Annotated in this window: 89 protein-coding genes, 1 tRNA gene and 1 pseudogene; 46 read left to right on the top strand and 45 right to left on the bottom strand. The window is 65.5% G+C overall.

Going from position 1 to position 96300, the window contains the following annotated elements; all coding sequences use genetic code 11:
* Positions 1-353 precede the first annotated feature (353 nt).
* Both ACWETB_RS18120 and ACWETB_RS18115 read right to left on the bottom strand, forming a co-directional pair.
* Positions 354-530 (bottom strand): hypothetical protein, encoded by a 177-nt coding sequence (locus ACWETB_RS18120; RefSeq protein WP_452212720.1) that lies wholly within the window; start codon positions 528-530, stop codon positions 354-356.
* Between the two features lie 212 nt (positions 531-742).
* Entirely contained in the window at positions 743-2035 is a 1293-nt protein-coding gene (locus tag ACWETB_RS18115; RefSeq protein WP_452212718.1) for a glycosyltransferase, read from the bottom strand.
* 160 nt (positions 2036-2195) lie between these two features.
* On the opposite strand from ACWETB_RS18115, the gene ACWETB_RS18110 reads away from it, so the two are divergent.
* Positions 2196-2639, top strand: a complete 444-nt coding sequence (locus ACWETB_RS18110) for an Ltp family lipoprotein (RefSeq protein ID WP_449741904.1) — start codon at positions 2196-2198, stop codon at positions 2637-2639.
* Positions 2640-2826: 187 nt separating this feature from the next.
* Here the strand turns inward: ACWETB_RS18110 and ACWETB_RS18105 are convergent, their stop codons facing one another.
* Positions 2827-3462 carry a hypothetical protein gene (locus ACWETB_RS18105; protein ID WP_449741800.1) on the bottom strand — a complete coding sequence of 212 codons (636 nt, stop codon included), beginning with the start codon at positions 3460-3462 and terminating at the stop codon, positions 2827-2829.
* A gap of 141 nt (positions 3463-3603) precedes the next feature.
* Positions 3604-3774: a hypothetical protein gene (locus ACWETB_RS18100; protein WP_452212716.1), complete on the bottom strand. Its 171-nt coding sequence runs from the start codon at positions 3772-3774 to the stop codon at positions 3604-3606.
* Between the two features lie 127 nt (positions 3775-3901).
* Between ACWETB_RS18100 and macS the strand changes: the two genes are divergently transcribed.
* From macS to ACWETB_RS18085, 3 genes are all read left to right on the top strand, one after another.
* On the top strand, positions 3902-5143 hold the full coding sequence (macS, locus tag ACWETB_RS18095) for a MacS family sensor histidine kinase (protein ID WP_452212714.1): 1242 nt from the start codon (positions 3902-3904) through the stop codon (positions 5141-5143).
* On the top strand, positions 5140-5799 hold the full coding sequence (locus ACWETB_RS18090; RefSeq protein WP_452212712.1) for a response regulator: 660 nt from the start codon (positions 5140-5142) through the stop codon (positions 5797-5799). The genes macS and ACWETB_RS18090 overlap by 4 nt, the downstream gene beginning before the upstream one ends.
* 76 nt (positions 5800-5875) lie before the next feature.
* Positions 5876-8029 carry a DUF2339 domain-containing protein gene (locus ACWETB_RS18085; RefSeq protein ID WP_452212710.1) on the top strand — a complete coding sequence of 718 codons (2154 nt, stop codon included), beginning with the start codon at positions 5876-5878 and terminating at the stop codon, positions 8027-8029.
* A 93-nt stretch (positions 8030-8122) separates the two neighbouring features.
* On the opposite strand, the gene ACWETB_RS18080 is transcribed toward ACWETB_RS18085, so the two are convergent.
* Positions 8123-8632: an alpha/beta fold hydrolase gene (locus ACWETB_RS18080; protein WP_348806445.1), complete on the bottom strand. Its 510-nt coding sequence runs from the start codon at positions 8630-8632 to the stop codon at positions 8123-8125.
* Positions 8633-8799: 167 nt separating this feature from the next.
* On the opposite strand from ACWETB_RS18080, the gene ACWETB_RS18075 reads away from it, so the two are divergent.
* From ACWETB_RS18075 to ACWETB_RS18060, 4 genes are all read left to right on the top strand, one after another.
* Positions 8800-9207 carry a YciI family protein gene (locus ACWETB_RS18075; protein ID WP_348806444.1) on the top strand — a complete coding sequence of 136 codons (408 nt, stop codon included), beginning with the start codon at positions 8800-8802 and terminating at the stop codon, positions 9205-9207.
* Entirely contained in the window at positions 9204-10394 is a 1191-nt protein-coding gene (locus ACWETB_RS18070) for an RNA polymerase sigma factor (RefSeq protein WP_452212707.1), read from the top strand. The genes ACWETB_RS18075 and ACWETB_RS18070 overlap by 4 nt, the downstream gene beginning before the upstream one ends.
* A 103-nt stretch (positions 10395-10497) precedes the next feature.
* On the top strand, positions 10498-11394 hold the full coding sequence (locus ACWETB_RS18065) for a sulfite exporter TauE/SafE family protein (RefSeq protein ID WP_452212705.1): 897 nt from the start codon (positions 10498-10500) through the stop codon (positions 11392-11394).
* Positions 11395-11414: 20 nt separating this feature from the next.
* Positions 11415-12089, top strand: coding sequence for a FadR/GntR family transcriptional regulator (locus tag ACWETB_RS18060; RefSeq protein WP_452212703.1), 675 nt, complete (start codon positions 11415-11417; stop codon positions 12087-12089).
* Positions 12090-12134: 45 nt separating this feature from the next.
* On the opposite strand, the gene ACWETB_RS18055 is transcribed toward ACWETB_RS18060, so the two are convergent.
* From ACWETB_RS18055 to ACWETB_RS18025, 7 genes are all read right to left on the bottom strand, one after another.
* Positions 12135-13577: a DHA2 family efflux MFS transporter permease subunit gene (locus ACWETB_RS18055; protein ID WP_452212701.1), complete on the bottom strand. Its 1443-nt coding sequence runs from the start codon at positions 13575-13577 to the stop codon at positions 12135-12137.
* A gap of 25 nt (positions 13578-13602) precedes the next feature.
* Positions 13603-14031: a DoxX family protein gene (locus ACWETB_RS18050; RefSeq protein ID WP_452212699.1), complete on the bottom strand. Its 429-nt coding sequence runs from the start codon at positions 14029-14031 to the stop codon at positions 13603-13605.
* Positions 14032-14040: 9 nt separating this feature from the next.
* Complete coding sequence (locus ACWETB_RS18045) at positions 14041-14463, bottom strand: organic hydroperoxide resistance protein (RefSeq protein WP_452212697.1); 423 nt, start codon at positions 14461-14463, stop codon at positions 14041-14043.
* Complete coding sequence (locus ACWETB_RS18040) at positions 14460-14972, bottom strand: MarR family winged helix-turn-helix transcriptional regulator (RefSeq protein WP_452212695.1); 513 nt, start codon at positions 14970-14972, stop codon at positions 14460-14462. The genes ACWETB_RS18045 and ACWETB_RS18040 overlap by 4 nt, the downstream gene beginning before the upstream one ends.
* Positions 14973-15103: 131 nt before the next feature.
* The gene (locus ACWETB_RS18035; protein ID WP_452212693.1) at positions 15104-15484 is read right to left on the bottom strand and encodes a DUF427 domain-containing protein; all 381 of its coding nucleotides are present in this window, start codon (positions 15482-15484) and stop codon (positions 15104-15106) included.
* On the bottom strand, positions 15484-15960 hold the full coding sequence (locus ACWETB_RS18030) for an SRPBCC family protein (protein WP_452212691.1): 477 nt from the start codon (positions 15958-15960) through the stop codon (positions 15484-15486). Before ACWETB_RS18030 ends, ACWETB_RS18035 begins: the two co-directional genes overlap by 1 nt.
* Positions 15957-17315, bottom strand: a complete 1359-nt coding sequence (locus ACWETB_RS18025; RefSeq protein WP_452212689.1) for a glucose-6-phosphate dehydrogenase — start codon at positions 17313-17315, stop codon at positions 15957-15959. The genes ACWETB_RS18030 and ACWETB_RS18025 overlap by 4 nt, the downstream gene beginning before the upstream one ends.
* 32 nt (positions 17316-17347) lie before the next feature.
* Here ACWETB_RS18025 and ACWETB_RS18020 point away from each other — a divergent pair, with 32 nt between their 5' ends.
* Positions 17348-19129 carry a glycoside hydrolase family 15 protein gene (locus tag ACWETB_RS18020; protein ID WP_452212687.1) on the top strand — a complete coding sequence of 594 codons (1782 nt, stop codon included), beginning with the start codon at positions 17348-17350 and terminating at the stop codon, positions 19127-19129.
* Here ACWETB_RS18020 and ACWETB_RS18015 read toward each other — a convergent pair.
* The 4 genes from ACWETB_RS18015 to ACWETB_RS18000 form a co-directional block, all read right to left on the bottom strand.
* Positions 19115-19540 (bottom strand): nuclear transport factor 2 family protein, encoded by a 426-nt coding sequence (locus ACWETB_RS18015; RefSeq protein ID WP_452212685.1) that lies wholly within the window; start codon positions 19538-19540, stop codon positions 19115-19117. The two genes, ACWETB_RS18020 and ACWETB_RS18015, sit on opposite strands and share 15 nt — an antisense overlap.
* A 135-nt stretch (positions 19541-19675) precedes the next feature.
* A complete protein-coding gene (locus tag ACWETB_RS18010) occupies positions 19676-20344 on the bottom strand; it encodes a nitroreductase family protein (protein ID WP_452212683.1) in 669 nt (222 codons plus the stop codon).
* Positions 20345-20470: 126 nt separating this feature from the next.
* On the bottom strand, positions 20471-21214 hold the full coding sequence (locus tag ACWETB_RS18005) for an IclR family transcriptional regulator (protein ID WP_449741814.1): 744 nt from the start codon (positions 21212-21214) through the stop codon (positions 20471-20473).
* Between the two features lie 43 nt (positions 21215-21257).
* On the bottom strand, positions 21258-22757 hold the full coding sequence (locus ACWETB_RS18000; RefSeq protein WP_452212680.1) for an APC family permease: 1500 nt from the start codon (positions 22755-22757) through the stop codon (positions 21258-21260).
* A gap of 215 nt (positions 22758-22972) precedes the next feature.
* On the opposite strand from ACWETB_RS18000, the gene eat reads away from it, so the two are divergent.
* From eat to eutC, 3 genes are read left to right on the top strand one after another with little or no spacing between them, the layout of a single operon-like run.
* On the top strand, positions 22973-24397 hold the full coding sequence (eat, locus tag ACWETB_RS17995; RefSeq protein WP_452212678.1) for an ethanolamine permease: 1425 nt from the start codon (positions 22973-22975) through the stop codon (positions 24395-24397).
* On the top strand, positions 24394-25800 hold the full coding sequence (locus tag ACWETB_RS17990) for an ethanolamine ammonia-lyase subunit EutB (protein ID WP_452212676.1): 1407 nt from the start codon (positions 24394-24396) through the stop codon (positions 25798-25800). The genes eat and ACWETB_RS17990 overlap by 4 nt, the downstream gene beginning before the upstream one ends.
* Positions 25797-26570 (top strand): ethanolamine ammonia-lyase subunit EutC, encoded by a 774-nt coding sequence (eutC, locus tag ACWETB_RS17985; protein WP_452212674.1) that lies wholly within the window; start codon positions 25797-25799, stop codon positions 26568-26570. Before ACWETB_RS17990 ends, eutC begins: the two co-directional genes overlap by 4 nt.
* A gap of 84 nt (positions 26571-26654) precedes the next feature.
* Here the strand turns inward: eutC and ACWETB_RS17980 are convergent, their stop codons facing one another.
* From ACWETB_RS17980 to ACWETB_RS17970, 3 genes and pseudogenes are all read right to left on the bottom strand, one after another.
* The gene (locus ACWETB_RS17980; protein WP_452212672.1) at positions 26655-27944 is read right to left on the bottom strand and encodes an aminotransferase class III-fold pyridoxal phosphate-dependent enzyme; all 1290 of its coding nucleotides are present in this window, start codon (positions 27942-27944) and stop codon (positions 26655-26657) included.
* Positions 27941-28717 (bottom strand): hypothetical protein, encoded by a 777-nt coding sequence (locus ACWETB_RS17975; protein ID WP_452212670.1) that lies wholly within the window; start codon positions 28715-28717, stop codon positions 27941-27943. The genes ACWETB_RS17980 and ACWETB_RS17975 overlap by 4 nt, the downstream gene beginning before the upstream one ends.
* Positions 28718-28759: 42 nt before the next feature.
* A pseudogene (locus tag ACWETB_RS17970) lies at positions 28760-29545 on the bottom strand (SDR family NAD(P)-dependent oxidoreductase).
* Positions 29546-29852: 307 nt separating this feature from the next.
* Between ACWETB_RS17970 and ACWETB_RS17965 the strand changes: the two are divergent.
* Together ACWETB_RS17965 and ACWETB_RS17960 are read left to right on the top strand one after the other, a co-directional pair.
* Positions 29853-31124: an MFS transporter gene (locus tag ACWETB_RS17965; protein WP_452212668.1), complete on the top strand. Its 1272-nt coding sequence runs from the start codon at positions 29853-29855 to the stop codon at positions 31122-31124.
* A gap of 75 nt (positions 31125-31199) precedes the next feature.
* Positions 31200-31826: a TetR/AcrR family transcriptional regulator gene (locus ACWETB_RS17960; protein WP_452212666.1), complete on the top strand. Its 627-nt coding sequence runs from the start codon at positions 31200-31202 to the stop codon at positions 31824-31826.
* A gap of 13 nt (positions 31827-31839) precedes the next feature.
* Here ACWETB_RS17960 and ACWETB_RS17955 read toward each other — a convergent pair whose 3' ends face one another.
* The gene (locus ACWETB_RS17955; protein WP_452212664.1) at positions 31840-32463 is read right to left on the bottom strand and encodes a TetR/AcrR family transcriptional regulator; all 624 of its coding nucleotides are present in this window, start codon (positions 32461-32463) and stop codon (positions 31840-31842) included.
* 80 nt (positions 32464-32543) lie between these two features.
* Here ACWETB_RS17955 and ACWETB_RS17950 point away from each other — a divergent pair, with 80 nt between their 5' ends.
* From ACWETB_RS17950 to trxA, 4 genes are all read left to right on the top strand, one after another.
* Entirely contained in the window at positions 32544-33209 is a 666-nt protein-coding gene (locus ACWETB_RS17950) for a class II aldolase/adducin family protein (RefSeq protein WP_452212662.1), read from the top strand.
* Positions 33206-34036 (top strand): phosphotransferase, encoded by an 831-nt coding sequence (locus ACWETB_RS17945; RefSeq protein WP_452212660.1) that lies wholly within the window; start codon positions 33206-33208, stop codon positions 34034-34036. Before ACWETB_RS17950 ends, ACWETB_RS17945 begins: the two co-directional genes overlap by 4 nt.
* Before the next feature lie 4 nt (positions 34037-34040).
* Positions 34041-35645: an FAD-dependent oxidoreductase gene (locus ACWETB_RS17940; RefSeq protein WP_452212658.1), complete on the top strand. Its 1605-nt coding sequence runs from the start codon at positions 34041-34043 to the stop codon at positions 35643-35645.
* Positions 35646-35710: 65 nt separating this feature from the next.
* Positions 35711-36070: a thioredoxin gene (gene trxA, locus ACWETB_RS17935; protein WP_452212656.1), complete on the top strand. Its 360-nt coding sequence runs from the start codon at positions 35711-35713 to the stop codon at positions 36068-36070.
* A gap of 21 nt (positions 36071-36091) precedes the next feature.
* Here the strand turns inward: trxA and ACWETB_RS17930 are convergent, their stop codons facing one another.
* Positions 36092-36745, bottom strand: a complete 654-nt coding sequence (locus tag ACWETB_RS17930; RefSeq protein ID WP_452212654.1) for a TetR/AcrR family transcriptional regulator — start codon at positions 36743-36745, stop codon at positions 36092-36094.
* 129 nt (positions 36746-36874) lie between these two features.
* Between ACWETB_RS17930 and ACWETB_RS17925 the strand changes: the two genes are divergently transcribed.
* Together ACWETB_RS17925 and ACWETB_RS17920 are read left to right on the top strand one after the other, a co-directional pair.
* Entirely contained in the window at positions 36875-37948 is a 1074-nt protein-coding gene (locus tag ACWETB_RS17925; protein WP_452212652.1) for a Rieske 2Fe-2S domain-containing protein, read from the top strand.
* Positions 37949-37980: 32 nt separating this feature from the next.
* A complete protein-coding gene (locus ACWETB_RS17920; RefSeq protein WP_348806407.1) occupies positions 37981-39066 on the top strand; it encodes an NAD(P)H-dependent amine dehydrogenase family protein in 1086 nt (361 codons plus the stop codon).
* A 219-nt stretch (positions 39067-39285) separates the two neighbouring features.
* Here ACWETB_RS17920 and ACWETB_RS17915 read toward each other — a convergent pair whose 3' ends face one another.
* From ACWETB_RS17915 to ACWETB_RS17905, 3 genes are all read right to left on the bottom strand, one after another.
* Positions 39286-40431, bottom strand: coding sequence for an FAD-dependent oxidoreductase (locus ACWETB_RS17915; RefSeq protein ID WP_452212649.1), 1146 nt, complete (start codon positions 40429-40431; stop codon positions 39286-39288).
* Complete coding sequence (locus tag ACWETB_RS17910) at positions 40428-41318, bottom strand: DUF1295 domain-containing protein (protein ID WP_452212647.1); 891 nt, start codon at positions 41316-41318, stop codon at positions 40428-40430. Before ACWETB_RS17910 ends, ACWETB_RS17915 begins: the two co-directional genes overlap by 4 nt.
* Positions 41319-41392: 74 nt before the next feature.
* Positions 41393-42325, bottom strand: coding sequence for an oxidoreductase (locus ACWETB_RS17905; protein ID WP_452212645.1), 933 nt, complete (start codon positions 42323-42325; stop codon positions 41393-41395).
* Positions 42326-42418: 93 nt separating this feature from the next.
* Between ACWETB_RS17905 and ACWETB_RS17900 the strand changes: the two genes are divergently transcribed.
* Complete coding sequence (locus tag ACWETB_RS17900) at positions 42419-43435, top strand: alpha/beta hydrolase (RefSeq protein WP_452212643.1); 1017 nt, start codon at positions 42419-42421, stop codon at positions 43433-43435.
* A gap of 62 nt (positions 43436-43497) precedes the next feature.
* On the opposite strand, the gene ACWETB_RS17895 is transcribed toward ACWETB_RS17900, so the two are convergent.
* Positions 43498-44880: a styrene monooxygenase/indole monooxygenase family protein gene (locus ACWETB_RS17895; RefSeq protein WP_449741834.1), complete on the bottom strand. Its 1383-nt coding sequence runs from the start codon at positions 44878-44880 to the stop codon at positions 43498-43500.
* A 430-nt stretch (positions 44881-45310) separates the two neighbouring features.
* Between ACWETB_RS17895 and ACWETB_RS17890 the strand changes: the two genes are divergently transcribed.
* Entirely contained in the window at positions 45311-46525 is a 1215-nt protein-coding gene (locus ACWETB_RS17890; RefSeq protein WP_452212641.1) for an acyltransferase, read from the top strand.
* 6 nt (positions 46526-46531) lie between these two features.
* On the opposite strand, the gene ACWETB_RS17885 is transcribed toward ACWETB_RS17890, so the two are convergent.
* Entirely contained in the window at positions 46532-47125 is a 594-nt protein-coding gene (locus ACWETB_RS17885; protein WP_449741836.1) for a SanA/YdcF family protein, read from the bottom strand.
* Positions 47126-47255: 130 nt separating this feature from the next.
* Here ACWETB_RS17885 and ACWETB_RS17880 point away from each other — a divergent pair, with 130 nt between their 5' ends.
* The 6 genes from ACWETB_RS17880 (at position 47256) to ACWETB_RS17855 (ending at position 57967) form a co-directional block, all read left to right on the top strand.
* Positions 47256-48662 (top strand): WS/DGAT/MGAT family O-acyltransferase, encoded by a 1407-nt coding sequence (locus ACWETB_RS17880; protein WP_452212638.1) that lies wholly within the window; start codon positions 47256-47258, stop codon positions 48660-48662.
* Between the two features lie 189 nt (positions 48663-48851).
* A complete protein-coding gene (locus ACWETB_RS17875) occupies positions 48852-52406 on the top strand; it encodes a (Fe-S)-binding protein (protein WP_452212636.1) in 3555 nt (1184 codons plus the stop codon).
* Between the two features lie 329 nt (positions 52407-52735).
* Positions 52736-53989, top strand: a complete 1254-nt coding sequence (locus ACWETB_RS17870) for a pyridoxal phosphate-dependent aminotransferase (RefSeq protein WP_449741839.1) — start codon at positions 52736-52738, stop codon at positions 53987-53989.
* Positions 53990-54109: 120 nt separating this feature from the next.
* On the top strand, positions 54110-55900 hold the full coding sequence (locus tag ACWETB_RS17865; RefSeq protein WP_452212634.1) for an SDR family oxidoreductase: 1791 nt from the start codon (positions 54110-54112) through the stop codon (positions 55898-55900).
* Positions 55897-56817, top strand: a complete 921-nt coding sequence (locus ACWETB_RS17860; protein ID WP_449741841.1) for a metal-dependent hydrolase — start codon at positions 55897-55899, stop codon at positions 56815-56817. The genes ACWETB_RS17865 and ACWETB_RS17860 overlap by 4 nt, the downstream gene beginning before the upstream one ends.
* 10 nt (positions 56818-56827) lie before the next feature.
* The gene (locus tag ACWETB_RS17855; RefSeq protein ID WP_452212631.1) at positions 56828-57967 is read left to right on the top strand and encodes a PDR/VanB family oxidoreductase; all 1140 of its coding nucleotides are present in this window, start codon (positions 56828-56830) and stop codon (positions 57965-57967) included.
* Here ACWETB_RS17855 and ACWETB_RS17850 read toward each other — a convergent pair.
* Complete coding sequence (locus ACWETB_RS17850) at positions 57929-59494, bottom strand: MFS transporter (protein ID WP_449741843.1); 1566 nt, start codon at positions 59492-59494, stop codon at positions 57929-57931. The two genes, ACWETB_RS17855 and ACWETB_RS17850, sit on opposite strands and share 39 nt — an antisense overlap.
* 101 nt (positions 59495-59595) lie before the next feature.
* Between ACWETB_RS17850 and ACWETB_RS17845 the strand changes: the two genes are divergently transcribed.
* Entirely contained in the window at positions 59596-60177 is a 582-nt protein-coding gene (locus ACWETB_RS17845) for a TetR/AcrR family transcriptional regulator (RefSeq protein ID WP_449741844.1), read from the top strand.
* A 60-nt stretch (positions 60178-60237) separates the two neighbouring features.
* Positions 60238-61056 carry a MerR family transcriptional regulator gene (locus ACWETB_RS17840; protein ID WP_452212628.1) on the top strand — a complete coding sequence of 273 codons (819 nt, stop codon included), beginning with the start codon at positions 60238-60240 and terminating at the stop codon, positions 61054-61056.
* A 9-nt stretch (positions 61057-61065) separates the two neighbouring features.
* On the opposite strand, the gene ACWETB_RS17835 is transcribed toward ACWETB_RS17840, so the two are convergent.
* The 3 genes from ACWETB_RS17835 to dcd all read right to left on the bottom strand — a co-directional run bounded on the left by ACWETB_RS17835 (position 61066) and on the right by dcd (position 64710).
* The gene (locus ACWETB_RS17835) at positions 61066-62397 is read right to left on the bottom strand and encodes a hypothetical protein (RefSeq protein WP_452212626.1); all 1332 of its coding nucleotides are present in this window, start codon (positions 62395-62397) and stop codon (positions 61066-61068) included.
* A 52-nt stretch (positions 62398-62449) separates the two neighbouring features.
* Complete coding sequence (locus ACWETB_RS17830; protein WP_452212624.1) at positions 62450-63877, bottom strand: UDP-glucose dehydrogenase family protein; 1428 nt, start codon at positions 63875-63877, stop codon at positions 62450-62452.
* A 254-nt stretch (positions 63878-64131) separates the two neighbouring features.
* Entirely contained in the window at positions 64132-64710 is a 579-nt protein-coding gene (gene dcd, locus ACWETB_RS17825) for a dCTP deaminase (protein ID WP_449741848.1), read from the bottom strand.
* A gap of 163 nt (positions 64711-64873) precedes the next feature.
* Here dcd and ACWETB_RS17820 point away from each other — a divergent pair.
* Positions 64874-64947: transfer RNA gene (locus ACWETB_RS17820), tRNA-Gly, on the top strand.
* A gap of 76 nt (positions 64948-65023) precedes the next feature.
* Here ACWETB_RS17820 and ACWETB_RS17815 read toward each other — a convergent pair.
* Positions 65024-66052, bottom strand: coding sequence for a tyrosine-type recombinase/integrase (locus ACWETB_RS17815; RefSeq protein ID WP_452212621.1), 1029 nt, complete (start codon positions 66050-66052; stop codon positions 65024-65026).
* 536 nt (positions 66053-66588) lie between these two features.
* On the opposite strand from ACWETB_RS17815, the gene ACWETB_RS17810 reads away from it, so the two are divergent.
* The 7 genes from ACWETB_RS17810 (at position 66589) to ACWETB_RS17780 (ending at position 71834) form a co-directional block, all read left to right on the top strand.
* Entirely contained in the window at positions 66589-66801 is a 213-nt protein-coding gene (locus ACWETB_RS17810; protein WP_452212619.1) for a helix-turn-helix domain-containing protein, read from the top strand.
* 9 nt (positions 66802-66810) lie between these two features.
* On the top strand, positions 66811-67344 hold the full coding sequence (locus ACWETB_RS17805) for a hypothetical protein (RefSeq protein WP_452212617.1): 534 nt from the start codon (positions 66811-66813) through the stop codon (positions 67342-67344).
* A 1428-nt stretch (positions 67345-68772) separates the two neighbouring features.
* The gene (locus ACWETB_RS17800) at positions 68773-70107 is read left to right on the top strand and encodes a DNA primase family protein (RefSeq protein WP_452212615.1); all 1335 of its coding nucleotides are present in this window, start codon (positions 68773-68775) and stop codon (positions 70105-70107) included.
* Positions 70108-70298: 191 nt separating this feature from the next.
* Positions 70299-70703 carry a hypothetical protein gene (locus ACWETB_RS17795; protein WP_452212613.1) on the top strand — a complete coding sequence of 135 codons (405 nt, stop codon included), beginning with the start codon at positions 70299-70301 and terminating at the stop codon, positions 70701-70703.
* Between the two features lie 14 nt (positions 70704-70717).
* Entirely contained in the window at positions 70718-70966 is a 249-nt protein-coding gene (locus ACWETB_RS17790) for a hypothetical protein (protein WP_452212611.1), read from the top strand.
* A complete protein-coding gene (locus ACWETB_RS17785; protein ID WP_452212609.1) occupies positions 70966-71493 on the top strand; it encodes a hypothetical protein in 528 nt (175 codons plus the stop codon). The genes ACWETB_RS17790 and ACWETB_RS17785 overlap by 1 nt, the downstream gene beginning before the upstream one ends.
* Positions 71493-71834 (top strand): HNH endonuclease, encoded by a 342-nt coding sequence (locus ACWETB_RS17780; RefSeq protein WP_452212607.1) that lies wholly within the window; start codon positions 71493-71495, stop codon positions 71832-71834. The genes ACWETB_RS17785 and ACWETB_RS17780 overlap by 1 nt, the downstream gene beginning before the upstream one ends.
* Before the next feature lie 239 nt (positions 71835-72073).
* Here the strand turns inward: ACWETB_RS17780 and ACWETB_RS17775 are convergent, their stop codons facing one another.
* Positions 72074-72415 (bottom strand): hypothetical protein, encoded by a 342-nt coding sequence (locus ACWETB_RS17775; protein WP_452212605.1) that lies wholly within the window; start codon positions 72413-72415, stop codon positions 72074-72076.
* Between the two features lie 272 nt (positions 72416-72687).
* Here ACWETB_RS17775 and ACWETB_RS17770 point away from each other — a divergent pair, with 272 nt between their 5' ends.
* The 5 genes from ACWETB_RS17770 to ACWETB_RS17750 all read left to right on the top strand — a co-directional run bounded on the left by ACWETB_RS17770 (position 72688) and on the right by ACWETB_RS17750 (position 78789).
* A complete protein-coding gene (locus ACWETB_RS17770; RefSeq protein ID WP_452212603.1) occupies positions 72688-73527 on the top strand; it encodes a phage major capsid family protein in 840 nt (279 codons plus the stop codon).
* A gap of 123 nt (positions 73528-73650) precedes the next feature.
* Positions 73651-74085 (top strand): hypothetical protein, encoded by a 435-nt coding sequence (locus ACWETB_RS17765; protein WP_452212601.1) that lies wholly within the window; start codon positions 73651-73653, stop codon positions 74083-74085.
* Between the two features lie 601 nt (positions 74086-74686).
* A complete protein-coding gene (locus ACWETB_RS17760) occupies positions 74687-74890 on the top strand; it encodes a YgaP family membrane protein (RefSeq protein WP_449741849.1) in 204 nt (67 codons plus the stop codon).
* A gap of 1342 nt (positions 74891-76232) precedes the next feature.
* Positions 76233-77975, top strand: coding sequence for a beta-propeller fold lactonase family protein (locus tag ACWETB_RS17755; protein WP_452212599.1), 1743 nt, complete (start codon positions 76233-76235; stop codon positions 77973-77975).
* Between the two features lie 100 nt (positions 77976-78075).
* Positions 78076-78789 carry a hypothetical protein gene (locus ACWETB_RS17750; protein ID WP_452212597.1) on the top strand — a complete coding sequence of 238 codons (714 nt, stop codon included), beginning with the start codon at positions 78076-78078 and terminating at the stop codon, positions 78787-78789.
* A gap of 177 nt (positions 78790-78966) precedes the next feature.
* On the opposite strand, the gene ACWETB_RS17745 is transcribed toward ACWETB_RS17750, so the two are convergent.
* The 5 genes from ACWETB_RS17745 to ACWETB_RS17725 all read right to left on the bottom strand — a co-directional run bounded on the left by ACWETB_RS17745 (position 78967) and on the right by ACWETB_RS17725 (position 84210).
* Entirely contained in the window at positions 78967-79269 is a 303-nt protein-coding gene (locus ACWETB_RS17745; RefSeq protein ID WP_452212595.1) for a hypothetical protein, read from the bottom strand.
* A 60-nt stretch (positions 79270-79329) separates the two neighbouring features.
* Positions 79330-79740, bottom strand: a complete 411-nt coding sequence (locus tag ACWETB_RS17740) for a hypothetical protein (RefSeq protein WP_452212593.1) — start codon at positions 79738-79740, stop codon at positions 79330-79332.
* A 27-nt stretch (positions 79741-79767) separates the two neighbouring features.
* Positions 79768-82392 (bottom strand): magnesium-translocating P-type ATPase, encoded by a 2625-nt coding sequence (gene mgtA, locus ACWETB_RS17735; RefSeq protein WP_452212591.1) that lies wholly within the window; start codon positions 82390-82392, stop codon positions 79768-79770.
* Positions 82393-82454: 62 nt separating this feature from the next.
* The gene (locus tag ACWETB_RS17730; protein ID WP_449741855.1) at positions 82455-83810 is read right to left on the bottom strand and encodes an anaerobic C4-dicarboxylate transporter family protein; all 1356 of its coding nucleotides are present in this window, start codon (positions 83808-83810) and stop codon (positions 82455-82457) included.
* 160 nt (positions 83811-83970) lie between these two features.
* Positions 83971-84210, bottom strand: coding sequence for a hypothetical protein (locus ACWETB_RS17725; RefSeq protein ID WP_452212589.1), 240 nt, complete (start codon positions 84208-84210; stop codon positions 83971-83973).
* A 302-nt stretch (positions 84211-84512) separates the two neighbouring features.
* On the opposite strand from ACWETB_RS17725, the gene ACWETB_RS17720 reads away from it, so the two are divergent.
* Positions 84513-85418, top strand: coding sequence for an SGNH/GDSL hydrolase family protein (locus tag ACWETB_RS17720; RefSeq protein ID WP_452212586.1), 906 nt, complete (start codon positions 84513-84515; stop codon positions 85416-85418).
* 10 nt (positions 85419-85428) lie between these two features.
* On the opposite strand, the gene ACWETB_RS17715 is transcribed toward ACWETB_RS17720, so the two are convergent.
* Both ACWETB_RS17715 and ACWETB_RS17710 read right to left on the bottom strand, forming a co-directional pair.
* On the bottom strand, positions 85429-86178 hold the full coding sequence (locus tag ACWETB_RS17715) for a 3-hydroxybutyrate dehydrogenase (RefSeq protein WP_452212584.1): 750 nt from the start codon (positions 86176-86178) through the stop codon (positions 85429-85431).
* Entirely contained in the window at positions 86175-87566 is a 1392-nt protein-coding gene (locus tag ACWETB_RS17710) for an MFS transporter (protein ID WP_452212582.1), read from the bottom strand. The genes ACWETB_RS17715 and ACWETB_RS17710 overlap by 4 nt, the downstream gene beginning before the upstream one ends.
* 117 nt (positions 87567-87683) lie before the next feature.
* Between ACWETB_RS17710 and ACWETB_RS17705 the strand changes: the two genes are divergently transcribed.
* Both ACWETB_RS17705 and ACWETB_RS17700 read left to right on the top strand, forming a co-directional pair.
* Positions 87684-88598: a LysR family transcriptional regulator gene (locus ACWETB_RS17705; protein WP_452212580.1), complete on the top strand. Its 915-nt coding sequence runs from the start codon at positions 87684-87686 to the stop codon at positions 88596-88598.
* An 88-nt stretch (positions 88599-88686) separates the two neighbouring features.
* Complete coding sequence (locus ACWETB_RS17700; RefSeq protein WP_452212578.1) at positions 88687-89238, top strand: dihydrofolate reductase family protein; 552 nt, start codon at positions 88687-88689, stop codon at positions 89236-89238.
* Between the two features lie 9 nt (positions 89239-89247).
* On the opposite strand, the gene ACWETB_RS17695 is transcribed toward ACWETB_RS17700, so the two are convergent.
* The 6 genes from ACWETB_RS17695 to ACWETB_RS17670 form a co-directional block, all read right to left on the bottom strand.
* Entirely contained in the window at positions 89248-89442 is a 195-nt protein-coding gene (locus ACWETB_RS17695) for a zinc transporter Slc39a7 (RefSeq protein ID WP_452212576.1), read from the bottom strand.
* A gap of 1 nt (position 89443) precedes the next feature.
* Entirely contained in the window at positions 89444-89836 is a 393-nt protein-coding gene (locus ACWETB_RS17690; RefSeq protein ID WP_452212574.1) for an ArsR/SmtB family transcription factor, read from the bottom strand.
* 394 nt (positions 89837-90230) lie between these two features.
* Positions 90231-91547: an oxygenase MpaB family protein gene (locus ACWETB_RS17685; RefSeq protein ID WP_452212572.1), complete on the bottom strand. Its 1317-nt coding sequence runs from the start codon at positions 91545-91547 to the stop codon at positions 90231-90233.
* 57 nt (positions 91548-91604) lie between these two features.
* Positions 91605-93017, bottom strand: a complete 1413-nt coding sequence (locus ACWETB_RS17680) for a M28 family peptidase (protein WP_452212570.1) — start codon at positions 93015-93017, stop codon at positions 91605-91607.
* A 358-nt stretch (positions 93018-93375) separates the two neighbouring features.
* The gene (locus tag ACWETB_RS17675; RefSeq protein WP_452212568.1) at positions 93376-94308 is read right to left on the bottom strand and encodes an LLM class F420-dependent oxidoreductase; all 933 of its coding nucleotides are present in this window, start codon (positions 94306-94308) and stop codon (positions 93376-93378) included.
* A gap of 10 nt (positions 94309-94318) precedes the next feature.
* Positions 94319-95959 carry an MFS transporter gene (locus tag ACWETB_RS17670; RefSeq protein WP_449741865.1) on the bottom strand — a complete coding sequence of 547 codons (1641 nt, stop codon included), beginning with the start codon at positions 95957-95959 and terminating at the stop codon, positions 94319-94321.
* Between the last annotated feature and the right edge of the window lie 341 nt (positions 95960-96300).

Genomic DNA, 96300 nt, shown 5'->3' with positions numbered 1-96300 from the left:
CCCCACACTCTGACTGCGACCACCGACAAGCGTGAGACGTCAACGATGTCCCGACGACACGACGTCAAGCATGTCCCGAGCCCTTACACGTCACATCCGGGAACATCGCCACGACACCGGCCGGCGTTCGATCGCCCTTGTTCAGCCGGTCGGACGGTTCGACCATTCACAAGCCGCAGTTCACGTCGCGTAGCGGTCTCCTAGCAACCCGCCGCTTCAGCACTGCAACCTCGAACTATGACGCGCCGGCCGGGGAGCAGTGCTGGCCTGAGGATTCTGACAAGTTAGTGAGAACCCACAGGTGACAAGATCATGAGAAACCCCAGTTCGCGACTGACAAAGAGGATGAGATCCTACAACAGGGCAGGCCCACAGGGCAGGCCCTTGAGATCCGCGCCGTTGCGCGTCACAAGCGTCACCCGTTCGCGACGGCCACCCGCGGCAATCATCCTGTCGAGGACGTGGGCTCTGGCCTTACCGCCGGCGGCGACGGCCTGCCGGACGACGCGACCGTAGACGACGGCAGCCACATCGCCATACGGCACACCTTCCCGAAAATGGGTGATCAGGTCCTCAGGAGGTCATGCCGCGCAATTCTCGACTCGCCGTCGACCGTGTAGGTATGACGTAGGTATGGCGACTCCTCGTTGTTCGACACCACGACGATGTCGCACAAGGACACCCGGAGCGAGACGCGCTAAGACACATCGTCACCCACCCGGCACCCACCCGGGCGGCGCAATCACGCCCTGTTCATACCGATGAGCCGGTCGACGACCTCGGCACATTTCTGAAGTCCGGCGCTGTCGGCCATTGCGGTCGCCATGCGCTCGGCAGCCTGCGCATAGGACGAGTCATCGAGCACCCGGCGCACCGCCTCGCGCACTGCAGCGGCAGAGGGCATCTCGGACTTCAGCCGTCGGCCGACTCCCGACCAGGCGATCCGCGCACCCACCTCGGGCTTGTCCTCCAGGCCACCACTGGTCACGACCGGGACGCCGTACCGCAGCGCGTACTGAACGCCGCCGTAGCCGCCGTTGGTGACGAAGACGTCAATCTTCGGGAGCAGATCGTCGTACGGAAGATATTCGGCGGCAAAGGTATTGGCGGGAAGCTCAGGAAGTGTGTCGACGCTTCGACCGCCGGTGGAGACGACGATGTGGACGTCGTCGTCGGCGAATGCCTCCAGGGTCGGGGTGATGATCTGACGGTAATCCCGGTTGGCGAAGGTACCCTGCGTGACGTGGATGACCGGCCGCGAACCGTCGAGCCGCGACCACCAGTCGGGTAACGGGGCCCGCGAACCGGTCGCCGAGACCGGTCCGACGAAATGCAAGTGGCGGGGCGCATCGCTCATGGGGTACTCGAACCCGGGCACGGTGAACTGGAGGATGGCATCGGCGTGCCGTGGCCAGTCAAGAACGGGGAATCCCAAAGGCGCGCCATGGATGTCGCGATGGATCCCGTCGGCGACCCGTTGGGCCTCACCCAACACGAGGCGCCGCGCCACCCGGTGAAGCGCCGCATTGCGGAGCCGCCCGACGGGCCCCGACATCGGCATCAACGCCATCCCGCTGGGCGCCGTGTCGCGGCTGCTGATGAACAGCGGGGTCACACCGCACGCGATGACCGGTGGGCGTTCGGCGGCATCCGCGCCCAACAGGTATGCACCTCCGGCGAAGGCTCCGTCGGTCAGGACCGCGTCGGCCGGTGCCTGGTCGAAGATAATCTGAAGGGCTTGGAACTGTGATTTCGCCGGTCGGATGAACGTGTGCTCGATATCGAAGGCGATCGCCCGGATCCCGCTGAGTTCGCGACGTTCGGGGAACACGATGTCCCAGTCCTGCCGGTCGTCGAAGTCCGCCTCCGGTGGTAACGGCACATGCTGCGCACCAACGGCGCTCACCTTCTCGGCGAAGCGAGAGCCGGTCAGAAAGCGGACGCGATCCCCCCGCTCCACCAGGTGACGCGCAACGTTGAGCAGCGGCGTCACGTGGCCGTGCAGCGGAACGGTGCCGATGACGATGTCGGACATTTGGGGGGGATCCTTCCGAGCGGTGTTGCACCCAGCGTCGTCGCTGACGTGGCCGGTGTCGCGAGTAGCGGGCTACTCGGTTGCGCATGCCCGACGCGGTGTCCTCCTCACGACCGATACTCCTTGTCGTAGAGACCACGTAACGTCCCCGTCCGTGAAGATGAAAACATCGCGTGCCGCCGCATTGCTCGTCGCCCTTGCCGCTCCGTTCGCCATCGGCGTCGCCACCACTGCCCACGCATCCGCACAGCCCGTTGCCAATTCGGCCATTACCGAATCGGTGTCCAGCCCGCAGGATCAGTACGTGCCCGCGTCCACCGTGAGCCGGCAGAATGCCGTGGAGTCGGCGGAGGCCTACTTGAGCATCAGCGCGTTCTCGCGCCAGGGGCTCATCGAGCAACTCGAGTACGAGGGCTTCTCCAACGCCGACGCGGGATACGCCGTCGATCACATCACTGTCGATTGGAACGAACAGGCCGCAAAGTCCGCGAAGAGTTACCTGGAGATCAGTTCGTTCTCACGCCAGGGCCTTATCGAGCAGCTCGAGTACGAGGGCTTCACCCCCGCACAGGCGCGGTACGGCGTGACCGCCGTGGGACTCTGACGAAAGTCGAGTCGGGACCACCGGTCGCATGTGGGAAGCAGTGAACACGCCAATCTTTGCGAAGGACCTCCCACTGCTCAACGGCGACAGCATTTTTGCCGTAGCTCCGCAACTGCGAAGCCTACGTATGACATGACGACCGGGTCGTCATGTCATACGTAGACCGTTGGCGAAGGATGTGCGCGCCTCACTCAAAACATGCGGCCGGACCCTGCCGCCAGCCGGCCGCGAAGGCCAAAGCCTGCTGCTCCGCCGTGCCATGGGCGTCGCCGGGCGCATCGGAATACCGGAACAGCTCGACGACCTCCTCGAGATCACCATCCTCGACGACGATCACCCCGTCGCGCGCGAGATCGCCGAGCGCCCCGCCGGCCAGGCACTCGGCCTGCAACTCCTGCGGCTCCTCGACCAAGGACGACGGCACCTGCGCAAGAATCGCATGTCCCCACTCGTGGGCGACCACGTCGTAGACAATGACGTCTCCGATCGAGTCCGCCAAATCCAAGTAATCCGAACCGAATTGAACCGAGTGATCACGCGGGCAATAGATCGCATTCATCTCCGGCATCGGACCACACGCGGTCGCATCGCCCGGGTCGATGACGCCGCGAACTGTCGGCGGCTCGTAGTTGATCCCGAACAGCTCGGGCGCCCGCTCGGCCCAGTAGTCACCGACGACCTCGACGGCGACGCGGTAGTCCTCGGCGACCGATTCCGACGCACCGGATTCGGCAGCTGCGGTCGCGGTGCCGAAGTCGACGGAGAATGCGGCGGCAGTGATCACCGTCGCCGCGGTGATCACCGAGGTGAGAAATGGTCGCATGTCGGTTGTCCCTTTCGCGTGGCGTCCGCCGCTCCTGGCGTGGCGCTCTGGTGGTGTTGCCCTATAAGAGGGGCGGGACACCCATTAGGTTCCATCGAAGTGCGCGGGTCATTCACACGGTCGAATGCCACGGCAGCTGACTCAACCGGGAATGGGCGCTGTCAGCGCGAAGGCGAGCGCCGTCAACGCGAAGGCAAGCGCTGTCGGTGAGAGGGCGAGCGCCGTCAACGCGAAGGCAAGCGCTGTCGGTGAGAGGGCGAGCGCCGTCAACGCGAAGGCAAGCGCCGTCAATGTGAGGGCGGGCGCCGTCATTCCAGAAAGTGACGCAACGGCCGCACGCGCGGCACCATGCGCGATGATGGAACCCCTCGTCGTCGACTGCCGGAGCACGCATGCGCCTCACCCGTCTCGGCCGCCCGTCCCGCGGAGCGATCTGACGATGCCGTCGTCCCGATCGGTTCCCGTCACCCCGACCGACGTCGACCGTCTCTTCCCGTCGCGGTTGCGCAGCCTCGACGACAACGATCCGGTCGGACCGCTGTGGCGGGCCGCGCAGATCTTCCGGCTCGCGTCGTTCTGTTACGCCCTCGGGTTCCAGATCGCCATCAACAATGACCTCGTGCGACCCGGCCTGACCTGGGTGCTCTTCGCGTTGATGGCCGTCGCCAACGTGTGGTGGTCGATCGGATACGTCGCCGGTTTCGGACGCAACTGGTGGTTCGTCGGCAGCGAGATCGCGGTGTCGGTGGTGATGATCCTGTCGACCTCCTACGTCGCCGACGCGGCCTGGGTGGCCGGCAACCAACCCTGGCCCACCACCCTGTGGATGACCAACTGCGTGCTGTCGGCGGCGTTGCTCGGCGGGTCGCTGTACGGGATGGCCACCGGAGCGGCCATCGGCGCGAGCACCTTCGTCGTCAAGAACTACATCGTGTGGAATTTCGGTCGCAACGCGACGTTCCTGTTGCTCATCATGACGGGCATGGCCCTCGGGCTGGCCGCGACGCGTGCGCGCGTCACCCACGCCCGGCTCAGCGCTGCAATCCGTTCGGCGGCCGAGGCATCCGAACGTGAACGACTCGCCCGCGAGGTCCACGACGGGGTGTTGCAGGTACTGGCTCTGGTGGCTCGTCGAGGTTCGGAAATCGGTGGTGAGACAGCCGAGCTCGCGACGCTGGCCGCCGAACAGGAACAGCGTCTGCGACGGCTGATCGCCGCGCAACCGGCGGGACCGGCCGACGATCCGCCCGCCGGTGCGCAGGATCTCGCCGCAGCACTGCGGGCCCTCGGCAGCGACGCGGTGTCGGTCAGCACCCCACCCGACGCCGTCGCGCTACCCGCCGAGGCGGCTGCCGAGATACTCGCCGCGGTCGGCAACATCCTGCACAATGCGACTCTGCACGCCGGCCCCGACGCCCACAGCTATGTACTGCTCGAAGATCTCGACGACGAGGTGATCGTCAGCGTCCGCGACACGGGCGTCGGAATTGCGCCGGGACGTCTCGAACAGGCGCGTGCGGAGGGCAGGATGGGAATCGACCGCTCGATCATCGGCCGGATCGACGCTCTCGGGGGCCACGCGCGGTTGCACACGGCCCCCGGCGCGGGGACCGAATGGGAGTTGACGATCCCGCGGGATCCGGCCGGGCACCGAGGAACGACGGAGGAGACAACCCGATGACCGCGACCGGTGATGCCACGATCCGGGTGATGGTGGTCGACGACCACCCGATGTGGCGCGAGGGCGTCGCCCGCGACCTCACCGATGAGGGCTTCGAGGTCGTCGCCACCGCCGACGGCGTCCGCGCGGCCACCGCACGCGCCGCAGCCGTCCAACCCGACGTGGTGCTGATGGACATGCAGATGCCCGACGGGACCGGTGCGGCGGCCACCGCCGAGGTGCTCGCGGCCTGCCCCAATGCCCACGTCCTCATCCTGTCGGCGTCGGATGAGCGCGACGACGTCCTCGAGGCCGTGAAGGCCGGCGCCACCGGCTATCTGGTGAAGAGTGCGCAACGCTCCGAACTGGTCGCCGCGGTCCGCGCCACGGCCGCCGGGCAGACCGTGTTCACGCCCGGGCTGGCGGGTCTGGTCCTCGGTGAGTACCGACGGATCTCCCGTGATCCCGGACCCGACACCCCCGTCCTCACCGACCGCGAGACACAGGTATTGCGGGAGGTCGCCAAGGGTCTCTCGTCCCGGCAGATCGCGACACGCCTGTCGATCAGTCCACGCACGGTCGAGAACCACGTCGGCGCCGCGCTGCGCAAACTCCAGCTGGCCAATCGGGTCGAGTTGACGCGCTACGCCATCGAACACGGACTCGACCGCGACTGAGACACGGCCCACTACCGAGGGCCACTGGGTAGATGTACGCATGATCGCCGGCCCAGTCTGATCGAGGCTTGCAGGCATGTCTCCCACCGCCCCCGACGGCTCCCCCGCGAGCCTGCTCCACCGCATCCACGGTGAGGTCGCCGACCTCACGCGACGCATGTCGATCGTCTCCGGCGACGTCGCCACCCTCGAATCGCTCCTCGCCGAATCCGCGCCCGGATCTGCCCCCGAATCCGCACCCGCAACGCCGTCGCCGACCCCCGCTGCAGAACAACCGCCGGTCCCGCCACAGCAGCCAAGCGCACCGACCCCGCCGCCGACACCCGCAGCACCGTTCGTCGCGGCACCGTTCGTCGCGGCACCGTTCGTCGCACCACCGATCGTCGCGGCACCATTCGTTTCGGCACCATTCGTTTCAGCACCATTCGTTTCAGCACCATTCGTTTCAGCATCCCGGGCACCGTTCGTCGCGCCGCCCGCCGGTCCGCCGCCGTTCCCACCGGCCGGCGTCCGCCCCTATCCCGTCGGTCTTCCGCCGGCGCCGCGCCCGTACACGCCCCCGCCACCGCGACCGTCGATGTCCGAGCGAATCGCCGCCGCCACCGAACGTGGCCTGGTCGGGACGGTCCTGGCCATCGCGGGCGTGGCCGTCACGCTGACCGGTGTGGTGTTCCTGCTGGTACTCGCCGCGCAGGCGGGACTGTTGCGCCCGGAGATCCGCGTCGCCGGTGGTGCTCTGCTCGCGGCGATCCTGTTCGGTGCGGGTCTGCTTCTCGGTCGACGCGACGGCAAGCGCAGCGCCGCCGGAGCGGTGATCGCCACCGGCGTCACCACGGCGCTGTTCGACGTCCTCGCCGCGACCGCCATCTATCACTGGTTCCCCGGCTATGTCGCGGTGATCCTCGCGGCCGCCATCGCCGCCGGCGGACTGGCCGTCGCCCATGTGTGGAACAGTCAGGCACTGGGCCTGATGGTCGGTGTCGCGTTGATCGTGTTCGCGCCCTTCCTGTCCGGTGGACCGAACACCCTGCTCGTCGGGTTCCTGCTCGCGTACGCTGCCGCCACCATGTGGATTCAGTTGCGGCGCAACTGGACCGCGCTGTATGCGGTCAACACCGTCGCCGTCACCCTGCCGCTGATCGCGATGGCGATCGCGGCCCCGGCCGGTAACGGTGCCCTGTTCGTGGTCGCGGCGTTGGTCAATGTGCTTCTCGCCCTGGGCTCGTCGATCGTGTTGATGCGGTGGTCCACCCGCACCCTGCTGCTGGCGTTGTTCTCGGTGGTGCCGCTGCTGCCCCTGCCGGGAGCCAACGGGATTGCCGGCGCCCTCGTCGCCACCGTCGCCTTGTCGGCCGTCACCGTGCTGCTGGCTTCCCTCGCGGTGGGAGGCGGGCAGCTTCATGCGTCGATCACCGTCGCGTGCCGGACCGTGTGGCTGACCGCAGCGGCGGTCACCGCCCTCGCCGCGGTGGGGTCGAGCCTCCATGGCACCGGCGTGATCGTCGGGATCGCCGGGCTGGGTCTGGTCGTCGCGGTCGCGAGTTGCTTCGGCGAATCGCTGGACGCCCCGATCGCCCTGACGTTGCGCCTCATCGGCTCGCTGTTCACCGGCGCCGCAGTCCTGGCCACCCTGCCGTCGGGTGCCCTGCAGATGCTGTTCGTGTCGTCGATCGGGATCGCGGATCAGGCGATGCTGCTGGCCGCGGCGGTCCTGTCGCTCGTCGCCGTGGGTGTGCTCGTCTGGTCGTGGTCGCAGGGCCGTGCGGCCACCGACCCGCAGATCTTCGCCATTCTCGGTGGCCTGATCGCGCTGTTCCTGGTCACCGAGATCTGTGTCTTCCTCGGGGGTCTGATCAGCGGTGGGAGCACCGGCGGTATCCGCGGTGGACATGCCGCGGCGACCATCGTGTGGGTGCTGGCCGCGGCGGCCGGTCTGCTGTGGGCGCGGCGCCTGCACGGCAACGCTCGCGGGATGACGATCACGGTGAGCCTGGCCGTCATCGCCGCCGCGATCGCCAAGTTGTTCCTGTTCGACCTCGCCGCCCTCGACGGCGTGTTCCGGGTCATCGCGTTCATCGTCGTCGGGCTGCTGTTGCTGTCGCTGGGTGCGGCGTACGCACAGTCGCTGGGTTCGCCGGACAACCGCGGTGTCGGGCCGCAAACGCATGGGCCGCAGATGCACGGGCCCCAGGCGCAGACGCCTCAGCCGCGATCGCCGCAGACCTGGTGATGCGGATGCGGTGACGTCGGCTGACGGGCCGGTTCGGAGGATTCCTCCGAACCGGCCCGTCGTTGTGCGGGTCAGCGCTTGTGCGTGTGGGGGTCAGCCGATGATCGTCGCGAGCCGCTGCGCGAGACCGTCGAACTGATGCCCACCCGTGGTGTGGCGGTGCACGGTCGCCGACGGAAGCCGCGCGGCGTTCAGAGTCAGATGCCCGAACTCCACCACCTCGTCGTCGGCGCAGTGATGCAGCGCGAGTTCGACGTCGGGTTCGGGGCCGTCGAAGGCGTACTCGGGGACATCCCATCCGACGGGCTCGAAGTTCGGCATCGCCAGCAACGTGGCGCGCCGCACCGGCACGGAGGTGGCGGTCTCGGCCAGGACCTGGAGCAGCACCGATGCCCCGAACGAGTGGGCGACGAGGACGTCGTCGGGGCCGAGTCGGTGCAGGTGGGTGCGGATCGGGGATGCCCACGCGGCCGGTGACATGTCCTCGTCGGGGAGCAGCGGGTAGGTCAGGTCGGCGTCGAGCAGGCTCGCCAGCCCGTCGGCCAGGGATCGGTCGTCGTCGCCACCCCCGGCCCCGTGGATGAACAACAATCGCCTCGTCATCAGCGGCTCCTCTCTATGGTGAGTACAGACCCGGCCCGGCGACGAAACTCATCGCTGCCGGCGGATCGGGCGAAAAGATTCTCCTGAGACATGTCGAATTCCGTGTGGTGGCTCCGTCTCCTCAGTGAATGCGGAACACATGTCCGCGTCGGACGAAAGGCAGGCCGATGGCCAAGTATCTGATGCTCAAGCACTACCGCGGCGGAAAGACCCCGGTCAACGACGTTCCGACCGATCAGTGGACTCCCGCCGAGTGGGAGGCGCACATCCAGTACATGCAGGATTTCGCCGAGAAACTCGAGTCGTCCGGCGAGTTCGTCTCCGCCGACGCGGTGTCGATGGACGGCGTGTGGGTGCGTTCCGACGGTGAGGGCCGACCGCCGGTCACCGACGGCCCGTTCGCCGAGACCAAGGATCTGATCGCTGGCTGGATGATCATCGACGTCGATTCCTATGACCGCGCCCTGGAACTGGCCGGCGAGTTGTCGGCGGCTCCGGGCGCCGGTGGGCGTCCGCTCGGCGAATGGCTCGAGTTGCGGCCGGTGATGTCCGCGCCACCGACCATCACCGAATGACCACCGGCGACCGCGGGGATCTGGATGCGTCGGCGATCAGTGCCCGGATTCCCGCGGTCATCGGCGCCCTGGTCGGACGCGGGGCCGACTTCGCCTCGGCGGAGGATGCAGCGCAGGTCGCGCTCGTCCGCGCCTGGGAGACGTGGCCGCAGCGGCCGCCGCAAAACCCGACGGCCTGGCTCGTCACCACCGCGTGGCGGACCTTTCTCGATCAGGTACGCGCCGACGGATCCCGTGCTGCGCGTGAGCAACTCATCGCCACAGAGCCGGCGCCCGGCGACTTGTCGGACACCGACGACACGCTGTGGTTGTACTTTTTGTGTGCCCACCCGCGGTTGACGCCGTCGTCGGCGATCGCGTTGACGCTGCGCGCGGTCGCGGGTTTGACGACCCGACAGATCGCCGAGGCATACATGGTGCCGGAATCGACCATGGCACAACGGATCAGCCGCGCCAAGCAACGCATCGCGGGTGTCCGCCTCGACGAGCCGGGCGATGTGGCGACGGTGCTTCACGTGCTGTACCTGTTGTTCAACGAGGGGTATTCGGGCGAGATCGACCTCGCCGCCGAGGCGATCCGGGTGACCCGCACGCTCGCAGCGCTGCTCGACGATCCGGAGACCGACGGGTTGCTCGCGCTGATGCTCTTGCATCACGCGCGCCGGTCTGCGCGGATCGGGGTTGGCGGACAACTCATTCCGCTCGCCGAGCAGGACCGGTCGGCGTGGGACACCGCGCTCATCGCCGAGGGCGTGGCGATCCTGCAGGCTGCGCTGGCCCGCGATCGGCTCGGCGAGTACCAGGCCCAAGCGGCGATCGCCGCCTTGCACGCGGATGCCCGGCGTGTGGAGGAGACCGATTGGGTGCAGATCGTCCAGTGGTACGACGAACTCGTTGCGTTGACCGATTCTCCTGTTGTGCAACTGAATCGGGCCGTCGCGGTCGGAGAGTCCGACGGTCCGGCCGCCGGACTCGCCGCACTCGGCGAGGTCGACCCGACGGTACCGCGGTTTGTCGCCGCGTCCGCGCACCTACACCTCAATGCCGGCGACTACGCGACGGCTGCACTGGAATTCGCTGAGGCGGCACGTCAGGCGACAACCAGCGCCGAGCGCGATCATCTGACCCGGCAGGCCACGCGCGCCACCACACTCAACACCGGAGATGATCGCCCGCCGGTCCGCTGAGGACCTGTGCCTGTCACCCTGCTGAGCGGCCCAACATCTTCACCACTTGTCAGACAAGTGCTACTCTGCGTGCACACTGCTGGTTCACACAAGGAGACCCGATATGACGTCCCGCCATCCGTCCGATCACCGCACCGCCGACCGGCCCGGACTGGGCGTAGCGCTGGGTATCGGCGCGACCGGCGGCATCATCGGCGGACTACTCGGCGGCGGTAGCGGCGTCTTCTATGTCCCCGCCCTCGAGAAGGTGACCTCCTTGTCGCGGCCGAGCCTGCACGGCACGGCCGGCGCCGCCAACATCGCCGTCACCGGAGTGGGCGCGGCGACCTTCGCCCTCGTCGGTGGCTCCATCGATTTGCACGCCGGCACCGGAATGGTCATCGGCGGAACGCTCGGCGCACTCCTCGGCGTGCCACTGATCCTGAAGATTCCCCACCTGATGCTGCGGTGGCTGTTCATCGCAATTCTGCTGGCCACCGGCGTCAAACTGATCCTGGACGCCACTGGAGCCGACCCCCTCCGGGAATCGGCCGTGGTGCCCGCCGAATGGGTTGCCTCATGGTGGTTCACGCTTCCGGTTTCGCTGATCCTCGGGTTCGTCATCGGGGCCTGGGCCGCCGGCATGGGACTGGGTGGTGGTCTACTCGCCGTACCCGCACTGATGCTGCTGTTCGGCACCGACCTCCCGACCGCGGAAGGCACCTCGCTGCTGATGTTCTTCCCGAACGCCATCGTCGGGACCATCGCCCACGCCCGCCAGGGCACGGCCGATCTGCGGCTCGGTACCACACTCAACATCGGCGCGCTGCCGGGCGCCGTCGTCGGGGTCCTACTGGCCCTGGCACTCGACATCAAGGTCCTCAGCGTGGTGTTCGCCCTCTTCGCCCTCGCAATCGCCGTCCGAGAGATGTACCGCGTCTGGCGTGAGGTGAGCGCTGCGGCGCAGCCCACGGCAGCCCGGCCTGACTATCATCGTCAGCGATCGTCGTCACACGACTAGGGATGCGGGAAACGGGAGAAATGGAAGCACTCACGCGGGTGCCGCTGTCGGAGCGGGCGGCCCGGGCATTGCTCGACGACATCCGCGACGGACGTTGGGCGATCGGTGAACAGCTTCCCGGTGAAGTGGCACTCGCGAGCGAACTCTCGGTGGGCCGCTCGACGATCCGTGAGGCGATCCGCCGGTTGGCTGCCCGCGGCGTGCTGGTCACCAAACAAGGTGTCGGCGTATTCCTCGCCGCCGCCGAACCGGCCGAGCCATGGGATCAGCTCGCGCAGATCGCCGAGATCGGCGACGTCTTGCAGGTCCGCGTCGCTATCGAGTCGCGGGCTGCCGCACTGGCAGCCCTCGCCCACGACGGCGAGGATGCGACCGCGATTCGGGAGGCCCTCAATGCCCGCAACGATGTCGCCGACTCCGGGCCCGAAGCACTTGCGGCGGCCGACATCCGACTGCACCGGCGAATGGTTCAGGCGTCGCACAGCCCGCTGTTGATCGCGCTGTTCGACAGTCTGCGACCGCGCCTGATCACCGCCATGACCGACATGCTCACGTTGATGGACCTCGACGATCACGACGCCTCAGATCACGAGAATTTGGTGGCAGCCGTCTTGGGCCGTGACCCGGAAACTGCCGAACACCTTACTCGCATACACCTTTTGGGACTCGCCGATCAGCTCGGAAAGCGGGACTGAGGGCGGACCTTCGAGACTACTCGACCGTTGGGATCGGCGAGGAGGTCAGCCGGGACGTCGGGTGGCCGGATCCTGGCAGGCGCTGTTGACCGCGGGCATCACCTGGGGACGAAACCCTGCTCCGGACGAGATGGTGAGCGCCGAGACGAGTCCACCCACCGCGCACATGGCGGCCGCGATCAGCATGGCGACGCCGAATCCGCTGCCCAACGGTTCACCGGGTCCGGCCGTGCTCCCGACGACGGCAGGAAGAGCCGCCACCGCCAGCAGGCCCGCGATGCGGGCCACGGCGTTGTTGACGCCCGACGCGGTACCGGCGCGCGCATCATCAACCGCACCCAGCGCCGCGGCGGTCAACGGGGCCACGGTGACCGTCATACCGATCCCGAAGACCACCACCGCGGGAAAGGCCGACGTCAGATAGCTTTGTCCGGGAACGACTCTGGCCATCAAGCCCAACCCTACGGCGGCGATCACGGGACCGATCGTCATCGGCACCCGTGGGCCGGTGCGCTGGGCGATGGCGCCCGAGACGGGCGACCCGAACAGCATGATGACGGTGCTCGGGAACATCGCGGCCCCGGCCTCGAGGGCCGAGTATCCCATGCTCTGCTGCAGCTGCAGCGCCAGCAGGAACAGCGCCCCACCGAGGGCCGCGTACACCAGCAGGGTGGTGAGGTTGGCCCCGGAGAACTGGCGGGATCGGAACAACTCGAGCGGCAACAACGGTGTGCGCACCCGGTTTTCGCCGATGAGGAATCCGCCGAGACAGAGGGTTCCGATCGCGGCGGCGACGATCGTACCGGCCCCCCAACCGCGGGCCGGGCCCTCGATCAGGGCATAGATCACCCCAGCCAGTCCGATGGTCATCGTCAGCGCACCCGCGAGATCCAACCGACCGGTCGCCGATTCGTCGCGGGATTCCGGGATATGTTTCAGCGCAATCAGTATCGCGCCGCCGGCGAGCGGAACACTGAGCAGGAAGACCCAGCGCCACGACGCCGCATCGACCAACCAACCTCCGACGAACGGACCCAATGCGCTTGTTGCGCCGGACATTCCGGCCCAGATACCGACCGCCCGGCCACGGTCGTCGGGGTCGATGCCGGCGTTGATCAGAGCCAGGCTGCCCGGCACCACTGCGGCCGCGGCGATTCCCTGGACGAGCCTGGCAGCCACCAGCCAGCCGATGGTCGGGGCGCAACCGCATCCGATCGATGCCAGGGCGAATAGCACCAGTCCACCGACGAACACACGACGTCGACCATACCGATCCCCCGCGACCCCGCCGATCAGCAGAAGGGCGCCGAGGGTCAGCAGGTACCCGTCGAGTACCCACTGCTGACCCTGCAGTCCGGTGTCGAGGTCCCGCGAGATTGCCGGCAGGGCAACGTTGACGACGGTGCCGTCGAGAAATGCCACACCCGATCCGAGCACGGACGCGGCGAGCAGCCAACGTCCTCGCGCGCTCGAGATCGGGGTGGTCATGTGGGGGGTGCGCTCGTGATCCCCTTCAGCTCTTCGTTTTTCCATCGCTGCCGGCTGCGAGCGCCCACAGGACGAGCACGGGCTGACCGAACAACCGCACCAGTCGTTTGGTATCCGAGTCGAGTCCGAAGGCGTCGATGTGGGCGACGTACTGATGGATGTTGCCGGGGAACACCGCGATGAAGAACAGCGCGGCGATTCCTGCGACGATGCGGCGATGCCGTGGCAGTGCGATCAATGCTGTGCCGAGGCCGATCTCCACGACCCCGGAGGCGAGGACCGTGAAGTCCTTGCCCACCGGCACCCAGTCGGGGACCTGGGCCTGGAACTCGTCACGCTGAAATGTCATGTGCCCGATACCGGCCAGTGCGAGGACGGCGCCGAGCGCGATGCGGGCTGCCGCTCGCCCTCGGGATTGGGGCCTCGTGATCGGCGCAAGCGATGCAAGTGACATGGTTGGCCCTCAGTCCTCGGAAATCGTCAGTGTGACATCGACATTGCCGCGAGTCGCGTTGGAGTACGGGCACACCTGATGCGCCTTCTCCACCAGTTCCTGAGCGGTGGCCTTGTCGAGGGCGGGTAGCGTGATCTCCAACTCCACCGCGATGCCGAAGCGCCCTTCCTCGTCGGAGTCCAACGACACCCGCGCCCCGACAGCGGAATCGGTCACATCGGCCTTCTCGGCACGCGCGACCACCCGGAGTGCACTGTGGAAGCATGCCGCGTATCCCACGGCGAACAGCTGCTCGGGATTGGTGCCCTCACCGGTGCCACCGAGTTCCTTGGGCATGGCGAGGTCGACGTCGACGCGTCCGTCCGAGGTGCGTCCGTGCCCGTTGCGGCCGTCGCCGGTGGCCAGTGCTTCGGCGGTATAGAGATGACTCATGCTGATTCTCCTTGTTGCCGTTGTGATAGTTCTCGTTGCGTCTGAACAGAATTGAGCCGATCGAGTTCGTCGACGAGGTTGTGCAGGACCGCCTTGAGCGGACCGAGATCGTCGGCCGTCACCGTCGGCACATGGCCGTCGGCGGTCAACGCTGCGACGGAATCGGCGAGCGCAGCGGCGACGCAGTCCGAGCGATCCGACATCGCCGCGCCCTCGTCGGTGAGTTCGACGATGACCGAACGTTCATCCTCCGGCGAGCGGCGACGTCGCACGAGACCCGCCGACTCGAGGCGGCGCACCAAGGGCGACACCGTCCCGGAATCCAGGTGCAACCGCTCGCACAATCCTCCGATGGGAACCGATCGTTGTTCCCACAGCACCATCATCACCAGGTACTGCGGATACGTGAGTCCCAGTTCCCGCAGGCCAGGGCGCTGGGCGGCGATCACGGCCCGCGAGGCCGCATACAACGCGAAACACAACTGGTCATCGAGGCGTGGGCTGTTCACGTCATCGACTGTAGACGTCATTTATGTGGTGCACAACTTAGTTGCGTGGCACAGGGTTGGCACGACGTCTCGCCGCCTGTGCTCCTCGCCTACGCGACCAGCGCGCCTGCCCTACTCGACCAGCGGTCGGATCAGCCTGCGGATATCTCGATCCGCACCGCGTCGGGATAGAACGCCAGGTGGTCGGCGATCTCGGCAACGGCCGCGTACGGCGTGGTGTAGAACCAGGCCTTGTCGGGCAGCACGGTTCCGGTCGCATCACGCAGACCGTGATAGCCGGCGTCACCCTTATAGGGGCAGTAGGTCGATAGATCACTGTCGGTCAACACTTCGGTGACGACGTCGGCGCGAGGTACGTATTGCACTGCCGGATAGTTTGATTCACGCAGCGTCTGGGCACGGGTGGTGTCGGCGATCAGGGTGTCGCCCAGCCACACCCGCACCCGCCCCGGGGTCGGTTCGACAGTGATCGGATGGGTGGCGTCGGGCGTGAGGTGTGGTCGGTCGGACATCAGGATTCCTCCTCGAGGGGCGTGGTTCGTGATCTCAGCAGAGCTGCGGCCGCCCTCAGATCACTGCGCAAGGCCGCGGGAGTGATCAACCGGAGGACCCAAAGCGCCGGTGCGGCGAGGGTCGGCACCGTCATCACTGCCGTCGCCGTAACGCTGGTGCGACCCTCAGCGAGAGAAGCGAATTCGAGGACGAGCTCGGCGTCGACAGGTCCCCAACGGCCGATCTCCGCCCAGCGACGGTCGGGTTCACTGGTGATGACTTCCATCGCCGGACAGACCAGCGGAACCCGGGTGATGTCACGCCAACTCGTCCCCACGTCACCGGGATGCGACCCCATCGCGACCACGTCGTCGATGCGTGACAGGCTCGACTGCCACTCGGGTCTGTGGTCGGGGTCGGTGAGATAGTCGAACGCCACGTTGACGGGCGCGTCGACATCCACACTCACCGACGCGATCTGCGATCGGGCGGTCACAACGACGGCCAGCCCGCCGGTCCGGTACTGCCCGCCGGATACTCATCCATCGCGACCTTGTCCGATTCCCAGGCGTCGATGACGGGCTGCACTATGCGCCAACACTGTTCGGCAGCGTCACCGCGGACGGCGAGCGTGGCGTCACCGTCGAGGATGCCGGACAGTACCTCGGCGTAGGCGCGGACCGAACCGCTGCCGAGGTCGGTGTCGAAGTCGATCGTCTTGAGGGTGAACGGATCGGCGCCGTCGTGGACGTTCAGCTGGACCGACATGGCGTCCGGTCCGAGACGCAGCCGCACCACGTTGGGCGCCACATCGGTGCCGAACTGTGCGGGGATGTGGCGCAGCGGGCGGAACGTCAACGCGATCTCCTTATCCGCTTCGAGCGCCTTGCCGGACCGCAGCGTGAAGGGGACTCCCTGCCAGCGAGCCGATCTCACCCCGAGTGTCACCTCGGCCAGCGTCTCGGTGTTCCGTGCGGGATCGACACCGTCCTCGTCGACGTACGCCGGCAACGACTCTCCGCCCGATTCGCCCGCGGTGTAGCGGGCGCGACGGGAGGACGCAACCGGGTCGTCATCCCAGATGTGGGTGGCGCGCAACGCCGCACCGGTCGCGTCACGCAGATCGCGTTCCGCCAGGGAGGCGGGTGGATCCATGGCGACTGCCGCGAGCAACTGCAACAGGTGGCTTTGCACCATGTCCCGCAACGCCCCCTCCTTCTCGTAGAAGTCGGCGCGGCCCTCCAATCCGATGCTCTCGTCGTAGCGAATCACCACCGACTCGATGCTGTCCGCCGACCACACCGGCTCGAACAGCCTGTTGGCGAAGCGGATACTCAACAGATCGAGGAGGACCGACTGACCGAGGAAGTGATCGACACGGAACACCTGCTCTTCCGGAACGAGTTCGGTGAGCAGTGCATTGAGCGCTCGTGCGCTGGCTTCGTCGGTGCCGAAGGGCTTTTCGGGTGCCAGGATCGTGCCGTCGGGAATGTCGACGTCCCGCAACGCCTCACACGACCGTTGCGTCACCGCGGGCGGTACCGCGAAGTAGAGCACCGGGCGGCCCTTGGCCTCCTCGAGCAATCCGGACAGATCGTCCGATTTGGTCAAATCCCCCTTTCGATAGACTGTCTCGTCGGCAAGTCTGCGGGAGGTGGATCCGGCATCGTCGCCGAATGCCTCGCGAACTTCCGCGCGCCATTGATCCTCGGGCCGTTCGGATCTGCCCACTCCGATCAGGTGGACCTCGCGGTCCGGCTCGCGATCGAGCAGCTGCCCGAGCGCGGGCAGCAGCAAGCGTTTGGTGAGGTCACCGGTTGCGCCGAAGATGATCAGGGTCGTCGCCGTCATATCTTCTCCTTCAAGAAGGGCAGAATCGAATCATGGCCGCCTACATCGAAGACTACGCACTTGTCGGGGACTGCCGGACCGCCGCGCTCATCTCGCTCCGCGGTGACATCGATTGGCTGTCGGTTCCCCGCTACGATTCGCCCTCGATCTTCGGCGCATTACTGGGCACGCAGGACCACGGCCGCTGGCGTCTGGCGCCGACCGATCGCGACGCACGCGCCACCCGCCGCTATGACGGCGACTCCATGATCCTGGTGACGCGATGGGAGACGGCCGACGGCATCGCCGAGGTCTGCGAGTTCATGCCGATCGACGGTGAACGAGTCGATGTGGTCCGTCGTATCACCGGCGTCGAGGGGAACGTGGAATTCACCACCGAGCTGCGCATGCGATTCGACTACGCGCGCACCGTCCCGTGGATGCTGCAGGCCGGCGATGACGACGAGCCCGCACTACGCGGCATCGCCGGCCCGGATGCCGTCGTCGTGCGTGGCGTCGCCCTCCACGCCGAGGACCACGTGCACCGCGGAACCCTCATCACCCGCCCGGGCGGCACCGACGACCTGGTGATGACGTGGCAACGTTCCTATCGTTCGGATCCGGACCCACTCGACGTCGACGCCGCGCTGCGTGAGACTCGCGAGTGGTGGTCGCACTGGGCGGGACGGATCGACCACGACGGCCCCTACCGCGAACAGGTGGTCCGCTCGCTCGTCGTGCTACGCGCCCTGAGCAATCTCGACACCGGAGGCATCGTCGCCGCGGCGACGACGTCCCTGCCCGAACAGATCGGCGGCGGCCGCAACTGGGATTACCGGTACGTGTGGCTGCGCGATGCCGCCCTCACCCTCGATGTCCTGGTATGCCACGGCTTCCTGCATGTGGCCGAGCATTGGCGGGAGTGGCTGATGCGCGCGATCGCCGGTGATCCGACACAACTGCAGATCATGTACGGCATTGCCGGAGAACGGGATCTGCCCGAACGCGAACTCACCCACCTCCCCGGCTACGAGCAATCGTCACCGGTCCGCATCGGCAACGCGGCTGTGTCCCAATACCAGGCCGACACCATCGGAGAGGTCCTGGTGGCCCTGGCGTCGGCACGCGACTCCGGGCTCGAGGAGACCGCGATGTCGTGGTCACTGCAGCGGGAGTTGCTGTATCAGGTCGAGGCGAACATCGAACGCCTCGATCAGGGCATCTGGGAAATGCGTGGAGAGGCACGCCGTTTCACCCACTCGCGGGTGATGGTGTGGGCCGCCCTCGACCGCGGCGTGCGCGCGATCGGCAACCATGGCCTCGAGGGACCACTGGACCGATGGGAGGAATTGCGCGACAAGGTCGCTCACGAGATCGACACCACCCTGGTCGATCCCGACACCGGCGCCTTCGTGCAGTACGCGGGAACCAGCGAGGTCGACGCCGCGCTCCTGCAACTTCCCCAGGTGGGATTCTGCGAACCGGATGACCGGCGAATGTTGGCCACCGTCAAGCGCATTGAGCAGACGCTGATGGTCGGAGGCCTGGTCACGCGGTATCGCACCGACGCCGGCGTCGACGGGATCGACGGTGGCGAACACCCTTTCCTGGCGTGCACCTTCTGGCTGGTCGAACAGTATGCGCGCAGCGGACGCATCGAGGACGCACACGATCTCATGACACGCGCCTGCGCCACCGCCAACGACGTCGGGCTGTTCTCCGAGGAATACGACACCGATGCCCGACGGCAGACCGGGAACATCCCGCAGGCGTTGTCCCACTTGGCTTTTGTACGTGCCGCGGATGCGCTGGCCGGGCACTCAGCCGGCGGGTGAGTTGACGAACCAGACGATCTCCTCCCGCATGCCGGTGCTACGCCAGCCGTCGGCGGTGCGGGTCATGGTGTGGTGGTAGTACCCGCCGCAGGTGCTCAACTCCTCGAATCCGGGGATCTGCATCGGGTTGTAGAACTGCGCGATCACGGTGGCGGAATCGCCGTCGATCGCGATGTCGGGGTTCATCACGTAGTGCATGGTCATCGTCAATGCCGATAGACCCGGATTCAACCAGCCGATGACCTCCTCGACGGTGCCGACGATCCCGAACGGTGAGGAGCGGTAGTCGATGACGGCGTCGTCGGTGAATACGCGGCGATAGCGGTCCCAGTCACGGGTGTCGACCGCGCGACAGTACTCGGTGAGAAGCTGCTGGATCTCGAGGGTGTCGGTCGCCTGTTGCGCATCCACGCACACCGAGGCTACCTACCGAACGTGGGCCGGCACGGGCGACTCTCGCCGTGGGCTGTCTCCTGCACGCCGACGTGCGCACACTCGACGGGAAACCGCGCACACTCGACGCGAAAGAGCGCCCACTCGACGGGGTCAGGGTACGAAGGCCGGACCGTCGAATCGTTCTCGCGTCACGAACTCCTCGACCGCTGCCCGCCGCAGTCTGGTGAGCTGCTTGACGGGTTTGCCCAGCGGGATCACGGCGGCGACGGCGAACTGGTCGGGAACACCGAGCAGTTCACGCACGGCCGATTCTTCGGCGACGGCCATCGAGGTGATGGTGCCGCCGAATCCCTCGGATCGGGCGGTGGTCAGAATGTTCCACACCAGCGGATAGATCGATGCGCCGCTGACGACGCCGATCCGGTCCAGGTCCTGATCCATCGCGGCCACCACACCGAGATCGACGGTCACCACGAGCAGCACCGGCGCGTGGACGAGCGGGGCGACGAAATCGTCGACGGCGTCGTCCACATTGCGCAGATCGTCGTCGGTGATCGCGGTGGGATGCACCGGGTTCCAGGGCTTCTCGCCGATCGACTTCTGCGCGAGGTAGCGGCGGGCGCCCGGCTTGCTCAGATCGGCCAGCGCACGCTTGGTCGCGTCGTCGCGGACGACGATCACGTGGGCGCCCTGGCGGTTTCCGCCGCTCGGAGCGAAGCGTGCCGTGTCAAGGATGCGCCAGAGGGTCTCGTCGGGGAGCGGATCGTCGGTGTACGTGCGCGCGGCGAAGGTGGTGCGGATGACCTCGTCGAAATCCATGGACTCGCTCCTGCTGGTGGTGGCCTGGGTCGGCCCCGGATGAACCCTGCATACCCATGCAACCATGCCTGCGCCCGACACTTCTGTCAGGCCGGTGCCGCGGCCGGTCCGCGACCGGTCGTCATCTCAATACAGCAGCGGTCCGAGCGCACTCGCGAGCCCGGCGGCACCGTCGGCCAGCGACCGGATGGCCTCGAGCCGGCTCGACACGCCACCGATCATCACCGCACCACGCACCTCACCGTCGACATCGAGGATCGGAACCGCAACATGCGCGTGATCGGGCACGAGCTCGCCGTCGTCGACCGCCACGTCGGTCCGTCGCACCGCGACGATCTCCTCACTCAACTGTGCGAGGTCGACGATGGTGGCCGGGGTGACCGCCGTCAGCGTGGTGCCGACGACCTCCCGCCATTGCGACATCGACGCCAGCATCAGCTTCCCGGCCGCCGACGCATGCGGATACCGCATCAACTCGCCGATGCCGGTCAGCGGATGATCCGGGTCGGGATCGAGGACCCGCAGCGCCGTCCCCGACGTCCCGGTGGGCCGGAAGTAGAGCAGGTGAACAGCGAAGCGCACCGATCCGCGGAACTCGTCGATCAGCTGACGGGCACGCGCCGGAACCGGTGGCGGGATCACCGCACTCACCAACGACGACAGCCGGGTGCCCAACGCGAAGCCGCGTAGATCTGCTGTGCGGACCAGGAATTCGTCGGCGACGAGGTTGTTGAGGAGCCGGTACGTACTGGCCGGTGGCAACCTCAGGTGTTCGGCGATCTCCTGGCCGGTGGTACCGATCCCGAGATCGGCCACCGTCTCGATGATCTGCAATGCACGCGATACCGAGTCCGAGCGTCCTAACGCCATCGCGCACCCACCGCACCGCAACGGCATGCGCCACCTTGACGCGTCATCGCAGCGTCGCCAGCGTCAGGACGTCGTCGCGACTGGTCGCGTCGAACACACCCACACCGTTGAACCGGTGCGGCGCGCGCGCGGCGATCAGCGCTACCAAACCGATGGCCAGCAACGTCGATCCGACGTAGATCCCGCACAGGACGCGTCCGTGTTCGACGTCGGTGGTCAGCCCGGTGATCAGCAGCACCGCGATGACCAGGGCGGTCACCGCCCCGAGCACCGCGATGACCCGGCTCGGTTCGCCGATCCGGCGCAACAGTGCGGGCGCCGCGAGGCAGGCGGTGAGGTAGCTGCCGAGGTACCCCAGCGCCGAGAGGGTCAGGAAGTCGCGGATGCCGGTCTGCGGATCACCGCCGCACCACAAGAACACCAACGGCCCGGCGACGATCACGACCATCGCCACGATGGTGGCCAGCACCGGGGTGTGAAACCGCGGATGTGCCCGACCGAACGCTTCGGGCACCACCCGCTCACGCCCCAGCGTGAACAGTACCCGCACAAGCGCATTCACCGACGCCAGCGCGCACGCGAAGAACGACGTGGCGATGCCGATGTCGAGGACCACCGACGCCACCCGGGTTCCGTCGGCCAGAAACAACCCGGCCAGCGGAGTCGGTGAGTCGCGGACCTGTTGTGGCGCACCGAACATCGCCACCGACTGGGACACCACCGCCAACAGGTAGATGACGCCTGCAGCAATCGGGGTCCACAGGACCGTGCGGGGTACCGTCCGAAACGGCCTGCGCGCCTCCGCCGACAGCGTCGTCGCCGATTCGAATCCCACGAAAGCACTCACGGCCACAACGATGTTCAACCCCATCGACCCGACGTCGATGTGCGGGGTGAACACCTGCGACCACGACGCGTCACGATGGGAGGCGCCGAGCCAGATCATCAGCGCAACCATGATCACCACGGCAACCACCTCGACGGCGAGAATGACCGCGGCCGACACCTTGACACCACGCACCATGAGCAGGGTCATCACCACGGCTGCGCCGATCACGATGAGGCACATCGCGATCAATGACACGCTCGTCGACGCCCCGATACTCACCGCGATGTGGTTGAGATACAGACCGACGGCCATCAGCCCGGCCATACTCACCGAGCCGTAGCCGAGGATCGCCGACCACGCCGTCGGCAACGCCACCCGTGGGCCGAAGCCCTGTGCGACGTAGGAGTACAGGCCACCGACGACGGCGAGTCGCTGCGCCATCGGTCGGATGCAGCAGGCGACCGCGACGATGACCACCATCGCGACGAGAAACGACACCACTCCCCCGGTGCCGCTGATGGCGACGATGACGAACAACGGCGTGACCGCCGATGTACCGGCCGGGGCGATGGCCGCGACCGACTGCGCGAAGACGGGTATGAATGGGAGTTGCCGACGCGTCAATCCGCGGACCGGGGACTCGTCGGAGACGAGCGGTGATTCGGGGTTCGGCGTCTGGGAATGCGGTGGAGTGGACCGGGGCGTGGAAGACATATCGTCTCCACGGTGACCGAGCGCAGATGTCCGCGCATCGTTTTTGTGTTTCATCCGTGTTAACCGGCCTGAGAATCTTTCGGTCCGGCATTCTCAACCGGCCTTACCTCGACGCCACTGTGATGTGACACACAGTCCGTAGCGTCGGTCGTCGTTCATCCCCACGCGAGAGGCGACGGCGCTCTCGTGCTCGACCGACCGAGAGGTTCACCTCCATGAGCATGACCGAATCCGGCCGCGACACCGCCGCGGCCGCCACCACCGATTACCTGGACAAACGTCGCCTCAAGACCGGGACCGCCGGATGGGTGCTGCTCGCCGGGCTCGGCGTCAGCTACGTCATCAGCGGCGACTACTCCGGGTGGAACTTCGGCCTCGGCGAGGGCGGTTTCGGCGGTCTGGCGATCGCCGCCGTGATCATCGCCGCGATGTACCTCGCGATGGTGCTCGGTATGGCCGAGATGAGTTCGGCCCTGCCCGCTGCGGGTGGCGGGTACACCTTCGCCCGCCGCGCGCTGGGGCCGTGGGGCGGTATGGCGACCGGCACCGCCGTTCTCATCGAGTACGCCATCGCGCCGGCCGCGATCGCGACGTTCATCGGTTCTTACGTCGAGTCGCTGCACCTGTTCGGCATCACCGACGGGTGGTGGGTGTATCTGGCGGCGTATGTGCTGTTCATCGGCATCCACCTCGCCGGTGTCGGCGAGGCTCTGAAGGTGATGTTCGTGATCACCGCGATCGCGTTGCTGGGTCTGCTGATCTTCGCGGTCGCCGCGATCGGCGACTTCTCCTGGGGAAACCTCACCGACATCGCCCCCACCGACGCCGCCGGCGCGAGCGCGTTCCTGCCGCACGGTTACCTCGGCATCTGGTCGGCGATCCCCTTCGCAATCTGGTTCTTCCTCGCCGTCGAGGGTGTCCCGCTGGCCGCCGAGGAGGCCAAGGACCCGGCCCGCAACGTGCCACGCGGCATCATCGCGGCGATGTGCGCCCTGATGTTCACCTGCGCGCTGGTGCTGTTCCTGGTCTCCGGGGCCGGCGGCGCCGACGCCATGCAGGATTCGGGTAATCCGCTGGTCGAGGCACTGGGCGGCGGCGCCGCGCACACCGTGGTCAACTACATCGGCCTGGCCGGACTCGTCGCGAGTTTCTTCTCCATCATCTATGCCTACTCCCGTCAGCTGTTCGCCCTGTCGCGGGCGGGCTACCTGCCGAAGTCGTTGTCGGTGACCAACTCTCGCAAATCGCCCACCCTTGCCCTGATCGTTCCCGGTGTCATCGGTTTCGTCCTGTCGCTGACCGGTGAGGGTGCGATGCTGCTCAACATGGCGGTCTTCGGCGCCGCGCTGAGCTATGTGCTGATGATGATCAGCCACATCGTGCTGCGTGTCCGCGAACCCGACATGCCGCGGCCGTACCGCACCCCCGGCGGCATCGTGACCACGTCGTTCGCCCTCGTCGTCGCGGTCGCCGCGGTGGTGGCCACCTTCCTCGTCGACATCACCGCCGCCACCGGTTGTCTGATCGTGTTCGCACTGTTCATGGGCTACTTTGGCTTGTACAGCCGCAAGCGGCTGGTCTTCGCCAGCGCCGACGAAGAGTTCGAGGCCATAGCCGACGCCGAAGAGGGACTCTCGTGACCTACAGCCACACCGTGCGCGGGCACACCCATCAGTTCGCCGACCTCGTCGAGGTGATGGCCAAGGCCACACCGGCCCGCTCCGGCGACGAGTTGGCCGGCTGCGCGGCCGAGTCCGATGCCGAACGTGCCGCCGCGGCCTGGGTGCTCGCCGACCTTCCGTTGACCACCTTCCTCGAGGAGATGGTGGTCCCGTACGAGTCCGACGAGATCACCCGGCTGATCATCGACACCCACGACCGTGCGGCGTTCGCGGCGGTGTCGGATCTGACCGTCGGCGGGTTCCGGGACTGGCTGCTCGAGCAGGTCACCGCGCCCGGTGGCGCGCAACGCCTGCGCGCCGTGTCCCCCGGACTGACCCCGGAAATGGTTGCGGCCGTGAGCAAGCTGATGCGCAATCAGGATCTGATCGCGGTCGGCAAACGAATCGAGGTCACCTCGGCGTTTCGCACCACGATCGGATTGCCGGGACGTCTGGCCACCCGTTTGCAACCGAATCATCCCACCGACGATCCGCGCGGTATCGCGGCGGGCATGCTCGACGGGCTCCTGCTCGGCAGCGGTGACGCCGTGGTCGGAATCAACCCGGCCACCGACTCCCCGCAGGCCACCTCCACGCTGCTGGAGTTGCTCGACGAGGTGCGCACACGCTTCGAGATCCCGATGCAGTCATGTGTGCTCTCTCATGTCACCACCACCATCGGGCTCATCGAGGACGGCGCACCCGTCGACCTGGTGTTCCAGTCGATCGCCGGAACCGAAGGCGCCAACCGGGGTTTCGGTGTCGACCTGGCGATCCTGACCGAGGCCAACGAGGCCGGGCGATCGCTGAAGCGGGGCACCGTCGGCGACAACGTCATGTACCTCGAGACGGGACAGGGATCGGCGTTGTCGGCTGGCGCACATCTGGGAACGGGTGGCCGTCCGGTGGATCAGCAGACTCTGGAGACACGTGCCTACGCGGTGGCTCGTGCGCTGGACCCGTTGTTGGTGAACACCGTCGTCGGGTTCATCGGCCCCGAGTATCTGTTCGACGGCAAGCAGATCATCCGCGCGGGGCTCGAGGATCACTTCTGCGGCAAGCTCCTCGGACTGCCGATGGGTGTCGACGTCTGCTACACCAATCACGCCGAGGCCGACCAGAACGACATGGACACGCTACTGAGCCTGCTCGGGCTGGCCGGGGTCTCCTTCGTCATCACCGTCCCCGGTGCCGACGACATCATGCTCGGCTACCAGAGCCTGTCGTTTCACGACGTGCTCTACCTACGTGAGGTGATGGGACTGCGCGCCGCACCCGAGTTCGAGGCGTGGATGCAGCGAATCGGCATGGCCGACAAGCAGGGTCGCGTTGTCCCGCTCGATCCGGCATCCTCTCCCCTGCGCGGCTTGGCGGCGTCATGAGCACCGGCGATGTGCCCGCGGATCGGTCCGGGGAGCTCGGCGACGATCCGTGGGATCCGATGCGTCGCCTCACCCAGGCCCGTATCGGCTTACAGCGCAGCGGTTCCGCCCTGTCCACCTCGGACGTGTTGAGGTTCCAATCCGATCATGCAGCGGCCCGCGACGCCGTACACACCCCCATGTCCACCGACACCATCCTCGACGGCCTACGCGGCCTGGGCCTCGGCGAACCGGTGACGGTGACCAGTCGCGCAACCGACCGCGCGGAGTACCTGCGTCGCCCGGATCTGGGACGGGTACCCGATGACCTTGCCGCCGTCCAGAATTCGGGAGCCGATATCGGCATCGTGTTGGCCGACGGGCTGTCGGCGACCGCGATCGATGACCACGGCGTCGCCTTGGCAGCCGCGATCGTCGAGGCGGTGTCGCCAGAACGTAGTGTCGCACCGCCCGTGATCGCCACCCAGGCACGCGTAGCACTGGGCGACCACATCGGCGAGGCGCTGGGCGTGGAGGTCATGATCGTCATCATCGGCGAACGCCCCGGGCTGTCGGTGGCCGACAGTCTGGGCATCTACCTGACCTACGGCCCACAGCCGGGACGCCGTGACTCCGAACGCAATTGCATCTCCAACATCCACCCGCCCGACGGCCTCGACTACGCGGGGGCCGCGCGCATCGTCGCGGCACTCGTCGATGGAGCCCGCAAGCTGGGTGCGTCGGGAATCGCGTTGAAGGACACATCGGTCGCCATGCCGATGGTGGAGTAGCCCTCCCGCCGGTCGCACCATGGGCGACGCCACCAGCGGATGGGAATGGCGCCGGCCGCCCCGACCGCGGCCGGCGCCATCAGGTCACACGATCGCCGTGAACGCCGCGTCGGCGACCTCCAGGGTTCGCGTGATGTCGTCGTGCGTCAGAGACGCGTTGATGAAGTGATTGTGATGCGAGGTCAGGAAGACGCCTCGCTCGACGCATTCGGCAATCCATCTCTGGTGCAACATGAGTGACGGGTCGTCGGCGATGCGCAGGTAAAACAGTGCCGGTTCCCCCGAGGCGACGAGTGTCAGACCGTGCGACGCGGCGACGTCGACCAGGCCGTCGGTGAGGGCGGTACCCAACTCGCGGAAGAGCTTCGGTGCATCGAGGGCCTTCAGTTTCTCGATGGTGGCCATTCCGGCCGCGAAGGGGATGGCGCTCATCCAGTAGCTGCCGGTGTAGGTGATCGAGCTGACCGCCGAGCGCAGACTGTCCTTGCCGCACAGTGCAGAGACGTTGTATCCGTTGGCGATTGCCTTGCAGAAGCAGATGAGGTCGGCTTCGAATCCGTAGAAGTGGTCACTACCGGCCAGATCGAGGCGGAAGCCGGCCCGGACGTCGTCGACGATGAGGACCACACCGTGTTCGTCGCAGAGCTTGCGGACCTCGGCCCAATAGCCGGGCTTGGGCAGTTCGTTGTCGGCGAAGTTGCCGTGTTTGTACGGCTGCGCGATCAACGCCGCGATCTCGCCACGGTTCTCGGTGAATACCGCACGCAGAGCTTCGATGTCGTTCCATCCTACCTCGATGTTGCCGCCGACGTCCTGCGCCAGCACCCCGGGGTAGTCGAGTTTCTGCGTCCACGGATGCACACCGTGGTAGTAGCCGGAGAAGAACACGATGCGTCGTCGTGCGGTCGCGGCTCGTGCCGTCATGACGGCGAGCGTGGTGACGTCGCCGCCGTTCTTCGCGAAGAAGGCCCAGTCGGCGCTGGCAACGGTGTCGACCATCAGCTCGGCGAACTCCACCAGCTTGACTGACGGTACCGAAACCGTATCCTCTTTGGCTGCTTGCGCATTGGCGGCCGCAGCCACATCCGGGTCTCCGTAGCCCAATACGTTGGGGCCGTATCCGCACATGTAGTCGATGAACTCGTTTCCGTCGAGGTCCCAGAATCGGGTGCCCTCGGCGCGTTCGGAGAACTTCGGGAACGCCGATCGCGGGATGTGCATGCCCTCCGTCGGCGACAGGTGACCGTAGATGCCGCCGGGAATCACCTTGACGGCACGATCGAAGGCGTCGTTGCTCTTGCGGTAACTGTAGGTATCCGACGAGGATTCGAGGTCGGCGAGCTCTTCGCCGCCGGTGATGGTCGACTCGGTCATTGGTCGTGGTCTCCGAGGTAGGCCCCGACTCGGTCGAGGATGCGGTTGAGGTTGTCGATGAGGGGAATGAGGCCGGTCATCGAGATCCGGCCGTCGCTGACACACGACAGCGAGTTCTCGCGACCGCTCAGGACATCGCCGGCGACGGCGAGGTCGGCGAAGCGCAGCACCGCGGTCGGCGCCGACGAGGTGATCGTGGTGCGCCGCATCACCGAGTTGGCGACGGCGAATCGGTAGGTCCGATCCTCGCCGATCTGCATGTCGATTCTGCCGTCGGGCATGTGTGCGGCCGAGAATCGGCCGCTCTCATCGTGATTCGCGACGACCGACAACGCGCCGGCCACCACCTCCAGCATCAGCAGGGTGCTGGTCTCCCGGAAGTGCGGATCGCTCAACCGGCTCTCGTCGGGCTGCAGGTATTCCGACAGCAGCTCGGTGAGGGGTGTGAACACCTTGGTGAGGAAGCGGAGTCCGCGAGGCCCGGTCACCGGGATCGGCTGCGACGCCCCGTCGACCACCGCGTTCAGGTGCCCGGCGGAGGTGAAGAACAGGCTGGGACCGGATGCGCCACCGCCGGAACGAATACCGTGGGGGCCGAACGTATACCGAGCACCGAGTCCTCTCGGTGCCCGCAGCGTCAACGTGACGTCGGAGTCCAGTCGCGCCAGAATCGTCCGCGCCTCGACCACCAGGTCGGCGAGCGTCGGCAGCGCGCCGAACACCGCCTCGAGGTTGATCGAGGCGCGCACTCGATCGTCGAAGTAGAGCAACATGAGAAGTCTGCCTTTCTCTGCCGGCTTTCTCTGCCGGCGAAGTCATTCCGCGGGGGTGGTTGAGGTGGCCCCGACCGCCAAGGTCAGTCGACGGGGGGCGAGTTTGGCTGCGAGGGCCTGCAGGCGATTACCCCGTCCGACGGTCACGACGGGATCACCGCCACGATCGAGGGCCGCGAACGCGGCGTCGAGAACCTCGTCGATCGCGCCGACCCGTCCGACCTTGAACCGATCGGATCCGGCGGCCTCGAAGAATTCGGTGTCGGTGGGCCCGGGGCACAGAGCCAGTACGCGTACTCCGGTGCCGGACAGCTCTTTCCAGATCGCAGCGGTGAGCGAGGTGACATAGGCCTTGCATGCGGCATACACCGCGATGTTCGGCACCGGCTGATGAGATGCGGTGCTCGACACCATGATCAACGCACCCCGCGTACCCGCGGCCACCAGCGACGGCAAGAATCGGCGGGTCAGCAGTGTCGGCGCGACGACGTCGACGGCGATCTCATCGGCCAGCCGGGCCGGGTCTTCCTCGATGAACGGGCCCGCGGTACCGAAACCTGCGCAGTTCACCAGGATTCCGACCGCGATGCCCTCGCGGTCGAGGTGCTCGCCGATTGTCTCCGCTGCCGTGGGGTCGGTCAGATCTGCCGGTACCACGGTGGCGGTGACGGAGTGCGCGTTCTACAACTCGACGGCCAGCGCGTCGAGTCGGTCGGCTCGCCGCGCCACCAGCACGACGTCGTGGCCCTGCCGGGCGTATCGGGTGGCGAAGCCCTTGCCGATTCCGGAGCTCGCTCCGGTGACCAGGACGGTCGGTGGAGTGGACATGGAGATCCCTTCATCGTCGTCGGCCACGGAGGTGGTCCGGAGCGTCGGAGACAGTGTGCCATCAAGTCTGGACAGTTGCTCAGGAATTAGGGTAGGTCGCCGTCGACGCCGTCGGGTTTCCGAAGTGTAAACACTGTTCGGGTGCTCTTGCCCTGTTCGATCTCGGGCTCCCTAATGGAGATAACAGGACATCAGTCCAGAGTTCGTATCCCGAGTTTTACCCCGCAGCAACACACATATTCCGACACGGGTGCACAGGCCGGCACACACGCGCGACAATCAGTCGACGACCACGAAGGATCCTCGAATGCAGATCACTCCCACCGGGTCCGACGCCATCGGACAGCAACCCGCACTGCGGGTTCGCAAGGCGACCGCCGCGTGCGGATACGCCGCACAAGGCCTCGGTTACGCCGCGGTCATGACCGCGTTGCCGTCGTTCCAGGACACCTGGGACATCAACGATCAAGGCGTCGCCCTGATCCTGCTGGGAACCTGCGTGATGGCGGGCGTCGGTTCGATCGCCGCGGACCTGATCTCGGTGCGGTGGGGCAGCCGCGTGGCGGTGTGCGCGGCCCTGACGGTTCAGGCGGCGGCCATCGCGTCCATGGCGTTCGCGCCGGCGTTCGCGATCTTCATGGCGTCGGTCGTCATCTACGGCATCGGGCTCGGGACGATGGACGCCGCCCAGAACATCCAGGGCACCATGCTCGAGGCCCGAACCGGCAGCCCGTACCTGGGCCGGCTCTTCGCCGCGTACACCGCTGCCGCGGCGCTGGGCGCCGTAGCGATGAGTGGATTCCTGTCGACGGCCGCGGGTGCGGTCGGGGCGCTGTTGACCGCCGCCGCCGTGCAGATCGCGGTGGCGGTGTTCGGGGTGATGGGGCTTGACCCGTCCCGCGAACAGGCCGCACCCGAACTCCACCCCGACCATCACGGCGCGGCCTCGCCCGCCGAGAACACCGACCTCACCGCCGGCGATGAGCCGCGGCGAATCCCGATGCCGCGCCGATCCATCTGGCTGGTGGGACTGACCCTGATGGCGATTTTCATGCTCGATTCCGCCGTGGCGACATGGAGCACCGTCTATCTCACCAACGCATTCGACAACCTGGCCAACCTCGCGCCGCTGGGCTACGCGATGTATCAGGTCACCACGCTGGGTTCCCGACTCGTCACCGACCGTCTCGAGACTCGCTTCGGCGTGACCCGGCTGGCGTGGGTATCGCTGGCCATCGGCATCGCGGGATGCGCGGTGATCGCCGCCGTCCCCGCGTTCGCAGGCGCCATCGTCGGCCTGGCCATCGCGGGTGTTGCCGGCGGCATCCTGATCCCGGTCACCTTCGCGGTGGCCGGGCGCATCCTGCCGGCCCGCCGCGACGAGGTGATCGCGCGAGTCAACCTGTTCAACTATGTGGGCGTGATCCTCGGGGCGGTGACGATCGGTGCCGTCGCGTCCGGATCGGGGATCGGCCTGGCCTTCCTGATTCCCGCCGCCGGACTCGTCGCGGTCATCCCGGCGGTCCGCCGGCTCGAGTCCACCCGTTGGCGGCCGGCGGCCGGAGTGCCGGTGAAATGATCTTCAGAGCCCACCTCACCCACCCCACACCCACGGAGAGATAGCGCCGAGTGCCCGCACCAACGACTTACGCCGATGAGCGCCAACCCGACCAGTGAGCGGGGCGTCCGCGAACGCAGCCGCCAGCGCCGGCAGAAACTCCTCGATGCGACCATCGAGATCATGGCCGAGCAGGGACTCGCGGCGGTGACACACCGCGCGGTGGCCGCCGCCGCGGGCCTGCCCGCCTCGTCGACGAGCTACTTCTTCGAATCCATCGACGAGTTGATGGGTGAGGCGGTGTCGGAGGCGATGGATCGCGAGGTCGCCCGGCTCGGCGCGCTCGAGGGAGCGGTCGGCGAGGGCTCGTCGACGCGGCGACTGATCGACAGCTTCGTCGACTTCATCCGCAACGAGGACGATCCGCACACCATCGCACAGTTCGAGATCTACCTCTATGCCTCGCGCAAACCCGAACTGCGCGAACGCGTCGTCGACATCATCAACGCGACACGCGACGTCGCCGGCCGGGCGCTGAGGGCCGGTGGGGTGCACAATCCCCTCGCCGCCCACGCCATGCTCGCGATGATCGACGGATTCTCCCTGCATCGGATCGCCGATCCCGGCGGGGAGGATCTCGAGGGTCTCCTGTTGGGGTTACGCGCGCTGATGGTCGGGTTGTCGGCGCTGGAGATCGTCGGGGAGTCGGGTCATCAACGCTGAGGTCGGTGGCCCGTCACCGCTGATCGAGGTAGGCGCGCAGCATCGTCTCGAGTTCGGCGAGCAGCGCGGCGTCGGGTTCGTCGCCGGCGAACGCCTCGTGCATCACCGCATCGGCGGAGGCGAAGACAATCCGCACGACGGCCATGGCGGTCCCGGGCATGCCGCAGCGGAACATCAGTTCGCGCAGCTTCTCCACCATCCGCGCCTTGTGGGCGCGCCCGCCGTCGGCGGCCACCGCACCCATCGCGCGAACCAGGCGAACACTGCGTTCCTCGGTGTAGATCTGCGCGATCCGGCCGATCACCTCGCGCACCGGATCGTCGACCGCGCCCACCTCGACGCGATCGATGATCGCGTCCATCTGCGCCTCGATGCGTTCGTGGTAGCGGGCGACGAGCGCAGCGACGATGGCCTCGCGATCCGGGAGGTATTGGTGCAACGCCCCGACCGACAGTCCGGCCTCCTCGGCAACGCGGGTCAGGGTGAGCGCTTCCACGCCGTCGCGGCGTGCGATCACGTCGGCGGCGACCAGGGCGCGGCTGACCTTTTCCCGCGACCGCGTCTGGGTGGGGACTCGACGCAGTGGCACCGAATCGAGATCGGTACCTACGGAGTCATCGGACGACGGGTGAGACATCCTGGTGATCCTATCCAGTGAGATGCGCACGACGTGAAACCAGACTTGACTTTGATTTCGCAACCACCGAGGGTGAACGAGTGATATCCGATTCCACCCGCACCCTGTGCGCGCACGTGGCCGCAGCGTCGCGGCACCTCGGCGACCTCGGCCTTTTCATCGGCTCGGCCGGCAACGTCAGCGCCCGTGACGGCGATCTGGTCGCCATCACCGCATCCGGCACCGTCCTCGGTGAGGCCGGCGTCGACGACGTCACCGTGGTGAACCTCACCGGCGACATCGTGGCCGGCAATCACCGGCCCTCCTCGGAGATCGAACTCCATCTCGGCGTCTACCGGCAGCCGCAGTTCACCGGGATCAACGCGGTCGTGCACACCCATTCGCGGTTCGCGACCGCGGTCGCGGTGGTGTGCGACGAGTTGCCGGTCATCCACTATCAGCAGCTCGGACTCGGCGGCTCCCTGCGTGTGGCCCCGTTCGAGACCTTCGGCACCGAGGCACTCGCCGCGGCGGTGCACTCCGCACTCGAGGGCCGGCTGGGCGCACTGATGGCCAATCACGGCGCCGTCGCTCTGGGCAACGATCTCGACAAGGCCGTCGACAACGCCGCGCTGCTGGAATGGCTCTGCGAGTTGTATTGGCACGCCCACGCCCTCGGAACCCCCCGCACGCTGGACGACGCGCAGCAGCTCGCGGTGATCGAGCACGCCCTGCTCATCCGCTACGGGCAGAAGGACACACCATGAGTCATCAACTGGGCCGTCCGATTGCCACCGGTCGTACCAGCGACATCTATGCCTGGGGAGAAGCCAAGGTAATCAAGGTCTTCCGCGATTCCCGAACCGACACCGCGGTCGCGGCCATCGACAAGGAGGTGCACGACTCGATCGAGGTGCACACCCTCGGGATCACGCCGATCGCCTGTCACGGCAAGCTCCTCCTCGACGACGCGCGGGTCGGCATCATCTTCGACCGGGTCGCCGGCGATCCGCTCACCACCGTCGCCGAGCGGCGCCCGTATCGGATCCCGGCCGTCGCGCGGTCGCTGGCCCGCGAGCACGTGCGGATTCATTCCCACCGCAGCACCGCGTTCACCGACATCCGGGAGGTGGCCGTCGATCTGCTGGATTCCGAACCACTCTCGGCGCTGACCGAGCAGGAACGGGCCGCGGTGCGCCGCCGGATCAGGGCGCTACCCGGTGGGAATTCGGTGCTGCACCTGGATTTTCACCCGCTCAACGTCTTCGAGCACGACGGTGGTCTGGCCACCATCGACTGGCAGTCCACCGCCGCGGGCGTGCCCGCCACCGATGTCGCGGCGACGCGACTGCTGTTCACCGAGGCCGAACTTTTCCCGGGTATCTCCGCCCTGCAACGCGTTGTCTACCAAAGCGTTCGCCGGGTGATGCTGCACTTGTATCTCGCCGAGTACCAGAAACTATCCGGGATCGGTACCGCCGATATCGACCCGTGGATGATCGCGGTGCGTGTCCTGCGGCTCGGCCGGCTCGACGTCGAGAGCGAACGCGACGATCTCCTGCGGCGAATCCGCGCCGACATCGAGGAGCACTGACACGATGGCGACCACGACCCTGCACCGCACCGAGTTCGGTGGTGGCACAACCACAGTCGACGTGCTGGTGATCGGCGGCGGGATCACCGGAGCGGCCGTGGCGTACGAGGCCGCGAGCCGCGGTCTGGAGGTGGCGGTGGTCGAACGCGACGACTTCGGCGGCGCGACGTCGGCGGCCACCGGGAAACTGATCCACGGTGGGCTGCGCTATCTCAAGCAGTTCGACGTGCGCCTGGTGCGGGAATCCCTGGCCGAGCGGCGCACGCTGATGTCGATCGCCCCCAACCTGGTCAGCCCGATCGGAATGGTGCTCCCGGATCCGGGGATCGTCGAACGCGCCGGGCTGACCGCCTATGACCTTTTGTCCGCGGACCGCAACCGCATCGCCGACCCCACCAAACACATTCCCCGACACCGCATTCTGAGCCACGACGCCCTGGTGGCCCGGGGATTGCCCAGCCTGGACTCCGGCGCCCTCTTCCACGACGCGATGATGGCGTTCCCGGAACGACTCACCCTGGCCTTCCTGCGCAGCGCCGCCGCTCACGGCGCACTCGTGGCCAACGGTGTCGGTGTGGAGACGATCATCGGTGGCGCCGGGCGTGTCGTCGGAGCCCATGTGCGCGATCATCTTTCGGGTCGGGTGGGTGAGGTCCGGGCGCGCGTCACGGTCAATGCGACGGGTCCGTGGGCTCGTGACGTGCTGGCCGCGAGTCCGATCACCAAACAACTCACCGGACCGGAACCGACGGTGCGATCCGAGGGCATCTACCTGGTCACCCGCGAGTTGTCGCCGACGATGGTGCTGACGGTGTCCGGCCACCGACATTTCAGCTTCGCACCGTGGCGCGGACTGTCGTTGGTCGGTCCCACCGAGACGCCGTACCACGGCGCGGTCGACGAGTGGCGGCTCACCCGGGCGGCCGTGGTGAAGTTCATCTCGGCCATCAACGAGGCGTCGATGGTGCCGGTACACCTCGACATCGACGACGTGATCACCGCCTATGGTGGGCTGCGCCCGCTGACCGAGCAGGCCGGCGAGGACACCTACAACGCCAGTCGCGCATCCGAACTCGTCGATCACGCCAAGCAGGGGATGGCCGGGATCGTCTCCGCCACCGGCGGGAAGTACACCAATTCCCGCGCCTTCGCGCAGAAGGCGGTCGATTCCTTGGCCCGTGGTGCGGGATTGTCGGTCTCGCCGAGCACCACCGCCACCCGCCTCCTCGTCGGATGCGAGGGCACCCGGCGTCCGGCGTTGACGAGCACCGCCCTGGACGCGACATCCGTCGCCATCGTCGAGGAGATCTACGGCAGCGACGCGCCCGCGGTGATCGGACTCGCCGACGAGCGGCCCGAGTTGGCCCGCGCGGTGACCCATGACGGCATCCCGCTGGCCGCCCTCGTACATTCCGCCAGGCACGAATCGGCGCGGTCGTTGACCGATCTGCTGATCCGCCGCACCGGCATCGGCACCGCGGCACCGCCCACCGACGACGACCTCGCCGAGATGGCGCGCCTCGCCGGAGCGGAGTTGGGGTGGGACGACGTCCGGGTCGTCGCCGAGATCACGGCCGCACGGCACGCACTCGGTCTTCCCGATGACTGATGTCGTATACCCCACAGGGTATTGGATCAGGGAATATGTCGGCACCACCCATCATTGAACGTCCCATGAGTACACGTGAGATCACCATGGAGAACTTCTCCGAGACCGTCGACGCCGAGGGCATCGTCCTCCTCGACTTCTGGGCCGGCTGGTGCGGCCCGTGCCGCATGTTCGCGCCCGTCTTCGAGAAGGCGGCCGAAGCCCACCCGAACATCGTGTTCGGCAAGGTCGACACCGAGGCGCAGCAGGAGCTGGCCGGCGGGTTCGGCATTCGCTCGATCCCGACGCTGATGGCCTTCCGCGACGGCATCATGGTCTTCAACCAGGCCGGCGCCCTGATGGCCCCGCAACTCGAGCAGTTGATCAGCGCCGTCGAGGGACTCGACATGGACGAGGTGCGCGCGCAGGTCGCCGCCGCCGAGTGACCGGCCGATGACCTGCGACGCTCAGGGCCGGTCCGTGCCCGGCGCGTTCGGGGCAGACGGGTCCAGGTAGGCCGCGATCGCGTTGGCCAGTCCCCTGCGGGCGACGTCGAGGTCACTGTAACTGCCGAGCTGCTTTTCCGAGACCAGCCCGCGCACCGCGCCCGGCAGTAACTCGGCCACCTCGTGCACCCGGGCGGGATCGACGCCGAGATCACCGAAAAGTCGCTGGCACGCCTCATTCCACGACGGTGACCACGACGCGAACTCCGCTGCCGTCTGCGGGTAGAGCCGTTCGAGTTCGGCCGCATCCCGCGGCAGCGCCGCTCGCAGTGTCTCGATCGCCCGGGAATCCGGCGCGGTCAGCCCCTCGTACATGAGGTCGACGACGGCGTGCACACGATCGGCGATCGGGGTGCCGGGCGGGACGTCGCGGACCGGGAGGTTGCCGCGGCGTTCGGCGGTGCGGCGCAGCACCGCCGCCCACAGGCCGTCGATGTCGCCGAACTGATATTTGATCGCCCCCCAGGTGGCCCCGATGTCCTTGGCGATCCGATTGCCCGACACCGAACCCGGATCCCCCGAGGCCAACGAGGTGACCGCGGCGTCGAGCATCGCGTCGCGCGTCGCCTGCCCCCGCCTGTTGGGGCGTCGGGCACTCACCTCGGCTTCTGCCATACCGGGCATCGTACCCAGCACTCCCCCTTTTCATAGAACCCTCTTGTATTTTTTCGCAGAGGGTTCTACCTTTCTGACCAGAGCGTGCGACATCAGCCCCCGCCGCGGTCATCGAAGGGAACACCACCAGTGACCAAGACACCCCTGTCCATGGAGCCCACCGGATGGTTCCAGGTGGCGTGGTCGAACGAGATCGCGGTCGGCCAGGTCCACCGGATGACCTACTTCGGCCGCGACATGGTGGCGTGGCGATCGGCCTCCGGCCGGTTGTCGGTCTTCGACGCCTACTGCGAACACCTCGGCGCCCACCTCGGCTACGGCGGTACCGTACACGGCGAGAATCTGCAGTGCCCCTTTCACGGATGGCAGTGGAACAGCGAGGGCCGCAACGTCTGCATCCCCTACGAGAAGCGACCAAACAAAGGCCGGCGCATCCGGAGTTATCCGGTGGTCGAACGCAACGAGTCGGTGTGGATCTGGCACGACAAGCACGGCCGCGCACCGTATTTCGATGTCCCTGACGTGTTCGCCGGTTTCGGCGACGACGCCGAGGCGGCCCGGCTCTACTACCGGCCGGTGCCGGCCGCCATCCGCTGCTGGCGAGGGGTGGAACTACACCCGCAGTACGTTCTCGAGAACGGCGTCGACTTCGCGCACTTCACCTTCGTGCACGGCACCCCGTTCATGCCGGAGTTCACCCGGCACGACTTCGACGGACCGGTCTCCTACGTCGACTTCACCATCGCCTTCGAAGCGGGCAAGACCCTCGAAACCGCCGGTAGCGGAGTGTATTCCATCAACGCCGGCCTCGGCTGCTCGGTCACCAAGTCGTGGGGGATGATCTCCAACCGCACCATGCCCGCGGTCACCCCCGTCGACGATGCGACCTGCGACGTCCGATTCACCGTGTGGATCGGACGCAAACCCGGCGAGGAGGACGCCGACGACATGACCGACTACGGCCGGGCGATGGCGGATCTGGTGATCGAGCAGTTCGCCGCGGACGTCGAGATCTGGTCACACCAGCGGTACTCCGATCCACCGGCGCTGTCCCGCAGGGAGTTCCGCGGATTCACCGCACTGCGGGAGTGGGCGCGCCAGTTCTATCCCGACGACGCTGTGCCCATCGATCTCGATCCCGCTTGCCCACACAGCGGGGCAATCGTCCCGCTGCATCCCTCGGCCGTGTCCGCGTCGGCCTGACGCCTTACTCACCGAAGAGAGGTCACACGTTCATGAGCAGCGACACCAAGATTCGGGTATTCCAGGTTGCCACAGGCAATCTCGGCACCGAGACGATCGGTCGGATTCAGCGGCACCCCGATCTCGAACTCGTCGGGTTGCACTGTTACACCGCCGACAAGATCGGCCGGGACGCCGGTGAGATCGTCGGTCTGGACCCGATCGGTGTGACCGCGACGGGGACCGTCGAGGAGATCATCGCCGCCGAACCCGACGTGTTGACCTTCCACGGCGTCTTCCCCGATGAGGCACTCTACGAGCGCGTGTTGGAGGCCGGCATCAACGTCGTCACGACCGCGGACTGGATCACCGGCTATCACCGCGACACCAACTGGTCGCACCCGTCCGGCCGGAAGGTCAGCGAGGTCATCCAATCGGCCTGCGAGCGAGGCTGTTCCACGTTCTACGGCACCGGGATGAACCCGGGACTGAATCAGATCCTCGGCATCGTGCACACCGCCGACGTCGCCGAGATCCAGAACGTGACCGTCATCGAGTCGGTGGACGTGTCCTGCCATCACTCGGTGGAGACGTGGAAGGAGGTCGGATACGGACGCTCCGTGGATGATCCGTCGATTCCGGAGTCGCTGCACAAATACACGGCGGTGTTCGCCGACTCGGTGTATCTGATGGCGGACGCATTCGATCTCGAACTCGACGAGGTGACCTTCAACTACGAACTCGGGGCCTGTACCAAGGACATCGATCTGGGCTGGTACCAACTGCCCAAGGGTTCGCTCGGCGCCAACTACATCTCCTACCGGGGGATGGTCGACGGCGTTGCACGGATCGAGTCGCACCTCGAATGGCAGATGACCCCGCACACAGATCCGGCGTGGGACATCAAGTCCTGCTACATCACCCAGGTCACCGGCGATCCCAGCATCTACAGCAAGCACATGATCTTCCCGCGGCCGGGCGTCGATCTGTCCAAACCCGAGAACTTCGCGTCGATCGGCATGACCGTGACAGGCATGCCGGCGCTGAACTCCCTCCGGTCGGTGGTCGCCGCCCGACCCGGCATCATCACCAGCACGGACCTGCCGTTGCGTGCGTTCGCCGGACGTTTCGCTCTCTGACACCTCCCGTTGGAGAAGATGTCCGTGCTCCCGACACGACGACGCCCCGATCTCGGAGATCGGGGCGTCGTCGGTATCGGACTACTACTTCACGCCACTGAAGATGAACAGCAGGGCGTCGAGCACAGAGTCGTTGGACGCAATGGCATCCCACAGAACGTTGTCGACCATGGTGAGATCCTCCCTCTCTCGGCGGTACCGAATCCGAGCGTACAGGTGTCAATCCTCGTCGGGTGGGCTCGCCTCCCACACGCCTGGTCGATCTCGCACACCCCGATAGATGCCTCGGCGCACGATGATCGGCCACAGGACGGTCCGCACCGACCACGCCGGGAATCGGAACGCACGGCCGTTCGGGGCGAACACCTGCAGCCCATCGGCCTGGGGTCCGATCACCGATCCCCAGCGACGACGCGGCGGCCGGTAGGAACGCAGCCGCCGTCCGGCCAGATGAGCACGCACATTGCGGGCGACGAGGCGGTCGGCGCGGTTGCGTGCCGACGACCGCAGCGGATCGGTGGCCGCCACGTCGCCGACGGCGAACACCTCCGGATGATCCGGGATCTGTAATCGTGGTGTGACGGTGACGAATCCGCGGTCGTCGAGGATCTCCGCCGGCACCCACCCGGTGTTCGGCGTGGATGCGCCGACCGCCCAGATGATGACGTCGGCCTCGGCGTCGGGTTGTCCGGTGCTCCAGCGGACCCGTCCGGTACCGATGTCGTCGGTGTCGACGCCGGTGAGTTCGGCCCGGTGACCGGGGTGCAGCCGCACCCCGGCGGTCTCGAGGCGTCGTCGTACCGTGGTCCAGACGCGTCGATGATGCTGCCGCAGCGGTGTTTCCGCGGGGAAGAAGAGGTCGACGCGGATGGTCGGGAAGCGCGTCGCGATGTTGCTCGCGGCGCTCACCGCCGAGGCTCCCCCGCCGACGACGATCACCGACGTCGCCTCCGCGATCCGACGGTGGTGCGCGGCCAGGTCATCGCGCACCGCGGCAGTGGACCGGAGGTCGGTGGTGCGCCAGAATCCGTTGCGTACGCCGGTGGCGATCACGAGGGCGTCGTACGGCTCGGTCAGCGTGCCGCCGGCGGCGGTGTCGACGGTGACCGTCCGTCGGTCCAGGTCGGCACCGAGTATGCGGCCCTTGATGATTCGAACCTCATCGAGCTTGCGGTAGTTCCGATACGGCAGCGCGTACTCGCCGGCCCAGACATCCGGCCGGGCCAGTCGCAGACCGAGTTCCTGACCACTGATCAGTGCGTCGGTCGGCGAGATGCCGACGACGTCGACGTGACGCGACAGCGCAATGGCGGTGAGCGTGCCGGTGTCTCCCATCCCCGCGATGACGACCCGAGGTCGTGTCATCGGCCTGCGACGCGTGCCGGCCGCGGCGGGCGCGGAACGAACATCGACACCCGCGCCATCACCTCGGCGTAGGCAGGGCGCCGCTCGAGGCTGCGCTGCTCCATCATCGGGATGCTCGCACCGAGGAACATGGCCAGCATCACCACCGCACCGACGAACATCCACCATGCGTCGCCGGGAACAGCGGCGATTCCGAAGAGGGCCAACGAGAACCAGAAACCGAACTCACCGAAGTAGTTCGGGTGCCGCGACCACGACCACACGCCTCGATCCATCACCGCGCCGGGCTCCGCGTCCGCGGTGAACACACGCAGTTGCCGATCGGCCAGTGTTTCCAGGGCCACCGCGCCGAGTCCGACCACCGTGGCGACGACGACCAGCCACGGCAGCCGCACGTCGGGCTCCCAGACGGCGACGTACACCGGCATCAGAGCGACGAATACCTGCAGGGTCGGGACCAGATGGATGGCCGTGAGGTCGACGACGAACTCGGCACGACCGGCGCGCCCGCGCAGCATCGGGTACCGCCAGTCCTCGTGATGCAGACCCGGGAACGTCCGAATCCAGTTGATCGTCAGTCGCACCGCCCAGATCGTGACGACACCGACGATCGCCCAGCAATGCCACGCCCCGATTCCGGTGTCACCCCGGACCCACCACCAGATGACCAGCAGAGGTGGGATGACACTCCAGTACGCGTCGTAGAAGCTCGAATTGTGGTGGAGCCGACTGAAACCGAAGATCACCAGGGTGGCGAGTACATCGGCGATCAGCGAATCCAGCCACCGCATGCCGGTGCCGGGTCCCCAGATCAGCCAGATCAGGCCCACCCCGATCGCCAGGACGTACGCGATCACGATCCGGACGAAAGCAGCTGTGCGAGTCATTGTCCGTGATGGTAGGGCCAATGCCGAGGGCGTGGGCCGCGATCGTCCAACCCGATTGTGGGTCGGTTCACCGCCTACAACCTGAAATCCACCCCGGTCAGCTTCCCCGCGGTGTCCCAGAGCTGCTGTCCGAGAACGGGATCGGTGGCCTTGTCGGTCAGCGTCACCTGGACGGGCGGACCACTGAACTCGAACGGTCCGCGTGGGCCGTAGTACTGACCGCCCAGAACCCCGGGATCGGTGGCCGCGCGCAGAGAGATCAGGGCACCACCAGGGGTTTCCATGATGAAGGTGCGGCGGAGCCACCGCAACGACGGGGTCGTGAACAGCCACCGCACAGTTGCGGCCTGATCCCGCATCACACCCGACTGGGTGGCGCCGGGATGGGCGGCCACCGAGATCGGCGACCCCGCACTGCGCGACAGTCGCCGCTGCAACTCCACCGCGAACACCAGTTGCGCGAACTTGGCGCGGGCGTATGCCCGTGCCGCCGAGAACCCGTGCTCCATGGTGAGGTCGTCGAAGTCGATGAGGCCCGCCTTGTACACCTTGGAGGCGACGGTGACGATGCGCGCCGCGGGCGCGCTGCGCAACGCACCGAGGAGGTGGCCGGTGAGCGCGAAGTGCCCGAGAAAGTTCGTTCCGAAGTCCATCTCGAAACCGTCGACGGTGAGTTCCCGACGTTGCCGCATGAGGCCCGCATTGTTGACGAGGACGTCGATCACCGGGTAGTCGGCGATGAGGGTGTCGGCGCAGTCACGCACCGACGACAGGTCACTGAGGTCCAGTCCGACGGTGTCGAGGTGCGCTCCGGGCACGGTCGCCGCGATGTCGTCACGCGCGGCGGCGGCAGACCGCGGATTGCGGCAGGCCAAGACCACGTGCGCACCGAGCAGCGCGAACTGCCGAGCGGTTTCCAGTCCGATGCCGGAGTTGGCGCCGGTCACCACCACCACACGCCCGCGTTGCGAGGGTGCATCGGCAAGCCCCCATCCGTTGCGCGCCATCGTCGGACCTCCTGTGTTCGGCTCGGACCACATCCTCACATGCCGGCGCCCGGTCACGAAGCGTGCTCCACCAACAGCCCGCACAATGGACGGGTGGCTCCGGTGCATGCGTCCGCTCGGCGTCGTCGGACCGCGCGGGCTCGGGTGCTGACGGCGGGTGTGCTCGGCGTCGTGGCGCTCACCCTGGGAGTGTCCGCCTCGTCGGGACAGACCGGTATGGCCGGACCCCCGGCACCATCGGTGATGGCATCGACGCCGTACATGTCGGTGGATCGCATCGACTACCCGGTGACCGATGGCGTCGCCGACCCGCAGCAAAACTACATGGACCTCTACCTGCCCACCGCGACGCACCCCGGACGCATCCCGCTGGTCATCCTCATCCACGGTGGCGCGTGGAAGAGCCGTGTCGGTGCGGCCAGTTTCACCGCGTTCGCGGTCGCGCTCGCCGACCGCGACCTGGCGGTGCTGAACATCGAGTACCGCCGGGTCGGCCGTGGCGGCGGCTGGCCCACCACCTTCAGCGACATCGCCGCCGCCATGGACACGATTCCCGCTCTGGCGCAGCGATTCCCACGTATCGATCCGCGACGCTCGGTGGTGGTCGGGCACTCCGCCGGCGCACAACTCGCCGTGTGGTCGGCAACCCGGCGCCGCCCACTCCCCGGCGATCCGTCCGGGCCACCGAAATACCGTCCGGCCCTGGCCGTCTCCATCTCCGGACCATTGGACCTCCGTCGCGCGGTGCGGCTCGGGGACCGCAACCCGATCACCGTTCTCGGGGGTACCGCCGCCCAGGTGCCCGGGCATTTCGCTGCGGTCGATCCGATCCAGAACATCGATCCGTCGGTTCCGATCATCGCCGTCGTAGGTTCGCGTGACACCACCGTTCCGGCGCTGCTGACCTACGCTTATGCGTCCGCGGTCCACGCAGATGGTGGCCACGCGGAGGTGGTTGTGCTTGCCGGACAGACACATTCATCGATCGTGCGCACCACCTCGGCCACCTTCCCGCAACTCCTCGACGAAATCGTCGACGCGACAACCGAAGTGGGGACCACCCACCAGGGCCGACCGGCCCGAACGACACCGCCCCCCGGAGGACGCTGACAACACAACGGCCGGCGAGGACACACCCCGCCGGCCGATGCCGCTCATCGCACGGACCCGGGTCAGACCGACACCGACTCCCGGGACGGTGCCGCCGAGAACTGTCCGGCCGGAACGAAACGTGCCAGCACATCATCGGCGGGTTCACCGGCCACCGCCGAGATGAATCCCACCACATCGTCGCGGGTACGCAGGGACAGAAGCGGATTCGGTTCCGACAGCAACCCGAACAACGCCGAGGCGATGTCGGTGTTCACCGCGGCCGCCGGGAACGACAGTTCCAGGTGGGTGGCGTAGTCCGGGTCGCCCAGGTAGAGACGCGTCACCTCGACCGAGGCGTGACCGCGACGCTCCCAATGCTTTTCGAACTCGTCATGTAGCCACTGGGCGTCGAACGTCGCGTTCGGATCGGCGGCCAGTCGGGCACGTGCCGCCTTGACCAGTTCGGCGACCTGGATCAGGGTGTTCTGCGCACCCTGGCCGGCCACCGGGTCGACGGCGATGGCGGTGTCGCCGATCGCGCCGACCGCATGCCCACTCGCCGTGCGGCCCACCGCATGACGCACGGTCGGGGTGACCGCGCCGGTCAGCCAGGAGTACGGATCGGAGTCGATGACCCGCAGCGACGACACCACCGGGGCGTCCTTGGGGAAGAACTCGGTGAAGATGTCGACGACGGCCTGACGCGCCGACTGGGCGTCGACCACATTGTCGATCTTCGGTGCCCACGCACCGTCGGTCTTGGCGAAGACGATGATCGACCAGGTCGCGCCGGCGTCCTTGTGCAGGAACGGACCGACGAAGATCTCACCATTCTCACTGTCGAGGTTGAACAGCGAATGCGCCCCGCCTTCCCGGCTGCGGTAGCCGAAGGTGTCCGGGCCGTGATCGACGCCCTCGAGGGTCACCTGCAGCAGCCGGCGCTGCGGCTCACGGTAGTGCGTCCGGGACTCGTCCACCCCGAACAGCGCCGACAGACCACCCTTGCCGGTGGCCACCAGGGTCAGATCGTGCGAGCCGGCGATCTCGTCGAGACGAGCGGTGTCGACATGCCCAACGTCGAACCGGCCGCCGCGGTCCAGGAAGCGGCCGAGCCGGTCGTCGGCGCGCAGACGCAGATCCACCGCCTGTGCGACATAGCCGTAGTCGGGATTGAACTCGAGGACGTCGGCGCGCTCGTCACCGCTGCCGGAGTGCAGGCGCACGCTGATGCCGGTCGTATTGCCCACCTGGTAGAGATCGTCGATGATCTCGGCGTCCCACTCGCGGGACTTGCCGAACAGCACGCCGACGCCGGTCGGCGGGACCTTGTCGCGCAGTGACGCGCGATCCCGATCGGAGTAGAGGGTGACGTCGAATCCGGCGTCGAGGAAGCCGAGTGCGGCACTCGTGCCGGCCAGCCCGGCTCCGACGATTGCCACCGACTTCGTGGGTTGTTCGGCCATGGTTGTTGTCCTCTCCTGCGACTGGCGTCGCGCTGGTCATGTGTGGTGCCCGGGATACGAACTCGCACGGGTGGGCGGTGCGAGTCAGGGTGCCGGGTTGCCGATCGAGGCGACAGGATTACGTTCACCGAAGTTGCATCGTCGACATGGGACCGCCGCGGCGGGCATCGACCCGAGGAATGTCTGGATCGTGGCGATTGTGAGGTTTTTCACCCCTGGGACGGTCTGGCAGATGCGTCCCAGGGAACGCCAAGGTTGCGCTGCTACCCTGACGTCAGATCACGGATAGATCACGGCTGCGGATGGATCACCGCCCTGCCGATCGCGACGACGCGACCGATCTTCCACTGACGCCGGTTCCGGGGCGGGGAGCGCCGCACACCGGCGGTCGACGGGCCAGCCGCCCGCACCGTTGTCCGAGAGTAGGGGTATGACGACCGCAGTCACGCGCGCGACCGATACCGGCGTGCAGCCATCAGCTCCACAATCGACGGTCGCCACCGCCGTCGCCGGCCGCACTCGGCGGGCCTATCTGCACCATGTGGACCTGATCCGGGCGACGACCTTCTCGTTGGTCATCTTCGTCCACTGCCTCACCCAGACCACCAACGAATTCACCAGCCTGCCGGTCAACACGACCTCGCTGCTGCTGCACTTCACCCGCAACACCTTCTTCGCGCTCACCGGCTTCGTGCTGATGTACCAGAACTTCGACAAGGCGGACTTCTCCACGCTCGATTTCTGGCGTCGCCGGATCAAGCTGGTGATCTTCCCGTACCTGATCTGGTCGCTCATCTACTGGGTGGTCCAGGCGATGTGGGCCAATGGCCGACTGTCGGACGTGCCGACCAGCCTCAACGAGTTCGGCAAGCTCGTCGTGTGGGGTCTGTCCGGGTTCCAGATGTACTTCCTGTTCGTGATGCTGCAGGTCTACCTGTTGTTCCCGCTGGTGCTGTGGGTGGTGCGGGCCACCGTCGGCCGGCATCGCATGCTTCTCGCGGGCAGCCTGGCCGTGCAGGTCGCGATCACGCTGATCATCACCTATTGGGAACCGCCCGCGTCGGTCGCGCCGTACTGGTGGCATCACTACGCGACGTTCATCCCGTATCAGTTCTTCATCTTCTATGGCGCAATCGCCGCGGTACACCGCGAGGAGATCGCGGAGTGGCTGTCGGGGAAGGCCTGGTGGCTCGCCGGCGCCCTCCTGCTGACCGGCGGATTCGCGGTCGGTGTCTACCTGTACGGCGTGAAGGTGCAGGGACATCCGGTCCACGACAACGACTCGGCATTCTTCCCGACGCTGATCCCGTTCCTGATCGTGGCGATGACGTGCCTATATGCCGCCGCCGCCCACTGGGGCGAGCATTGGCGTGACTTCACCCCGCGGTTCGCCCGGGCGGTCTCGTTCGCATCGAACCGCTCGTTCAGCGTGTTCCTGTGCCACGTGCTGGTGCTGTTCTTCATCCTCTATCCGAAGGTCGACGGACGCCCGGCCATCCTCGAGGCGCTGGGCCAGCCCTGGGGTACCGCGGTCGTCTACCTCGCCACCCTGGCCGGTTCGTTGCTGCTGGTCGAGGTGCTGCGTCACCTACCCGGTTCGCTCTACCTGACCGGTCGTCCGCGACTGCCGTTGCGGCGCCGGTAAGACCCGTCAGCCGGCCACGGCGGTCAGCAATGCCCGCGGACGCGCGAGCACGGCCTCACGAAAGTGGTTGCGCAGCAGGGTCGGCCACGAGCAGTCGCAGTGCGCGGCCACCCCGGTCGCATCGATTCCGAGGCTGCGGCACAACGCCACGGCCCGCGAGACGTGAAAGTCCTGGGTGACGATCACCGGATCGTCGACGTCGAACTCGTCACGCAGCCGCCGGCAGCTCGCCGCGGTGTCGAATCCCGCGGGGTCATCGACGATGATCCCGGCCGGGACGCCGTGACCCTCGAGGTAGGCCCGCATCACCGCCGGTTCATCTCCTGCGTCCGGATTCCCGTTGCCGGAGTTGATGATTCGATCCGCTCGCCCCGACCGGTATAGCTCCAGTGCGGTATCGAGGCGACCCCGCACATAGTCGCCGGGTTCCCCGTCGTCGACCAGCGACCCGAGGACGACGACGGTGGAGCCGGCGGCGATGTCACGCTCGTCGACGACCCGCCCGTGGGCGGAGACGTAGACCCAGGTCGCCGCCAGGGTGATGACGAGTTCGACGGCGATCAGGGCGATCAGGAACGCCCGTCCGGCCACCGCTCGCATCCCCACAGGGCACCACGGTAGAGGTCACCACGGACCGGTACACTCACGGATCTGTCCGGCGGTACTGTGATGGGACCCACACCGCAGGATCTCCCACATCAGGGATTCATCAGGGGTCGAAGGGGGCGTCATGCCATACATGCCGGTCACGGAATCGATGTTCCTCATGGCCGAGACCCGTGAACAACCGATGCATGTGGGTGGGCTGCAGTTGTTCATCCCCCGCGACGGGCAGAGCGCCGCCGACCTCGCCGAGGAGATGATCGACCGCTTCGGCGCGTGCACCGAGGTGCGCTCGCTGTTCCGCAAACGTCCCGCGACGCCCGTCGCGCTGATGGGGCTGCTGGCCTGGTCCTACGACGACGAGATCGATTTCGATTATCACGTACGCCGGACCGTACTGCCCCGACCGGGTCGCATCCGCGAGTTGCTCCGCTACGTGTCGCTGCACCACAGCGCCCTGCTCGACCGCAACCGGCCGATGTGGGAATTGCACATCATCGAGGGTCTCGAAGACGGCCGCGTCGCGCTCTACACCAAGATCCACCACTCCCTCCTCGATGGCGTCTCCGCGCTGCGCATGCTGGAGCGAACCCTGTCGCCCGATCCGGCCGACCGCAATGGCACGTCACCGTGGGCTCCGTCCGTCTCGTCGCGTCCACGCAAGCCCGCCGGCGCATCGCTGCTGAGCGTCTCCGGCGTTCTCGGTGCCGCCGGTGCAGCCCTCGACGTCGCGGGACAGATCGCCGGAATCGCGCCGGCCGCAGCGAAGATCGCCTGGAACACCGTGTCCAACGACAGCTTCACCTCCCCGGTGAGTCCCGCGCCCCGCACGATGCTCGATGTCTCGATCGGCAGCGCCCGACGGTTCGCGGCGCAGCAGTGGGAGACCGCTCGCCTGCGGGCCGTCGCCGACGAGCTGGAGATCACCATCAACGACGTGGTGGCCGCCATGTGCGCGGGGGCATTGCGGTCCTACCTCATCGACCACGACGAACTCCCGGCCGCACCGCTGATCGCGGCCGTGCCGGTGTCCACCCGGATCGGAGGTGACGATCACGAGGGCAATGCGGTCACCGCGATCCTGGCCAATCTGGCGACCGATCAGCCGGACCCCGAGCGCCGCCTGGCCACGTTGGTCGGGTCGATGCGCGAGTCGAAGAAGGTCATCCGCGGACTCTCCCCGTTGCAGGCCCTTGCGTACGGGGCGGCCGCGGTGGCGCCTCTGGCGCTGACGATCGTCCCCGGCCTCGCCGGCCACATACCGTCGAACTTCAACATCATCATCAGCAACGTCCCCGGACCCACCAGGAATCTGTACTGGAACGGCGCCCGGCTCGACGGGGTCTATCCGGTGTCGGTTGCGATGGAGGGGTTGGCGCTGAACATCACCGTGACCTCGACCGCCGAGCACATCAATTTCGGGCTCATCGGCGCCCGCAAGGAGCTGCCCAGCCTGCAGCGGCTGCTCACGCATCTCGATACCGCGCTCGACGAGCTGGAGAAGGTCGCGCGCGTCACACCACCCACTATCTGACTGGACAGTAAGTTACTGACAAGTATCATCTGTCTGACACCACCGGTAACCGACCGAGCGTTACTTAGGTCAGCCTTGGCAGCGCTGCCTCACCCCCAGCAATTACGGTTACCTGTAGTAGACGTCTGACCCCGCGCCCGTCAGCCAGCGCCGGAGGGTCTGAAGACAACCAGAGAGGGGCCGGACGCCGTGAATGCCACGACGATCACCATCGGCACGATTGCCGCGGTCATCAGCCTGTTCTGTTGGGCGCTGTTCCTGCGCGGAGTCTGGCGCATGGTGCGTGCCATCGCCCAGGGCCAGCGCATCGACAGCGGCCGGTATTTTCCGGTGCTCCCCCGCCTGTGGACGATGCTCAAGGAGTTCGTCGCCCACACCCGCATGGTCAAGTTCCGAACTGTCGGCTGGGCGCACTGGCTGGTGATGTTCGGCTTCCTGATCGGCGCGATCTTCTGGTTCGAGGCCTACGGTCAGATCTTCGACCCGCACTTCCACTGGCCGATCATCGGTTCCTGGAACATCTACATTTTCGCCGACGAGGTTCTCGGGCTCGGCACGGTCATCGGCATCGTCACGCTGATGATCATTCGCCAGCTCAACCATCCCCGTGTGCCCGAGCGGATCTCCCGTTTCTCGGGTTCGCGGTTCGGCGCCGCCTACTTCGTCGAATGGGTCGTGCTGCTCGAGGGCCTGGGCATGGTCTTCGTCAAGACCTTCAAGATCTCGGCGGGCCTGGAAGACCCGCCGATCTGGACGTCGTTCTTCACCCACTACTTCGCGCAGCTGTTCGAGGGGTCGTCGGAGTACTGGGTCACCGGGGCCGCGGTCATCAAGCTGATGAGCGGCATGGTGTGGCTCGCGGTGGTCGGCTCGCACATCGACTGGGGCGTGGCCTGGCACCGCTTTGCCGCCTTCTTCAACATCTATCTCAAGCGTCAGCCCGACGGCGGCGTCGCCCTCGGTGCGGCCAAGCCGATGATGAGCCGCGGCAAGGTCCTCGACATGGAGACCGCCGATCCCGACGTCGACGCGTTCGGTGCGGGCAAGGCCGAGGACTTCTCGTGGAAGGCCTGGCTGGACTTCACCACGTGCACCGAATGTGGTCGCTGCCAGTCGCAGTGCCCGGCGTGGAACACCGGTAAGCCGTTGTCGCCCAAGCTGCTCATCATGTCGCTCCGCGACCACGCGCAGGCCAAGGCGCCCTATCTGATCGCCGGTGGGCGTACCGACATGGGCGGCGACGAGGTCGGCCTGGTCGACGCCGACGGAAACGTCGACGAGGCCAAGCTGGCAAAGATCCCGGAGGCCGCGCGTGCCGAGGCCGCCCGCAAGCTGGTCGGCGAGTCCAAGGGGCTCATGGGGGGCGGCGACGGCATCACCTCCGATGACGGCGCGTTCGACCCGGAGCAGCTCGGTGCGGTCATCGACACCGAGACGCTGTGGAGCTGCACCACCTGCGGCGCCTGCGTCGAGCAGTGCCCCGTCGACATCGAGCACGTCGACCACATCATCGACATGCGCCGCTACCAGGTGCTCATCGAGTCGGACTTCCCGACCGAGCTGGCCGGCATGTTCAAGAACCTCGAGAACAAGGGCAACCCGTGGGGTCAAAACTCCTCGGCGCGGACCAACTGGATCGACGAGATGGACATCGAGATCCCGGTGTTCGGTAAGGACGTCGAGTCCTTCGAGGGCTTCGAGTACCTCTTCTGGGTCGGCTGCGCCGGCGCGTACGAGGACCGCGCGAAGAAGACCACCAAGGCCGTCGCCGAACTGCTCGACATCGCCGCGGTGAACTTCCTGGTCCTCGGCGAGGGCGAGACCTGTACCGGAGACTCGGCTCGCCGCGCGGGCAACGAGTTCCTCTTCCAGATGCTCGCCCAGCAGAACATCGAGATGATGAACGAGGTCTTCTCGACCGCGCCGCAGCAGCGCAAGAAGATCGTCGTCACCTGTGCGCACTGCTTCAACGCCCTGGGCAACGAGTACCCGCAGTTGGGCGCGAAATACGAAGTGGTGCACCACACCCAGCTCCTCAACCGAATGGTGCGGGAGAAGCGTCTGGTGCCGGTCGCCCCGCTCGGCGAGGGCGTCACCTATCACGATCCGTGCTATCTGGGTCGCCACAACCAGGTCTACGACGCGCCGCGTGAGCTGATGGCCGCGTCCGGCTCGAACTTGCGGGAGATGCCGCGTCACGGCGAACGATCCATGTGCTGTGGCGCCGGTGGCGCCCGGATGTGGATGGAAGAGCAGATCGGTAAGCGCATCAACATCGACCGGGTGGACGAGGCGCTGGACACACTCGGCTCCGACATCGGTGGCGACGTGCCGCAGAAGGTCGCCACCGGTTGCCCGTTCTGCCGCGTGATGCTCACCGACGGCGTGACCGCGCGGACGTCGGGCACCGAGAACGAGGGCAAGGTCGAGGTCGTCGACGTCGCACAGCTGCTGCTGGAGTCGGTCAAGCGCGGCGCCCCCGAGGTGACCCGCGGTGGCCGCTTCCTCGGCCCAATCGGCAAGCCCGCCCCCGAGCCGGAACCCGAACCCGAGAAGGAGAAGGTTCCCGCGGCCGCTGCTGCCGCGGCGACGACCGATGCCGGGTCGAAGCCGAAGCCGAAGGTCGGTCTGGGCATGAAGGGCGGCAAGAAGCCCGGCGCCGCCGCCAAGGCCGCACCGGCCGAGGCACCCGCCGAGTCGGCGCCTGCCGAAAAGAAGCCCGCCGCAAAGGGATTCGGTATGAAGGGCGGCAAGAAGCCGGGTGCCGCCGCCAAGGCCGCACCGGCGGAGGCGGCGTCGGCCGGAGCCGCGGAAGCCACCGCTGAGGCGCCCGCGGCCGAGAAGAAGCCCGCCGCAAAGGGATTCGGCATGGGCGGAGCCAAGCGCCCGGGCGCCAAGAAGTCCGCCGCGGCAACTTCGGCGCCGGCGGAGGAAGCCTCAGCACCCGCCCAGGCATCGACCGAGTCGGCCGGCAGTGCCGCGCTGACCGAGGACAAGCCGGCGAAGGCCAAGGGCTTCGGTATGTCTGCGGGCAAGAAGCGTCCGGGCGCGAAGCCCGGTGCTGCCGCCGCAGCCGCGCCGGCGGCACCCGCTGAGGCTTCAGGTGAGCCGGCCGAGGTGGCCAGTGCACCTGCCGAGGCGTCGACCGAGCCCGCAGGTGCGGCCGCGGTGACCGAGGAGAAGCCGGCGAAGGCCAAGGGCTTCGGTATGTCCGCGGGCAAGAAGCGTCCCGGCAGTATCGGCAAGCCGGCAGCCAAGCCTGCCGCCGCCGCATCGGCCGAGGATTCCGCGGCGCCCGCCGAGGCACCGAGTGAGCCCGTCGCCGAATCGGCAGCCGAGGCCGTGAGTGAGTCCGCCGAATCGGCAACTGCGCCCGCGGAAGGTGCACTCACCGAGGACAAGCCCGCCAAGGCCAAGGGCTTCGGCATGTCCGCCGGCAAGAAGCGCCCCGGCGGTATCGGCAAGCCGGCAGCCAAGCCTGCCGCCGCTGCACCGGCCGAGGCGGCGCCCGCCGAGCCGCCGAGTGAGCCGGCCGAGGAGCCGAGTGAGCCCGTCGAGGAACCGGCAGCCGTGAGTGAACCCGTCGAGGAACCGGCAGCCGTGAGTGAACCCGTCGACGACGCTCCGGCACCGTCGAGCAATGGTTCGGCTCCCGACGAGCGCACCCTCGGCGAAACCGGTGCGTCGAAGGCCAAGGGCTTCGGGATCGCCGCCGGCAAGAAGCGGCCCGGCCACAGGGCCTGACTGCACGAGGCCTGACTGCACGAGATCTGCCATCGGGCCCGTCCGATTCACACCGAATCGGACGGGCCCGATTTCGTTGACAGCGCTCTTCTCCTCGTTGACAGCGCTCTCCTCCTCGTTGACAGCGCTCACCTCCTCGTTGACAGCGCTTGCTTGAGCGCCGTCAACGTCGGAGAGAGCGCCGTTAACGTCAGACAAAGCGCCGTCAACGTCGGAGAGAGCGCTGTCAGTGCGAGACAAAGCGCCGTCAACGTCAGGGAGAGCGCTGAGAACGTCGACGTCGACGCCCGAAAAAAACCGATTTGCCTGCGGCTGCGACAATTGAACTCGTGAGTAGGCCTTATGTATCCCACCTGAATCAGAACCTCAAGCCGCTGGAGCAGTCGCAGAAGCTGCAGAACGTGTGCTACGAGATCAGGGGCCCGGTACACGCGCATGCCGCGCGGCTGGAATCCGAGGGCCACCGCATCATGAAGCTCAACATCGGCAACCCGGCTTTGTTCGGGTTCGAGGCGCCCGACGTCATCATGCGCGACATGATCCACGCCCTGCCGTATTCACAGGGCTACTCCGAATCCGCCGGCGTGCTGTCCGCGCGTCGTGCGGTGGTCACGCGCTACGAACTCATCCCCGACTTCCCGTACTTCGACGTCGACGACGTCATTCTCGGCAATGGCGTGTCCGAGCTGATCACCATGACGATGCAGGCGCTGCTGAACGACGGCGACGAGGTGCTGATCCCGGCGCCGGATTACCCGCTGTGGACGGCGATGACCGCACTCTCCGGCGGCTCGGCGGTGCACTATCGCTGCGACGAGGACAACGGCTGGAATCCGGACATCGCCGACATCGAGGCCAAGATCACGCCGCGCACCAAGGCGATCGTGATCATCAACCCGAACAACCCGACCGGTGCGGTCTACTCCCGCGAGGTTCTCGAGCAACTCGCCGACGTCGCCCGCCGCAATTCCCTGCTCATCCTGGCCGACGAGATCTACGACAAGATCCTCTACGACGACGCGGTGCACACCAACATCGCCTCGCTCGCCCCGGACCTGCTGTGCCTGACCTTCAACGGGCTGTCCAAGGCCTACCGCGTGTGCGGCTATCGGGCCGGGTGGGTGGTCATCACCGGACCCAAAGACCACGCCAAGGGATTCATCGAGGGTTTGGGCATCCTCGCGTCCACCCGCCTGTGCGCCAACGTGCCCGGCCAACACGCCATCCAGGTGGCGCTCGGTGGCTATCAGAGCATCGAGGCCCTGGTGAACCCCGGTGGTCGGCTCTACGAGCAGCGCAACGTGACGTGGCAGAAACTCAACGAGATCCCCGGCGTGAGCTGTGTGAAGCCGTCCGGCGCGCTCTACGCCTTCCCTCGCCTCGATCCCGAGGTCCACGAGATCCACAACGACGAACTGTTCGTTCAGGACCTCCTCCTGCAGGAGAAGATCCTGGTGGTCCAGGGCACCGGATTCAACCTCGACGACCACAACCACTTCCGGATCGTCACGCTCCCCTGGGCCCGCGAGCTCGGTGAGGCGATCGAACGGATCGGCAACTTCCTGGCGTCGTATCGGCAGTGACACCTTCCTGACCACCGGTATTTCGGGGTTGATCAGCGCAAACCCCGGATTCGTTGGCTTTTCATGTAACCGTTGGTAACGTCTACCTCCATTGATCGAGAGGCCGACGGGAGTTCGACGGTGGAATGGAAACGCAGCACGGTCCGCAGCGGTGAGGTCAACCTCGCTCTCTTCGAGGCCGTCGGGGGCGCACGCGATGAATCGGCGATGCCGACGATCGTGCTGGTGCACGGGTGGCCCGACACCCACCGGGTGTGGGACGGGGTCGCCGCCGACCTGGCGCAGGATGCCCGGGTCTTCGCCTACGACACTCGCGGCATCGGCGGCAGTGACCGCCCGGACGGCGTGTCCGCCTACCGGATCGAGAATCTCGCCGACGATCTGTTCGCCGTCGCCGAGGCCGTCGCTCCAAACGACAAGGTCCATGTGGTCGCGCACGACTGGGGTTCCATCCAATCGTGGGAGGCGGTGTCGCGCAGCGACGCCTCGATGGCCATCGCGTCGTTCACCTCGATCTCGGGCCCGAGTCTCGATCAGGTGGGTGCGCTGTTGCGCCACAACATCACCCACCCGACGCCACGCAACATCCGCAACTCGATCGCGCAGGCCATCAGCTCCACCTACATCGGCCTGTTCCACCTGCCGGTGGCTCCGCGGCTGTTCCTCGGGGTTCTCGGAAACCCGCGGGTCTGGCGGGAGTTCCTACACCTCATGGACGGCACCCCCCGCGACGCGGTGCACACCGGGCCCACCCTGCGTCGCGACATGAATTCCGGTGTGCGCTACTACCGCGCGAACATCGGTCGGCGACTGATCTTCCCGGCCCCGCGCACGGTGTCCGTTCCGGTGCTCGAGCTCCTCAACTCGCGTGACTTCGCCATCCGCCCACCGACATTCGCGACCACGCACAAGTACGTGGCCAAGCTCTGGCGTCGGCCGTCGACCACCGGGCACTGGCTTCCGTCAACGCATCCGGAGTATGTGGCAGCCAATGTGCGCGAGTTCATCTCCTACCTCAACGGCTCACCCCGGACTCCCGACACCCTCACCCGCGCACGGCGATTCGGCCAAGATCAGGCACTGTCGGGTCGTTTGGCCGTCGTCACCGGCGCCGGCAGCGGCATCGGCCGCGAAACCGCTCGCGCCCTGGCCGAACTCGGCTGTGACGTCGTCCTCGCCGACATCAACCCGGCCGGAGCGGAAGAGACCGCGCGGATGTGCAAGGAGAGCGGCGCGGCCACCGCGGTGTACGCCCTCGACGTCTCCGATACCGGGGCGTTTGCCGAGTTCGCCGCAAATGTCGCAGCTGCACAGGGTGTCCCGGACATTGTGGTGAACAACGCCGGCATCGGACTTTCCGGGGCGTCGCTGGATGCCACCGACGAGCAGATCGATCGACTCCTCGACGTCAACCTGCGGGGCGTGATCACCGGGTGTCGCGAGTTCGGCCGTCAGATGGTCCGTCGTGGCACCGGCGGTCACATCGTGAACCTGGCCTCCGCCGCCGCGTTCACCCCGCAGCGGGGATTGGGGATCTACTCGGCGAGCAAGGCCGGCGTGCTGCTCTACTCCGAGTCGCTGCGGGGCGAACTCGCCGATCACCACATCGGGGTGAGCGCCATCTGCCCCGGTCTCATCGACACCCCGATCGTGGGGACCTCGGCCATCGCCGGACTCGACGATGATGCCCAGTCCGCCGAACAGCGACGACTCACCGAGCTCTATCGCCGACGAGGCTTCACCCCCGACAAGGTTGCGGACCGGATCGTCGCGGCGATCGTCGGCGACAAGGCCGTGGTACCGGTCGCCCCGGAAGCCCAGATCGGTTACCGCATTTATAGATTCGCTCCCTGGATCTCACATCTCGCAGCTCGACGTACCGTCGTCGCCGGCAAGGAGGCCCACCGATGAACGCCCACGCTCACTCGATCAGCGGTTCCCGCGAACCCCTCGACGCCGATGGCTCCGACCCCGGCCCCGTCGAACTCCATGCTCGCAACGTCGCGTTCGACTGGTCACAGGTCCCGCTGCACTGGATCCCCGGCCACCCGGTCGCGTCGAACTTCGTCAGTGTGCTCAACCTCCTTCTGCCCGAGGGTGAACGATGGTTTGTACAGACCTACAACGAGGCTCTTCCGCTGGTGCATGACGAGGAACTGATCGCCACCATGCGTGGCTTCATCGGGCAGGAGGCGATGCACGCCGAGGCCCACGATCACGTCCTCTGGGAATTCCTCGACCATCACGGCATCGATCCCCGCCCATTCTGTCGCCAGATGGAGTGGATCTTCCGAAAGTTGTTGGGGCCGCTGCACAAAGGCAGCCCCAGTGCTCGCCAGAAACATCTCGTCGAACGATTGTGGCTGATCGCGGCATTGGAGCATTACACCGCGATTCTCGGCGATTTCGCACTCAACAACACCTGGGTCGAGCATGGTGCCGACCCGACGATGTCGGATCTGTTCATGTGGCACGGCGCCGAAGAGGTGGAGCACCGAGCAGTCGCCCATGAGGTGGCCGTCTACTTCGGTGACGGATATCTGCGGCGGGGCCGGGCGATGCTGGTGGCCCTGCCGGTGCTCCTCCTGCTGGTCAACCGTGGCTTCCGGTTCATCATGACGAGCGATCCGAGCTTGCACTACAACTTCTTTCAGCGCGAATACCACTACTTCCGAGGTGTCCGCGCCGGGGTCCTGCCCAAGATGTGGAAGGTCATCCTCGCCACCACCAGCTACTTCCGTCCGGGGTTCCATCCGAACGAGATCGGTTCCACCGCACAAGCAGTCGCGTATCTCGCAGCGTCCCCGGCGGCACGTCGGGCGGGGTGAACGGCATCTCATGAATCAACGCGCACATCCCCACACGACGTCGTTGACCGCACCCCCGCCGCATCTTTACGGCCGGTGGCGCCATGATCCCCTCCTCACCTTCGGTACCGCGCTGTCGAAGATCTGGTGGCCGCTCTGGCGTCCCCTGTCGCCGCTGCACGACACCACCGCCGACACCGGGATCACCGTCGTGCGGGTCGTGGATCGCGAGGTGGTCGCCGAGGACGAGAACGTCGTAGCCCTCACCTTCGCCGACCCGGACGGCGGCATACTGCACCGCTGGCATGCGGGAGCCCACCTCGACCTGTTGCTGCCATCCGGCCGGATGCGCGAGTACTCGCTGTGTGGTGACCCCGCCGACCGGCTCACCTATCGCATCGCGGTGCGACGCATCCCCGACGGAGGGGGCGGATCGGTCGAGGTGCACGACACTCTGTCGGTGGGTGATCTCGTGTCGATCAAGGTTCCGCGCAACGCTTTTCCGATCTCGTTACCGGGCCACGGATCCGCAGCCGGAAAGCTGCGCTTCATCGCGGCCGGCATCGGTATCACCCCCATCCTGCCGATGCTGAATGCCGCGGAGAAGTTCGGTCTGGACTGGTCGATGATCTACACCGGTCGTACGCTCGACTCGATCCCGTTTCGGGAAGAGGTGGCCCGCTTCGGCGACAAGGTCACCATCCGCACCGACGATGAGGGCGGCCTGCCCACCATGGCTGAGCTGGTCGGCGCGATCGATCCCGAAACCGGCCGTGCCCCTTCGGGTCTGGCGGTGTATTGCTGCGGCCCGGTACCGATGCTGGAGAATCTGCGTCGACATCTGGTCGATCGCCCGGACATCGAGTTGCATTACGAGCGGTTCACTCCGCCGCCGGTGGAGAACGGTCGAGAGTTCACCGCGACCATCGCTTCGACGGGTCAGGAGATCACAGTCGGCGCCGACCAGACCCTACTCGCGGCGTTGCGCAACGAGACTCCCTCGGTTCCGTATTCGTGTCGCCAAGGTTTTTGCGGCACATGCAAGATCGGGACGTTGTCGGGTGGCATCGACCACCGCGACAACATCCTGACCGAGCCGGAACGTGCCGGCGGGCAGATCCTGACCTGTGTGTCACGGGCGAGTGGTGACCACCTCACGCTCGACCTCTGACCCCGGCGCGGTTGCGTCGGTCGCTGTCGCGCCCCGCGGGTCACCTCGCAGCAGCACCGCGGCCAGGGCCGCGGCCGTCGCCGTCACGGCGACCGCCACCCACACCGCGGAGTGCAGTCCGTCGACGAAAACCTCCTGTACCGCCACACGAACCGAATCGGCCACCACGGCGGGTGCGTGTTGCGCCACCGCCACGCCAGCCATCACCGATTCCCCGGCGGTGTCGGCGGCACCGTGCGGAACACCGAGTGCCGCAAGCCGATCCGCCACGCCGGAGGCGTACACGGAGGTGAGGACGGACCCGAGTACGGCAACTCCGAGGGTCCCGCCGACCTCGCGAGTCGTGTCGTTCACCGCACTTCCGGCGCCCGCCTGTTCGGGCCGGAGTGCGTCCATGATCAGTTGGGTGCACGGCCCCGAGATGAACGCCAGCCCGATCGCCATCAGCGACATCGACCAGACGATGAGCTCCCAGTATCCCGAAGTCCGCGAAGTGGTTTCGACAAGGCCGAACCCTATGGACATCAGGATCGCACCTGCGACGGCCACCGGTCGGGGCGAGAATCGGTGCGCCAGCGCCATCGCCACGGGCGAGAAGACGGCCATCACAACGGCGAAGGGGAGCGTCCTGATCCCGGCGTCGAATGGCCCGTATCCCTTGACCGCCTGAAAGTACTGGGTGATCAGGAAGATGAACCCGAACAGCGCAAAGAACGCCACACTGATCATGGCGGCCGCGGCGGCGAAGTGGCGGTTGGCGAACAACCGAACGTCGAGGATGGGATGTGCGATGACGATCTGCCGCCAAACGAACAGCGCCATCACGGCCGCGGCACCACCGAGTCCGGCGACGGTGCGGACGTCGGTCCAGCCGACATTCGGTCCCTCGATGACCGAGTAGACGAGCAGTCCGAGACCGACGATCGACAGCAGCAGACCGATGACGTCGAAGCGCGACACCGTCTCCGGGCGTGTCCCCGGGACGACCCCGACGATGGCGACGGCCGCAAGCACCCCCACCGGCAGGTTCACCCAGAACACCGACGACCACGCGAAGTGCTCGAGCAACCACCCTCCGAGCACCGGACCGATCGCTACGGCTATTCCCGACGTCGCCGCCCAGATCCCGACCGCGGCCGCGCGTTGACGTGGTTCGGTGAAGATCGTCGTGATCAACGCCAGGGTCGCCGGAAAGACCAGCGCCGCAAAGAGTCCCAGGCCGCCACGCGCCGCGACGAGTTGACCCAGAGTCTGCGATGAGGCCGCGAGTACCGAGACCGCGACAAAACCCGCGATCCCTGTCAGCAGCATGCGACGGTGACCGAACCGGTCACCGAGGTATCCGCCGGTGAGGAGCAGTCCGGCGAACACCAGCGTGTAGGCGTCGACGATCCATTGCAGGCCGGAGATCCCGGCGTCGAGGTCGCGGGCCATCGTCGGCAGCGCGACGTTGACGATCGTGTTGTCGATCATCACGAGTAGTTCGGCAAAGCACAGGGCGCCGAGCGCCCACCAACGAGTGCGCATGATGCGCCCCTCTCCGGTTGGAGTCAGATTGTGGAACGTTGACCCAACGTTGTAGTACAACGTTCCACTCAAGGAGAACACCGTTCTAGTAGGTTGTCAATATGCCGAGCGCAACCCCGTCACGTCGCACACCCGCCACCGAGGTCCGAGCGAACCTCATTCACGCCGGGCGTCGCATCCTCGAACGTGACGGGGTCGCCGGACTCACCGTCCGATCGGTCGCCAAGGAAGCCGGGGTGGCACCGATGGGCGTCTACAACCACTTCGACGGCAAGGAAGGACTGCTCGACGCGCTGGTCAGTGATGCCTTCGCCGAGTTCGGCCACAACCTCCGGGCGGTCACCGACAGCGATCCCGCCGCTCGCCTCGCGCACAGCGGACGCGCATATCGCGACTTCGCGCTGGCATATCCGATCGTCTACGAGTTGATGTTCTCCTCGGAATGCCAACCTGATGCGGAGACCGCGCAGGGCGCGTTCACCGCGCTCAGCGACATCGTCCAGTACGGCCAGGCGGCCGGCGTGATCCGGACGGGCGATGCCGCGGTCCTGGCGATGCAGGTGTGGTCCTGCGCGCACGGGGCGGTCAGTCTGGAACTTGCCGGGGCGTTACCACCACTGTTGGATCCGGCTGCCAACTACGAGGGTGTGCTCGCATTGATCGCCAACGGGCTACGACCGTGACCGCACCGGAGTGACCGACCCGGACCACCGGTCACACCCGATCTGCGAGAATGTCTCTCCGTGACCGAATACCGGATTGACGACCTGGCCCGCGAAGCCGGGACGACCACCCGGAACGTTCGCGGATATCAGGACCGAGGACTGTTGCCGCGACCGCTCCGGCGCGGCCGCATTGCCATCTACACCGACCAACACCTCGCACGCCTGAAGGTGATCAACGATCTACTCGGCCGTGGCTTCACCATCCGCCACATCGGCGATTTCCTGTCCGGTATGCAACGTGGGGACGACCTCGCCCACGTCCTGGGCCTGCGCGAAGCGGTCACCGAGCGGTGGTCGCAGACCACCCCCACCTCCGTCACGGCCGACGAACTCGAGCAGACCCTACGCACCGCGGATCCCAAGCAGTGGCAACGTCTTTCCGACTTCCGGTTGATCCGTGCCGAATCCGCCGGTGCCGAATCCGCCGGTGCCGAATCCGCCGGTGCCGAATCCACCGGCGGGAGTCCGCCGAACACCTACGCCATCCTCGATCCGGAAACCGTCACCGCCTACGGAGAGCTTGTCGCCCAGGGGATGTCACTGGATGACATCCTCGACGTGCACGCCGCCCTCGACAAGGCGATGGACAGCGTCGCCAACACCCTCATCTCCGCCGGCCGCCGTCGGGTCACCGAAGGCCATGACGACGGCTGGATCCCGACGAACGACGACGAATCCGAAAGAACCACACGCCTGTTGATGGGCCTGCGTCGAGCCGGCCAGGTGTCGGCGCACAATGCGCTCGACCGCGCGCTCGACCGTGAAATGAAACGGCAATTGGCCGACTACCTCACCGCCGCAAGGGAATCCGGACACGATCCGGATTCGGTGTCCTGATCAGCCCGGTCAGGGGATGACGATCGGCGGCCGCCCGGGGATCGGGATGACAATCCGCGGCTGGGGTCGGGCCTGCCTTCGCGGCGACGACGGATTCTGATTCTGCTGCTGCGTACTCGTGTCCGGCGGCGGTGGGGGCGGCGGAGTGGTGTAGAGCACCGCAGGCCGGCGGGCTTCGACGAGGTCGGAGGGATCGGCGAACTCCTGCGGCGCGCTGCTCCCGGGTGGGGCGGCCACGGCAGGGGTGCTCGCTGCGACACTCGGCGCCGCCGGCTCCGGCGAACCGCCGGTGAAGGCGACGGCGGTGGCGACTCCGAACACCGCCAGGACTCCGGCGACCGCACCGCCGAGCAGCCAGCGTTGTCGGGAGAACCAGCGGCTGTCGCCGGCCTCCGGGGGCGGCACCGCGGTGTCGGCAGCGGAGTCGGCGTCGAAATCGGAGTCGGCGTCGAAATCGGAGTCGGCGAGGTATCCGGAGAGTGCCTCCACCGGGTCGAGTCGGTCCGTGATCGCCTCGAGTTGATCGGTGACGGCATCGTCGACGCCGATCGGCTCCACGTCGGTGGCGAGGCCATCGGCGGGCCGGTCATCGTGGGGCCCGAGGTCGGCAGCTCCAGGAGCCACCGACGATGCGGTAGCGACCGCGGTCGGAGCATCGGCCGGGGGTTCGACGACCCGGACCTGGGAGGTCTGGTCGTCGGAGGGCGTCCGGAAGTCTTCCGTCGTGGCGAACGCGACTCCGTGGGTCGGCTGCGGCTCGTCGGAGATGTCGTCGAGCACCATCACCGGCGCACCGCGGACCTGCGACAGCAGGGTGTCCAGGGCGGGCCACTGCACGTGCGTCGAGGTCAGGAGGACTGCGGCGTCAGGCGCACCGACCGCGGCGAGGACGTCGTCGATGTATGCCCACAGCGTTGCGGCCTGGGAGGCGGTCGCCACCTCCATGTCGCGGCGGGTGACGCGGAACAGGCGGACGTGCTCCTCACCCATGATGAACGCGCCCTCGGAGGCGGCCAGTCGGGTGCGGGCACGCCCGGCGAGCTTGCGGAGTTCGGCGGTCCCGACGGCGGAATCGGGTGCCGGTACCCGGGCCACACCGATCAGGTGGGTGGCGAGGGCCAGATCGAGGGCGCGGGGCGTCACGTCGGTGAGCGGTGCGGGCGCCGCGATGATCTCCTCGTCGGCCGTGATGTCGACGACGATGGCCGAGGCACCCGTGGTGTCGAGGTCGATGAGGGCGACGACCGGCGAGTTTCGGCTGGTCAGCCGCGTGCGGACACGATCAGTCAGCGCAGCGTGGACGACGCTGCGCGCGGTGGCCGCATCTGCACTCGTGGACATCGAATTTCCCTACACTCGCCCGGATGCCTCCCCGCATCCGCTGTGCGGTTGTTCAACCTAGCACGTGTCGGCGAATCGCTGCCCGTGACGAGGGGCCGCCGACCTGTGCGGCGCTCGCGGTGCCGACCCGCGCGGGGGTGGTGGTGCGGTCCCGGACCGCACCACCGAGCGCGTGGTACTCCCACCCGGATGCACGCCACTGACCTGCATCAAGGCATCGTCGGCCGTCGACGATCACCTTGTGGCGGACAACGTCGTCGAGTTCTTCGGGTGCCATGTGGACGAATTCGGCCCATTCGGTGGCCAGCGCGACCACGTCGGCGTCGGTGGCCGCGGCGCGAGCACTGTCGGTGAAGTGCAACATCGGGTACATGCGGCGCGCGTTGTCGGTGGCCTTCGGGTCGAAGACCGTCACCGCGGCACCACGCAGGGCCAACTGCCCGGCGACGCTCAACGCCGGCGAGTCCCGCACGTCGTCGCTCTCCGGTTTGAACGCCGCGCCGAGGATGGCGATGTTGGCGCCGATGAGGTCGCCGGGGCAGGTCTGCTCGATGAGGTCGACCATGGCACTGCGGCGGCGCATGTTGATGGCGTCGACCTCGTGCAGGAATCCGAGGGTGCGGTGTGCGCCGAGTTCGTCGGCGCGCGCCATGAACGCGCGGATGTCCTTGGGCAGGCAGCCCCCGCCGAATCCGAGTCCGGCGTTGAGGAATCGGCGCCCAATGCGGTTGTCGTAGCCGATGGCGTCGGCGAGGGTGGACACGTCGGCGCCGACGATCTCGCACAGTTCGCTGACCGCGTTGATGAACGAGATCTTGGTCGCGAGAAAGGCATTGGCGGAGGTCTTGACCAATTCGGCTGTCGCCCAGTCGGTGGTGACCAGTGGTACCCCGGTTTCGAGGATCTCCCGGTAGATCTCACCGATCATCGCCACCGCCGCGCTGGTGACGGCCTCCGGGTCGGTGCCGACGACGATCCGATCGGGTCGGAGGGTGTCCTCGACGGCAAAGCCCTCGCGGAGAAACTCTGGGCTCCAGGCCAATTCGACGTCTGCGAGGTCTCCGGCGAGGTGACCGATGCGTTCGGCGAGTTCGGCACTGGTGCCCACCGGCACCGTCGACTTCCCGATGATCAGATGCTCACCACGCAGGAGTTCGGCGAGGGTTTCGATGGCGGAAAAGACGTAGGAGGTGTCGGCGCCGTATCCTCGTGCCCGCTGCGGCGTTCCGACGCCGACGAAGTGCACACTGCCGTGGTCGGCGGCCGCCTGCATTGACGTGGTGAACTCGAGCCGGCCGGCCGTCAGATTGCGCCGCAGGATGTCTGACAGTCCGGGCTCGAAGAACGGCACCTCACCGGTACGCAGCCGAGCCACCTTCTCGGCGTCGACGTCCACGCCGAGGACGTCATGCCCGAGTTCGGCCATGCAGGCCGCATGGGTCGCGCCGAGATATCCACATCCGATGACGGTCAGCTTCATACCAGTAGACGTACGCGGGGCAATGATCGCGGAACCCACCACGACGTGGCGCCGCGTCGACGCGTCGGTGAACAGCGATCATCCCCCGCCAGTCGAGTAGCGACGTCCGAGCGAAGCGAGGCCGCCGCGTATCGAGACCCCGCGGCCCGACCATCTCTCGCCGGGCGAGCCGCTGCGAGCGCTGCAGGGCGAGCCACGAGTCGAGACCATGCAAGCCGACAGCCCAACAGCTCCGGCCCAAGGCTCGCCTGCTGCTACCCCGAAATATCCCGCACAAAGTTGAGGTAGGCCTTCGACGGCGTCGGTCCGCGTTGCCCCTGGTACTTGGAGCCGACCGCGGCACTGCCGTACGGATGCTCGGCGGGGCTCGACAGGCGGAACAGACACAGCTGGCCGATCTTCATGCCCGGCCACAGCGTGATCGGCAGGTTCGCCACGTTGGACAGCTCCAACGTGATGTGCCCGGAGAAGCCGGGGTCGATGAACCCGGCGGTGGAGTGCGTCAGCAGTCCGAGACGTCCAAGCGAGCTCTTGCCTTCGAGTCGTCCGGCGAGGTCGTCGGGCAGTGAGCACACCTCGAGCGTCGATCCGAGCACGAACTCGCCCGGGTGCAAGACAAACGGCTCCCCCTTGTCGGGTTCGACGAGGCTGGTGAGCTCGTCCTGCCGCTGCGCCGGGTCGATGTGGGTGTAACGCGTGTTGTTGAACACCCGGAAGAGACTGTCCAGGCGCACATCGACACTCGACGGTTGTACGAGAGCGGGGTCGTACGGGTCAAGCGCGAGGCGCCCGGTGTCGATGGCGGCGCGGATGTCCCGGTCGGAAAGCAGCACGGTCCGAGGCTATCGGACGGGGATCGCCTCAGTTATGTGTCCGGCGTGTTCGTCCACGCGCACCTCGCCGTCGCGGGAGACGCGCCGACCGGGAAAGGGCCTCGACGTCGGAACAGCCAGGGGAGTTTGCTAGTCTTTCGTCGCAGGTCGTACAGACCTGCACGCCGATGTAGTTCAATGGCAGAACATCAGCTTCCCAAGCTGAATACGCGGGTTCGATTCCCGTCATCGGCTCCACAGAGAAACACCAGTTTAAACAGGGTTTCGGAGCCTCCCGACAAAAATGATCCGGTCCCCAATCTCACGGTCAATCTCACAACATGGTTTTTGCAGCGGCAATCATCGCGTCTTGGTTGGTCGTCGCGTAGTGCCGGAAAAGCGTGTCTGCTGACCTGTGTCCGAGCCATTGGGCAACTACGGTGACCGGCGTCCCCCGCTCGATTTCGAGCGTGGCAAACGTGGCTCGCGCGGCGTGCAGCTTCACCCGACGCAACTTGTGCCGGTCCAACATTTCGATCCACAGTCGGTAGAGGCTTGTCGGCGCGTATGGCTCCCCCACTTCGGACATGACGACGTAACCGGCATCGCGGTAGCGAGTCCGTCGCGGGTAGCCGCGTGCATCTTTCGTGCCGTACAGGGATTCGAGCGTGTCGGCTTCGGCTGACTGCCGAACTTGTGCATCTTTCAGAGCTTGCCGGACACGCGGCGTCATGGGGAGCACGCGGGTAGACGTAGCGGTTTTGGTGTCACCCTCAACAACGGTCTTGCCCACAGCAACGCGAGTGTTTTGAATCGTGATCGTCCCCAAACCTTCGGCGGCGTCAAAATCCACATCAGACCATCGGAGTCCGAGAACTTCGGCACGACGTAGACCAGTGAGGGCAAGAGTCCACGCATGCGCCAATCGATCCGATCCAATCGCGGAATACAGTTGTTCCACTTCACTTTTCGTCATAGCAACCGGGGCACTACGCCTACCGGAGCGAGCACGCTTCACATGTTCAGCAGGGTTACGCGCGATAATGCCTTGTGCCTCTGCGTCTTTCAGAACCGCTGAGACTGCCTCAAGAGTTTTGTTCACTGTGGCAGGCTTCCACGCCTTGCGAGTCCTGCCCTTGTCCGTCGCCGTGCCACCGTCGATGAGCGCGGTAACCAAGTGGTCAATGTCCACCTTTTCGAGCGACTGCACTTCCCGACCACCCTGCACAGATCGCCACACACCTAGGTCATAGGTCAGTTTGTCGAGCGCGGATTCTTTCAGGTGCCGTTGTCCGGCTAGGTAGTTCTTGCACAGATCATCAACTGTGAGTTTCTTTTTCGGGACGTAGGTACCCGACGACACCGACGAGTGAGTTTGCGCCAACCAATCGCGAGCGTCCCCCACGGTGTCAAAGGTTTTCGTGCGCTGGTCTCTCCGACCGTCAGGTTTGGTCCCCACGTCCACGACGACGCGATAACGAGTGACCCTGTGGCCGGTCTTCCGGTCCCTGGTCTCAACGGTCTTGATCGCCGGTTGCCGCGACCTTTGTACCATGCTCTGTACCTACTCACCCTGTGGTGCCCAATGTGGTCGAACCAGTATGCAACAGTTCCGGTGAGATTTGGAACGTACCAGGTCAGCGGCTATGCCTGGTGTCAGTTGGTGCCGGTAGTAGCGCTATCGATGTGCAAGGTGTACCCTCGACGGCACTCTCTCGAAGTGGCCGACCGTACCGCGCCAATCGAGTGACAGGCTGAGTACCCGCTCATACACACAGCAACCTCACGCCGCCACGAACGCATGAGCCGTTTCATGCGACCTTGCCCGATCTATGCGCAAGGCGTGGCGGCTTTTTCGCGTTCTCCCCCAACACGTTTCAACGAAACCTAGGAGAACCCATGTCTCGGAGAAGTACAGCAGCACCGCGTAACCCGAAGGCTAGATTTGTCACAGTTCCACAGCTTGTGGAGCTAACGGGCTTGCACGAGAACACAATTCGCAATCACATCAAGTCTGGCGTGATCCCGTCCACGATGGTCGGTAACCGCCGACTCATCCCGACAAGCTATCTCGACAATCTCGAAAAGCGCGCCAACGCGCGTGCATTGTGAGGCGTCGGCATGAGTACCAAGCTGATAATTCCCGACACCATCGAAGGCGTGAAATCTCTGCTCACAGCACGAGGCTACGAACGCGCGGCAATCGTGTGGGCCTACTGCCAACCTCGGCAGGGGCAAACCTCGGGTAGTTCTACCCGAAGTGGCAAGTACAGCTTTGAGGACTTCGCAGCGCTCGGGATCACCGGCCTACGGACTCGGAAGACGGTTGCCGGGTACTGGAAGCGCTGGCAACGCGCTATCGATGACGGTAGGGCACCCGAAGTGCAACCGGGCACCGAAGTGCCGTGGAACGTGATCGATCGGCTCACACAACCGGCAGAGCGTCCACAGCGTGAGGCCAACGCTCGGGACTTCCACCGGCAGAGTCAGAAGCTCATCGACCAGATGACGCGGTGGGCAACGTACGGATCAAAGTTCGCGCTCGATGATGACCTACGCCGTGACCTTATCGAGTGCCATGAACGCATGGCCGATGCCCTGTACCGCGACGACGAGAATTTCGACCACGTGCCGACGCACTGGCAATCGAAGTGAGAGAGCTAGAACAAATGCAAAACCAAGAGTTGACTATCCACCAAGTAATTCCGGCACCTGCTGACTACATAATCGTGTGGCTCAACTACTACGGCGAACCGTGGAATTGGGATGACTGGGTAGAGATTGATCCTGTCGATTTCCTCGCCCTAGCGACACTTCCCGGCCATGCCGAACCGGAACTGTACGCAATGAGCACACGAGAAATGAATGGTGACGGAATGGGAATTGAGATAGGCGATTACGTGGGCAGGCAATCCGATCTGACACCCGACAGGAGAAAGCTGTTGATCGCTAACGCGAGGCGGAAGCATAAGAAAGAGGCAGAGAAAAATCGAGCAAACGAAAAAACCCGATAGGCGAGAGCACACCTACCGGGCATTTTCCGAAGGAAGGAAACACGTGAATCAGAAAACCAACGCAAGGGTACACCCTGCGGACGAGGGCGGCAACAGATCACGCCAATCACTTCGACACCTAGTGCGTAACAACATGATTCAGGACTACGGAGAGGCAGAGGGCTATATCTGTGTCGGGTGGATATGGGAGAGGTCACCACAACCACCGCACCGTGGAAAGTACGCCCAAGCGTTCTACAAGTACCCCGACCAACTCAGTGCAGCGGTGGATAAAGTCATGTGGCATTACGATGCAGGGCACTGTCTCTATCGCCCAACATCGTTGTGTATCAACGGGACTAGCCGAACGCTGACGGTTCCCTCTGCTGTAGTCTCATTCGAGATTGACGAGATGAGAGATAAGGCGCATACGCAAACGGTTCTGAAATCGGTTGGCGCATCCATTATTTCATCGGGCACCCCTGGTCATTTTCACGTGAGTGTACGGATACGTGACCGCGAATTGACCCATGAACAACTCTCGGAAGTCGGGCGGCGATTGTATGCCGCGTGCGATATTTCAGACGGCGGCAAGTACCTGCCCAATGACAACCTGCGAATCATCGGGACTCGGAACAGAAAGCCTCATCGTAATGACGCAGAGGTCAGGCTGAGGCATGAGGGCAAGGGCACCTCGTGGGAGAACCTGAAAGCGGTTCTACATGAGCACCATTCATTGATCCAGCGGAATTATCCCAAGGGCAGGGAAGTCGGAGGAAAGACCACAGGGACGCGGTTACAAGTGGCAGACATTGAGCCACAACCTATCTCGTGGTCGGAAGTCCATCCGTCAGTGCGGAGCGCATACAAGAATATCCCCCGTTACGGCGATGACTCGCGAGGTTGCTGGGCATTCTTCCGGCAGTGCGTTAAGGCAGGATTGACCGATAGCCAAATTCTCTATCTCACAACAGAATTGAACACGGAAAACTACATACCGAAGCGCTACACAACTGAATCAATAATCCAACAAGTCAACAAGGCGAGAGCGAGGAATCACGTTGCAGCGCGACGCGGACGTTAATCAATTATGGCAAAGCATATCCCGTACTTGACGCGACTCGCGCAAGACATCATCGAAAAGAACGGCCACAAGTTCAAATACGTTGTGCCGCTTGGCTGGTTCGTCTATGACGGTAGCCGCTGGCGACATGACGCAGATGGAAACATGGTCTACAGTGCGATTCATTCCAAAATGATGAAGGAGTTTGAACAAGCGGTAATCAAGGGAGTAGACCGGAAAGATGTTGAGCGGCTGTGTGATACACGAGGATACGAAAGGATAGCTCGGCTGACCCGAAACATTCGCCCTGATCTCACGATTGACCAGATGGACGTAAACCCGTACGAATTGAATACGTCGGCGGGTGTGCTATCTCTCGGCGAGGACAACATCGGCCAGGTCCGCAAGACGTCGGCTGATGATCTGTTAACACTGACGGCGGGAGCTGAATACGATTCCCGTCTGGGGGATTTCGAGGGCACTCGGTTCTACGAATTCCTACGATACTTTCAGCCTGACCCCAAGGTCCGACGATTGCTGCGTCAACACGCGGGTATCGGTTTGGTTGGTGAGACCTTGGTACAGCGTGCGCTATTCCATCATGGAGCAGACGCCTGGAACGGAAAAACGGCGTATCACAAGCTGATTAGCCGGGCATTTGGTGACTACGCGGGTAGTCCTAATGCGTCGCTGTTCACGTCTCGGGAGCCGAAAGAACACCAAGTGGCAGGGTTGCTGGGAAAGAGGTTCGTGGAAGTTAAAGAGTTGCCGCGCAACGCTTTCTGGAATGAAGAACTGTTCAAGGCAGTAGTCGGCGGCGACCAACTGACAGGATCACTCAAGTTCAAACCAGAGTTTGAATTCGATTCTGTAGCAACGGTTTCCGTACACACGAATCATCTTCCCAAGCTGAGAGCAGGTGACGCGGGAACATATCGCCGAATCCTGGTCGTGCCGTGGGAAATTCGCACAACCGATGCGGAGAAGACTCGGCGCGAAGTGCAGGACATTTTCAGGAAAGAACTGTCAGTCATCTTGACATGGGCTGTCCGTGGCCTGATGGATTATTACGAGAACGGCCTAGTAATTCCTAGCATCGTGCAAGACGCCACGGATGACTATTTGAACGGTAGTAATCCGGTCAAAAGATGGATTGACAAGAGTAGGACTGTCGTCAAAGATGCTGGCGCAGTTGAGTATACGGAGGATTTGAGAGCTTGCTACAACACATGGGCGGAAACAGTCGAGGGGATGGAAATAATTTCACAGACCGCTTTCCCTGGATACCTGACAAACTGTGAAATTTACGGCACGACTCGCAGAAATAACCGAACCGCTCGAAAGGGTCTCAAGATTTTGTAAATGCAAAAGGCCAGGTGAATCAGGGTATGCAGGGTAGTTCGTAACCTTCTCATATACCCCTACGCGACCAACCTTACTAAGAACCCTGCACACCCTGCATGACCTGGGGTTTTAGATTTTGACCTGCGGTTTTAGAACTGACCTCGGCTCTGCTGTGGTCAAGTAACATTAGCTAGGAAAGTTGAAAACACATGAACCACAACGTATTTCACACATTGGTGAGCTTGGATGAGACGACGATGGTGGTCAGGCACTCGGAAATTCGGCCGCACCCGGATTATTCCGGCGATGAGGCGATTTTGCGCGGAAAAGTTTGCGAGTGGACGGAAGTCCTGAAAAAGAAACCCGGAAGTCTCGCCTGGTGGCCTGTGAGCGTGTCTTATCCCGATTCTGGCGGTTCGGCGGGTCAAACATGGGGACGAATGGCCGTGAGGCCGGGAGATCGGCCCACAAAGGCTTTCAGGGTGCAGCAAATGCCGCTAGATGAGCACTACGCGGACGAGGTAGACGTGAATGAGGTTGCAGACCCGTTTGCAGAGGACGGAGAGCCGCAAACAACGGTTTTCCTGAATCCTCGTAGCGGCGGCGATGAATAACGGAGTTGAAGGCGATGACCTTGTGGGATATATCGGCGAAGGCGCGAAAGAAAATCATCCTCGAACTTGCGGCGCTGCGCGATGAAGACGCGGTGAGTCGAGAGGACTTGTTAGAAATAATTCGGCAGGAGAAGTACCGCAATGCTCAACTACTGCGGAAGATAGGCGCGCAGGCGCAACGAATAGGGTTGCTGCGCAATATGATAACTGAATACACAAACAATTTAATCGATGCACTCGAAAATATGGAAAGGCAGGAATAATGACGAATAATGTTGGTAATGACCAGGATACACTGCACACCGAAGATGAGGGCGGCGATGAGCACAGCACCGATACTGTTGATACTGATAGCGGTTCTGTCGGTGATGGTGGGCAGGATGATCGGGGCAATGATGGTTCGGGATCGGGCGATGAGTCGGGGAAGGGCAAAGCAAGTAGGCAAGCCGCGCGTTATCGCAGTGAGAGGAACCAAGCGCGTGAGCAAGTAGTGGCGTTGCAAGAGCAGATTGTTTCAGGTATGGCAGAGAGCGAAGGCGTGAAAGGTGCTGCGTTGCTTGGGTATCTGAAATCGGGCGGTAAGAGCGTGGCTGACCTCGTGGATAGTGAGACTGGTCAGGTGAGTAGTGAAAAGGTCAGCGAGACAATCGGAGTCATGCGCAATGATTGGGGACTAAGGTCTGTGCCTAGTGTTGATCGGGACTTGGGCAGAACAGATCAGGATGGAAAGGGCAGCGGTGATGCTGGCGCTGATTGGGCACGGGCATTCGGGCCGCGTGAAGTGGAGTAATGATGAGAACGCGCGGAAGTGGTTGGAGTGCAAGCAATATCGACATTCCGCCGAAGCTGAGAGATGCCATATGGCGACGTGATCGGGGCATTTGTCAGGGTTGTGGGCGCAAAGTGCGGAAAGGCGCAAAAGGCGTTGCAGGCGGGTCGATTGACCACATTAGGAACGTGGCAGAGGGCGGAGAGCGTCTATCGCGGGATAACCTGCAATTGTTGTGTGGCAATAGCTTTACGGGTTGTCATGGGAAAAAGACCAGGTCAGAGCAGAATCGGGGCAAAAAGCGCAGGTCAGAGCGCGGAAAGTGCTTGGATGATGACAAACACCCTGGTTTGCTCTGGTAATAAGCGATGATGCACGAAAAGTGGTGTGAATAGCCATAATTCGCGGATTTCGAATGTTTCAGTGGCTTATCGGTGCAAATGTGCTGGTAAGTCGCTGTGATAGCCGAAATGTGGTGTGCGACCAGGGAAAACGTGGGGGATACCCCCATACCCGCAGGTCACAGGCAACGGAGGGCTTTGACCAGCGTCTTCCACGCAAATCATGCAATCCCGTTATATTGTGAAATACGTTGGGGCACTTAGTCATCCCACTCGATTTCTAGCTCGGCATCGTCCAAGTCTTCCCACTCGATTTCGTCGTCTTCCACGACCATTTCAGTGCTATTACGTTGACCCTGTGGTGATGTTTCTTTGGTCTGCTCACCGACTAAGCGCAACAACCGCTTTCGGCGCTTTCCCTCGAAATAGTCCAGTATCTCAATCTGCCCTTGACGATTCAGCGATGAGACGAGGTTTCGGACTACCTGTGCGTGAGTCTTAGGGCGGTTTTCAGGGTCCGGCCACAGTGCGACCACCATATCCTCACGAGAGAGCCAATGAGGAAAAGAAAGCGCAGCTAGAAAGCGTTCTGGCATCGACATGGGCCACAGATTACACCGTAACCGCTGATTTCAGCGTTTACCCTGCTCACGCCCGGTTTGCCCCGAAATAGTCGCGCGATGGGCGGATATTGGTGTACGGTCGTCCCTATTCGTCGTCTGTGGCGACGGATTCTAAAGGCATCACCTGTGGTGAGGTCTCACTAATTGCACACGAGAACAACGAATGTTGTTATCGGTCAACGTATTTGGGTCTGTGGCCCTTTTGCCGGCCGAATTGCTGTGCGCTCGAATTGTTAAGTGAGACAACAGAAATGACTAATAAGACTACCAACGCGGCATTTTCTCCTGACCAGGTTTCGACCTTCGCGGCGCAGGAGATTCTAGGGGATTCGCTCTATCTGACTCAGACCACCAAGGGCGGGGAAATCCTCGGTGACGTCCCTAGTCTTAGGATTCCGGTCGTGAATGACGCAGACGCAGCGGAATTCGTGAATGAGGGAACCGCTATCACGCCCGAAGACGTGGGACTCGATGAGGAAGTGATTCAGGTTCGGCGCATTTCCCGACTGGTCAAGCTCTCCGATGAGAGCTACGGGCAGGGCAATGCCGCTGGTGCGGTTGCGGATTCGGTGAAGAATGACCTTGTGCGGCGTGCTGATCTGGCACTCATCGCACAGGCCGCGCCGGTTGCTCCCGCGATTGCTCCCTCTGTGGGAATCGTGAACACTCCCGGAATTCTCGATGATTACGAGGTTGGCGCAGACCTTGAACCGCTCGTGCAGGCATACGCGGATATTGTCGAAAACAACGGAGCACCAACGGGTCTGATTCTCTCGCCTGGTGCATTCGTCCATCTGTACGGCAGCATGAAAGAGGCCACCGGATCGAACAAGGGTCTACTCAGTGCCGCAACGGATTCGCCAGAGAGTGCGATTCTGGGACTTCCCCGCGTGGTCTCGAATGCTGTGCCAGCGGGAACCGGTCTCATCATCGACCGTACCGCGATTGTGTCCGCGTATTCGTCTGTGCAACTAGCGACTTCGACTGACGCATATTTCGCAGAGGTCGTGACCGCTGTGAGGGCTTTGTGGTACGTGGGCCACAAGTGCGTCCGGCCACAGAAGATCGCGAAGTTCACGATTGCCGCGTGATCGCCTCACGCTGATCTGACCACTAGGTCAGTGAAAAGGTGCCCGGAAGGCTCTCGGTTGACATGCCCCACAAGGGAAGTCGCCGGGAGCCTTTCGGCTCTGTGACTGACAGGAGACTATACAATGACTGACACACCAATCGCACCAACGGATTTCGAGGGATTCCTAGACGCAGAGGTAGACGGGGGACCGTCTGCCGATGTGCTGAGCAAGCGCATTGCGTCAACGTGGGCACGAGTCCGCAAACTGGCACCTTGCCTGAACGATGAGTCTTTCGAGCTTGCCGACGACGACACGGAGATTCTGCGGGACACCATGCGGAACGTGATCCTACGGGCCATTGACCGGGGCAGCGGAGCGGTACGCAGCGAAACATCTGGTGAGTACAGCCAGACACTCGTGTCGGACGTTTCGATTTTTCGCCCCGATGAGATTCGGGAGATTCAAGCGCTGTGCGGTAACGCGGGATCGCGCGGGAAGGCATCGACCGTGCCGACGTGGGTAGCGGACCCGGTGCCCGAACATCACCCGTTCGTCACTGGCGACGACGCGTTCTGACGCTCTCAGATCAACGCTGACGGACTAGCGGCCACTCTCCCGGCTGAGTACCCCTGTGGGACGGTTCTCGATCTCACAGTCGATCTCACAATCGGGTACGGGTGGCCGCTGGTGCCGGTTGTGGCGACAAGTGGTGTTATTGCTGGTGAAGACACTTTTTCGGCCACATTCTCACACATGCTGAGACACGTCCGGTTATCTTCCCAAGCTGAATACGCGGGTTCGATTCCCGTCATCGGCTCTCACGTCACCGAGCCGAAGCCGGCCGGTATGGATTGAAGACCGCCGCTCAGCGCCACAGCTCAGTTTGTGGCCATTCCCAGTACGCGGTAGATGGGCAGAACCCCCGGCAGCGGTCACCAGCATGATCACGGCACCAGCAGGATGACGCCCAGCAAGCGGCCCGCCTCGACGACGACCCCGCGGATCGGCGCAACGATGCCTGCCACTCCCCCGGATGACCCAGGTCGAGGGTCGACTCGTTTGTCTTCATCGTCGCTTCCTCTTCTGACTGCAAGGAGCCAAATACCCATGGGGGTATATGATATTGTCTCGTCGGATACCCCATGGGGTATATACCGGCCCGAGAGGACTCCCCAGAATGACCATCGACCGCGCCGTCCTGATCATGGCCGGCACCATGATCCTGATTTCGGTGGCGCTCGGCGCCTTCGTTTCCGGATATTGGCTGTGGCTGACGGGGTTCGTCGGCCTCAACCTCCTGCAGTCCTCGTTCACCGGATTCTGTCCTGCGGCCTTTGTGTTCAAGAAGCTCGGCCTCAAGCCCGGGGTAGCCTTCACCTGACTCGGGCGCGGCGGCCCGCCACCTGCTGTTCGCGTTGCACCCACTTGTCCACGGCTCCGAGGTGGGCCGTGACGGCGAGAGACGTTCGCCGCACCGTTGTGGATGGCGGCCCACCTCAACGCGATGGCCGGGTTGGCCCTCATCGCCATCGCCTGCGATTCCTCCCCAGCGCAGCTCGGCTCCGCAACCGACCACGTGGCCAGAGGCGTCGCTTCTGCTTCCGGCTAAGGCACCGTCGCAACCCCCAGATCCCACCGCAAGAGTCCACGCCGCGCGGTGCGGTTCAACGCTGATGCGCAACAACATTGACATCCAACGGAGATCTACCTCGTAGTAGCGCAATGCCGGGCCGACCGTAGACCCAACGCCTCCGGTCATCGAGGACTACTCACGTCGCCGACCGTGACCCAGATCGCCGCCGCCGGCACGAACAGGTAGATACCCATCTTCTCGGCATCGTCCCCCTGATGAGCGTCGGCCGGCCGATCCCGAAGCGGTCTGCGGTGTCTTGCGGGTCTGGTCGATGGGTCTCTGTGCAGGATGGTCGGGGCGACCGCGGCGTGGCGCTTCATCCGGCCCGCTACCGTTCCGATGCCCCCCAAAGATGGGGCTTGGCGGCTCCTCGTCGTACTGGAATCGTCGTCTTCGCGGCGCACCGCACCCAAGGCCCGCAGGGCCTGCCGACATAACCGCGAGGACGCACGATGACCAGAGGCCGATGCAGTGGATCGACACGTAAGTTCCGAGCAGGTCTGGCGGGCATAGGGATTGGGACTGCGCTCTGGTGGGGTGGCCAGGCTGGCGTCATGTCGACGGCCACCGCAGAACCGGTGGATTCGTCGAGCTCGACGTCGAGCATCCAGAGCGATCAGCAGTCAACGACCTCGGATCAGACCGCTGGCACCGACCTCGCCACGGAGCTCGACACACAACCGTCATCGACGGCCGAGACCGACGTGACCTCCGACCCGACCGGACCGACAAATCTCGACCAGACTCCCACCGAGGAGCCGAGCACAGCAACCACCGCGACCAGCGAGGAACCCACCGCGGATTCCGGAGTGACAGTAAAACCCACTGCGGCACAGAATCAAACACCCACTGGTGCCGATGTGCAGGTGACGCCTTCGGTGTCACCGTCCGGCTCTCCCACGACCCCGACGTCGCCTCCGTTATCGGTGGACGTCCCACCAAACTCACTGCAGCGCAACTCCGACGACGCGGCGGGCATGGACACGCTTCAGCGGAATCCGCAACCCCGTACATGATCACAGCGAGCGATTTCTCGGAGCCGGAAGCCTCGCAGACATCGTCGACCGTCGTAGGCGAGGAACCTGCACCGGTGACCACGGATCACGGTGTCCGCGTGGTGAACGCACCGACGCAGTTGGTGGCGAACCTCCTGAGCGCACTGGGATTCAATCCGCTCGCCGCTACCGACCCCACCACGCCGCCTCCGGCTCCTGCACTGGTATTCGTCTGGGCCGCTTGGCATCAGGTCAATCGCAAGTTCTTCAATTCCTATCCGGCGATGTCGTCGACGTCACAGCTCGTCGACCCCACCACCGGCGTGGTCACCGGATCGCTCGGTGCCACCGATTCCGACGGCGATGTACTGACCTACACCGTGCTCACCCAACCCGAACACGAGACAGTGGTGATGTATCCGGACGGAACGTATTCCTACACAACCGATCCCGACTACGTGCTCGGGTTGTCCGACCCGTCTAGCACCGCCGCGACCACGGATTCGTTCATAGTCACGGCGTCTGATGAGACACCGGTCAACGGCGCGCACTGGCACCTGCTCTCGGCGACACCGTCGTCGGGGCAGACCACAACCGTGACCGTACCGATCATCGCGCCGCAGGCAGTCAACCACGCCCCGACCATCACGTCCTCGACCTCGACGAGCAGCTCGATCGGCGCGTCGACGATGATCATCACTGATCAGTCGGTCAACAGCCCCTATCGATGGCCGTGGGGTGTCACCCCGCTCACCGCCGACGGCACCAAGGTTGCCGTCGTCAATTTCGGAGCCAACACCGTGACCTTCCGCGACATCGCCGCCGGAACGAAATCGACCGTCCAGGTGGGCGAGGCACCGATTCATCTCGTGATGAGTCCGGACGGTTCGCGCGCGTACGTGAACACCTTTGCCGGTGTTGCCGTGATCGACATGAGTACCGGCGCCGTGACCGAGATCCCGCCGGGAGGCGACACCTGGGATCTGGCGATGACACCGGACGGCGGGCTGCTCTACGTGACCACAGGCTCGGGTAACCAAGTGTCGGTCATCGACGCCTCGACCAACACAACTGTCACGACGATTCCATTGACCTACCCATATGGTGTGGCCATCGCCCCGGATGGCGGATACGCCTACGTCACCAGCGACACCGACCCGGGCACAGTCTCGGTGATCGACACGTCCTCCAACACCATCGTGAAGACGATCGACGTCGGTACCAGCCCGGAGTCCGTCGTGATCTCGCCCGATGGCACGACCCTGTACGTTGCCAACGAGCAGACGGTGTCGATCGTCGCCATCGACCCGTCGAATCCCGACAATGACACAGTGACAGCCACGATTTCAGGCATCGGCAATCCCAACGCACTCGCGGTCAGCCCCGACGGGAAACGTCTCTACGTCGCGACGCAGGATTCCATCACGTCCATCGACACCCTCACCCGGGACGTCGTCAGCACCACCGCGATCTTCAACCCACGGGACGTTGCGGTCAGCCCGAATGGCACCACGCTCTACGCCACCAGCTTCGCCGACGGCATCCTGGTGATGCCCATCGGAGTGGTCGGCCAGGTCACCGCCACCGACGAGGATCCGGGCGACACCATCACCTACCAGATCACCACCCAGCCGACGAACGGCATCGTCACCCTGGACCCGAGCACCGGCCAATGGCTGTACACCACCAACACGCCCCGCGCGATCACCGCCGACTCCTTCGTCGTCACCGCATCCGACAGTCGTGGCCTGTCCACGTCGACGACGGTGACCATCCCCGCCGCCGGTCCCACTGTCACAGCCGGGAACACGGCCGAACAAAGCTCGCCATCGGTGTGACGACGGCTGCCGACGCAGAATGGCGACGCAGCGGTTGACCTTTTGTGATCACTGCTCTCTAATTGAGAGAGCAGTGCTCACAACTACGACGGGTGAACCCATGACGCCGCACATGCCACGCACCGCAACTTCGACATCGGCCGCATCGGGCGTCGCGACGATCATTGCGGGAGTGATGTTCACCTTGTACCCACTGATCCGCGGCTTCGGTTGCGAAGAGGGCCGCGCCGGCGCCGAGGCGTTCGCCGCACCCTCGTGGATGACGGCCCACCTGTGCGCCATGACCGGATTCGTGCTGATCGCCGTCGCCCTGCGCTTCCTCCCGAGCGCAGGTTCGGCGCTGGAGTTGACCGCATGGCTGGCGGCGTCGTTTCTGCTGCCGTACTACGGCGCCGAGGCCTACGGACTCACCGCGCTCGGACACTGGGCCCGCGACAACGGAAACTACGACGCGCTGGCGATCGCGGACGGATTTCGCTACGCCTGGGTCCCGATGATCACCTTCGGTATCGGCTGGTTCTTGCTGGCCGCGGTGGGCATCGCGCTGATCGTGCACGCGGCGCGGAAACGCGGCGGCCCGGCCATGGACCGGCTGGGCGCGACGCTCTCCGGTCTCGGTCTCACCCTTTTCCTACCGGTGTTCTTCGTGCCCGGCGCCCTCCGGATCGCCCACGGGATCGTTCTCGCCGTCGGGCTGATCATCTGGGGCGTTGCCGTGCTGATCGGGAATCAGCCCACGAGCCGGGCACGGGGCGAGACCGAAGACGAGGCCAACCCGTCTCGTAAGTATCGCCAAGCGTCATCGCTACCATGATCATTCACGGCGCAGCCCGTCCACCCCGGGGTGCGGCGAGTCCGTTCTTATGGGCGATCCACCCGCGGCATCCGGATGTCCACCACGACGACGTCCAGGCGTGGTTCCCGTGCCAACCGCACCGCCTCGGCACCATCACCGGCCTCGCCCACCACCTCGAGATCCGGGGTGGAACGATCAGAATCCGGAAGGTCTCACGTAGGAGCGCCGTTGTCCGGCAACCGACCGACCCGCAGTTCCCCGCCCACCGACTGTGCGCGTTCCCGCATGCCAACAAGACCGAAGCCCGATTCCCGGATCGGCGCACCCGCCGCCGCGTTGCCGGTCGGTTCCCAGGACCAACTCGATCGGCTCACCCTCGACGGTGAGATCGACGCGCACACCGGCGTCGGCCGCCGCCGTCAGCAGATCGGGAAGCTGCGCCAACCCGGGTGCCGAGCGCGGGGCAGCGTCGGGCTCGTCCTCCGGAGCGCGCAGCACGCGGACGATTGCCCACGGTCAGGCCAAGCATCAGCGCCGGCGCCCACGGTCAGGCTCACCTCAGCGGCCGCGATGCAGGTCAGCTTGGCTGACCACGAGCCGGGCGGCACGGTGGACACACAGGCCCGTCCACACCGCCGAGATGAGCGCGATCACCAGCAATTCGCCTGTCACCCATCGCAATCCGGCCCCGGTGATCATGTTCGACGGATCCTGGACGATGAGGACCGCGGCTCCCACCGCCAGCGCCCCGACCACAGCCGACGGCCAGGCGGCGCGGGTCTCGAGGTGATGTTTCTCGTCGATGACCTCGGCGGCACGCCACGGGCCGGGTGACCCCGACCGGTCGTTGAGTTGGGACAGGGCGACGAAGAGATCCGGATTCCGACGGGGCTGGGTGGAGCGACGATAGGACTGCACCCACGCGCTCACCGCGACCATGGCGATGACGACGAGGGAGAGGTAGAGCACACCCCAGCCTAACCCCGCAGAGCGCCGTCAACGCCGGACGGCGGTGAATCGGGACCGCCGACGTTCCAGGTGGTGTTCGTGTCCACGCCATCGCGACGGAGGCTGCGCCCGGAACTCGGCGCCCGAATAGTAGATGCGCTTGGCGAACTCCACGTTCACCAGATACGCCACCACCATGGCGAGCAGAAAGAGATAGAACCCGAGCGGCAATCCGACAAATCCCAGCGGACCGGCCAGCGGGGTGAAGGGTAAGGCCACCGCGATCGCGAGCACACTCAGGACCGCGAGAACCAAGACCGTCGCCGGACGACTTCGGAGGAACGGGATGCGGCGGGTGCGGATCGCGAAGACGATGAGAGTCTGCGTGGCGAGGGATTCCACGAACCATGCGGTGTGAAACTCCGATGCGTGCGCGTGAAAGATGTTGATCAGAGCGGCGAACGTGAGGAAATCGAACAGCGAACTGATCGGCCCGAAGAAGAGCATGAACCGCCGGATCGCCGCGATGTCCCAATGCGACGGCGACCGCAGGTACTCCGGATCGACACGGTCACCGGGGATGGCAAGCTGACTGGCGTCGTAGAGCAGGTTGTTCAGCAGGATCTGACTCGGCAGCATCGGCAGGAACGGCAGGAACGCGGATGCGCCTGCGGCACTGAACATGTTGCCGAAGTTGCTCGACGCGCTCATCTGCACGTACTTGATGGTGTTCGCGAAGGTCCGACGCCCCTCCGCGACCCCGCGGGCGAGCACACCCAGATCCTTCTCCAGCAGAACGACATCCGCCGAATCCTTGGCGACATCGGTGGCACTGTCGACGGAGATCCCCACGTCGGCGCGGTGAAGGGCCAGGGCGTCGTTGACCCCATCGCCCAGAAAGGCGACGGCCTGCCCGTGCTGCCGCAACGATGCGACGATCCGTGCCTTCTGATCCGGCGTCACGCGGGCGAAGATGGTGCGGTCGTGCACCGTTCGCGCGAACTCGTCGTCGTCGAGGCGGTCCAGTTCGGGTCCGGTGATGGCACCCCCGGAGACCATTCCGAGGTCGGCGGCCACCTTCTCGGCCACCACCACGTTGTCGCCGGTGGCCACCTTCACCGTGATGTGCAGGTCGGCGAGCTGTTGCAATGATTGCGCCGCAGAGGCTTTCGGTCGATCGAGGAACTCCAGGAAACCCGTCAGGGTGAGTTCACGTTCATCGTCGTCGCCGATGGCGTCACGATCGGCAGGCATCTCACGCGTGGCCAGCGCGACGACCCGCGACCCCTGCGCGAACAGACCATCCAAGGTGCGTTGCGCCTCCGGGACGACGACCGAGCAGCGTTGCAGGATCCGTTCCGGGGCACCCTTGACCACGAGGATGTGTCGCCCCTGCGGGTCGATGGAGATGGCCGACGCCATCTGCCGGACATGATCGAAGGGGCGACTGGCCACCCGCCGGTAGCCCGCGATGCCCTCGGTCACCCCACCGGCACCCGACCACAGCGCCGCGTCGAGCTCATTGCCGCCGGAAACACCGTGCGCTGCATCCGAATCCGTCGACAACAGACCGGTCACCAGCACCGACTCATCGCTGCGGCCGTCGGCCGACAACGCGTCGACGAAGGTGATGTGCCCTTCGGTCAGGGTGCCGGTCTTGTCGGTCAGCAGGATGTCGATGTCCCCGAGGTCCTCGATCGCCACCAACCGCTTGACCAACACCTTCGCGTCCGCGAGCCGCCGGGACCCGGCAGCCAACGCCGTGGTCACGACGGCGGGCAGCAGTTGCGGAGTGATCCCCACGGCGATGGCGAGAGCGAAGAGCATCGACTGAATGAGGGGACGCCCCAGAATCAGATTCGCCGCGATGATGAAGATGGTCAGCAGCACCGCCACCTGCAACAACAGTACCGAGAATTTGGACAGGCCCTTCTGGAAGGCGGTTTGGGGTGCATCGTCGCCGAGTCCTGCCGCCACCGAGCCGAACTCGGCACGCACCCCGGTCGCGACGACGATGCCGGTGCCGTTTCCGGCCTCGACGACGGTCCCCATGAACGCACAGTTGGAGCGTTCGGCCAGCGGCGTGTCCGCGGGCAACGGGTCGACCTGTTTGACCGCCGCCGTCGACTCGCCGGTCAGCACTCCCTCGTTGCACTCGAGGTCGGTGACCTCGATGAGCCGAAGATCGGCCGGGACGATCTGGCCGAGCACGATACGGACCACATCGCCCACCACCAGTTCCGCGACGTCGACGGTTGTGGCCTGCCCCGACCGCAGCGCCGTCGTGCTGTGGTGGACGCGATCGTGCAGCGACTCGGTCGCCTTCGCGGCACGGTATTCGTTGACGAAGCCGCCCAGCACGCTGGCCGCGAGGATGACCCCGATGACGGCGGCGTCGTTCCGATCACCCAGGACGGCCGCGAGGATGGCGGTCACGATCAGCAGAAGCATCAGTGCGCTGCGGAACTGGTTGAGGAGAATGTGAAGCGGGCGGACACGCACTGTGCGCAGCACGTTCGGTCCGTCGCGGCCCAGCCGGGCTGCCGCCTCGCCCGAGTCGAGGCCGGCCGGGTCACTGTGGACTGCCGCGACCACGTCGGCCGCGGTGGCCGCCCAGACCGGATCCGAGGTCGGGGTGACACGCGGTGGGCGATGGGAAGGTGCCGAAGGCATGAGCCGATTCTGCTACTCGGGACGAGGATCCGTCACCGACTTCTCGCCGCCGGCCATCGGCTTCAGTAGACCAACAGCTGAAGTCCGAGTCCGACGGCCACCGAGAAGACCGCACATAGCAGCATCGGCACCAGGAACGAGCCGTTGACGAGGAATGACCCCTGCTTGGTCGAGCCGGTCTTGTCGGTGAGGATGCACGCCTGACCCAGACCACTCATCGACGCCAGCAGATTGTTGCCGACCGTCGCACCCAGCATGCCGGTCATCGGTCCCACCGACAGGCCGGCGGTCAACGCCGCCGGAATGAGGATGGCGACCGCCGCGGACTGGCTCTGGATCAGCGCGGTCAGCAGGAACAGGATGACCGCGAACAGGACGACGGACACACCGAGCGCGCTGTTGACGAATCGGACCACCTCGTCCATGTGATCGTTGAGGATCGTGCCGGCCAGCACCGGCACCGACACCAGCAGCAGCACGGCGACGAGGCCGGTACCGATGATCGGTTGATCCAGCACCGGTTGGGTTTTCACCTTGCAGATCACCATGATCAGACCGGCGACGGCAAACATGATGATCGGGATCAAAAAGGTCATCGACACGGTGTTCACCACGAGCGTTCCGTCGTCCCGGGACACCTCGTAGGTGGGCCGCAGGCTCTGGAAGAGTCCGAGCACCACTCCGATGACGACGCCGGCCAGGAAGATGTAGGCGCTCCACGCCGCGCGGGGCGGCAGCGGTTCGCGTTCGTCGTCATCGGTGCCGACATGCGGCGGTTCGACCTCCCCGTCGGCCAATCGTCGCTGATATTCCGGATCATCGTCGAGGTCCTTGCCGAGCCGGGACATGACCAGCGATGTCAGGATTGTCGCAATCAGGGTCGAGGGAATGGTGACGAGCAGGATCTTGCCGAGCGAGTTGCCCTCGTCCTCGGTCTGGGTCAGGAATACATAGGTCACCGCTGCCACTGGACTCGCCAACAATGCCATCTGACACACCGTGGTGGCCGTGGCCAGAATCCGTTCGGGCCGAATCTTCGCCGAATAGGAGACCTCGTACATGATCGGGATGAGCGCGAAGGTGATGTTTCCGGTACCGGACATGACGGTGAACAGCCACACCACCAGCGGTCCCACCACGGGAATCTGCTTGGGATGCTTGCGTAACGCCTTCTCCGCAACGCGCACAAGGTATTCCATACCGCCGGCCGCACTCATGGCGGCGCTGGCACAGATCACCGCCAGAATGACGAAGATCGCCGTCAGAGGCGGGGAGGCGGGCCGCAGGCGCATGAATTCGACGAGAATGAATACAGAGACGCCGGACATACCGACCAATGCCAACGGCCCGTACTTCGCACCGACCGCCAGGGGAACGAGAAACAGCACGATTTGAGCGATGACATACAGCGAGTACACCGGTGACCCCCTTCGACGCCGCGTTGTGAGAATGCGATGACAGCGAGCGCAACCGTAGATCCGATGTCGGCGACGAGAACCCCCGAATTCGCATTCCGTCACGAACAGAAGCATTATCCGGCAGAGATGATCTGTCTGCACTTCTGGCGATCTTCTCGATTCACGATGGTTCGGACTCGGAAACGATCCGCGAACTCCCCCACCGGTGCAGTTCGGCGACCTCCGCGTCGGCGCGATCGGCGAAGCGGGCGGCGAGTCCATCGGCCTGCTTGTCGAGCAGGCGCGCGGAGAACACCGGACGTAGCCACCGGAACACACTTACCCAGGAGGGGACGTCGATGCGGCGGGCGCGTCCGGCGATGCCGTCGACGAAGGCCCGTGCACATTCGTCGACGTTCACCTCGTCCGAAACGGCGACGGGGCGGAGGCGAGCATCGGCACGAAGGATGGTATGTCCGCCTTGGCATCTCGGACCATCGGGGTGTCCACCCAGAGCAATGTCTGCGGCACTTGGCGGGCCGCGTAGCTCTTGTCGAACGCGATACCTCCCTCCGCCGGGGCGCTCGACGCACCACGTGGCATCACGCGGATAGCCCCCGATCACTCGGCAGCGGGGTCCTGCGCCACGAGTCCGGTGAGTCGTGTGCTGCGGCGGCCCGCCCGGATGTGGAAGCGACATCGCCGTGGGCAACGTATCTGTCCATGATCACGAGCATCGTGCGGACCCATCCTCGCCGGCGTGGCCGGCCGACACCCGGCGCACGGCGTGCCGGCATCGTGTCGGCGATCGTCGTCCTCATCGCCCTGAGCGCACCGTTGATCAGCACGCCGACCGCCGCCGCCCTGCCGCCCGGGCTGAACTACGTCGCCCTCGGCGATTCGCGGGCCGCGGGGTCGCTGCCCGCCTTCGAGCCGGCGAACGGATGCTGGCAGAGTTCGGTGTCCTACCCGCGCGTCCTGGCCCGCAGCATCGCACCGCGCAGTTTCGTCGACCGCTCATGCGCCGGCGCGTGGGCGGCCAACATCACTCATCTCCCGGAGAACGGACCTTTCGGCCCGATCCCGCCGCAGATCCGGTGGGTTACCCGGTCCACGGATCTCGTCACCATCTCCATCGGCGGCAATGATCTGAACTGGGGCGCCATCGCCGGCCGGTGTACCACACAGGTGCCGGGTGGCGATGCCCGCTGCCGGACCAACGGGGCGCACCTGGCGGCCGCCGACCGATCACTGAATCACATGACGGCGGTGATGGATTCGGCGGTGCGGGCGGTGCGGGCCGCGGCGGCGCCGCACGCCCGGATCGTGATCGTCGGCCACGGTGGCGTCATCGGCACCCGCGGATGTTGGCCGTTCGTCCCGGCGTCGGATGCCGATGCCCGCTGGATGAACTCGTTCATGACGAAAGTCAATGCCGCCCAGGCACGGATCGCGCAACGGTATGACGCCGCGTTCATCGATGTGATGAGACGTTCGGTGGGTCACGACCCGTGCGCCGCGCAGCCGTGGTTCGAGGGGACGGTGCCGCGGTCGCTGGCGGTATCGGGGCATCCGAACGAGATCGGTATGGCCAAGATCGCCGAGTGGATTCGCACGCAGGTGCGCTGACCGGCGGACCTCAGCTCGCGCTCCACCCGCCATCCATGGCGTAGGACGCGCCGGTCACCATGCCGGCATCCGCCGACGACAGCCAGCACACCAACGAGGCCACATTCTCCGGCGTCGCCATGCGTTTGATCGCACTCTCGGTGAGCAGCACGTTCTCGACGACGTCGCTCTCGGAAATGCCGTGCACGCGAGCCTGATCGGCGATCTGTCTCTCTACGAGATCGGTGTGCACATAGCCCGGACTGACACAGTTGCTGGTGACGCCGTGCGGCGCCCCCTCCAACGCCGCGACCTTCGACAACCCTTCGAGGGCGTGCTTGGCCGAGACGTAGGCCGACTTGTAGGCCGACGCCCGCCGACCGTGCACCGACGAGATGTTGACGATGCGCCCGAAACCGTTGCGGTACATGGTCGGCAGCGCCGCCCGGATCAACAGGAACGGCACCTCCACCATCAGGGTGTGCATCCGGCGAAACGTGTCGGGGTCGAACTCCGCGATCGGTGCGACCGCCTGGACACCGGCGTTGTTGACCAGGATGTCGAGGTCGAGGTGCAGACTTTCGAGGTCGGCAGTGTCGAGGAGATCGGCACCCCAGGCCTGACCACCGATGTCGGTGGCGAGCTGTTTGGCGGCCACCTCGTCGAGATCGGCGACGGTCACGTCCGCGCCACGGTCGGCCAGCGCACGCGCGCACGCCGCCCCGATTCCGTTGGCACCGCCGGTGATCAGGGCACGACGCCCGACGAGCTCCGCGCTCATGCCGTCACCTGCTCACGCCGCGAGCCGATTCCGAGGTTGTCGCGAGCGTCGGCGGCGTCGATGGATTCCAGTGTGATGCCCCGGGTTTCGCGGGCGAAGTACACCGCGATCAGGGTGAGCACGGCAGCCGCGGCCAGATAGATCGCGATGGGGACCGAGGAGTGGAAGCGGCTGAGCAGTGCCGCGGCGATGATCGGGGCCAGCGACCCGGCGACGATGGAGGTGACCTGATAGCCCAGGGACACACCGGAATACCGCATCCGCGTAGGGAACATCTCGGCCATGATCGCCGGCTGCCCGGCGTACATGAAGGCGTGGAAGACCAGGCCGATGATGATCGCCAGCATGATGACGGTGTTGTGACCGCTGTTCATCATGGGGAAGGCGAAGAAGCCCCACAGACCGGCCGTGACGGCACCGATCGCGTACACCGGCCGACGTCCCACCCGGTCGGAGAGCCTGCCCACCAACGGGATCACACCGAAGTGCACGGCGTGGGCAACGAGCATCCACGACAGGATGTGGGCGGTGTCGGCGTGCACGACGACCTTCAGGTAGGTGATGGAGAAGGTGACCACCAGGTAGTACATGATGTTCTCGGCGAAGCGCAGGCCCATGGCGGTGAACACACCCCGCGGGTAGAGCCGGATGACCTCGAGGACACTGAACGACGACGCCTTGGCCTCGTCGACCTCCTCTTGCGCCCGGACGAAGATCGGGGCGTCGGTGACCTTGGTCCGCACGTAGTAGCCGACGAGGACGATGACCGCCGACAGCCAGAAGGCCACGCGCCAACCCCAGCCGAGAAAGGCCTCGTCGCTGAGCACAGAGGTCAGGATCAGCAGCACGACGGTCGCGACGAGGTTGCCCATCGGCACGCCCGCCTGCGGCCAGGAGGCCCAGAAACCCCGTCGACGACTGGGGCTGTGTTCGGCGACCAGCAAGACCGCGCCGCCCCACTCGCCGCCGACCGCGAATCCCTGGACGAACCGCAACGCCACCAGCAGTGCGGGCGCCAGGTATCCGATGGCGGCGTAGGTCGGCAGGCAGCCCATCAGGAACGTCGACGCACCGACGAGGATCAGGCTGAGCTGCAGCAACTTCTTTCGGCCGAACTTGTCGCCGTAGTGACCGAACACCACTCCCCCGAGTGGTCGGGCGAGGAAGCCGACGGCGTAGGTGACGAAGGCGGCGATGATCGCGTCGAGTTCGTTGCCGCCGGTCGGGAAGAACACCTTGCTGAACACCAGCGTGGCGGCGGTGCCGTACAGGAAGAACTCGTACCACTCGACGATGGTGCCGGCCATGGATGCGGCGACCACACGTCGCAGGCCCGATGGGCGATACGTCTCCGGCTCACCGATCCCCGGACTCGAGACGTTTGACATTGCCACTCCTCTCAGAACACCGCCATTGTGATGGCGCTCACGTTTGCTCGAGTATTGGTGCTCATCGATGCGCATTCAATGGACGTCTCGTCGCATCACATCTGCAAGGATGCAGATATGCGTTGGGACAAGGTCAGCTCCGAGGATCTCCGCATCCTGCTGGCGGTCGGCCGGACCGGGCGTTTCACCACCGCCGCCGACGTGACCGGGCTCAATCACACGACGGTCTCGCGCCGAATCGAACAGCTGGAGAAGGCGCTGGCCGGCCGGGTGCTCGCCCGCGGAACCGGCGGATGGGAACTGACCGACCTGGGCCGACGTGCCTTCGTCGCGGCCGAACGCATCGAGGCCGCGCTGCATGATCTCGACGACACCGGCGAGGGTGAGCCCGCACTGCACGGCGTGGTCCGACTGTCGGCGACCGACGGCTTCTCGGCGCTGCTCGCCGCACCCGCGGCCGTCGACGTGCGCTCCCGAAATCCGGGCGTCAGCGTCGAGATCGTGACGGCCACACGGGTCGCCTCGCACACGCGCACCGGTCTCGACATCGAGATCGTGGTCGGCGAGCCGCATGTCCACCGTGCCGAGGCGCTGCGGCTGGCCGATTACCGCCTCGGGCTGTACGCGTCGCGGCGGTACGCGGCCGACCACGTCATGCCGGAGAGCCCGAAGGAGCTCACCGCACACCCGCTCGTGTACTTCGTCGACTCGATGCTCGCCGTCGACGACCTCGACCTTGCGCGAACCCTGGTACCGCAGATGGCCGAGGGGGTCACGTCGACGAATGTCTTCGTCCACGTGGAGGCCACGCGTGCGCACGCGGGTATCGGACTGTTGCCCTGCTATCTGGCCGATCGTCACGACGATCTGATCCGCATCCTGCCCGAGGTGAACGCGCAACTCACCTATTGGCTGGTCGCCCGCGCGGAATCCTTCCGGCGCCCCGCTGTCGCCGCGGTGATCGAGGCCATCCGCCGAGTCGTCGACCACCACAGACCCGCCCTGCTGGGTGCGGCGTCACCCCGGGAGTAGCCGGGCGATTTCGTCGGTGAGCGATGATTTCTCGCCGCGCACGTGGTCTACCGCCATGTCGGGTCCACCACGACCATCAGGAGGAGAAATGCGCAAACTCGTTGTCACACAGAACATCACTCTCGACGGGTCGATCGAGATGCTCACCACGTGGTTCGATCCCACCGATCAGACCCCCGACCTGCTGGACGAGATCCATCGCCAGGACGCACAAGCCGATGCACTTCTCTTGGGGCGTAAGACCTTCGAGGACTTCCGCGGGTATTGGCCGCGACAGGATGATGACGCCACCGGAGTCACCGACTATTTCAACACCGTCGAGAAGTACGTCGTGTCGTCGACGCTGACCGACCCGCGGTGGCAGAACACCTCGATCCTTCCCGGAATCGATACCGTCGCAAAGGTTCTCGCGTTGAAGGAACTCCCCGGCAAGGACATCGTCGTCACCGGCAGCATCTCACTCACCCATGCCCTGATCGGCGCCGGCCTGGTGGACGAGTACCGACTGTTCGCCTATCCTGCGGTGCAGGGCCGGGGCCGGCGACTGTTTCCCGACGGCACCGACGCCCCGGCCCTCCACCTCGACGGGTGCACGTCGTTCAGCAATGGTGTTGCGTTACTGAGGTATTCGACGAGCTGAGGCGCAGTTTCAGCCGTGCGAGTGTGCGTGTTCGGTGGTCAGCCCCGCCTGATGCACGTGGGAGTGGGTGTGCTCGACACCGTCGTGCGTGTGGGTGTGGGCGTGCTCCACATGATCATGGGAGTGCGTGGTGTGCGCGTGGACGTGCGCGCCACCGTCGTGGGAATGCCCGTGGGTGTGCACTTCGGGAGTGGGTTCGGACATGTCACTTCTCCTGTCTGTGTTCGTGTTCCGGAATTCGGCTCACGTCTTCGTGCAGATGATGGCGGGGTATCCCGGGACCGGCGTGTTCGGCGTTGAACACGGCGTCGGCCACCAGCTGGCGAACGTGATCGTTCTCCAGCGAGTAGATGACCTGCGTCCCCTCACGACGGGTACGCACCAGGCGCGCCATCCGGAGCTTCGCGAGATGTTGACTCACCGACGGCGCCGGTTTGCCCACGATCTCGGCCAGCTGATTCACCGACCGCTCGCCACGGCACAGCGTCCACAGAACCTGAACGCGGGTGGAATCGGCGAGCATGCGGAACACCTCGACGACCAGGGCGACCTGATCATCGGGGAGTACAGCATCCGGTGAATCACTATCTGCATTCATACGCAGATAATGTAGCTCAGGTCGGGCTGGTGCGCCAGGCTCACTTTGTTGACAGCGCTTTGGTATGCGTTGACGGCGCTCTGGCCTGCGTTGACAGCGCTGAGGGTCCTGTCCCAGCGCACCCTGCGGAGGTCTCGACTCGGCGCTCGCCCTGGGGGGCTCGCACCGGCTCGACCGGCGATGAAAAGCTCGACCCGCGGTTGGATGAGTCGCGTCGGGCTCGACCGGCGATGAAAAGCTCGATCCGCGGTTGGATGGGTCGCGTCGGGCACCGGGTCGCGTCGAGTTCGACCGGCGAGAAAGGGCTCGACCCGCGGTTGGATGGGTCGCGTCGGGCTCGACCGGCGATGAAGGGCTCGCCCGGCGATGAAGGAAGGCGATTGCCTTCGGCGAGTCAGCGACGTAACTCCGACGGTGCCGCGAACTCCGCGGGACGGTCCGACTGCCAGGAGTGCCAGCGCTCCCAGTTGGCCACCGACCACCGTTGCAGACGCTCGTCGACGCCCGGGATCACCCGCCGCAGCACTTCGCCGACGAGGCGTGGCGGCACCTGCGCGAGCAGGATCGCGACGCCGATCCAGCCGGCCGGGAGATCGAAGCGACGACGATTCTGCGGGAGCATGAACAACCGGGCGTACCCGGACTGGGCCTGCAGGTGATACCAGGCGCGCAGTCGGTCGCGGCGGCTCATGTCGGGCCGCGGCGCAAATCCGGGCACGAATGACTCGACGAGTTCGGCTCCGGCAGAACCGGAGTCGTAGGATCGGGTGGCGTCGAAGAGGTACAGCAGGCGCAGGCCGTCGGAGATGGTCTGCGGGTAGATGTCGTCGACGCGGACGCCGAGCAGGTGGCCGAGGTAGCGGTTGAACATCAGCGACGCCTCGAGTTCGGCCCTGGACGTGATGTACCCCAGGCCGTACAGCCCCATCGCCGGTCCGACGCTGCCGCCGAGAAGCGTCAGCAGCATCTCGCTCTGGCTGATCGGCAGGCCCCATTTCTCGTCATCCCACTCGTCGTGACGACGCACGCCGGCACGCACCGACACATGCATGACGCGCACCCGCATCGTCGTCGCGCGCCCGAGGCTTCCGGGACGCAGAATCGCCCCCGGCCTCGACACCTCGATCCACCACCGGCTCGTCTCGAGATAGCGATGAAGGGCTCGTTCACCCGCGTACCCACCGGCGAGTGAGAGGGGCACGGCCAGCGACCCCTCGGTGTAGGTGTCCATGGTGCCGGCGTTGCCGACCCCGCCCAGCGCGTACGCCCAGCGTCGCCACACCGCAGCGCCCGCTTCGATCGTCGCGGGATCGGCCCACTCGGGAAGCGTGTCGAACTCGGCAAACAGATCCCGCATCGATTGCGGGGCGTCGTCGAGGGTATCAATGCCCTGGTCGAGGGCCCGATCGAGGAGTTCACGACTCGCCCGCGGGCCGAGATCACCGTGATAGGTCTCGGCGACGAACCGCTCCGCGGTCGGATCGCCGGCGCTGAGCAGTTCGCCGTAGCGCCGCGCGATCCGGTCATCGGGGAGCAGGTCGACCCCGGTCAGCTTCAGCACGCGGTCACGCAGGCGCAGATGCCCCGAGTCATCCAACGGCCAGCGGTAGGCGGTGGGCAGGGCCGCCGCCTCGCCGGCCGGGCTCTCCGACGACGGGCCGAGCGTCGCACGTCCACCACCCATTGAGATCAATTCGCGATTTCGTCTCACCCAGCGAGGGTAACCCACTCACCGTCTCGAGCAAGGCCGGTGCGCGATCTTCGACGATCAACTGATCGCGAAGTACCCCGCCGCATAGGCCACGGCCGGCGCCATGTTTCCGAGCACCTTCTGGTTGACGTTGGCGTAGGTGTCCTGCGCCGTGTGGTAGTTCTGGTCGAAGATCTCACCGGCCGTGCCACCCCATTTTGCCGCCTGCGCAGGGGTTTTCACCTTGTCGGCCCCGGAATCGATTCCCCCGGAGGCGATCCCCACCTGCGCGAAGGCGTCGTAGTCGGAACGGCCGTCGAATCCCGATACCTCGGGTTGCACTCCCCGACCGGTGAGGAATCGGGTGAACACCGCCTCGATCGCCCCGGACCCGGCCGGCCCCGCATACGAGTCCGGCAGCTTCGACGAACCGTCCCCGTCGTAGACAAAGTACCCACCGTTGTGCGAACCGAGCATGTCGAAGTTCAGATAGCGCTTGATCTTTGCCCGCTGACTCGCCGGCAGCGACGTGACGTAGTGCGTCGATCCGATGAGCCCTTCCTCTTCGGCTCCCCAGAAGGCGAAACGCACCTTGTTCTTCACCGGCGCCACCGCGGTCATGGTGATCGCGGTCTGCAGCACGCTCGCCGAACCCGAACCGTTGTCGTTGATCCCCGGGCCTTCCGGGACGCTGTCGAGGTGAGCTCCCAGCATGACCACCGAATCCGATGAGCCGAAATGGGTTTCGGCCATCAGGTTCCACGACTTCACACGCGTGGTCGAGGCGTCGACGGCGAGGGTCAGCGATCCGGCCTGGCGGACCTGCGAACCCTGCGCACGCGCGACACCGAGGACGGGAATCGGGTCGCCGGCATCCTCGCCGAGCGTGCCCTGAATCGGGCCGTCCTCATTGTTGACGATGACGAGGGCCTTGGCGCCGGCTTTTTTGGCGTTGTCGGCCTTGTCGCCGAACGCGCACACTCCACGTTCGACGACGACGATGGAACCGCGGGTCGCCGCACCGAAGTCGGCGACTTCGCATCCTGGCGTGGCATCGGAGGTCGGTACCTCGATGACCGGTGCGGTCACCGACGGTGTGGCACCGGAGTAGGCGAGCACCTCCGATTCGATTGCCGTGCCGCCGGCGCTCAGCGAATGGCCGCGCTCCTCGAACTGCGTGGCGGTGAACTCCTGACGCGTCGGCATGTAACCGGCCGCGCGCAGTTTGCCTTCCACATAGTCGAGGCTCTGCAGGTAGCCGGTGGTGCCGAGGGAACGATTGCCCCCGTTGCGCGCCGCGATCGCCTGCAGTGCTCGCAGGTGAGCCGACACGTTGGTGGCGGTGACTCCGCCCGCGACGAGATTCCCGTAGCGATCGGCGATCGGATCCGCCGCCGACGCCGGCGCACTGCCGGTGATCGTCGCGACTGCGACCGACGTCGCCACGCATGCGGTGACCAGTGATCGGCGTAAGAATCGTCGTGCGCTCACGGTAGCTCCCCGTCTGCAGCTATCAGGACATCTGACACCGGGAGAACTCCGTGCGGGGTTCTGCCGGTTTCACGACACTTGTCGGCGTTTGAGCACGCTACCGCACCACGGTCTTCATGTCGTGGGGTTGGCTCATCGATGTCGATCGGGGGATTCATACATGTGCCCGACGTACCGAATCACCGCACTCCTGGGCGCCGGCCGCGATGCCCACAAACGTCCCTGTCAGGCGTTCTCACCGGAAATGCGCAGCGAGAGTGTGTGACGGGGACGTTTGTGGTCACGAGGGCAGTCGACCCGGCCGCGATCGGCGCTTCGGCGCCCGAGGTCCAGCGAGACGACCGCTGCAACACACCCCTCAACTGATCTGCGGCACAACCTCTTTCGCAACGAGATCCAGATGATCGAGATCGGCGAGGTCGAGCACCTGAAGGTAGACGCGGCTCGCGCCGACGGCCCGATACTTCTCGATGGTCTCGACCACCTCCGCCGGGGTGCCCGCCGCACCATTGGCGCGCAGTTCGTCGACGTCGCGACCGATCGCGTGTGCTCGTCGGGCGATCTCGACCTCGGTTGCACCGCAGCACAAGACCAGCGCCACCGAGAACGTCATCGCCGAGGGGTCGCGGCCGGCGTCGACACACGCCGCCCGAACCCGTTCGTACTGCGCGGACACCGCGTCGAGCGGCTGAAACGGGATGTTGAACTCGTCGGCGAATCGTGCGGCGAGTGCCGGGGTGCGCTTGGGGCCCATCCCGCCGACGATGATCGGGGGACGCGGTGACTGCACCGGTTTGGGCAGCGCCGGTGAACCTTTCACCGTGAAGTGCCTGCCGTCGTGGTCGAATCGATCACCCACGGGGGTCTGCCAGAGTCCGGTGATGATCTCCAGGGACTCCCCGAGCCGCTCGAAGCGTTCCCCCAGCGACGGGAACGGAATCCCGTACGCCAGGTGTTCCTGTTCGAACCATCCGGCTCCGAGACCCAATTCCACACGGCCACCGCTCATCTGGTCGACCTGGGCGACCGAGATCGCCAACGGCCCGGGGTATCGGAAGGTGGCCGAGGTGACCAGCGTCCCCAGCCGGATGCGTGCGGTCTCACGGGCGAGTCCGGCCAGCGTCGTCCACGCATCGGTCGGGCCCGGCAGTCCGTCACCGTCGCCCATCGCGAGATAGTGATCGGAGCGGAAGAAGGCGTCGAAACCGAGGTCTTCGGTCGCCTTCGCGACGGCGAGGAGCTGATCGTAGGAGGCGCCCTGCTGGGGCTCGGTGAAGATTCGGAAGTCCACCTCATCCAACCTACGCGGGCGCGGGACGCGCCCCCGTCGCGGCGTCGTCGGTGGCTCCCAATTCGACACCGGGGATGCGCGGCAATCGCTGGGCGATCAGCAGACCCAGGACCGCGAAGGCGATCGCCAGCAACAGCGACGCCTTGATCGCCATGATCTGCGCGTCGACGTAGGCCTGGGCCAGCGACGACACCTCGCCCGCCGGAATTCCGTTGGCGACCGCGATCCCGTCGAGCTGATCGCGGGCCACGATCTCGACGCCGTCCTCGGTGGCCTCGGCGATCACCGCCTTGGTCTGCGCCGAGATGTCCGGGTCGGTTTGCGCCGCGTCGTTGAATCCCGCGGACAGAGCGCCGATGAGGATCGCTCCGATCATCGCGACACCGATCGACATGCCGATGTTCTGTGCGGTGCCCTGCAGTCCACCGGCCTCGCCGCGGTCCCGATCTCCGACCGACGACATGATGACGTTGCCCAGTTGCGAGGCGACGAGACCGAATCCCGCTCCGAAGACCGCCATTCCGACACCGAACATCGCGTCCCGCAGCTCCGGGTCGATGGTGGAGACGAGGATCAGCGCACCGGCGATCACCAACACCAACCCGGACGACACGATCAGGCGCGGAGACATCTTGCGTGCCAGCACGGGTCCGGTGAAGGCGGCGATGAGCATCGCGACCGACATCGGCGCGAGCTTGATCCCGGTCTCGAAGGCGTTCTTCAGCAGCACGTACTGCAGATAGATGGGGATGACGAAGAAGACACCGCCGATCACCGTCTGCTGCGCGATGAGCATCACCAGTCCATTGCGCAACTGCAGGCCGCGCAACAGCTTCGGATGCATCAGCGGCGTCTTGCCCGAGGCCACCACCCGGTTCTCCCACCAGAGGAATCCGACGAGCACCACGATTCCCGCGCCGATCATGAACGGCACCACCGAGAATCCGAACGGCGTGATCTCGGTGCCGGCGATCGTCAGCGCCCCCGACGGCCGGATCAGTCCCCAGGTACCCGCCTTGAGCAGACCGAGCACCACCAGACCGAGGCCCAGGGACGAAAGAATCGTTCCACCCCAATCGATCTGGCGTGAACTGGAGACCTTGGAATCGGCGATGAGCTTCAGGCAGGCGACGACGGCGATACACACCACGGTTTCGGCCGCGAAGACGACTCGCCACGTCAGGGCCTCGGTCACCCACCCACCGATCAGCGGGCCGGCCGCGGCACCGGCGGCCGCGATCCCACCGAGTGCCCCGTAGGCGGTGGCACGGTCCTTGCCGGTGTAGTTGGTGGCGGTCAGCGAGATGATCGCCGGCATCACCAGCACCGCGCCGGCACCCTCGACGAACGACCAGCCGAACAGCAACCAGCCGATCGAGGGACTGAATGCGGTGATCAGCGATCCGGCGCCATAGACCAACAGCCCGATCCCGAAGATCCTCTTGCGTCCGAAGATGTCACCGAGACGCCCACCGAACAGCATGAACGATCCCATCACCAGCGTGTACAGCGTGATGGCGAGTTGCACCTGGGTGATGGTGGTGTCGAGGTCCTCGACGACGTCGGCCACCGACACGTTCATCACGGTGGTGTCGAGCACCATGATGAACTGTGCAGCGCACAGGATGATCAGCACCAGCCAGCGTTTCACCGGTCACACGCTAGTGCCGACGGGTTCGGTCGGCGTCATACGCAACGAATGATCACCGGCCGATCGCGCGGCCGCAGCCTCGGCCGATGCGGCCGCGAGCCCCGGCACTGCGGGCTATGTTGAGCAGGCGAGTGCGGTGATCCGCGTCGGATCGCCGCAGTGACGAACAGGGGCTCGACACCGTGATCGACAAGCTCATCCCCACCCAGCAACGTCGAACCGTCGATGAGCTCGTCGACCGTCTCGACCTAATGGGTCTTACTGGATCGTCTACGGTGTGGCAGGTTCAGTACTGGTAGCGGTCGCTGGGATAGCACTCGTTTGACCCGGAGCATCCGGCA

It is taken from the genome of Gordonia sp. NPDC003950, from assembly GCF_053605205.1.
This window is presented reverse-complemented; position numbering and strand designations above follow the sequence as displayed.

What these genes read in the sequence shown, in the direction of transcription:
- ACWETB_RS17705 (WP_452212580.1), top strand. Translation starts at nt 87,684, where the DNA reads ATGCGTTGGGACAAGGTCAGCTCCGAGGATCTCCGCATCCTGCTGGCG.
- ACWETB_RS17930 (WP_452212654.1), bottom strand. Translation starts at nt 36,745, where the DNA reads ATGGCAGAAGCCGAGGTGAGTGCCCGACGCCCCAACAGGCGGGGGCAG.
- ACWETB_RS17805 (WP_452212617.1), top strand. Translation starts at nt 66,811, where the DNA reads ATGAGTACCAAGCTGATAATTCCCGACACCATCGAAGGCGTGAAATCT.
- ACWETB_RS17890 (WP_452212641.1), top strand. Translation starts at nt 45,311, where the DNA reads ATGACGACCGCAGTCACGCGCGCGACCGATACCGGCGTGCAGCCATCA.
- ACWETB_RS17855 (WP_452212631.1), top strand. Translation starts at nt 56,828, where the DNA reads ATGAATCAACGCGCACATCCCCACACGACGTCGTTGACCGCACCCCCG.
- ACWETB_RS17860 (WP_449741841.1), top strand. Translation starts at nt 55,897, where the DNA reads ATGAACGCCCACGCTCACTCGATCAGCGGTTCCCGCGAACCCCTCGAC.
- ACWETB_RS17965 (WP_452212668.1), top strand. Translation starts at nt 29,853, where the DNA reads ATGCAGATCACTCCCACCGGGTCCGACGCCATCGGACAGCAACCCGCA.
- ACWETB_RS17760 (WP_449741849.1), top strand. Translation starts at nt 74,687, where the DNA reads ATGACCATCGACCGCGCCGTCCTGATCATGGCCGGCACCATGATCCTG.
- ACWETB_RS17905 (WP_452212645.1), bottom strand. Translation starts at nt 42,325, where the DNA reads ATGGCGCGCAACGGATGGGGGCTTGCCGATGCACCCTCGCAACGCGGG.
- ACWETB_RS17975 (WP_452212670.1), bottom strand. Translation starts at nt 28,717, where the DNA reads ATGTTGCTCTACTTCGACGATCGAGTGCGCGCCTCGATCAACCTCGAG.
- ACWETB_RS18045 (WP_452212697.1), bottom strand. Translation starts at nt 14,463, where the DNA reads ATGAGTCATCTCTATACCGCCGAAGCACTGGCCACCGGCGACGGCCGC.
- ACWETB_RS18070 (WP_452212707.1), top strand. Translation starts at nt 9,204, where the DNA reads ATGACCACCGGCGACCGCGGGGATCTGGATGCGTCGGCGATCAGTGCC.
- ACWETB_RS17845 (WP_449741844.1), top strand. Translation starts at nt 59,596, where the DNA reads ATGCCGAGCGCAACCCCGTCACGTCGCACACCCGCCACCGAGGTCCGA.
- ACWETB_RS18115 (WP_452212718.1), bottom strand. Translation starts at nt 2,035, where the DNA reads ATGTCCGACATCGTCATCGGCACCGTTCCGCTGCACGGCCACGTGACG.
- ACWETB_RS18060 (WP_452212703.1), top strand. Translation starts at nt 11,415, where the DNA reads ATGGAAGCACTCACGCGGGTGCCGCTGTCGGAGCGGGCGGCCCGGGCA.
- ACWETB_RS17915 (WP_452212649.1), bottom strand. Translation starts at nt 40,431, where the DNA reads ATGACACGACCTCGGGTCGTCATCGCGGGGATGGGAGACACCGGCACG.
- ACWETB_RS18000 (WP_452212680.1), bottom strand. Translation starts at nt 22,757, where the DNA reads ATGTCTTCCACGCCCCGGTCCACTCCACCGCATTCCCAGACGCCGAAC.
- ACWETB_RS18105 (WP_449741800.1), bottom strand. Translation starts at nt 3,462, where the DNA reads ATGCGACCATTTCTCACCTCGGTGATCACCGCGGCGACGGTGATCACT.
- ACWETB_RS17770 (WP_452212603.1), top strand. Translation starts at nt 72,688, where the DNA reads ATGACTAATAAGACTACCAACGCGGCATTTTCTCCTGACCAGGTTTCG.
- macS (WP_452212714.1), top strand. Translation starts at nt 3,902, where the DNA reads ATGCCGTCGTCCCGATCGGTTCCCGTCACCCCGACCGACGTCGACCGT.
- ACWETB_RS18080 (WP_348806445.1), bottom strand. Translation starts at nt 8,632, where the DNA reads ATGACGAGGCGATTGTTGTTCATCCACGGGGCCGGGGGTGGCGACGAC.
- ACWETB_RS17720 (WP_452212586.1), top strand. Translation starts at nt 84,513, where the DNA reads ATGATCACGAGCATCGTGCGGACCCATCCTCGCCGGCGTGGCCGGCCG.
- ACWETB_RS17715 (WP_452212584.1), bottom strand. Translation starts at nt 86,178, where the DNA reads ATGAGCGCGGAGCTCGTCGGGCGTCGTGCCCTGATCACCGGCGGTGCC.
- ACWETB_RS17835 (WP_452212626.1), bottom strand. Translation starts at nt 62,397, where the DNA reads ATGTCCACGAGTGCAGATGCGGCCACCGCGCGCAGCGTCGTCCACGCT.
- ACWETB_RS17885 (WP_449741836.1), bottom strand. Translation starts at nt 47,125, where the DNA reads ATGCGAGCGGTGGCCGGACGGGCGTTCCTGATCGCCCTGATCGCCGTC.
- ACWETB_RS17940 (WP_452212658.1), top strand. Translation starts at nt 34,041, where the DNA reads ATGGCGACCACGACCCTGCACCGCACCGAGTTCGGTGGTGGCACAACC.
- ACWETB_RS18110 (WP_449741904.1), top strand. Translation starts at nt 2,196, where the DNA reads ATGAAAACATCGCGTGCCGCCGCATTGCTCGTCGCCCTTGCCGCTCCG.
- mgtA (WP_452212591.1), bottom strand. Translation starts at nt 82,392, where the DNA reads ATGCCTTCGGCACCTTCCCATCGCCCACCGCGTGTCACCCCGACCTCG.
- ACWETB_RS17810 (WP_452212619.1), top strand. Translation starts at nt 66,589, where the DNA reads ATGTCTCGGAGAAGTACAGCAGCACCGCGTAACCCGAAGGCTAGATTT.
- ACWETB_RS18005 (WP_449741814.1), bottom strand. Translation starts at nt 21,214, where the DNA reads ATGGCGTTAGGACGCTCGGACTCGGTATCGCGTGCATTGCAGATCATC.
- ACWETB_RS18100 (WP_452212716.1), bottom strand. Translation starts at nt 3,774, where the DNA reads ATGACGGCGCCCGCCCTCACATTGACGGCGCTTGCCTTCGCGTTGACG.
- ACWETB_RS18020 (WP_452212687.1), top strand. Translation starts at nt 17,348, where the DNA reads ATGGCCGCCTACATCGAAGACTACGCACTTGTCGGGGACTGCCGGACC.
- ACWETB_RS17695 (WP_452212576.1), bottom strand. Translation starts at nt 89,442, where the DNA reads ATGTCCGAACCCACTCCCGAAGTGCACACCCACGGGCATTCCCACGAC.
- ACWETB_RS17775 (WP_452212605.1), bottom strand. Translation starts at nt 72,415, where the DNA reads ATGTCGATGCCAGAACGCTTTCTAGCTGCGCTTTCTTTTCCTCATTGG.
- ACWETB_RS17880 (WP_452212638.1), top strand. Translation starts at nt 47,256, where the DNA reads ATGCCATACATGCCGGTCACGGAATCGATGTTCCTCATGGCCGAGACC.
- ACWETB_RS17690 (WP_452212574.1), bottom strand. Translation starts at nt 89,836, where the DNA reads ATGAATGCAGATAGTGATTCACCGGATGCTGTACTCCCCGATGATCAG.
- eat (WP_452212678.1), top strand. Translation starts at nt 22,973, where the DNA reads ATGAGCATGACCGAATCCGGCCGCGACACCGCCGCGGCCGCCACCACC.
- ACWETB_RS17800 (WP_452212615.1), top strand. Translation starts at nt 68,773, where the DNA reads ATGGCAAAGCATATCCCGTACTTGACGCGACTCGCGCAAGACATCATC.
- ACWETB_RS17850 (WP_449741843.1), bottom strand. Translation starts at nt 59,494, where the DNA reads ATGCGCACTCGTTGGTGGGCGCTCGGCGCCCTGTGCTTTGCCGAACTA.
- ACWETB_RS17910 (WP_452212647.1), bottom strand. Translation starts at nt 41,318, where the DNA reads ATGACTCGCACAGCTGCTTTCGTCCGGATCGTGATCGCGTACGTCCTG.
- ACWETB_RS17945 (WP_452212660.1), top strand. Translation starts at nt 33,206, where the DNA reads ATGAGTCATCAACTGGGCCGTCCGATTGCCACCGGTCGTACCAGCGAC.
- ACWETB_RS17785 (WP_452212609.1), top strand. Translation starts at nt 70,966, where the DNA reads ATGACGAATAATGTTGGTAATGACCAGGATACACTGCACACCGAAGAT.
- ACWETB_RS17700 (WP_452212578.1), top strand. Translation starts at nt 88,687, where the DNA reads ATGCGCAAACTCGTTGTCACACAGAACATCACTCTCGACGGGTCGATC.
- ACWETB_RS18075 (WP_348806444.1), top strand. Translation starts at nt 8,800, where the DNA reads ATGGCCAAGTATCTGATGCTCAAGCACTACCGCGGCGGAAAGACCCCG.
- ACWETB_RS18065 (WP_452212705.1), top strand. Translation starts at nt 10,498, where the DNA reads ATGACGTCCCGCCATCCGTCCGATCACCGCACCGCCGACCGGCCCGGA.
- ACWETB_RS18085 (WP_452212710.1), top strand. Translation starts at nt 5,876, where the DNA reads ATGTCTCCCACCGCCCCCGACGGCTCCCCCGCGAGCCTGCTCCACCGC.
- ACWETB_RS18035 (WP_452212693.1), bottom strand. Translation starts at nt 15,484, where the DNA reads ATGTCCGACCGACCACACCTCACGCCCGACGCCACCCATCCGATCACT.
- ACWETB_RS18050 (WP_452212699.1), bottom strand. Translation starts at nt 14,031, where the DNA reads ATGTCACTTGCATCGCTTGCGCCGATCACGAGGCCCCAATCCCGAGGG.
- ACWETB_RS17710 (WP_452212582.1), bottom strand. Translation starts at nt 87,566, where the DNA reads ATGTCAAACGTCTCGAGTCCGGGGATCGGTGAGCCGGAGACGTATCGC.
- eutC (WP_452212674.1), top strand. Translation starts at nt 25,797, where the DNA reads ATGAGCACCGGCGATGTGCCCGCGGATCGGTCCGGGGAGCTCGGCGAC.
- ACWETB_RS17765 (WP_452212601.1), top strand. Translation starts at nt 73,651, where the DNA reads ATGACTGACACACCAATCGCACCAACGGATTTCGAGGGATTCCTAGAC.
- ACWETB_RS17960 (WP_452212666.1), top strand. Translation starts at nt 31,200, where the DNA reads ATGAGCGCCAACCCGACCAGTGAGCGGGGCGTCCGCGAACGCAGCCGC.
- ACWETB_RS17895 (WP_449741834.1), bottom strand. Translation starts at nt 44,880, where the DNA reads ATGGCCGAACAACCCACGAAGTCGGTGGCAATCGTCGGAGCCGGGCTG.
- ACWETB_RS17980 (WP_452212672.1), bottom strand. Translation starts at nt 27,944, where the DNA reads ATGACCGAGTCGACCATCACCGGCGGCGAAGAGCTCGCCGACCTCGAA.
- ACWETB_RS17920 (WP_348806407.1), top strand. Translation starts at nt 37,981, where the DNA reads ATGAGCAGCGACACCAAGATTCGGGTATTCCAGGTTGCCACAGGCAAT.
- ACWETB_RS17750 (WP_452212597.1), top strand. Translation starts at nt 78,076, where the DNA reads ATGACGCCGCACATGCCACGCACCGCAACTTCGACATCGGCCGCATCG.
- ACWETB_RS17955 (WP_452212664.1), bottom strand. Translation starts at nt 32,463, where the DNA reads ATGTCTCACCCGTCGTCCGATGACTCCGTAGGTACCGATCTCGATTCG.
- ACWETB_RS18010 (WP_452212683.1), bottom strand. Translation starts at nt 20,344, where the DNA reads ATGGATTTCGACGAGGTCATCCGCACCACCTTCGCCGCGCGCACGTAC.
- ACWETB_RS18025 (WP_452212689.1), bottom strand. Translation starts at nt 17,315, where the DNA reads ATGACGGCGACGACCCTGATCATCTTCGGCGCAACCGGTGACCTCACC.
- ACWETB_RS18055 (WP_452212701.1), bottom strand. Translation starts at nt 13,577, where the DNA reads ATGACCACCCCGATCTCGAGCGCGCGAGGACGTTGGCTGCTCGCCGCG.
- ACWETB_RS17790 (WP_452212611.1), top strand. Translation starts at nt 70,718, where the DNA reads ATGACCTTGTGGGATATATCGGCGAAGGCGCGAAAGAAAATCATCCTC.
- ACWETB_RS17795 (WP_452212613.1), top strand. Translation starts at nt 70,299, where the DNA reads ATGAACCACAACGTATTTCACACATTGGTGAGCTTGGATGAGACGACG.
- trxA (WP_452212656.1), top strand. Translation starts at nt 35,711, where the DNA reads ATGAGTACACGTGAGATCACCATGGAGAACTTCTCCGAGACCGTCGAC.
- ACWETB_RS17830 (WP_452212624.1), bottom strand. Translation starts at nt 63,877, where the DNA reads ATGAAGCTGACCGTCATCGGATGTGGATATCTCGGCGCGACCCATGCG.
- ACWETB_RS17780 (WP_452212607.1), top strand. Translation starts at nt 71,493, where the DNA reads ATGATGAGAACGCGCGGAAGTGGTTGGAGTGCAAGCAATATCGACATT.
- ACWETB_RS18090 (WP_452212712.1), top strand. Translation starts at nt 5,140, where the DNA reads ATGACCGCGACCGGTGATGCCACGATCCGGGTGATGGTGGTCGACGAC.